102 protein-coding genes (2 of these 102 cut by a window edge) are annotated in these 113,766 nt (G+C 61.8%); 61 read left to right on the top strand and 41 right to left on the bottom strand.

Annotated features, from left to right (window positions below; genetic code table 11):
* A protein-coding gene (locus tag AAEZ05_RS17150) for a spinster family MFS transporter (RefSeq protein WP_350648220.1) crosses the window boundary here: on the bottom strand, positions 1 to 374 show its start. 970 nt of this gene lie to the left of the window's left edge; only the first 374 of its 1,344 coding nucleotides appear in the window; the start codon lies at positions 372 to 374; its stop codon lies off the left edge, out of view.
* Positions 371 to 712, bottom strand: a complete 342-nt coding sequence (locus AAEZ05_RS17145) for a hypothetical protein (RefSeq protein WP_350648218.1) — start codon at positions 710 to 712, stop codon at positions 371 to 373. The genes AAEZ05_RS17150 and AAEZ05_RS17145 overlap by 4 nt, the downstream gene beginning before the upstream one ends.
* Here AAEZ05_RS17145 and AAEZ05_RS17140 point away from each other — a divergent pair.
* Entirely contained in the window at positions 701 to 1,681 is a 981-nt protein-coding gene (locus AAEZ05_RS17140; RefSeq protein ID WP_350648216.1) for an AraC family transcriptional regulator, read from the top strand. The genes AAEZ05_RS17145 and AAEZ05_RS17140 overlap by 12 nt on opposite strands.
* 18 nt (positions 1,682 to 1,699) lie before the next feature.
* Here AAEZ05_RS17140 and AAEZ05_RS17135 read toward each other — a convergent pair whose 3' ends face one another.
* The 8 genes from AAEZ05_RS17135 to AAEZ05_RS17100 all read right to left on the bottom strand — a co-directional run bounded on the left by AAEZ05_RS17135 (position 1,700) and on the right by AAEZ05_RS17100 (position 10,488).
* Positions 1,700 to 3,271 carry a methyl-accepting chemotaxis protein gene (locus AAEZ05_RS17135; protein WP_350648214.1) on the bottom strand — a complete coding sequence of 524 codons (1,572 nt, stop codon included), beginning with the start codon at positions 3,269 to 3,271 and terminating at the stop codon, positions 1,700 to 1,702.
* 15 nt (positions 3,272 to 3,286) lie between these two features.
* Positions 3,287 to 4,051: a class II aldolase/adducin family protein gene (locus AAEZ05_RS17130; protein ID WP_350648212.1), complete on the bottom strand. Its 765-nt coding sequence runs from the start codon at positions 4,049 to 4,051 to the stop codon at positions 3,287 to 3,289.
* Between the two features lie 23 nt (positions 4,052 to 4,074).
* Positions 4,075 to 5,061 (bottom strand): ketopantoate reductase family protein, encoded by a 987-nt coding sequence (locus AAEZ05_RS17125; protein WP_350648210.1) that lies wholly within the window; start codon positions 5,059 to 5,061, stop codon positions 4,075 to 4,077.
* Between the two features lie 177 nt (positions 5,062 to 5,238).
* The gene (locus AAEZ05_RS17120; RefSeq protein ID WP_201146732.1) at positions 5,239 to 6,033 is read right to left on the bottom strand and encodes an ABC transporter ATP-binding protein; all 795 of its coding nucleotides are present in this window, start codon (positions 6,031 to 6,033) and stop codon (positions 5,239 to 5,241) included.
* The gene (locus tag AAEZ05_RS17115) at positions 6,030 to 7,832 is read right to left on the bottom strand and encodes a branched-chain amino acid ABC transporter ATP-binding protein/permease (protein ID WP_350648208.1); all 1,803 of its coding nucleotides are present in this window, start codon (positions 7,830 to 7,832) and stop codon (positions 6,030 to 6,032) included. Before AAEZ05_RS17115 ends, AAEZ05_RS17120 begins: the two co-directional genes overlap by 4 nt.
* Positions 7,829 to 8,866: a branched-chain amino acid ABC transporter permease gene (locus AAEZ05_RS17110; protein ID WP_122838383.1), complete on the bottom strand. Its 1,038-nt coding sequence runs from the start codon at positions 8,864 to 8,866 to the stop codon at positions 7,829 to 7,831. Before AAEZ05_RS17110 ends, AAEZ05_RS17115 begins: the two co-directional genes overlap by 4 nt.
* A gap of 93 nt (positions 8,867 to 8,959) precedes the next feature.
* Positions 8,960 to 10,111, bottom strand: coding sequence for an ABC transporter substrate-binding protein (locus tag AAEZ05_RS17105; protein WP_350648206.1), 1,152 nt, complete (start codon positions 10,109 to 10,111; stop codon positions 8,960 to 8,962).
* 101 nt (positions 10,112 to 10,212) lie between these two features.
* Entirely contained in the window at positions 10,213 to 10,488 is a 276-nt protein-coding gene (locus tag AAEZ05_RS17100) for a hypothetical protein (protein ID WP_350648204.1), read from the bottom strand.
* Positions 10,489 to 10,831: 343 nt separating this feature from the next.
* On the opposite strand from AAEZ05_RS17100, the gene AAEZ05_RS17095 reads away from it, so the two are divergent.
* The 14 genes from AAEZ05_RS17095 (at position 10,832) to AAEZ05_RS17030 (ending at position 24,011) form a co-directional block, all read left to right on the top strand.
* On the top strand, positions 10,832 to 11,944 hold the full coding sequence (locus AAEZ05_RS17095) for an amidase (RefSeq protein WP_350648202.1): 1,113 nt from the start codon (positions 10,832 to 10,834) through the stop codon (positions 11,942 to 11,944).
* Between the two features lie 26 nt (positions 11,945 to 11,970).
* Positions 11,971 to 13,143 carry an acyl-CoA dehydrogenase family protein gene (locus tag AAEZ05_RS17090; protein WP_350648200.1) on the top strand — a complete coding sequence of 391 codons (1,173 nt, stop codon included), beginning with the start codon at positions 11,971 to 11,973 and terminating at the stop codon, positions 13,141 to 13,143.
* A gap of 26 nt (positions 13,144 to 13,169) precedes the next feature.
* Positions 13,170 to 13,529 (top strand): IacB protein, encoded by a 360-nt coding sequence (locus tag AAEZ05_RS17085; RefSeq protein ID WP_084317862.1) that lies wholly within the window; start codon positions 13,170 to 13,172, stop codon positions 13,527 to 13,529.
* Between the two features lie 14 nt (positions 13,530 to 13,543).
* Positions 13,544 to 14,098 carry a nuclear transport factor 2 family protein gene (locus tag AAEZ05_RS17080; RefSeq protein ID WP_350648198.1) on the top strand — a complete coding sequence of 185 codons (555 nt, stop codon included), beginning with the start codon at positions 13,544 to 13,546 and terminating at the stop codon, positions 14,096 to 14,098.
* 30 nt (positions 14,099 to 14,128) lie between these two features.
* The gene (locus AAEZ05_RS17075; RefSeq protein WP_350648196.1) at positions 14,129 to 15,403 is read left to right on the top strand and encodes an aromatic ring-hydroxylating oxygenase subunit alpha; all 1,275 of its coding nucleotides are present in this window, start codon (positions 14,129 to 14,131) and stop codon (positions 15,401 to 15,403) included.
* Between the two features lie 19 nt (positions 15,404 to 15,422).
* Positions 15,423 to 15,899, top strand: a complete 477-nt coding sequence (locus tag AAEZ05_RS17070; protein WP_122838633.1) for an aromatic-ring-hydroxylating dioxygenase subunit beta — start codon at positions 15,423 to 15,425, stop codon at positions 15,897 to 15,899.
* Positions 15,900 to 15,909: 10 nt separating this feature from the next.
* Positions 15,910 to 16,650 carry an SDR family NAD(P)-dependent oxidoreductase gene (locus AAEZ05_RS17065; protein WP_350648194.1) on the top strand — a complete coding sequence of 247 codons (741 nt, stop codon included), beginning with the start codon at positions 15,910 to 15,912 and terminating at the stop codon, positions 16,648 to 16,650.
* A gap of 77 nt (positions 16,651 to 16,727) precedes the next feature.
* The gene (locus tag AAEZ05_RS17060; protein ID WP_350648192.1) at positions 16,728 to 17,687 is read left to right on the top strand and encodes a PDR/VanB family oxidoreductase; all 960 of its coding nucleotides are present in this window, start codon (positions 16,728 to 16,730) and stop codon (positions 17,685 to 17,687) included.
* A 19-nt stretch (positions 17,688 to 17,706) separates the two neighbouring features.
* Positions 17,707 to 18,207: a flavin reductase gene (locus tag AAEZ05_RS17055; RefSeq protein ID WP_122838390.1), complete on the top strand. Its 501-nt coding sequence runs from the start codon at positions 17,707 to 17,709 to the stop codon at positions 18,205 to 18,207.
* Between the two features lie 215 nt (positions 18,208 to 18,422).
* Positions 18,423 to 19,700 (top strand): OprD family porin, encoded by a 1,278-nt coding sequence (locus AAEZ05_RS17050; protein WP_350648189.1) that lies wholly within the window; start codon positions 18,423 to 18,425, stop codon positions 19,698 to 19,700.
* A gap of 157 nt (positions 19,701 to 19,857) precedes the next feature.
* Positions 19,858 to 21,051 carry an alpha-hydroxy acid oxidase gene (locus tag AAEZ05_RS17045; protein ID WP_350648187.1) on the top strand — a complete coding sequence of 398 codons (1,194 nt, stop codon included), beginning with the start codon at positions 19,858 to 19,860 and terminating at the stop codon, positions 21,049 to 21,051.
* A 120-nt stretch (positions 21,052 to 21,171) separates the two neighbouring features.
* Entirely contained in the window at positions 21,172 to 22,278 is a 1,107-nt protein-coding gene (locus AAEZ05_RS17040; protein ID WP_350648185.1) for an NAD/NADP-dependent octopine/nopaline dehydrogenase family protein, read from the top strand.
* The gene (locus tag AAEZ05_RS17035; RefSeq protein ID WP_350648233.1) at positions 22,275 to 23,270 is read left to right on the top strand and encodes a 3-hydroxybutyryl-CoA dehydrogenase; all 996 of its coding nucleotides are present in this window, start codon (positions 22,275 to 22,277) and stop codon (positions 23,268 to 23,270) included. The genes AAEZ05_RS17040 and AAEZ05_RS17035 overlap by 4 nt, the downstream gene beginning before the upstream one ends.
* Before the next feature lie 117 nt (positions 23,271 to 23,387).
* A complete protein-coding gene (locus AAEZ05_RS17030; RefSeq protein ID WP_350648183.1) occupies positions 23,388 to 24,011 on the top strand; it encodes an NIPSNAP family protein in 624 nt (207 codons plus the stop codon).
* Between the two features lie 228 nt (positions 24,012 to 24,239).
* On the opposite strand, the gene AAEZ05_RS17025 is transcribed toward AAEZ05_RS17030, so the two are convergent.
* The 8 genes from AAEZ05_RS17025 to antA all read right to left on the bottom strand — a co-directional run bounded on the left by AAEZ05_RS17025 (position 24,240) and on the right by antA (position 31,915).
* A complete protein-coding gene (locus tag AAEZ05_RS17025) occupies positions 24,240 to 24,926 on the bottom strand; it encodes an ABC transporter ATP-binding protein (protein ID WP_350648181.1) in 687 nt (228 codons plus the stop codon).
* The gene (locus AAEZ05_RS17020) at positions 24,919 to 25,668 is read right to left on the bottom strand and encodes an ABC transporter ATP-binding protein (protein ID WP_350648179.1); all 750 of its coding nucleotides are present in this window, start codon (positions 25,666 to 25,668) and stop codon (positions 24,919 to 24,921) included. Before AAEZ05_RS17020 ends, AAEZ05_RS17025 begins: the two co-directional genes overlap by 8 nt.
* Complete coding sequence (locus AAEZ05_RS17015; RefSeq protein ID WP_350648177.1) at positions 25,665 to 26,681, bottom strand: branched-chain amino acid ABC transporter permease; 1,017 nt, start codon at positions 26,679 to 26,681, stop codon at positions 25,665 to 25,667. The genes AAEZ05_RS17020 and AAEZ05_RS17015 overlap by 4 nt, the downstream gene beginning before the upstream one ends.
* A gap of 10 nt (positions 26,682 to 26,691) precedes the next feature.
* Entirely contained in the window at positions 26,692 to 27,603 is a 912-nt protein-coding gene (locus AAEZ05_RS17010; protein ID WP_350648175.1) for a branched-chain amino acid ABC transporter permease, read from the bottom strand.
* Between the two features lie 103 nt (positions 27,604 to 27,706).
* The gene (locus tag AAEZ05_RS17005) at positions 27,707 to 28,867 is read right to left on the bottom strand and encodes an ABC transporter substrate-binding protein (RefSeq protein WP_350648173.1); all 1,161 of its coding nucleotides are present in this window, start codon (positions 28,865 to 28,867) and stop codon (positions 27,707 to 27,709) included.
* 106 nt (positions 28,868 to 28,973) lie between these two features.
* A complete protein-coding gene (gene antC / locus AAEZ05_RS17000) occupies positions 28,974 to 29,999 on the bottom strand; it encodes an anthranilate 1,2-dioxygenase electron transfer component AntC (RefSeq protein ID WP_350648171.1) in 1,026 nt (341 codons plus the stop codon).
* A gap of 18 nt (positions 30,000 to 30,017) precedes the next feature.
* The gene (gene antB / locus AAEZ05_RS16995; RefSeq protein ID WP_122838402.1) at positions 30,018 to 30,509 is read right to left on the bottom strand and encodes an anthranilate 1,2-dioxygenase small subunit; all 492 of its coding nucleotides are present in this window, start codon (positions 30,507 to 30,509) and stop codon (positions 30,018 to 30,020) included.
* 2 nt (positions 30,510 to 30,511) lie between these two features.
* Positions 30,512 to 31,915: an anthranilate 1,2-dioxygenase large subunit gene (gene antA, locus AAEZ05_RS16990; protein WP_240889874.1), complete on the bottom strand. Its 1,404-nt coding sequence runs from the start codon at positions 31,913 to 31,915 to the stop codon at positions 30,512 to 30,514.
* Positions 31,916 to 32,329: 414 nt separating this feature from the next.
* Here antA and AAEZ05_RS16985 point away from each other — a divergent pair, with 414 nt between their 5' ends.
* The 3 genes from AAEZ05_RS16985 (at position 32,330) to AAEZ05_RS16975 (ending at position 35,934) form a co-directional block, all read left to right on the top strand.
* The gene (locus AAEZ05_RS16985) at positions 32,330 to 33,586 is read left to right on the top strand and encodes an OprD family porin (protein ID WP_350648168.1); all 1,257 of its coding nucleotides are present in this window, start codon (positions 32,330 to 32,332) and stop codon (positions 33,584 to 33,586) included.
* A 324-nt stretch (positions 33,587 to 33,910) separates the two neighbouring features.
* Positions 33,911 to 34,924: an AraC family transcriptional regulator gene (locus AAEZ05_RS16980; RefSeq protein ID WP_350648166.1), complete on the top strand. Its 1,014-nt coding sequence runs from the start codon at positions 33,911 to 33,913 to the stop codon at positions 34,922 to 34,924.
* A gap of 2 nt (positions 34,925 to 34,926) precedes the next feature.
* On the top strand, positions 34,927 to 35,934 hold the full coding sequence (locus AAEZ05_RS16975) for an AraC family transcriptional regulator (RefSeq protein WP_350648164.1): 1,008 nt from the start codon (positions 34,927 to 34,929) through the stop codon (positions 35,932 to 35,934).
* A gap of 179 nt (positions 35,935 to 36,113) precedes the next feature.
* On the opposite strand, the gene AAEZ05_RS16970 is transcribed toward AAEZ05_RS16975, so the two are convergent.
* Genes AAEZ05_RS16970 through AAEZ05_RS16945 form a run of 6 tightly spaced genes read right to left on the bottom strand, consistent with a single transcriptional unit; the run spans position 36,114 to position 41,632 of the window.
* Positions 36,114 to 37,337 (bottom strand): dienelactone hydrolase family protein, encoded by a 1,224-nt coding sequence (locus tag AAEZ05_RS16970; RefSeq protein ID WP_350648162.1) that lies wholly within the window; start codon positions 37,335 to 37,337, stop codon positions 36,114 to 36,116.
* A gap of 41 nt (positions 37,338 to 37,378) precedes the next feature.
* Entirely contained in the window at positions 37,379 to 38,191 is an 813-nt protein-coding gene (locus AAEZ05_RS16965) for an SDR family oxidoreductase (protein WP_350648160.1), read from the bottom strand.
* Positions 38,188 to 38,781 carry a cysteine hydrolase family protein gene (locus AAEZ05_RS16960; protein ID WP_350648158.1) on the bottom strand — a complete coding sequence of 198 codons (594 nt, stop codon included), beginning with the start codon at positions 38,779 to 38,781 and terminating at the stop codon, positions 38,188 to 38,190. Before AAEZ05_RS16960 ends, AAEZ05_RS16965 begins: the two co-directional genes overlap by 4 nt.
* Positions 38,781 to 39,314: an aromatic-ring-hydroxylating dioxygenase subunit beta gene (locus AAEZ05_RS16955; protein ID WP_350648156.1), complete on the bottom strand. Its 534-nt coding sequence runs from the start codon at positions 39,312 to 39,314 to the stop codon at positions 38,781 to 38,783. Before AAEZ05_RS16955 ends, AAEZ05_RS16960 begins: the two co-directional genes overlap by 1 nt.
* Entirely contained in the window at positions 39,304 to 40,635 is a 1,332-nt protein-coding gene (locus tag AAEZ05_RS16950; RefSeq protein ID WP_350648154.1) for an aromatic ring-hydroxylating dioxygenase subunit alpha, read from the bottom strand. Before AAEZ05_RS16950 ends, AAEZ05_RS16955 begins: the two co-directional genes overlap by 11 nt.
* A 52-nt stretch (positions 40,636 to 40,687) precedes the next feature.
* Positions 40,688 to 41,632, bottom strand: a complete 945-nt coding sequence (locus tag AAEZ05_RS16945) for a PDR/VanB family oxidoreductase (RefSeq protein WP_350648152.1) — start codon at positions 41,630 to 41,632, stop codon at positions 40,688 to 40,690.
* Positions 41,633 to 42,020: 388 nt separating this feature from the next.
* Between AAEZ05_RS16945 and AAEZ05_RS16940 the strand changes: the two genes are divergently transcribed.
* The 5 genes from AAEZ05_RS16940 (at position 42,021) to AAEZ05_RS16920 (ending at position 47,802) form a co-directional block, all read left to right on the top strand.
* The gene (locus tag AAEZ05_RS16940; RefSeq protein WP_045060483.1) at positions 42,021 to 42,218 is read left to right on the top strand and encodes a hypothetical protein; all 198 of its coding nucleotides are present in this window, start codon (positions 42,021 to 42,023) and stop codon (positions 42,216 to 42,218) included.
* A 587-nt stretch (positions 42,219 to 42,805) separates the two neighbouring features.
* Positions 42,806 to 43,609 carry an HpcH/HpaI aldolase family protein gene (locus AAEZ05_RS16935; protein ID WP_045060484.1) on the top strand — a complete coding sequence of 268 codons (804 nt, stop codon included), beginning with the start codon at positions 42,806 to 42,808 and terminating at the stop codon, positions 43,607 to 43,609.
* 130 nt (positions 43,610 to 43,739) lie between these two features.
* Positions 43,740 to 44,498: a sulfite exporter TauE/SafE family protein gene (locus AAEZ05_RS16930; RefSeq protein WP_045060506.1), complete on the top strand. Its 759-nt coding sequence runs from the start codon at positions 43,740 to 43,742 to the stop codon at positions 44,496 to 44,498.
* 66 nt (positions 44,499 to 44,564) lie between these two features.
* Positions 44,565 to 46,304 (top strand): 6-deoxy-6-sulfo-D-gluconate dehydratase, encoded by a 1,740-nt coding sequence (locus tag AAEZ05_RS16925; RefSeq protein WP_045060485.1) that lies wholly within the window; start codon positions 44,565 to 44,567, stop codon positions 46,302 to 46,304.
* A gap of 37 nt (positions 46,305 to 46,341) precedes the next feature.
* Positions 46,342 to 47,802, top strand: coding sequence for a 3-sulfolactaldehyde dehydrogenase (locus AAEZ05_RS16920; RefSeq protein ID WP_350598300.1), 1,461 nt, complete (start codon positions 46,342 to 46,344; stop codon positions 47,800 to 47,802).
* Between the two features lie 45 nt (positions 47,803 to 47,847).
* On the opposite strand, the gene AAEZ05_RS16915 is transcribed toward AAEZ05_RS16920, so the two are convergent.
* Complete coding sequence (locus AAEZ05_RS16915) at positions 47,848 to 48,912, bottom strand: LacI family DNA-binding transcriptional regulator (RefSeq protein WP_350598301.1); 1,065 nt, start codon at positions 48,910 to 48,912, stop codon at positions 47,848 to 47,850.
* A 229-nt stretch (positions 48,913 to 49,141) separates the two neighbouring features.
* Between AAEZ05_RS16915 and AAEZ05_RS16910 the strand changes: the two genes are divergently transcribed.
* From AAEZ05_RS16910 to AAEZ05_RS16885, 6 genes are all read left to right on the top strand, one after another.
* Complete coding sequence (locus AAEZ05_RS16910; RefSeq protein WP_045060488.1) at positions 49,142 to 50,899, top strand: solute:sodium symporter family transporter; 1,758 nt, start codon at positions 49,142 to 49,144, stop codon at positions 50,897 to 50,899.
* Positions 50,899 to 52,944, top strand: a complete 2,046-nt coding sequence (locus tag AAEZ05_RS16905; protein WP_350648149.1) for an alpha-glucosidase — start codon at positions 50,899 to 50,901, stop codon at positions 52,942 to 52,944. Before AAEZ05_RS16910 ends, AAEZ05_RS16905 begins: the two co-directional genes overlap by 1 nt.
* A 142-nt stretch (positions 52,945 to 53,086) precedes the next feature.
* Positions 53,087 to 54,163, top strand: coding sequence for a porin (locus AAEZ05_RS16900; protein ID WP_350598306.1), 1,077 nt, complete (start codon positions 53,087 to 53,089; stop codon positions 54,161 to 54,163).
* Positions 54,164 to 54,196: 33 nt separating this feature from the next.
* Entirely contained in the window at positions 54,197 to 55,096 is a 900-nt protein-coding gene (locus AAEZ05_RS16895; RefSeq protein WP_350648147.1) for an aldose 1-epimerase, read from the top strand.
* A complete protein-coding gene (locus AAEZ05_RS16890; RefSeq protein WP_350648145.1) occupies positions 55,093 to 55,968 on the top strand; it encodes a 6-deoxy-6-sulfogluconolactonase in 876 nt (291 codons plus the stop codon). The genes AAEZ05_RS16895 and AAEZ05_RS16890 overlap by 4 nt, the downstream gene beginning before the upstream one ends.
* Before the next feature lie 28 nt (positions 55,969 to 55,996).
* Positions 55,997 to 56,782, top strand: coding sequence for a sulfoquinovose 1-dehydrogenase (locus tag AAEZ05_RS16885; RefSeq protein WP_045060493.1), 786 nt, complete (start codon positions 55,997 to 55,999; stop codon positions 56,780 to 56,782).
* Between the two features lie 16 nt (positions 56,783 to 56,798).
* Here the strand turns inward: AAEZ05_RS16885 and AAEZ05_RS16880 are convergent, their stop codons facing one another.
* Entirely contained in the window at positions 56,799 to 57,002 is a 204-nt protein-coding gene (locus AAEZ05_RS16880; RefSeq protein ID WP_045060494.1) for a hypothetical protein, read from the bottom strand.
* A 545-nt stretch (positions 57,003 to 57,547) separates the two neighbouring features.
* Here AAEZ05_RS16880 and AAEZ05_RS16875 point away from each other — a divergent pair.
* Complete coding sequence (locus AAEZ05_RS16875; RefSeq protein ID WP_045060495.1) at positions 57,548 to 58,147, top strand: trypsin-like peptidase domain-containing protein; 600 nt, start codon at positions 57,548 to 57,550, stop codon at positions 58,145 to 58,147.
* A gap of 220 nt (positions 58,148 to 58,367) precedes the next feature.
* Here the strand turns inward: AAEZ05_RS16875 and AAEZ05_RS16870 are convergent, their stop codons facing one another.
* Positions 58,368 to 59,411, bottom strand: a complete 1,044-nt coding sequence (locus AAEZ05_RS16870; RefSeq protein ID WP_350648143.1) for an AraC family transcriptional regulator ligand-binding domain-containing protein — start codon at positions 59,409 to 59,411, stop codon at positions 58,368 to 58,370.
* A 9-nt stretch (positions 59,412 to 59,420) separates the two neighbouring features.
* On the bottom strand, positions 59,421 to 60,335 hold the full coding sequence (locus tag AAEZ05_RS16865) for a GGDEF domain-containing protein (RefSeq protein WP_045060497.1): 915 nt from the start codon (positions 60,333 to 60,335) through the stop codon (positions 59,421 to 59,423).
* Positions 60,336 to 60,671: 336 nt separating this feature from the next.
* Between AAEZ05_RS16865 and AAEZ05_RS16860 the strand changes: the two genes are divergently transcribed.
* The 6 genes from AAEZ05_RS16860 to AAEZ05_RS16835 all read left to right on the top strand — a co-directional run bounded on the left by AAEZ05_RS16860 (position 60,672) and on the right by AAEZ05_RS16835 (position 67,599).
* Positions 60,672 to 63,200 carry a TonB-dependent receptor gene (locus AAEZ05_RS16860; RefSeq protein ID WP_045060498.1) on the top strand — a complete coding sequence of 843 codons (2,529 nt, stop codon included), beginning with the start codon at positions 60,672 to 60,674 and terminating at the stop codon, positions 63,198 to 63,200.
* Between the two features lie 58 nt (positions 63,201 to 63,258).
* Positions 63,259 to 65,166 carry a phytase gene (locus tag AAEZ05_RS16855; RefSeq protein ID WP_350648141.1) on the top strand — a complete coding sequence of 636 codons (1,908 nt, stop codon included), beginning with the start codon at positions 63,259 to 63,261 and terminating at the stop codon, positions 65,164 to 65,166.
* A 91-nt stretch (positions 65,167 to 65,257) separates the two neighbouring features.
* The gene (tolQ, locus tag AAEZ05_RS16850) at positions 65,258 to 65,968 is read left to right on the top strand and encodes a protein TolQ (RefSeq protein ID WP_045060500.1); all 711 of its coding nucleotides are present in this window, start codon (positions 65,258 to 65,260) and stop codon (positions 65,966 to 65,968) included.
* 13 nt (positions 65,969 to 65,981) lie between these two features.
* Positions 65,982 to 66,428 carry a protein TolR gene (gene tolR / locus AAEZ05_RS16845; RefSeq protein WP_045060501.1) on the top strand — a complete coding sequence of 149 codons (447 nt, stop codon included), beginning with the start codon at positions 65,982 to 65,984 and terminating at the stop codon, positions 66,426 to 66,428.
* Entirely contained in the window at positions 66,425 to 67,258 is an 834-nt protein-coding gene (locus tag AAEZ05_RS16840) for an energy transducer TonB (protein WP_045060502.1), read from the top strand. The genes tolR and AAEZ05_RS16840 overlap by 4 nt, the downstream gene beginning before the upstream one ends.
* 125 nt (positions 67,259 to 67,383) lie before the next feature.
* Entirely contained in the window at positions 67,384 to 67,599 is a 216-nt protein-coding gene (locus tag AAEZ05_RS16835) for a TOBE domain-containing protein (RefSeq protein ID WP_045061257.1), read from the top strand.
* 191 nt (positions 67,600 to 67,790) lie between these two features.
* On the opposite strand, the gene AAEZ05_RS16830 is transcribed toward AAEZ05_RS16835, so the two are convergent.
* The 3 genes from AAEZ05_RS16830 to AAEZ05_RS16820 are packed head-to-tail and all read right to left on the bottom strand — an operon-like array spanning position 67,791 to position 69,749.
* Entirely contained in the window at positions 67,791 to 68,204 is a 414-nt protein-coding gene (locus AAEZ05_RS16830) for a VOC family protein (RefSeq protein WP_350648138.1), read from the bottom strand.
* Between the two features lie 47 nt (positions 68,205 to 68,251).
* Positions 68,252 to 68,911 (bottom strand): TetR/AcrR family transcriptional regulator, encoded by a 660-nt coding sequence (locus AAEZ05_RS16825; protein WP_350648136.1) that lies wholly within the window; start codon positions 68,909 to 68,911, stop codon positions 68,252 to 68,254.
* Positions 68,898 to 69,749: a 3-hydroxybutyryl-CoA dehydrogenase gene (locus AAEZ05_RS16820; RefSeq protein WP_045061260.1), complete on the bottom strand. Its 852-nt coding sequence runs from the start codon at positions 69,747 to 69,749 to the stop codon at positions 68,898 to 68,900. Before AAEZ05_RS16820 ends, AAEZ05_RS16825 begins: the two co-directional genes overlap by 14 nt.
* A 167-nt stretch (positions 69,750 to 69,916) precedes the next feature.
* Here AAEZ05_RS16820 and AAEZ05_RS16815 point away from each other — a divergent pair, with 167 nt between their 5' ends.
* The 3 genes from AAEZ05_RS16815 to AAEZ05_RS16805 all read left to right on the top strand — a co-directional run bounded on the left by AAEZ05_RS16815 (position 69,917) and on the right by AAEZ05_RS16805 (position 74,021).
* On the top strand, positions 69,917 to 70,957 hold the full coding sequence (locus tag AAEZ05_RS16815) for an AraC family transcriptional regulator (protein WP_350648134.1): 1,041 nt from the start codon (positions 69,917 to 69,919) through the stop codon (positions 70,955 to 70,957).
* 77 nt (positions 70,958 to 71,034) lie between these two features.
* Positions 71,035 to 72,159: a hypothetical protein gene (locus AAEZ05_RS16810; protein ID WP_205893709.1), complete on the top strand. Its 1,125-nt coding sequence runs from the start codon at positions 71,035 to 71,037 to the stop codon at positions 72,157 to 72,159.
* 47 nt (positions 72,160 to 72,206) lie between these two features.
* A complete protein-coding gene (locus AAEZ05_RS16805) occupies positions 72,207 to 74,021 on the top strand; it encodes an ABC transporter ATP-binding protein (RefSeq protein ID WP_045061262.1) in 1,815 nt (604 codons plus the stop codon).
* Positions 74,022 to 74,024: 3 nt separating this feature from the next.
* On the opposite strand, the gene AAEZ05_RS16800 is transcribed toward AAEZ05_RS16805, so the two are convergent.
* The 3 genes from AAEZ05_RS16800 to AAEZ05_RS16790 all read right to left on the bottom strand — a co-directional run bounded on the left by AAEZ05_RS16800 (position 74,025) and on the right by AAEZ05_RS16790 (position 76,965).
* Positions 74,025 to 74,981, bottom strand: coding sequence for an alpha/beta hydrolase (locus AAEZ05_RS16800; RefSeq protein WP_045061263.1), 957 nt, complete (start codon positions 74,979 to 74,981; stop codon positions 74,025 to 74,027).
* A gap of 154 nt (positions 74,982 to 75,135) precedes the next feature.
* Positions 75,136 to 76,134 carry an NAD(P)H-quinone oxidoreductase gene (locus AAEZ05_RS16795; RefSeq protein WP_350648132.1) on the bottom strand — a complete coding sequence of 333 codons (999 nt, stop codon included), beginning with the start codon at positions 76,132 to 76,134 and terminating at the stop codon, positions 75,136 to 75,138.
* Between the two features lie 108 nt (positions 76,135 to 76,242).
* Entirely contained in the window at positions 76,243 to 76,965 is a 723-nt protein-coding gene (locus tag AAEZ05_RS16790) for a pirin family protein (RefSeq protein WP_350648130.1), read from the bottom strand.
* 325 nt (positions 76,966 to 77,290) lie between these two features.
* On the opposite strand from AAEZ05_RS16790, the gene AAEZ05_RS16785 reads away from it, so the two are divergent.
* Both AAEZ05_RS16785 and AAEZ05_RS16780 read left to right on the top strand, forming a co-directional pair.
* Entirely contained in the window at positions 77,291 to 78,241 is a 951-nt protein-coding gene (locus AAEZ05_RS16785; protein ID WP_045061266.1) for a GlxA family transcriptional regulator, read from the top strand.
* 147 nt (positions 78,242 to 78,388) lie between these two features.
* Positions 78,389 to 79,864, top strand: coding sequence for an ATP-binding protein (locus AAEZ05_RS16780; protein ID WP_045061267.1), 1,476 nt, complete (start codon positions 78,389 to 78,391; stop codon positions 79,862 to 79,864).
* Here AAEZ05_RS16780 and AAEZ05_RS16775 read toward each other — a convergent pair.
* On the bottom strand, positions 79,838 to 82,636 hold the full coding sequence (locus AAEZ05_RS16775) for an ATP-binding protein (protein WP_350648127.1): 2,799 nt from the start codon (positions 82,634 to 82,636) through the stop codon (positions 79,838 to 79,840). The genes AAEZ05_RS16780 and AAEZ05_RS16775 overlap by 27 nt on opposite strands.
* 185 nt (positions 82,637 to 82,821) lie before the next feature.
* Positions 82,822 to 83,262: a helix-turn-helix domain-containing protein gene (locus AAEZ05_RS16770; RefSeq protein ID WP_045061269.1), complete on the bottom strand. Its 441-nt coding sequence runs from the start codon at positions 83,260 to 83,262 to the stop codon at positions 82,822 to 82,824.
* Positions 83,263 to 83,407: 145 nt separating this feature from the next.
* Between AAEZ05_RS16770 and AAEZ05_RS16765 the strand changes: the two genes are divergently transcribed.
* The 4 genes from AAEZ05_RS16765 to ycaC all read left to right on the top strand — a co-directional run bounded on the left by AAEZ05_RS16765 (position 83,408) and on the right by ycaC (position 87,736).
* The gene (locus AAEZ05_RS16765) at positions 83,408 to 84,328 is read left to right on the top strand and encodes a LysR substrate-binding domain-containing protein (RefSeq protein ID WP_045061270.1); all 921 of its coding nucleotides are present in this window, start codon (positions 83,408 to 83,410) and stop codon (positions 84,326 to 84,328) included.
* A 265-nt stretch (positions 84,329 to 84,593) separates the two neighbouring features.
* Positions 84,594 to 85,205 (top strand): antibiotic biosynthesis monooxygenase, encoded by a 612-nt coding sequence (locus AAEZ05_RS16760; protein ID WP_045061271.1) that lies wholly within the window; start codon positions 84,594 to 84,596, stop codon positions 85,203 to 85,205.
* On the top strand, positions 85,202 to 87,040 hold the full coding sequence (locus AAEZ05_RS16755) for an amidohydrolase (protein WP_045061272.1): 1,839 nt from the start codon (positions 85,202 to 85,204) through the stop codon (positions 87,038 to 87,040). Before AAEZ05_RS16760 ends, AAEZ05_RS16755 begins: the two co-directional genes overlap by 4 nt.
* A gap of 69 nt (positions 87,041 to 87,109) precedes the next feature.
* Entirely contained in the window at positions 87,110 to 87,736 is a 627-nt protein-coding gene (gene ycaC, locus AAEZ05_RS16750; RefSeq protein ID WP_045061273.1) for an isochorismate family cysteine hydrolase YcaC, read from the top strand.
* A gap of 63 nt (positions 87,737 to 87,799) precedes the next feature.
* On the opposite strand, the gene AAEZ05_RS16745 is transcribed toward ycaC, so the two are convergent.
* Positions 87,800 to 89,233: a mechanosensitive ion channel family protein gene (locus tag AAEZ05_RS16745; RefSeq protein WP_045061274.1), complete on the bottom strand. Its 1,434-nt coding sequence runs from the start codon at positions 89,231 to 89,233 to the stop codon at positions 87,800 to 87,802.
* A gap of 131 nt (positions 89,234 to 89,364) precedes the next feature.
* On the bottom strand, positions 89,365 to 90,384 hold the full coding sequence (locus tag AAEZ05_RS16740; protein ID WP_045061275.1) for an alpha/beta hydrolase: 1,020 nt from the start codon (positions 90,382 to 90,384) through the stop codon (positions 89,365 to 89,367).
* Positions 90,385 to 90,586: 202 nt separating this feature from the next.
* Between AAEZ05_RS16740 and AAEZ05_RS16735 the strand changes: the two genes are divergently transcribed.
* Complete coding sequence (locus AAEZ05_RS16735; protein ID WP_045061276.1) at positions 90,587 to 91,483, top strand: LysR family transcriptional regulator; 897 nt, start codon at positions 90,587 to 90,589, stop codon at positions 91,481 to 91,483.
* A gap of 147 nt (positions 91,484 to 91,630) precedes the next feature.
* Here the strand turns inward: AAEZ05_RS16735 and AAEZ05_RS16730 are convergent, their stop codons facing one another.
* From AAEZ05_RS16730 to gspG, 3 genes are read right to left on the bottom strand one after another with little or no spacing between them, the layout of a single operon-like run.
* On the bottom strand, positions 91,631 to 92,209 hold the full coding sequence (locus tag AAEZ05_RS16730) for a hypothetical protein (protein ID WP_350648123.1): 579 nt from the start codon (positions 92,207 to 92,209) through the stop codon (positions 91,631 to 91,633).
* Between the two features lie 27 nt (positions 92,210 to 92,236).
* On the bottom strand, positions 92,237 to 93,424 hold the full coding sequence (locus AAEZ05_RS16725) for a type II secretion system F family protein (RefSeq protein WP_045058829.1): 1,188 nt from the start codon (positions 93,422 to 93,424) through the stop codon (positions 92,237 to 92,239).
* Positions 93,425 to 93,438: 14 nt separating this feature from the next.
* The gene (gene gspG, locus AAEZ05_RS16720) at positions 93,439 to 93,888 is read right to left on the bottom strand and encodes a type II secretion system major pseudopilin GspG (RefSeq protein WP_045058832.1); all 450 of its coding nucleotides are present in this window, start codon (positions 93,886 to 93,888) and stop codon (positions 93,439 to 93,441) included.
* 192 nt (positions 93,889 to 94,080) lie between these two features.
* On the opposite strand from gspG, the gene AAEZ05_RS16715 reads away from it, so the two are divergent.
* The 15 genes from AAEZ05_RS16715 to AAEZ05_RS16645 all read left to right on the top strand — a co-directional run.
* The gene (locus AAEZ05_RS16715; RefSeq protein WP_209012927.1) at positions 94,081 to 94,692 is read left to right on the top strand and encodes a lytic transglycosylase domain-containing protein; all 612 of its coding nucleotides are present in this window, start codon (positions 94,081 to 94,083) and stop codon (positions 94,690 to 94,692) included.
* 203 nt (positions 94,693 to 94,895) lie between these two features.
* Complete coding sequence (mnxG, locus tag AAEZ05_RS16710; RefSeq protein ID WP_350648230.1) at positions 94,896 to 100,730, top strand: manganese-oxidizing multicopper oxidase MnxG; 5,835 nt, start codon at positions 94,896 to 94,898, stop codon at positions 100,728 to 100,730.
* 116 nt (positions 100,731 to 100,846) lie between these two features.
* Entirely contained in the window at positions 100,847 to 102,877 is a 2,031-nt protein-coding gene (locus AAEZ05_RS16705; RefSeq protein WP_082069150.1) for a YncE family protein, read from the top strand.
* 13 nt (positions 102,878 to 102,890) lie between these two features.
* Entirely contained in the window at positions 102,891 to 103,547 is a 657-nt protein-coding gene (locus AAEZ05_RS16700; protein ID WP_350648120.1) for an SCO family protein, read from the top strand.
* The gene (locus tag AAEZ05_RS16695) at positions 103,544 to 104,164 is read left to right on the top strand and encodes an SCO family protein (RefSeq protein ID WP_045058826.1); all 621 of its coding nucleotides are present in this window, start codon (positions 103,544 to 103,546) and stop codon (positions 104,162 to 104,164) included. Before AAEZ05_RS16700 ends, AAEZ05_RS16695 begins: the two co-directional genes overlap by 4 nt.
* Positions 104,165 to 104,173: 9 nt before the next feature.
* Positions 104,174 to 105,724, top strand: coding sequence for a cytochrome c/ABC transporter substrate-binding protein (locus AAEZ05_RS16690; RefSeq protein WP_350648118.1), 1,551 nt, complete (start codon positions 104,174 to 104,176; stop codon positions 105,722 to 105,724).
* 13 nt (positions 105,725 to 105,737) lie between these two features.
* Positions 105,738 to 106,691: a peptidylprolyl isomerase gene (locus AAEZ05_RS16685; RefSeq protein ID WP_350648116.1), complete on the top strand. Its 954-nt coding sequence runs from the start codon at positions 105,738 to 105,740 to the stop codon at positions 106,689 to 106,691.
* Positions 106,692 to 106,923: 232 nt separating this feature from the next.
* Positions 106,924 to 107,442: a response regulator gene (locus AAEZ05_RS16680; RefSeq protein WP_045058823.1), complete on the top strand. Its 519-nt coding sequence runs from the start codon at positions 106,924 to 106,926 to the stop codon at positions 107,440 to 107,442.
* Between the two features lie 82 nt (positions 107,443 to 107,524).
* Positions 107,525 to 109,231: a GspE/PulE family protein gene (locus AAEZ05_RS16675; protein ID WP_045058822.1), complete on the top strand. Its 1,707-nt coding sequence runs from the start codon at positions 107,525 to 107,527 to the stop codon at positions 109,229 to 109,231.
* The gene (locus AAEZ05_RS16670; protein ID WP_045058821.1) at positions 109,212 to 110,015 is read left to right on the top strand and encodes a hypothetical protein; all 804 of its coding nucleotides are present in this window, start codon (positions 109,212 to 109,214) and stop codon (positions 110,013 to 110,015) included. Before AAEZ05_RS16675 ends, AAEZ05_RS16670 begins: the two co-directional genes overlap by 20 nt.
* 1 nt (position 110,016) lies before the next feature.
* Positions 110,017 to 110,562, top strand: a complete 546-nt coding sequence (locus AAEZ05_RS16665) for a PilN domain-containing protein (protein ID WP_045058820.1) — start codon at positions 110,017 to 110,019, stop codon at positions 110,560 to 110,562.
* Positions 110,549 to 111,097 (top strand): GspMb/PilO family protein, encoded by a 549-nt coding sequence (locus AAEZ05_RS16660; RefSeq protein WP_045058819.1) that lies wholly within the window; start codon positions 110,549 to 110,551, stop codon positions 111,095 to 111,097. Before AAEZ05_RS16665 ends, AAEZ05_RS16660 begins: the two co-directional genes overlap by 14 nt.
* Entirely contained in the window at positions 111,097 to 111,615 is a 519-nt protein-coding gene (locus tag AAEZ05_RS16655; protein WP_045058818.1) for a hypothetical protein, read from the top strand. Before AAEZ05_RS16660 ends, AAEZ05_RS16655 begins: the two co-directional genes overlap by 1 nt.
* Entirely contained in the window at positions 111,612 to 113,444 is a 1,833-nt protein-coding gene (locus tag AAEZ05_RS16650; protein ID WP_045058817.1) for a type II secretion system protein GspD, read from the top strand. The genes AAEZ05_RS16655 and AAEZ05_RS16650 overlap by 4 nt, the downstream gene beginning before the upstream one ends.
* 2 nt (positions 113,445 to 113,446) lie before the next feature.
* On the top strand, positions 113,447 to 113,766 hold the 5' portion of the coding sequence (locus tag AAEZ05_RS16645) for a type II secretion system protein (RefSeq protein WP_045058816.1). The gene runs 154 nt beyond the window's last position; 320 of the gene's 474 nt are visible here — the first part of the coding sequence; the start codon lies at positions 113,447 to 113,449; the stop codon falls past the right edge of the window.

Raw genomic sequence — 113,766 nt, 5'->3', positions numbered from 1 at the left:
AGCGCCGCTTCGCCGATGCCCACGCCGATGCGTGCCATGAACATCTGCAGGAAGTTTTTGCTCAGCCCGCACAGGGCCGTGGCCAGGCTCCAGAACGCCACGCCGATGGCGATGATTTTTGGTCGCGAGAATTTGTCTGCCAGTAGCGCGATGGGCATGCCCATGAAGGCATAGAACAGGGAAAAAGCCAGGCCATGCAACAGGCTGAACTGAGTGTCGGAGAGCTGCAGATCGTGTTTGATCGGCTCGATCATCAAGGCCAGGATTTGCCGATCGATAAACGAAAAAATGTACGCCAGCATGCAAATGGCAACGATGTACCATTCATAGGCATAGCTTTTACGGGTGACCTCGGTGGGTGTTTTGCTGGTCATGCTGTTGGCCCCTTCAGGGTTGGCAATCGGTCAGTCGGCGGCAGCGTTTGTTCGCAGTTGGGTGCATCGGTGACGCCAGCGTTACCCGAGCGCATTGCCCTGGTGCGTTTATTGGTTTTGTTGTGCGGTCCAGGTTGCCAATCCCTTGGCATAAGGGTGTTGCAGGACCTTTTTAAGCCCTTGTTCAGCGGGCCTCTATGCGCCAGGCGCAAAGGCTGTTCCGGGCGCGCAGAAAGCGTTTGCGTGGCGTGAAAATTGCTTTCCATTTCCACTAAATTTCGAGGCGTCTGCAACCGGTCGCCCATCGTTTTCTGGAGCACTTGCGCATGTTCGATCAACGCTTTTCACTCCAGGATCATTGCCTGCTGAGTTCGGGTGGGTTCGGCGAGGTCAGGGACCGGGTCAGTCATTACCTGTGGCCACACCAGATGAAAATGCAGCAGGGCGGCGCCTTGCAATCACAGCTGTACGGCGTGTTCTTCGGCAGTTCGGCGCTATTCGATCTGCACTACGGCGCACCGGTGGAAATCGACGCTGGCGATATCAGCGACTACTACCTGATTCGCGTCACGCTTGAAGGTGGTGGCATGGTCAGCATGGGCAAACAGCAGGCTGTTTTGCGCAAGGGTGGGCTGACCATTTCCTCGCCTTCGCAACGCAGCTTCATCCGTATCGACAAGGACTGCCGCAACCTCATTTTGCGGGTCGATCGGCAAGCCCTCGAACGCCAGTTGCAGGTGTTGCTCAACCGGCGTTTGCGTCAGCCGCTGGTGTTCGATATCCAGGTCGACCCGGCACATCAGGGCATGGCGACGGTTCGCAGCACCCTGGACTACATCTGCCAGTTGTACGGCGACACCAGCCAGTCGCTGCAGCCCTCGGCCATGGGTGCGAGCCTGTCGGACTACCTGCTGTCGGTGCTGCTGACCCAGTTGCCGCACAATTACTCGGTCGATCTGCTGCAAGATCAACGCCAGCCCATGCCGCACCACGTCAAGAAGGCCCGCGACTATATCGAGCAGCACCTGGCCGAACCCATCGCCCTGGCAAGCCTGGCGCAGTTCTGCGAAGTGTCGATCCGCACCCTGCAAAATGGCTTCACGCGCTTTCTCCAGCAAACCCCCAGCGACTATGTGCGCACCCGGCGCCTGGCACTGGTGCACCTGGCCTTGCAACAAGCCGGGCCGGCGGACAGCGTGACGGATATCCTGCTGTGTCACGGCGTTGCCAGCTTCGGTCATTTTGCGATGCAGTACCGCAAGCAATACGGCTGCCTACCGTCCGAGACCCTGCGCCGCCGGGCCTGAAACGTGACGTCGGGCCCGTTACCCCTGGACAAAACGCTGCGCCAGGTCCAGTTGCGAGTTGGCCAGTTGATGCAGCTCTTCGCCAATCTGAGTACTGCGTCGTGACTGATCGCGGCTGGTTTGCGCCAGGCTGACGATTTGCCCAATCTGCCCGTTGATCTCATGGGCCACTTGCCCTTGCTGTTCGATGGCGGAAGCCATCTGCAAACTCATGCCGGAAATCTGCCCCACTTCCTCGCAGATGCGCTGCAAAGCCGTTTGCACCTGGGCCACATCTGCGCGTGATTCCCGAGCCGCCGACTCGCCCCGTTGTGCAGTGGCCAGCGCCAGGGCGCTGCCGTCGCGCAGCTGCTCGATGGAGCGCTGGATCTGTTCGGTGGACTCGCGAGTGCGGGTGGCGAGGCTGCGCACCTCGTCGGCGACCACCGCAAATCCGCGGCCGCTCTCACCGGCGCGAGCGGCTTCGATGGCCGCGTTAAGGGCCAGCAAGTTGGTCTGCTCGGCGATGCTGCGAATCACATGGGAGACGCCGCTGATCGATTCGATGGACTCCGCCAGGCGACTGACCGCCTGCCCGATCTCCTCGACCGAATGGCTCAGGCCCGTCATCGACCCCTGGCTTTGCCCGGACAGGCGCACGCCATCGTGAGCCAGATTGTCCACGGCTTGAGTGGCCTCGGCGGTGTGCTGCAAGTTGCGCGACAATTCCTGGATCGTCGCGCTCATTTGATGCACCGCAGCCGCGGACTGTTCGGCTTCCTCGAGTTGCCGTTGCAGGTGGCCTGACTGGGTCTGTACCAGCATCGAAGACTCCTGCGCACGCTGGCGCACGGTCTCGCCGTTGATGCGGATCCGCGCCATCACCGTGCGCATCCGGGTGTTCTGGCTGTTGAGGGCCATGTCGAAACGGTTGGTCAGGGAGGCCGAACCGTTCTGCAGTGAGGCCAGCAAGGTGTCGCTGTAGACCTGATCATGCCGGGTCAGGATGCGGCGGATGTCTGCTTGCAGTCCGGCTCGCCACTGCCATGCAGCGCCGATCACGCCACCGAGCACCAGCAGGCCCGGTGCCCAATCGATCTGCCCTCCGACCATGGCGCCGGCAACAGCCAGTCCGAGCAGCCAGGTCATGCCTTGGCAGCTGGCGTGATCCTGGATGCGCCGGGCCAGTGACAAGGGGCCGTGGCCCCCATTCAAGCGTTGATAGAGTTTCGCTGCACGCAGGCTTTGGGCCTCGTCCATCGGGTGATACGCCGTGCCCAGGGCCGTCAACTGACCTTCTTCCAGCAGCGGCACCACATAAAGATTGCACCAGAATGTCGTGCCATGTTTGTCACGGCCCATGATGGGGGCCGTCCAGGGCACACCGCTGCGCAGGGTCTGCCACATGCGCTCGATGACCCGCCTGGGCATCAGCGGGTGATTGATCAGCTCGTGAGGCTGGTTCAGCACGTCTTCCCGGGCGTATTTGCTGAGGGCCAGATAGGCGTCGTTGCAGGCCAGCAGATGACCTCGAGTGTCCAGCCGTGAGATTGGGATTTCCTGCTGCGCCGCAATGCTTGCCGGCACACTTTGGTCCTTTGGATTAGCCACTGACCGCTCCTGCGATTACCAGCACTGGCCGCGTTCGGCGCGCATTTTGCGCACCATGGCGTCGAAGAATTTCACGGCGAAGCCGCTGTCGCGAATGAGCATGGCGGTGAGATCGGCGCACTTGTGGCTGATCTCTTCGGGCAGCGGATTGTCTTCCCCGCCCAAAGCGCCGGCCTGGCACTGGATCTCGGCGGCGCGCTGCACTGTCCACAACAGGAAGAAAGCCTTGGCGATGCTGCTTTCGCCGACGGCAATGCCATGGTTGCGCAGCACCAGGATGTGCTTGTCGCCGAGGCTGTCGATCATCCGGGCTTTTTCGTCATCGAACAGGGTGATGCCTTCGAAGGTGTGGTAGCCGATGCGGCCGTAGAGCTGGGCACCGTAGAAGTCGTTATGGGCAAAGCCGGCCTTCTTCATGACGATGGCGGAAATCGGCGTGGTGTGCGTGTGGATCAGGCACTGAATGTCCGCGCGCGCTCCGTGCACCGCGCTGTGCAGGGCGAAACCGGCCGGGTTGCCGTCGTAGGGCGAGTCTTCGAGTTTCTTGCCGTGCAAGTCGACCTTGAGCAGGTTGGCCGGTGTCACTTCGGTGTAGTTGAGCCCGAACGGGTTGACCAGGTAATGGTGCGCCGGGCCGGGAAGGCGAGCGGAAATATGGTTGAAGATGGTCTCGGTCCAGCCAAAGAAATCCACCAGGTGGTAGCAGTGCGCAAGTTGCACGCGCAGGGCCCATTCTTCTTCGCTGTACTGCGGGGGTTGTGCCAATGCGGTCTGATTCATGACGGATTCCTTTTCTGGGTGGGTCAATGACGAGCCTGCTCACCGCGAAAGCGGGCGAGGGCGATAAGGTGGCGGGTGACGGGCATCGGGATCGCCATGCAATCGGCCAGTTCCAGTACCGCATCACCGATGGCGGCCAGCTCCAGGGGGCGGCCTTTGTCATAGTCCTGCAGCATTGAGGTGCGCACCGCGCCCATGCCGGCACCGAGTTCGAGGAACGTCTGCGGGTCGATGCTCACGCGTGCGCCGTGGGCGGCGGCCGTCAGGAGGGTTTCGTGCAGGCAGCTGCTGACCACCTCGCGCAGTTCCGGCAGGCTGTAAAGCTGCTCGAGGGTGGCGCCAGTGATGACGGAGAGCGGGTTGGAGGTGATGTTGGCGATGATCTTGGTCCACAGGTTATCGCGAATGCGATCCGTGGCCCGGGCTTCTATTCCAACACTTTCGATCAGCCCGCGCACCTGCTCCAGCCGCGGGCTGAGACGGTTGTCGGGTTCGCCGAAAATCATCAGGTGCGGGGTCCGGGACTCTGCCACGGCGATAGCAGGGCAGTGCGCGGTGATGAACACCACGCAGCCGATCACGTGCCGCAGGTCGAGGGCCTGGCTGAGAATCGACTGTGGGTCGACCGCATCGACCCGGCGCCCGTCGTAGCGTCCGCCTTCGCCGTGGAAGTACCACCAGGGCACGCCGTTGACCACCGGGATCACCACCGTGTCGGCACCGATCATCGGTTGCAGCTGCGGCAGCAAACTGGCCAGGCCCTGGGCCTTGGTGCAGAGAAAAATCAGGTCTTGTTCGCCAAGGCTGGTGGCGTTGTCACTGGCCTCGACCCGCACATGGTGCTGGCCGTCCAGGTCGGTCAGGCGAATGCCGTCTCGGCGGATCGCGGCCAGTGTGTCACCACGGGCCAGGACATTGACCTGATGGCCGCCGGCAGCCAGCCGTGCGGCCAGGGTGCAGCCGATGGCACCGGCACCGGCAATGCCGATACGCAGGAGGGAAGGGTTCATCGTAACTCCACATTATTCAACAAGGCGCCTACTCAGGCGATAATTATCCCTTCGGGCCCACCGCGATCCCCTGTGGGAGCCGGCTTGCCGGCGATGCGCCCGCCAGGTCGACGCAGTGCTAAAGGGCCCCATCGCCGGCAAGCGGGCTCCAACAGGGGGAAGTGCCGTAGCAAAATTTCAGGTCGCAAGCATTTCCTGATGCTTGCTCGCCAGCCCCAGATACGCATCGATCACTCGTGGATCATCCGCCAGTTGTCGGGCCGGGCCCTGCATCGCAATCTGCCCTGTCTCCAGGACATAGGCGTAGTCAGCCACCCGCAACGCTGCCCGGGCGTTCTGCTCTACCAGCAGGATCGACACCCCGTGCTCGCGCAGGGAGGTGATGATGCGGAAGATCTCCCGGGTGATCAGTGGCGCCAGGCCCAGGCTCGGCTCATCGAGCATCAACAGCTTGGGCTTGGCCATCAGCGCGCGGCCCACGGCAAGCATCTGCCGCTCACCGCCAGACAAGGTCGCGGCCAGTTGTTCGCGGCGTTCCCACAGGCGCGGGAACAGCTCATACACTTCGGCCAGGGTCTCGCTATAGCGCCGGTCACCCCGGCGATGCCGCTGGAAGGCGCCCAGCAGCAAGTTGTCGGCCACGCTCATGCTGGTGAACAGCTCGCGTTTTTCCGGTACCAGGCCCAGGCCCCGGGAGACCATCACTTCCACTTCCGGCAAAGTTTCCAGGCTGCCGTCGAAATGCACCTGGCCCCGGGAGCCGAGCACGCCCATGATCGCCGACAGCAGGGTGGTCTTGCCGGCGCCGTTGGGGCCGATCACTGTCACGATCTGACCCTTGCCCACCGTCAGGCTGGCGTTGCTCAGTGCTTCGACTTTGCCGTAGGCCACGCTCAGGTCCCTGATTTCGAGCACGGCGTCGTCGACCCGGTTAAGCGGTGCGAGCTGCGGTTCCACTTGCATGTTCATCATTCAACTCCTCCCAGGTAGGCTTCCAGCACCGCCGGATCCTTCTGTACGTCTTCGGGCAGGCCTTGGGCGATCCGCTGGCCGAACTCCATGACCACCACGCGATCCACCAGGCCCATCACGAAGTCCATGTCGTGCTCGACCAGCAGAATCGCCATGCCTTCGCTGCGCAGGCGACTGAGCAGGATGCCCAGGGCTTCTTTTTCCTTGTGGCGCAGGCCGGCGGCGGGCTCATCGAGCAGCAGCAGGCACGGGTCGGCGCACAGGGCGCGGGCGATCTCGAGGATGCGTTGCTGGCCGAGGGACAGGCTCCCGGCCTCGGCATCCAGGTAGTCACCCAGGCCGACGCGCTCCAGCTGGCGCCGGGCCTCGCCAAGCAGTTCGGCCTCCTCGCGACGATCTAGGTGCAGGGCCGCCGACAGCACCCCTTGGGTGCCACGCAGATGCGCGCCAATGGCGACGTTTTCCAGCACACTCATGTTGCCCAGCAGTTTCACGTGCTGGAAGGTGCGGCTCATGCCCAGGCGGGCGACTTGCCGCGAGCTCAGGCCGTTGATCTTCTGGCCCATGAACAACACGTCGCCGCTGGTGGGTGTATCGACCCCGGAGAGCTGGTTGAACATCGTGCTCTTGCCGGCACCGTTGGGGCCGATCAGGGCGAGGATTTCCCCAGAGCGGATCTCCAGGCTCATGTCATTGTTGGCCACCAGCCCGCCGAAGCGCTTGGTTACATGCCGGGCCTCGAGGATCAGTTCGCCATGCCTGGGCAGTTGGCGGCGAGGCAGGGGCGCGGCGTTTGCATCGACTTTCTGTGCCTTGGCGCGGACCTGCCAGCGGGCCGGTACCAGGCGCGTCAGCAATGGCCACAGGCCGCCGGGCGCGCGCTGCATCAGCACCACGATCAGGATGCCGAACACGATGATTTCGTAGTTGCCGGTGTTACCCAGCAGGTGAGGCAACCAGTCCTGCAGCCATTGCTTGAGCATCGTCAGGATGCCTGCGCCGAGCAAGGCGCCCCAGACGCTGCCGACGCCGCCGATCAGCGCCATAAACAGATAATCGATACCCATGTTCAGGCCGAAGGGCGTCGGGTTGACGAAGCGTTGGGTGTGCGCGTACAGCCAGCCGGATATCGCCGCAAACACTGCAGAAATGACAAATATCACCATCTTCGAACGGAAGGTGTTCACGCCCATCGACTCGGCCATGACCTGGCCGCCCTTGAGCGCACGAATGGCCCGGCCTTCGCGGGAATTGAGGAGGTTTTGCGTGATGACGATGGCCACCAGCAGCAGCGCCCAGATCAGGTAGAAAATGTTTTCGCCTTTATCCAGCGTCAGGCCGAACAACGAAATTGAGGGCAGGCCGCCGACACCCGTATGCCCGCCCAATGACTCCAGCGTGCCGAACAGGTAATACAGCGACAAGCCCCAGGCAATCGTCCCCAGCGGCAAGTAGTGCCCGGACAACTTGAGCGTCAGCGCGCCGAGAATCAACGCCACCGAGGCGGTGAGTGCCACGCCCACCAATAACGTCAGCCAGGGTGAGGAACCGGCCCAGGCCAGCCAGGCCGGCAACTGCTCGGTAGTGGTCAGGTAAGCGGATGTGTACGCGCCCAGGCCAACGAACGCCGCCTGGCCGAAGCTGGTCATGCCGCCCACCCCGGTGAGCAGCACCAGCCCCAGCACCACCAGGGCATACATGCCGATGTAATTGAGCAGGGTGACGTAGTAGGGCGGCAGCAGCAGCGGCGCGACACCCACCACCAGCAACAGGGCAAGTAATAGATAGCGCGGATTCATTCTTCTTCCTCCACATGACGGCTGGTGAACGAACGCCAAAGCAGGAACGGAATGATCAGCGTGAACACGATGATTTCTTTATAGGTACTGGCCCAGAACATCGAGAACGCTTCGATCAAACCCACCGCCAGGGCGCCCAGCGCTGCGACCGGATAGCTGACCAGCCCGCCGATGATCGCGCCGACAAAGCCCTTGAGGCTGATGACAAAACCGGAGTCGAAATACAGCGTGGTGATCGGTGCGATCAGGATCCCCGAAAGGGTGCCGATCAGGGCAGCGAGAAGGAAGGTCGACTTGCCGGCCAGGGTCGGTGAAATGCCCATCAGGCGCGCACCCATGCGATTGACCGCAGTGGCGCGCAAGGCCTTGCCGTACAGCGTGCGCTCGAAGAACAGATACAGCCCGACGATCAGGCCCAGGGACACCGCCAGCACCCACAGCGTCTGGCTATTGAAGGTCACGGGGCCCAGTTCCAGACCGGCCTCGGAGAATGGCTGGGTGCGCGCACCTTCAGGACCGAACAGCAACAACGCGATGCCGACCATGCTCACGTGCACCGCGATCGACACGATCAACAGCACCAGGGAGCTGGCCGAGGCGATCGGCTGGAACACCAGGCGATAGATCTGCGGCCCCAACGGCACCACCAGTGCCAGGGTCAACAACGCCTGGACCGCCATCGGCAGTTCGGCCAGGGGCAGGGTGTTGATCAGCACCGCCAGCAGCCCTGCGTAACCGAGCTTGAACACAATTCGCGTGGGAAACCGGAACGCCTGACTGGAACGCGCTGCGCCCCACACGTCGAGTGCGCAATCAATCAGCGTCAGACCGAGCAGCAGCCAGACCAGTGCAGTCGGGTGACCGCTTTGCAAAGTGGCCATGGTCAAGGCGCCATAGGTCACGAATTCACCCTGGGGGATCAACAGGATCCGCGTCACGGTGAACACCAGGAGGATCGACAGGGCCAGCAGCGCGTAGATCGCACCATTGGTCATGCCGTCCTGGCCCAGCAGCATGGCTATCTGGAAATTCATAATGAGAGCTCTTTTCTACAGATTGGATATCAGGCCCGACTGCCGGCGCAGGTCGGCTCGCCGGCAATCAGGCAGCGGGCTGTGCGCCCGGGGTCAGTTGTCTTTCAACAACATCCAGTTGCCGTTCTTCACCACGATCAGTTCGCGCCCGCGCTCGTCGAAGCCGCTGTGGTCTTGCGCTGTCATGTTGTAAACGCCTTGGGTGCCCGCCAGTTCGTGGCTTTGCTCAAGTGCATCACGCAGGGCTGCACGGAACTCGGCGGTGCCCGGTGCTGCTTTGGCGGCGGCAATCGGGATTGCCTTCTGCAATAGCAGGCCGGCGTCGAAGGTGTTACCGCCGAAGGTCGCCGGTTTGCTGCCGTTGAGCTTTTCGTAGGCGGCGGTGTAGTCGCTGGCGATTTTCTTCGAAGGGTGGCTGTCCGGGATCTCATCCAGGACCAGCATCAGGCTGGCGGCCAGGACGGTACCCTCGACCTTCTTGCCGCCGAGCTTGAGGAAGTCCGGCAGTGCGGCGCCGTGGGTCTGGTAGACCTGGCCGCGATAGCCCTGGTCGAACAGCGTGGTCTGGGGCATCACTGCCGAGCTGCCGGGCGCCGCGACCAGTACCGCATCGGGACGGGAGGCGAGGATTTTCAGGCTCTGGCCGGTCACCGAGGTGTCCTGGCGCTGGAAGCGCTCACTGGCCACGACCTTGATGTTCTGCTGCGCTGCCAGGCCGGCCATGACCTTGGCCCAGTTCTCGCCATACGGGTCGCCGGTACCGATGAAGCCAAGGGTTTTAACGCCTTTGCTGGCCATGTGTTCGAACAGCGCCTTGGCGATCAGGTCATCGTTTTGCGTGGTCTTGAACACCCACTTCTTCTGCTCGGTCATGGGCAGCACCACGGCCGCGGTGCCCACCGGTGCCAGCAACGGCACGCCCGCTTCGGCAACGAACTGGATTACGCCCATGGCGTTAGGTGAGCCGCTTGGGCCGATGATCGCATCGACCTTTTCCTCGTCGATCAGCTTTTTCAGGGCTTTCACTGTGGCAGTCGGGTCGCTCGCGTCATCCAGGGAGATGTACTTCACCGTCTGATCGCCCGCCTGGGTCGGCAGCAACGGCACGGTGTTTTTCTGCGGCAGGCCGACCAGTGCGATCGGCCCGGTGGAGGAGGTGATGACACCAATTTTCACTTCAGCCTGCGCGGCGGCGGCGCAAGCGGCACTCAACAATAAGGTGGACACGACTTTTCTGAAAAGCATGACTTTCTCCGAGGAGTTGCAACGCTGCAAAAGGCTAATGGCCGACCGCGCTGATCACCATGTGATGCAAGAGCGGCCCAAGGTACGGCCCTGTTTTTTTTCTAACTGCTGCCAGACCAAAGAGCAGATTGCATGCCAGAAAATTTTCTGGTGCGTCGCTTACGGGTGTTACCGGGGGCTACGCAGCGTTCGCCTGGAGACTGTCCAGAAGGGGTGTTTTGACAGGGTGAAAAAGCGCTGTCCCGGGGCAGGGCAAGTTGCCACCACACCATGCCGAACAAGGCTTTGATCTGAATCAAGAAGCCTGGAATCAGCCGAAAAAATCCCCCGATAAAAATCAAAAAAACACCTGTTTTTAAGGTGTTTTGCATGGCCATATTTTCACCGAATTATTTTTTTGAGCGTCGGTTTTTGACTTGGGTCATTGCTCGAAATTTTTGGACATATTTGCCCGTTCCTGATCGGCTTATGCGTCGTAAATTAATGATTAATAACGATTAAATGCATTTTTTGCGATGGTTTTGTATTTTTTGCAGGTGTTACCAAATTGCACGCAGCTGGTGCGCGGCGAGAAAATTTGCACCGAAAATACACACTATTTTATTCGGTAAAATTCAATTGACATTTCACGTAAATATTACGATTTTAGATTTAAGCGATTGCAGCGCCTTCTTGCCGAGGGCGTCCGTTCTGATGACACATAACGAGCAGGTAAAGAGCATGTCGATTGTTGTCGAGGATTTAGCCTTAGGTGGGAGCGGCCCTTCGGTCATGGTGAAAGACACCATCGACATTGCCGGCTATTCGACCCGCGCTTCCAGCCAGGCACTGGCCGATGCACCCGCCGCCCGCGAACATGCCCAAGTGGTTCAGGCGGTCCTGGATGCAGGCTGCCGGATCACCGGTAAAACCAGCCTGCACGAACTGGCCTTCGGCACCACTGGCCTGAACGCCTGGACCGGGACTGCGGCCAATCCGCGTTATCCGGGTTACATCCCGGGTGGCTCGTCCAGTGGTTCAGCAGCAGCGGTCGCAGCGGGTCTTTGCGACTTCGCGCTGGGCACCGATACCGGCGGTTCGGTGCGCATTCCTGCAGCGTGCTGTGGCGTGTTCGGCCTCAAGCCAACCTTCGGCCGGGTCAGTCGCCAGGGTGTCATGCCAGCGCGCAGCACCCTCGATTGTGTAGGTCCGCTGGCGCGGGACATGGACAGCCTGATTGCTGCCATGCACGTTATTGATCCGAGTTTCAACGTGGCCGCTGTCCCGGAAAACCTCTGCATTGGTGTGGTCGCAGTGCCCGCCGACGAGCAGGTTCAGGCGGTGGTGAGCCAGGCGCTGGAGCGTTCGCGGTTCACGCTGACCGAACAATCATTACCTGGCATGTCGGCGGCTTACGGCGCCGGTATGGCGGTGATCAACGCCGAAACCTGGGCTGCGTGCGGCCATCTGCTGGAAACCGGTCGGGTTGGCCAGGACGTTGCTGACCGCCTGCGCGCCGCCAGCCTCACCTCTGCCGAGTCAGTTACCGAAGCTGAACTCGTGCGACGTGCGTTCACCGCCGAGGTGGACGCCGCCCTGGCCATCACGCCGATCCTGGCGCTGCCGACCATGCCCGATTTTCCCTTGCTGGTCGCCGACGCGGCCGACACTCGTGCGGCCCTGGGGATGACCTCCCTGGTGCGCGCTTTCAACCTTTCCGGTCACCCGGCTCTGAGCATTCCCCTGGAAAGCGCTTCGGGACTTCCGGTAGGCCTTCAACTGATTGCCGCCCATGGCGCGGACGAACTGCTCTGTGCAGTCGGCCGCGAGCTGGTCCGGCGCCTGGAAGAGTAATCGACATGCTGACTATGGAGAAAACCATGACTGCGCCAAGCGAGCTGGATCAACAGCGCCGCGCGCCGATCACGGCGAATGAAGCGTTTCAGAAGCTGCTGGTCGAGATTCGCGAGCGGGCCCGGAGCGAAGAGTTCGACCAACAGAAGTTCATCTCGCAGGATGTGATCGAGCAGTTCCGGACCCTCGGCGTGTATCGCGCCCTGGTGCCCAAGCGCTTTGGCGGCGACGAACATTCGCCGGCCGAGTTTTGCCAGATGGTCGAGGACATCTCCATTGCCGACGGGTCGGCGGGTTGGGTGGCCAGCTTCGGCATGAGCCCCGTCTACCTGTCGGCATTGCCGCTGGAAACCATCAAGAAAATCTATGCCGACTCACCTGACGTGGTGTTCGCCGGCGGGATCTTCCCACCACAGCCCGCGTCCTTTGTCGAAGGTGGCCTGGAGGTCAACGGGCGCTGGAAATTTTCCAGCGGCTGCATGGGTGCTTCACTGATCGGCGTGGGCATCAGCCCGAAAAACGGCGACATGCTCGGCCTGCCACGCCTGGCGGTCATGCCCCGGGAAAAAGTGCGAATCGAGGAAACCTGGAACGTGGTTGGCCTGGTAGGCACCGGCAGCCATGACGTGGTCGTCGAAGGTGTAGTGGTACCTGAGGAGTGGACCTTCGTGCGCGGCGGCCCATCGAATCTGGATGAGCCGTTCTTCCGTTATCCGTCGCTGTCTTTTGCCACCCAGGTGCTGTCGGTGGTTGGCCTGGGCGTTGCGCGGGCCGCACTCGACGAGTTGAGCGGCATGGCCAGCGGGCGGATCTCCGTGACCGGTGCGCCGTCGTTGTCTGACCGGCCACTGGCCCAGGTCGAGATGGCCAAGGCTGAAGCGTCGCTGCGCGCCGCACGTTCGTGGTTCTACCAGGCCATCGACGATGCCTGGGCCAGCGTCCTGGCCGGCGACCCGGTGAGTGTCGAGCAGACCAACATGCTGCGCCTGTCATCGACCCACGCCACGCGTATTGCCGCCGAAGTCGCACGCACCGCGCAGATGCTCTCGGGCATGAGCGGCGTGTACCGCACCAGTCCGCTGTCGCGCTTCGTCAACGATACCCAAGTCATTACCCAGCACGCCTTCATGGGCGATATGACCTACCAGAACGCCGGCGCGATCTTCTTCGGCAACAAGCCGTTGCCTGGCTACCTGTAATTTTTTCCTACTGAATGGTGAACCCCATGACCGATAAAAAAGCCCTGCGAGTGTTGTTCTGCATCGGCATCAACCAGAACTTCTTCGATGCCCCGCGTCCCGAGGCTCTCGAAGTCTGGGCCGCGTTCGGCGCCATGTGGAACGGCATCGCCGACCTGCCGGGCGTCACTGTGCTGGGCAACATGGACGACGATCAGAGCATGGTCGGGCCATCGGCCGGCTGGCCCTGGACCACGTACCTGCTGGCCGATGTCCCTGACATCGAAACCGTCCACGCCGCGTGCAACCTGTTTCGCACCACCGACGTCGGCAACGGCCCGTACAAACTCTGGAAGTACTGCAAGGTCGAGGCCCGTACCGGTCGCGAACTGATCATCCAGCGCTGAGTCGAGAGGTCGCCATGTCATCACACGCGCATTTGCCCACCCTCGAGCAGCGGCTCGACCAGCTGGAAAGCGAGAACGCGATCCGTGCCTGCATGAACCGCTACATGGTTCTGTGCGATGAGCTGGGCGTGCACTCGCCGCTCGACGAGCTGGCCGGCCTGTTCACCGCCGAGGCGATCTGGGAAGGCAAGGGTGCCCGGTACCAGAACAGCTTCGGCGGTTACCGCGGACGTGAGGCCATCAAGGCCATGTTCGCCACCTACATGGTCGAGCCGGCGCACTTTGCGCTGAACGTGCACTTCCTGACTTCGGAACTGATCCGGGTTCGCGGTGATGACGCCGATGCCAGCTGGGTGATGTTGCAGACCTCGACCTTTGCCTCGGGTGCCTCGCACCTCAACAGTGCCCGCCTGACAGTCAGGTTCGCCCGGGAACAAGGGCAGTGGCGCATGGCGCACTTCCAGACCGAGAACCTGTTCAGCCGCCCGGTGGACAGCTGGAACAGTGCCGAGCACCTGCCTGTACCCGGCAAGCCCGGCCAGTTCTCCAGCACTACCCGGAATTCTTAGAGTCGGCGAGCCAGCCGACGAGGAGTGATCGTGAATAACCTGATAACCGCCGTGAACCTGGACGCCAGCCCGTCCGACCTGGTCTTGCCTGATCGCGTGCACACCTCGCTGTACACCGACGGCAAGATCTTCGATCAAGAGCTGGACAAGATTTTCTACAGCACCTGGATCTGGGTCGCTCACGCCAGTGAGATTCCCGAGTCCGGCAGCTACAAGAGCACCTACATCGGCAAGCAGCCGGTAATCGTCGTGCGTGATCGCAAAAAAGACGTGCATGTGTTGCTCAACCGCTGCCGCCACCGTGGCGCCACGGTATGCGAACACAAAAAGGGCAAGGCCAACAGCTTCGTTTGCCCTTACCACGGCTGGAGCTACGCCCTGGATGGCAGCCTGCGCGGCGTACCGCATCCGGAAAGCTACGGCGACTGCCTGGACAAGGCCGAACTGCCGTTGGTCAGCCTGCGGGTCGAGCAATACAACGGCATGATCTTCGCCACCTTCAAGGATGACATCGAGCCCCTGGTCGACTTCCTCGGCCCGGCGAAAAAATGGATCGACCTGTTCATGAAGCAGGGCGCCGGCTACCCGGTCAAGGTGGGTGGCGAGCATCGCTTCCGCTTCCCCGGCAACTGGAAGATCCAGCTGGAAAACACCACCGATGCCTACCACTTCCCGCTGGTGCACAAGTCGTTCCTGTCGTCGGTGGATGAGCAGACCCTGGAGCTGTTCGACTTTGTCAAAGGCCCGGGCTACGTCGAAGACCTGGGTAACGGCCACAGCGTGATGGTGATGATTCCCGACCTGGTCGACCTGGAAGCCAACCTCGACCTGCCGATCCCTGAGCGTTTTGAAGACCTGGCCGCGCAGTTGCGCGACGAAGGCCAGGACGAAGCATCGGTGCGTCGCATCGTGCGGGCGGTGGGCGGGTCGGGCTTCAACCTCAACCTGTTCCCCAACATCGCCTGCTCCATGGCGTTCTTCCGGGTGTTGCAGCCGATCGCGGTGGACGAGACCGAAATCCATCACGCCGTGATCACCATGGATGGCGGCCCAGCCGTGGCTAACCGTTATCGCCTGCGTTTGCATGAGCACTTCCAGGGCCCGATGGGCTTTGGTACCCCGGACGATTCCGAAGCCTGGGAACGCGTACAGCGTGGCGCCAGTGCCGGCACCGACCTGTGGATCATGCTCAACCGCGGCTTGCCGGGCGAAACCCAATCCGAAGACGGGCTGGTAAGCGATGTGAGCGCCGAGACCGGCATGCGCGCTGGCTACCAGCAGTGGAAAAAGATGATGTCGGCCTGAGTCGACGGAGAACACCATGATCAATCTGCAATTGCTCAATCAGGTCAGCGCTTTCATCTGGCAGGAAGCGGACATGCTCGACCACGGCGACTTCGTCGAATGGCTCGACCTTTGGACCGAGACCGCCACCTACATTATCCCGATCGATCCGCTGGAGACCGACTTCGAGAACACCCTGAACTACGCCTACGACGATCACCACATGCGTCAGTTGCGCGTGACCCGGCTGACCAGCGGCGAGTCGATTTCGACCACCCCGCGGGCGCGCACCGTGCGCAGTCAGTCGCGTTTTCGGGTGCTATCGGATGAGGACGGGGTAGTCACCGTACGCTGTGCGCAGAACCTGCGCGAATTTCGCAAGGACGTGCTCAAGCAGTACACCGCCGATGTCACGTTTCAACTGGTGCGCAACGGCGACAGTTTCAAGATCCAGCGCAAGCTGATCCAGCTGATCAACTCCACCGATACCCTCGCCGGTATCGGCTACATCCTTTGAGGACGTTGCCATGACACAGGTTGCATTGGTCACCGGCGCGGCCCAGGGCCTGGGCAAGAGCATCGCCGAACAGCTGCTGGCCGCTGGTTACCGGGTGGTGATCAGCGACCGTTCGCTGGAGTCGGCACAGGCCACCGCCACGGAGATGGACGCTTCGGGCGAGCGGGTCCTGGCGCTCAAGCTCGATGTATCGAGCAAGGCTGATTTCGAGCAAGCGCTGGCGGCAGTGATTGCACATTGGGGTGTATTGCACGTGGCGGTGAACAACGCCGCGGTCACCATGACCACCCCGGTGATGCAGATCAGCCCGGAAGAATTCGACCATGTCGTGAGCGTCAATCTGCGCGGCACCTTCGTCGGTTGCCAAGTGTTCGGCAGTTATCTGGCGGCACAGGGTTACGGGCGAATCATCAACATGGCCTCCCTGGCCGGGCAGAACGGCGGTACGGCAACGGGAGCCCATTACGCCGCGTCCAAGGGCGCAATCATTACCCTGACGAAAATTTTCGCCAAGGAACTGGCAGCGTCCGGGGTCACGGTCAACGCCGTGGCTCCGGGGCCCATCGAGTCGCCTGCGGTGCGTGCCGCCGTGCCACCCGAGCGCCTGGAAAAACTGATCGAGGCGATCCCGGTCCGGCAGTTGGGCAACGCCGCGTTTCTCGGCAAGCTGATCGTGCAACTGGCCAGCGCAGACGCCTGCTTCACCACCGGGGCCACCTGGGACGTGAACGGCGGGATCTTCATGCGCTGAGACACCGCTGCATGTGTTGAATCATTGGCGGGGCCGCGCACAAGCGTCCCCCTGACAACAAATTCGGATGGTCCTGTATGAGCGATCAATTGTTGAAAGTCGTCGTGCGCAAGCGCGAAGAGCAGGGCGAAGGTGTGGTGGTACTGGACCTGAGTGATCCGGCCGGCCAGCCTTTACCCGCCTTCGAGGCGGGCGCGCATGTCGATATCCACCTCAAGACCGGCCTGGTTCGCCAGTATTCGCTGTGTGGCGACCCGGCCAATGCCGGCGCCTATCGCCTGGGCGTGCTCAAGGACCCGGCCTCTCGTGGCGGTTCAGTGGCCGTGCATGAGTTGCTGCAGGAAGGTCGCGAGATCGAGATCAGCTTGCCGCGCAATCACTTCCCGCTGGCTAGCGATGCCAAACGCTCGATCCTGATTGGCGGGGGTATCGGCATTACTCCGATGGTCGCTATGGCCTACGCGTTGAATGCCCGTGACAGTGATTTCGAGCTGCACTACTGCGGCCGCTCCCGCAGCCGCAGCGCGTTTCTCGAAGAGCTGGGCAACGCCACGTTCGCCGCCCGTCTGCACACGCATTTCGACGACGAAGCCGCCGAGCAGAAGCTGGACCTGGCCCGCGTGCTGGGCACCCCGCAAGCCGGTGTCCATGTGTATGTGTGCGGCCCGGCCGGGTTCATGGACTGGGTCATCGCCCAGGCCCTTGAAGCGGGTTACGCCGACGATCACGTGCACCGCGAGTACTTCCAGGTGGAAGTCGATGCCTCCGGTGCCGGTTTTGAGGTGGTGGCGCAGCGCAGCGGCAAGACGGTCCAGGTCGCCGAAGGCCAGAGCATTGTCGATGCCCTGACCGCCGTGGGCATCAAGATTGAAGTGTCCTGTGAACAAGGCGTTTGCGGCACCTGTTTGTGCGACGTCATCGAAGGCGAACCGGATCACCGCGACGTCTACCTCACGGATGACGAAAAGTCCGCCAATGACCAGATTCTGGTGTGCTGTTCCCGGGCCAAATCCAAGAAGCTGGTACTGGATATCTGATAGACCGGAGGGTAAGACCATGGTCGATACAACTGGATTTCGTAACTCAATGGCAATGCTTGGTGGCGCGGTTTCGGTCATCACCACCGATGGTCCTGCAGGTCGTTTCGGCTTCACCGCTTCGGCCGTGTGCAGCGTCACCGATCAGCCACCGACGTTGCTGGTGTGCATGAATCGCTCGTCGTTTTCCAACGTGCATTTCAAGAGCAACGGTGTGCTCAGTGTGAACGTGCTGACCGCGGGTCACCAGGAAGTATCGGGGGCGTTTTCCAATCGCCACCTCGACACCGACCAGCGATTTGCCTGCGCCTCCTGGAGCACTCTGGAAAGCGGTGCGCCGCTGCTTGATGAGGCACTGGTGAGTTTCGACTGCCGGATCGCCCAGGCCCATGAAGTCGGGTCGCACACCATTTTTTATTGTGAGGTGCTGGGTATCCGCAACGGTGAAAGCCAGGAGGGCCTGGTGTATTTCAATCGTGCCTACCACCGCTTGGGAGATGCCTCCAAGGCTAACTGTTGAGTCATTTGAATCTCGATAAATTTTCCAGTTTCGTTGAGTGTTGAAAATAATTATAAGCGGTTGGCGCTATTTCGGCGGATGACTGTGCTACGACTTTTTTGCAGTAAGTGGTTATAAAAACAATACTGCGGATTGACTGCCAAAGTTGCACTTTGCTGAATTGATCTGCTTCCACTAGCCGTGCCTTTGTGCATGTAAAAAAGAAGGAAAGTTTGATGTTTCAGAAGAGCTGGATAAACCGTGGCCTCTCCACCGCGGCCGTGATGGGGGTCTTCACACCGTTGCTTGCCCACGCCGACTTTGTAGATGACAGTCAGGTCAGCCTGGGTATGCGCAATTTCTACATCGACCGCGATTTCAAACAGCCCGATGCACCGCAATCACGCGTCGGCAGCTGGACCCAAGGCTTCGATTTTCGTGCGATCTCGGGTTATACCGAGGGCACGCTGCAGTTCGGCCTGGACCTCTCGGCCCAGTATGCCTATCGCCTGGATGGCGGCGGCGGGCGTGGCCCGGACACGATCATTCCCTACGACGCCAGTAAAGGCGAGCAGGTCCGCGACTATGGTCGTGCGGCGTTGACCGGCAAGGTTCGCTACAACAAGACCGAGTTGAAAGTGGGCGAGCTTCGACCGACCCTGCCGGTGGCCTACATGGATGATTCCCGGCAGTTGATCACCACCTATCACGGCGTGCAGCTCGAATCCAGGGAAGTGGACAACCTCACGCTGACCGGTGGGCGATTTACCGAAATCAGTTCCCGGGAGTCTTCCAACCGAGAGAAGATGTACCTGTTTAATGGCCCCAACGTTAAACGGCGCAGTGACGGTCTGAATTTTGGCGGTGCCACTTATGCGTTCACCCCGAACTTGTCCGGTACTTACTTCTTTGGGCAGCTGGAAGATATCTATAAACAGCATTACCTGGGGTTGACCTATAACCATGACCTGGGCGCCGGTTATGGCTTGAAGACCGACCTTCGTTACTTCAATAACAGTGAAGACGGCAAGGCGCTGTACGGTGATATCGACAACAAATCCTACGGTATCATGACCACCCTGAAAAAGGGCGCCCATGCCTTTGGCGTCGGTTATCAGCGCATGCTCGGCGAGTCGACGTTCCCGACGCTCAATGGCTATGCGCCGCAACCCTACCTGGTGAACTGGTCGACCGTGGCCTTCGTCAAGCCTAACGAGAGCTCATGGCAGTTGCGTTATGACTACAACTTCGCGGGCATGGGGTTGCCGGGGCTGAAGTTCATGACTCGCTACATGCGCGGCACTGGAGTCGACCGTGGTAGCAATGCCCTGGACCAGAACGTCGAAAGCGAACGCAACATCGTGCTCGGTTATGTGGTGCAAAGCGGCGCGCTCAAGGACGTGGGTTTTGAATGGCGTCGCATCGACGTCAAGACCCGCTATGGCAATGGCAATGCGTCAGGTCCGGACTATCAGGAAAACCGCCTGATCACCACGTACACCTGGAAGTTCTGAGGTCCGGGAGCGTTGTTTTCGGTTGCTTGAAATGGCTGACTCGAGTGCTCGCGCATCGGGCACTTTCAGCCCCGGTTTCCTTCGCCCGGACTGCTCCTTCCGGGCTTTTTTTTGATCTTTTTGTTGTTGTCTGAAGCACACCTCTCAAGGACTGCCTATGCGCCGTTTTTATACCGGCACGGACCTGGACCGTGTCCACAGCATTGCCGAACTGGCCCACATGGCCCAACGACGCCTGCCGTACTTCGCGTGGGAATACCTCAACGGCGGAGCCCAGGACGAGCTGACGCTGCGCGACAATCTCAGCGCCTTCAACGGCTACGGTCTGCACGCCAGAGCCATGGTGCCGTGCCATGCCCCGGACACTTCGCGGCTGTTGCTGCGCCAGGTGCTGCCCCTGCCGATGCTGATCGGGCCGACGGGTTACAACGGTCTGCTGCATCGCGATGCCGACATCCACCTGGCCAGGGCTGCAACGGCCAGGGGGCTGCCGTTCACATTGAGTACTGCGTCCAATACTTCACTCGAAGACCTGGTTGCGGCTGTACCTGGCGTCGACCTGTGGTTCCAGCTGTACGCCATGCGCGATCCCCAGGTGCAAAAGGATCTGTTGCAGCGAGCCAGCGCGGTTGGTTGCCGGACGCTGGTGTTGACCTGCGATGCGATGGTGCTGGGCAATCGCGAATGGGACCGGCGCAGTTTTGCCAGGCCGCGACAGCTGTCGTGGCGCAACAAATTCGATGTGATTCGCCACCCGCGCTGGCTCAAGCAGACTCTGTGGCCGTCGGGGATGCCGGGCATGGGCAACCTTGAACCTTATCTGCCAGCGAGCGAGCGTAATGCCTTGGGGTCGATGGCGTTTATCGGCAAGCAGATGGATACCTTGCTCGACTGGGACATGTTGGCGCGCCTGCGCGAACAGTGGAACGGCCGGCTTTTGCTCAAGGGTGTATTGCACCCGGCGGATGTCGAGCATGCCATCGCGCTGGGGCTCGATGGCGTGGTGGTTTCCAACCACGGTGGTCGCCAACTGGACGGCGCCCTGAGCAGCCTCGACGCCCTGGCGGCCATTGCACCGCAGGCAAGAGGCAGGCTCAGCCTGCTGCTCGACGGCGGAATTCGCCGTGGCAGCGATATCGTCAAGGCACTGGCCCTGGGGGTCGATGCGGTCATGCTTGGCCGCTCCACCCTCTACGGCGTTGCGGTCGCAGGCGAATCCGGCGTTGGCCGAGCCCTGGATCTGTTGAGCGAAGAACTGGTGCGGACCATGAACCTGATGGGCTGCACCCACCTCAACCATCTGGACCGCGACAGCCTGTTCCCGCGGCATGTGCAACGACCCGCATCCTGAGCCAGTCGAAACTTGTGGGGGGCCTAATGCTTTGCACAATCGGAACCAGGCTTGCGCGTTTCGGCCAGTGAACGCGCGGACCCGTTGCTAGGATCGAGGCTCTTCTACAGGAGTGTATCCATGAATATCAGTGTTATCGGCGGTGGTCACGGTTGCTATGCGGCAGCCATAGAGTTGGCGGAAAAAGGCCATTCGGTACGTCTGTGGCGCCGCGACAGCGCCGCGCTGGAAACCTTGCAAGGCCTGGGTCATCTGCGGGTGCGCGACTTTCGTGGCGAGCGTAAAGTCAGCCTGGGCCAGCCCGGCGACGCCCTGACCCTGACGTGCGAGCTGGCCCACGCCGTGGTCGATGCACAGTTGTTGGTCATTGCCTTGCCCTCGACCACCCACGAGGACCTCGCCGCTGAACTCGCGCCGCTGCTGCACGACGGTCAAGTGGTGTTCCTGCCGCCGGGCACGTTCGGCAGCATGGTGTTCGCCCAGGCAATGGCGAAGGTCGGTAATCACGCCGAAGTGGCCTTTGCCGAAACCGGCACCTTGCCCTACCTGGCGCGCAAGCACGGTGATAATCAGGTCGTGATCAGCGGCTACGCGACGCGTCTGCCGACCGGAGTTTTCCCCAGCCGCCTGAGCGAGTCTGCATTCGCCGTATTGCGCGAAGCCTACCCCAGCGTCGAGCCGATAGAGGACGCCCTGAGCGGTGCATTGATGAACGCCGGGCCGATCATTCATCCGCCATTGATCCTGATGAACGCCGGCCCCCTCGAACATTTCGCCACTTGGGACATTCACAACGAAGGTACCGTCCCTTCGATCCGCCGCGTGACCAATGCCCTCGACGCCGAACGCATCGCCGTGCGTGAGGCGCTGGGCTATGGCGCACCGCATTTCCCGCTGGCCGATCACTACGCCACCGATGGCGATGAGTGGATGTATGGTCGCGGCGCTCACGGCAAACTCACCGACAGCGGCGACTGGCGCGAAGACATCGACCTGCAACAGCACCGCTACATGCTCGAAGACACGCGCCTGGGCCTGTCGTTCCTGGTGTCGGTAGGACGTTGGGCCGGCGTGCCGACCCCGGTGGCCCAGGGCCTGCTGAGTGTGGCCACGGTGGTGAGCGGCATCGACCTGTATGCCCATGGCCGAACCCTGGAAAACCTTGGCCTTGATCAACTCAGCCGCAGCCAGATGACGCAATGCCTCAGCCAGGGGTTGCCGGCATGAGCGCCGACCGGCAAGGCATCTGCGTCGTCGGTGCCGGACGCATGGGTGAGGGCATTGCCCTGGCGTTCATGTTCGCGGGGCTGCCGGTAACCGTGATCGACATCAAGCCACGGGATGCGGCGGCGCAAGCCCGCTACTTCCGCGAGGTCGAAGAGCATCTGCGTGGCGAACTGGCCACCCTGGTACGCCTCGGCTCCCTGGATGCTGCACAGGCCGAGCACGCAATGAGCCATGTGCACCTGTGCGACCGCGATGGCAGTGGCGCCTGTCTGCAAGACGCCGCAGTGGTATTCGAGGCCGTGCCAGAGGTGCTCGAACTCAAGACCCGGACCTTCGCCTGGTTGAGCGAGGCATGCGCCGCTGACACCGTGATCGCATCCACCACTTCAACCTTCCTGGTCACGCAACTCGCGGCACTGGTCACCCATCCGCAGCGCTTCGTCAACGCCCACTGGCTGAACCCGGCATTCCTGATGCCGCTGGTGGAAGTCAGCCGCAGCGCAGCCACCTGTCCCCAGGTACTGCAGCGCTTGATGGCCTTGCTCAAGCGCATCGGCAAAGTCCCGGTGCAATGCTCCCCGGCAGCGGGCTATATCGTCCCGAGAATCCAGGCGCTGGCGATGAACGAAGCGGCGCGCATGGTCGAGGAGGGCGTGGCCAGCGCCGAGGACATCGACACGGCGATTCGCGTCGGTTTCGGCTTGCGGTTCTCGGTACTGGGGATGCTTGAATTCATCGATTGGGGCGGCGGCGACATCCTGTTCTATGCCTCCAACTACCTGGCGCAAGCCATCGATCCGCGCTTCCTGCCGCCTCAGGTCATCGCCGACAACATGGCGCAGGGGCGCAACGGGCTGCGCGAAGGGCAGGGGTTTTATGATTACCAGGACGTAGACCTGGAAGCCTACAAACTGCAGCGGCTGGGTGAGTTCACTCGCAAGCTTGAGTTGATGGGATTGTCGCCGGTGTTCAATGGCGCGGTGGTCTCCTGATTGCGACAGCTTCACGCCCTGATTTTACCCGACCGACGCGCCACACCGGCGGCGTCGGTTTTTTTGTCGTGGATGAAGCCCATCCATCTACCTGTCTGGTCTTGAATCGAGGTTGTCATGAAGCTGTACGAATTGATCACGTTCACCGTGCGCGTGCGCACCGTTGCCACGGCCATGGAGTGTCTGGAGCAGCACCTGGGCAGCGCTGATCCCGGAGTGCGATTGATGGGGTGCTGGGCTTCGGAGATCGGTCCGCTCAATCAGATAGCACTGCTGCGCGGTTACCCCGACGAGGCCTCGCGCCAGGCGGAGCGTGAACGGTATCTGGCGAGCGCCGATGCGTTTGGCGTGGAGGCGTACCTGCTGAACATGCGCGTGGAAAACTACAGCCTGTTTCCCTTTATCGAGCCACTGCCGGCCGGACGCCACGGGCCCTTCTACGAACTGCGCATGTACGACCTGGTGCCGTCGGGCCTGGCACCCACGCTCGAAGGCTGGAAAAAAGCCGTGGAGCCCAGGACTGCCGAGCAGTACTCACCGGTGTATGCCGCTTTTTATGCCACCGACGGTCTATTGCCCCGTTACCTGCACATCTGGCCCTATGCCTCGCTCGAACAACGCCTGGACGTGCGCACCCGCGCCGTAAAGGACGGCGTATGGCCCCCGGAAAACTCGGGGCCACAGCTGCTCGATATGCACTCGACCATCTACCTGCCGGCGAGTTTTTCGCCGCTGCAATGACCACCGGCAAGCCAGACTCTTGTAGGCGCGAGCTTGCTCGCGATGAACTGGAGGGCGCCGCGTTTATGCTTGATGCACGCGTTATCGTTAACGACCATCGCGAGCAAGCTCGCTCCTACAGTTGAAGGTGTTATCCCGAACGTGCGTGATATCGTTAACGACCATCGTCGGAACGCCGCCCGGAGCAAGCTTCGTTCCCACAGGTTTCGCCTTCGGCCTTTGGTCCTTTCAAACCCCCAGGTAACGCCGGGATAACTCCGGCGTGTCAGCCAATTGTCCCGGCGTCCCGCTCCACACCTGACGGCCCTTTTCGATAATGTGATGGCAGTCGACCACTCGCGCCATTTCCTTGAGGTTCTTGTCGATCACCAGAATCGTCTCCCCCTCGGCCTTCAAGCTCGCCAGGCAGCTCCAGATGGTTTCGCGAATGATCGGCGCCAGGCCTTCGGTGGCCTCGTCGAGAATCAGCAGTTGCGGATTGGTCAGCAAGGCGCGGGCGACCACCATCATCTGCTGCTCGCCACCCGAAAGCGTCTTCGATAATTGATCCTGGCGCTCCTGCAGGCGCGGAAACAGCGCGTAGACCCGTGCCAGGTCCCATTTGCCGCGGGTTGCGGTGGCCAGGAGGTTTTCCCGTACGCTCAGGCTGCCAAACCCGCGCCGGCCTTCCGGCACCAGGCCCAAGCCAGCCTGGGCGATGCGATAGGGTGGTGCGCCGCGCATTTCCCGACCGTGAATCAGGATGCTCCCGGCGGTCGGTTTGAGCAGGCCCATGATCGACTTGACCGTGGTGGTCTTGCCCATGCCGTTGCGCCCGATCAGCGACACCACCTGGCCCTGTTCGATTTTCAGGTGCATATCGAACAGCACCTGGCTCAGGCCATAGCCTGCCTGCAATCCACTGACTTCAAGCATGTTCTTCTCCCAGGTAGGCGGCGCGTACTTGCGGGTCGTTGCGAACCTGCTCGACGCTGCCGGTCAGGATGGTCTGGCCGTAGACCAACACGGTAATGCGGTCAGCCAGGGCGAATACGGCGTCCATGTCGTGCTCGACCAGCAGGATCGCGTAGCGCCCCTTTAGCTCGAGCAGCAGCTGCGTCATGCGCGCCGATTCCTCAGCCCCCATGCCTGCCATGGGCTCATCGAGCAACAACACCGAAGCTTCCTGGGCCAGGGCCAGGGCGATTTCCAGTTGTCGCCGTTCGCCGTGGGACAACTCGCTGACCAGTGCCTGGCCGCGTGAAGCGAGACCGACACGTTGCAGGTAGTCGTTCGCCGGTTCCAGCAGTCGTTTATCGCTACCCAGCGGCTGCCACATGCCAAATGTCTGGCCATCGCGGGCAGCAATTGCCACGGCAACGTTTTCCAGCAGGGTGAACTCCGGATAAAGCTGGCTGACCTGAAAGGCTCGCGCCAGCCCCAGGCGAGGGCGCTGGTGGGCAGGCACGGCGGTGATGTCCTGGCCGTTGAGGAAGATCCTTCCCTTGTCCGGGCGGATTTCCCCGGCGATCTGCGAAATCAGCGTGGATTTTCCCGCACCGTTCGGCCCGATGATGGCGTGCAGTTCACCAGGGGCGATATCGAAACTCGCACCGTTGGTGGCCTTGACCGCACCAAAGGATTTTTCCAGGTCCTGGATCGACAGTAGCGGGTTCATGGGCGCACCTCGCTATTGACGATGGCGGGCGTAGCGGGTGATTTGCGCCAACGGGGGAGCGGGCTGAGGAGTAAGCCGTAGAGGCCTTTTTTACCAAACAGCACGACCACCAGCAGCAAGGGGCCGAAGATCAGCAGCCAGTGTTCGGTCCACAGGCTCAATACCTGCTCCAGACCTAGGTACACCGCAGCGCCAAGCACCGGCCCGAGCAAGGTACCGACACCGCCAAGAATAACCATCGCCATCAATTCGCCGGACTTGTGCCAGCCACCCATGTCCGGGCTTACGAACATCGCGTAGTTGGCCCACAGAATACCGGCCAGGCCACCACCGACTCCGGCGATGACGAATGCCGTCAATCGATAGCGCAGCGGGTGCAGGCCCAGGCTGATGCTGCGTCGCTCGCTTTGCTTGAGCCCTCTGAGCACGTAACCGAACCGCGAGCGCACCAGTCGCCGGCAGAACAGCAGCCAGGCTACCAGCAGCGCCAGGCACAGGTAGTAGAACTGCACCGGGTTATCCAGATCCAGGCCCGGCAGGGTATTGCGTTCGCTGAGCAGGATGCCGTCATCGCCGCCATACAGCGACAGCGAGCCGAGGACGAAATACAGCATCTGGCCGAAGGCGAGGGTAATCATGATGAACTGCACGCCGCTGGTGCGCAGTGACAGATAACCCACCACCAAGGCAAACAGCGCGCAGACCAGCAGTGACAACGGCCAGACGATCAGCGCGCTGCTGGAGCCTTCCCAGCCCCACAGGGGCATGGCCTGGGACGTGTGAAAGCCAATGACGCCGACCACGTAGCCACCCAGGCCGAAGAACGCCGCATGACCGAAGCTGATCATCGCACCGTAGCCGATCAGCAGGTCGAGGCTGGCCGCCGCCATGCCGTAGATCGCCAGGCGGGTGAACAGGCTGACAAGGAAAGGTTCGTGCAACAGGGAGGCGAGTAACGGCAACAGGGCGAATGTTGCCAGGCACAGCAGATCGATAAGCACTCGACGGGACATGGTGTTCTCCTCAGGCACGGGCCGGTAGCAGGCCGCGCGGACGGACCAGCAGTACGACGGCCATGACGATGTAGGCGCTGGCGGAAATCAGCCCGCCACTCAAGGTGCCGCTGACTTCGGCGGGCAGCAGTTGGTCGAGCAGTTGCGGGATATAGGCCCGCCCGAGACCGTCCACCATGCCGATCAACAAGGCCCCGGCAAGGGCACCACGCACCGAGCCGACGCCACCGACGACGATCACCACGAAGGTCGTGATCAGCACCTTCTCGCCCATGCCGATTTCCACCGACAGCAACGGTGCCGCCATGAAGCCGGCAAGGCCGCACAGCACGCAGCCAAAGACAAACACCAGGGTGTAGAGGCGCGCGATGTTCACGCCCAATGCGCCGACCATCTCGTGATCATCGGCCCCGGCGCGGATCAGCATGCCCAGGCGGGTATGGTTGATCAGCAACCACATGGCGATCGCCACCAGGGCTCCGGCCGCGATGAACAGCAGGCGACTGACCGGGTACATCAGGCCGGGCAGCACTTCGACGAAATTGCCGTACCACTCGGGAGTCGGCATCGCCGGCGGGCTGCGACCGAACAACACGGTGATCAGCTCGTTGGTGAAGAACACCACGGCCAGGGTCGCGAGCACCTGGTCGAGATGGTCGCGGTTGTAGAGCCTGCGCATGATGCTGGTTTCAATCAGCAGCCCGTACAGTGCAGAGCCGACGATCGCCGCCAGGCCGGCGAGCCAGAACGAGCCGCTGGCCGAAGCGGTACAGGCGGCGCAAAAGGCCCCGACCATGTAGAAGGCACCGTGGGCCAGGTTGATCACGCCCATGATGCCAAAGATCAGGGTCAGGCCCGATGCGAGCAAAAACAGCAGGGCGCTGTATTGCAGGCCGTTCAGTATTTGTTCGAGTAACAGCATGGGGAATCCTACGAAAAGTGCCGAAATGCTGATGACTTGAGCCTGCGCAGCCCCGTGACGAGCTCCCTCGCCACAGCAACTTGACTAGCCACAGGATCGCGGATTACAGGGCGCATTCAGCCGCAAAACTGTCCACCTGGGATTTGGCGATGGTCTGCACCGGCACCTGGACCAGCTTGCCGCTGGCATCGGCCTCTACCCGCAGCAGATACCAGTCAATGACCGCATGCTGGTTCTTGCCGAAGGCAAAGTCGCCACGGATCGAGTCGAACTTGACGTTGCGCAGGGCATTGCGAAACGCCGCAGCGTCCTTCACGTTGCCATCCACCGTCTTCAAGGCAGCCCCGATCAGCCGTGCCGTGTCGTAGGTCTGGGCCGCATATACGGTCGGCACCCGGTTGTATTTCTCGGTGAATGCCTTGACGAAGGCCTGGTTGGCCGGGTTATCCGACCCCGGGTTCCACAAACTCACGATGTTCATGCCCTTGGCCACATCGCCAGTAGCGGCGAGCATGCGCTCGTCCATGGAGAAGACAGGCACCACCATCGGGATGGTTTTACCCAGGCCCGAGCTGCCGTATTGCTTGGCGAAGTTGATGCCGGCACCGCCAGGATGGAATTCGAAAATCGCATCCGGTGCCAGGGAACGTACCCGGGCCAGCTCGACCGAGAAATCCAGTTGGTTGAGCTTGGTGTAGATCTCGGTGACCTCGCCCTTGTAAGTGCGCTTGAAGCCCTCCAGCGCATCGCGCCCACCCTGGTAGTTGGGGGCGAGGATCACCATCTTCTTGTAGCCCAGGTCATTGGCCGCCACCCCGGCCATTTCATGGATGGTGTCGTTCTGGTATGAGGCGACGAAGTAGTTGGGTTTGCACTGTTTGCCGGCCAGGCTCGACGGGCCGGTGTTGTTGCTGATGTAGAAGCCGTCCTTGGTCGCGGTGTTGACCACCGCCGCCAGCACATTGGAAAAGATCACCCCGGTGTACAGCGAAATGCCGTCCAGGCTCATGCGGTCGATGATCTGCTTGGCACGCGCCGGTTGCAGTCCGTCGTCCTCGACCAGCAAGCTCACAGGCACACCGCCCAGCTTGCCGTTTTCCTGATCGATCGCCAGCTGGAAACCGTCGCGGGAGTCTTCGCCCAGGTAACCGGCGGGGGTCGAGAGGGTGGTGATAAAACCGATGCGCACCGGGTCCTGGGCCTGTGCCAGCAGACTGGCTACGCAGCTGGCTGCCAGCAATGTACCCACGAGTAGTTTTTTCATAATGCCGCCTTTAGTGAAGTCCGCATCGCGCGAGACGTAGTTGTTAGTGGAGGGCAGTAAAAATGTGCGAGTGCCTGGAGATTTGTTGTGGTTGCGGCTTCCAGTGTCAGGTGTTGCTCTCGGTAAATTTCTCGTAGTACAGGCGGGTCTGGTCCAGGCCCTGGCCGGCCAGCCATTGCTTGATGGATTCAACCATCGGCGGTGGTCCGCAGAGGTACATGTCCAGGTCTTGGTCGCGAAATTCGGCCAGGTCGAAATGCTCGGTGATGTACCCGCGCTTGCCGCTCCAGTCCGGGGCCGGATCGCTGATGACCGGGGTGAAGCGAAGGCCCGGGATGCGCTCGGCGTAGGCCGCGATGCGCGTGGTTTCGCAAAGGTCCGCCGCATTGCGCACGCCGTAGTAAAGGTGCACTGGATGCCCGCAACCGCCACGCTCGGCGATCTCGTCGAGCATGCCCAGGAACGCCGAGAGCCCGGTGCCACCGGCGACCAGCACCAGAGGCTTGTCGACATGGCGCAGGTAGAAAGCGCCAAGGGGCGCTTCGAGCATGATCTCGTCGCCGATCAGGCTGCGCTCGCGAATGTAATTGCTCATCAGCCCGTCAGGCAGCAGCCGGATCAGGAACTGCAACTGGTTGCTGCTATTGGGGCGGTTGGCGAACGAATAGGAGCGCTTGCCGTCGGTGCCCGGCACTTGCAGCCTGGCGTACTGGCCGGGCAGGAAGTCCAGTTGTTGCCCATCGGCGCCGGCATCCAGATGCAGGATCGCAGTGTTCGGCGAGACCTGCTCGACAGCCCGTACGATGCCCTTGAGCCGATCCGGTCCCGGTGCGTTGCACATGCTCGATGCGAAGTCGAAATAGAACGCTGCATCGGACTGGACCCGCGTCTGGCAGGTGAGCATCTTGCGTTGGTCCAGGTCTTGCGCCGACAGTGCTTCATCGTCGACATAGTCCTGGCTGTACTGGCCCGACTCGCAGCGCCCCTGGCAGGTGCCGCACACACCTTCCCGGCAGTCCAGCGGAATGTTGATGCCGTTGCGCAGCGCCGCATCGAGCAGGATTTCGTTGCTCTGAACCGGGAAGAACAGGGTTTTCCCGTCGGCAAAACTGAATGCGACCTTGTGACTCATGATCCAGACTTCCGCCAGTCAGAGGTGATAGAAATCGAGCACCGAATTGATGGTGTCGTTGAGCAGCAGCGCATGCTTGCGGGTGATCTTCCAGCTGTCGCCGTCGGGCCGCAGGTGGTAGGTCGCGCGTCCGAAAAACTGCTCGGCGGTTTGCAGCCGGTAGTAGAGGGTGTGCCAGTTGACCCGCACCTCCAGCTGGTCGTTGTCCAGCGGCGCGATGCGCACGTTGCTGATCAGATGCAGGGTGCGCGGCATCGGGATGGTCGATGCCGCCTTGCCGGTGCGAATGCGGAACACCCGGTCTTCGAGGCCGCCCCGGTTGGGGTAGTAGATCAGCGACATGCTTCTTTTCGGGTCGGTGGTGTAGACGTGTTCCGAGTCCCACTGCGGCAGGTGAAACTCGCTGTCGTCGCTGAACATCGACAGGTAGGTATCCCAATCCTGGGCGTCGCAGGCTTCGGCGTTGCGATAGAAAAATTGCTCGATGCGGTATTGCAGTTGCGAATTCATGTTCACACCTCACGCAGTTTCAACGGTTGCTCTTCGGCGGCCAGGCGCGCCAGGCCTTCGAGCATGAAACGCTGCCAGTTGCCATGCTGATTGACGTACAGGCCCTCGTGGGTGAACTCGGTGCCGGTCAGCGCCGGTGAGATGCCGATGGTTTCGCTGTTGGGCGTCGCGCCCTCGACCCATTTGCCAGTGCCGCGGGAGATATCGCTCCAGCGCTCCAGGCGAGCCTGGAAGCCGCGCTGCGCTTCGCGAAATTCCACCAGGTCATCGGGGGTGCCCATGCCGGAGACGTTGAAGAAGTCTTCAAACTGACGGATGCGGTTTTCCCGATCCGCATCCGACTCGCCGACTACACCGAGGCAGAAGCTGTTGATCTCGGTCTTGTTCCAGGCGATCGGGCGGATAATGCGCAGTTGCGAACTGATCTGGTCGAGGAAGAACATGCTTGGGTAGATGTTCAGGTTGCGCAGCCGGTGCATCATCCATTCGGCCTTGCCCTGGCCGTGCTCCTGGAGCAGGCGCGGCATGATCGTCGCGTAACCGGGGCGCACCGCCGGGTTGGGCATGTCGCTGAACAGCAGGCTGTGACCGTTGTGGAAAGCAAACCAGCCGTCGTCGGTTTCCTTGTCGCCCGCGCCTAGCTTGCTGTAGTCCAGGGTGTCGGCGCCGGCCAGGCCTTTCTCGCTGTTGACCTGCTGGCGGTGTTGCACGGTGGCCACGTAGTTGTAGTGCACGGTGCTGACGTGATAACCGTCCAGCCCGTTTTCATTCTGCAGTTTCCAGTTGCCGTCGTAGGTGTAGGCCGACTTGCCTGGCAGCACTTCGAGCTCACCGGTGGGCGACTGCGCGACCATCATGTCGAAGAACACCTTGGCGTCGCCGAGGAAGTCCTCAAGGCTGTCGCTGCCATCGACGTCGAGACTGATGAACACGAACCCCTTGTAGCTTTCGATACGGGCTTTTTTCAGGCCGCGGGTGGCCTTGTCGAAACCTTCCGGGTATTCACCGGGCGCCTTGACCTTGACCAGGCGACCATCGCTTTTGTAGCACCAGGCGTGGAACGGGCAGGTGAAGGTCGACTGGTTGCCCTTGCCGACACGCGTCAGGGTGGTGCCGCGGTGTTGGCAGGCGTTGATCAGTGCATTGAGCTGGCCGTCGCCGTCGCGGGTGATGATCATCGGCTGGCGCCCGGCGCGCATCGTCATGAAATCGTGTTTGTTGGCGATTTCACTTTCATGGCAGGCGTAGATCCAGTTCTTTTCGAAGATCAGCTGCATTTCCAGATCAAATAAATCCGGCTCGGTAAACATATCCCGGGCAATACGGAAAATACCCTCTGCCGGACGGAAGTCCAGGCAGCCCTCAATAAAGCTTTTCCATTGTTCCAGGCTTTTTGCACTGCTCATTAATCGATACCTCGTTGCACCGGGCTAATTCGCGCATTTAATAAGTGGTGTGTGCCTTCATTAAATAAGTTGCCTGGGCGTGGGTCTATCCGCTTAGTCGGCAAACGCAGTCCATAAAATTGGCCCGCCTGGCTGCAGCCTGCCAGGGCTCCAGCCGCGCAGGGCAAGGGATTAATGCTGGATTGCCAAAGCGAAGTAAACGGATATGACTCGTGGATTAACAGGATAGAGAGTCAATCGTTAATACGGCCTAATCATTGCCGATGCGTGTCGGGTCTTACGCCGGGTGAGCATCTTAATAATTCGACTCATGCTGACTATTTTAATAAAGAAACGACTGTCGACGATTGGGGTGATCACTTTGGTCGCGCCGCTACTTGATGTGTTCGCACATTAAAAGAGAGGGGAGAAGTTATGTTTCAAGCGAGTTGGTTTACCCGTTGCGTGCAGACGGCCAGCCTGGCCGGAATGATGACGCCGATGATGGCAATGGCGGACTTTGTCGAAGACAGCCATTTGGGCCTGGGCCTGCGAAACTTTTATATCGACCGTGACTACAAGGGCCAAAACCCAAAGAACTCGCGCATTGGCAGTTGGACCCAGGGCTTCGATTTGCGCTTCATTTCGGGCTACACCGAGGGCCCGGTGCAGTTTGGTCTGGACGCCTCCATGCAGTACGCCTACCGACTCGACGGCGGTGGCGGCAGGGGGCCTGACAGCATCATTCCGTACAGTGTCAGCAAGCAGGAGCAAGCCACCGAATATGGCCGCGGCGGCTACACGGCCAAGGTGCGCTATTCGAAAACCGAGTTGAAATTCGGCGAGCACCGGCCAACGCTGCCGGTGGCCTACATGGACGATTCGCGGCAACTGGTCACCACTTACCACGGCACCCTGATCGAGTCCAAGGAGGTGGATAAACTGACACTGACCGGTGGGCGCTTCACCGAAATCAGCGGCCGGGAATCCTCCAACAGCGAGAAAATGTACCTGTTCAACGGCCCGGACATTCAACGCCGCAGCGACGGCTTGAACTTCGGTGGTGCCAGCTATGCGTTCACTCCCGCGCTGACCGGGACCTACTTCTACGGGCAGCTGGAAGATATCTACCGCCAGCACTACCTGGGCGGAACCTATCTGGCCGACCTGGGCAGTGGTTACGGGCTCAAAACCGATGTGCGCTACTTCAACAACAAGCAAGATGGTGACGCGCTGTACGGGCGCATCGACAATCGCTCCTACGGAGCCATGACCACCTTGCGCAAAGGTGCCCACGCGTTCGGCCTGGGTTACCAGCGCATGCTCGGCGACAGTCCGTTCCCGACCCTCAATGGTTATGCCCCCCAGCCGTACCTGGTGAACTGGTCCGCCATTGCCTTCATAAAACCCAACGAGAAATCCTGGCAGGCGCGCTACGACTTCGATTTCGCTGGCGTGGGTGTGCCCGGTCTGAAGTTGATGACGCGTTATATGCGCGGCACCGACATTGATCGTGGTGCCCTGAGTGACAGCAGCGAATCGGAACGCAATATTTACCTGTCCTACGTGATCCAGGACGGGCCGTTGAAGAATCTGGGCGTGGAACTGCGCAATATCAACGTCAAGTTCCGCCACGCCAATGACTTCGACGAAAACCGCCTGATCACCACCTACACCTGGAAATTCTGGTAAGCGATCACGCCTACAGGGGGTAACACCTGCCTGTTCATCTGGGCAGGTAATACCCAATCACGCCTGCCCTTGGTGCCTGACTATCGTGCAGTCGGTGGCCAAGTGCGCTTTTTTGCTGCGTCTTTCCAGTGTTTACGGGGCGGGAAGGGTGGACAGCCGGGTGGATGTTTGCGGTCTTGAGCGGTCCCTATCCGATTTTTCGACGAATGTTATCCGCATATTTCGGGCCGGCCGCGCAGGCGGTCTGGCGGCATGAAGATTGCTCCTTCCCGCAGAGGCGTGCCGTTAGAGCGCGTTCAAAAAAACAGCCGTGGGTGCCCCGTGATGAGTACAAGTCCTGATGCACATGTTCGTGACATTCGTATCGAGCGCTATGACCTCAATGGCGCGCGGCAGTGGATGGCCGGAATCTGCGGGCCACACCTGCTCAAGACCAGTCATCCCAACCGCATTCAGTTTCATCACAGCGGCAATGTGCTCAAGTCGATGTCGACCACCCTGGGGGTGATCGAGTACGGCACCGACGTGACGGTGGGCATCGAAGACGCCGAGCACCTCAACAGCTACAGCCTCAGCCTGCCCCTGGTGGGCGAACAGCATCTACTCAAGAACGGCTGTGAGATGACCTCCGATCGCGACTGCGCAATCATCGTTTCGCCCCACGAAAACCAGGAGTTGGCGATCAACGGCGATTGCCGCAAGATTCAGGTGGTGATCACCCGCGCGGCCATGCGCAAATCCCTTGAGGACATGTTGCAGCGGCCTCTGGAAACCCCTTTGCGTTTCGAGCCGGTGATGGACGCCGTCAACGGCTCCTCCGCCTCATGGTGGCGCATGGCGCGCTATTTTATCGGCGAACTGGAGCGCAGTCGCGAGCTGTACGACCAGACGTTTTTCACTCGCGACATCGAGAGTTCGCTGATCAAGGGCCTGATCCTCGCCCAACCGAACAACTACTCCGAAGAATTGCGCGATGTGCTGGGCGTGAAGCTGCCGCACTACCTGATTCGGGCCAAGCAGTACATCCACGAGAACGCACGCGAAGCGCTGCACCTGGAAGACATCGAGGCGATTTCCGGGGTGTCGAGGTTCAAGCTGTTCGAAGGGTTCAGGAAGTACTTCGGCATGTCACCCATGGCGTATCTGAAGAAGCACCGGCTGGGTGCCGTGCGCCAGGAAATCCTCGAGGATAATTCGTCGCGCAATATCTCGGTCATCGCCATGGGGTGGGGGTTTACCCACCTGGGACGGTTCTCCATCGAGTACCGCAAGCTGTTCGATGAGACGCCGAGCACCACCTTGCAGCGTAACGAAGCTCGCCGTAGCCGGTCGCTGTGAGCATGGCTGCGCTTTCAAGTCCTGGCGCCGGGCTCGATCTGTCGAAGCTGTGTCGCACGCCGGTGTTTACCAGTCGCTCGCGCCAGGAAAGTCATCGGCTGCTCGCTCGTGAGCTGGTCGAACACGACTTGAGCTGGCGCACCGGGAATGTCGACACGGCTTTTTTTCGCGCTGAAGTAGGGCGTTGCCAATTGTTTGTCCTGCGTTATGGCGCCGAGGTTGAGGTGCGACCACGGCCCTTTACCGATTTTGTATTGATGCAGATGCCGTTGCGCGGGCGCGCCAGTATTGAGTGCGACGGGCTGGCGCTGGACCTGGAGGCCGGCCAGGTGGCCGTCCTCTCGCCCAATCACCAGGCGCGTCTGGTCTGGCACACCGGCTGTGAGCAGTTGCTGCTCAAGGTGCCGCGTTCGTTGCTGCGATTGATGCAGGAGCGGCTGGTGGACGAAGGCGGGCTGGCGCCTGATTTTGTCTTGCCTGCAGCTTATCGACTCGACACTGGCCAGGCTCGCGGGTGGCTGCGCCTGGTCGATGACTTGCTGGAACAGTTAGGGGCAAGCGACGGCGCGCCGGTGCATGCGCACTGGTTGCGCCACCTGGAAGAAAGCCTGCCGCTGTTCCTGCTGACCCACCCACCGCAAGTCGACGCGTTGCCGCCAGCGGTGGTCGAGTCGCCGGCGCAGCGTCAGGCACTGCGCCAGCTGCACAAGATCGAAGGGGTGATGCGCAGTCACCTGGGTGAAGCGCTCTCCCTGGGCGAACTGGCGGCGGCGGCTGGCATGAGCGTGCGCAGCCTCAACACCCTGTGCCAGCGCTGTTACGGGCAGACTCCGATGGAGCGGTTGCGTAATTTGCGCCTTGAATCGGTGCGCGAGCGCCTGCTGGGTGGTCGCGATCTGAGCATTACGGCTGTTGCCCTGGAGCATGGTTTTGCACATCTGGGGCGCTTTGCCCGGTATTACCGGGAGCGCTTTGGTGAGCTGCCGCATCAGACTGGCTGCGGCAAATAATCAGCCGCAGCGAACACAAATCTCGTGACCTTTACGCCGATCCCTGTAGGAGCGAGCTTGCTCGCGATGGATTTGAAGCCGCCGCGTCTATCCAGAATGAACGCGTTATCGTTTTCGTCCATCGTCCATCGTCCATCGTCGAAACGTCGCCCGGAGCAAGCTTTGCTCCTACAGGGAGCTCAACCTGCCCATTTGCCCATCAGCGTATTGGACGGCAACTGCTCATCCAGCAATTTCCTCGCCGTCTCAACCCCCGCCACCGGCAAACCTGCTGGGTCAAGTAGCCCGATCTGCACCAGCACACTGGCCTGGTCCCAGTAAATATGCTCGTGACACAGCTTGTCGCCGCGGAACTTGATGACCCCCAGCATGGGAATCTCAACGTATTTATCTGTCGGCGCAACATTGGGGAGCATCCAGTCGATTTCACTGGTGTGGGTAAAACACATCACAAACTCGTCGACAATCTGCGAAGCGCCTACCGTGCGCGAGATCGGTATCAGCTTCATATCTGGCGGGTTGGCATGCACAAAATGGTTTTGGTAGAACCGGCTCAGTTCGCGATAACCCACGCCACCGGTCATGGTCGGAATGTGATTGACGTAGGGCTCGGCAACCATTGTTGCCATGGTCGCCGGAACATCGCGGACCGCAAATTCGAACTCGATGTGTTTGTCCCATAGCTGCGACAAATTGTAATTCGGACCGATGGCTTGCTTCAGTGCGGCGATGCTGCGTTGATGGGCCATCAGCGCCGCTGGCTTGTTGTAGTGCATGCCACCGTTGCGAGCGAAGGCGTGGTCGACGTCGGGGTAGGTATAGATCTCGACGTTGTTGTGGCCGCCCAGGCGCTGGCTGATCAGAGTGCGGGCGTCGGCGTCGCAGTAGCTGTCCTGTTCGGCAAAGTGCAGCACCAGGCGACCCTTGATGTTGTCGGCTTCGTCGAGCATCTGCTCAATGCCCATGCCGTAGTACCCCACGCAGCAAGCGGCAGCGGTGCGTGTCGCGGTCAGATACGCCAGTTTGCCGCCCATGCAGAACCCTACGTAGCCCAAACCGCTGGCCTCGACTTCGGGCATGGCGCGCAAGGCGTTGAAGGTGGCGTCGATGTCGGCCACGGCCTTGTCTACATCCAGACCCTGGAACAGCTCGATCGCCCGGGCGAAATCGGCTTCGGTGTAGCCCAGTTCAACGCCCGGTTCCAGGCGCCAGAACAAGTCCGGGACCAAGGCGACGTAACCTTCCTCGGCGTAAAAATCGGCGACTTCGCGCATGTTGGCGTTGATGCCAAAAATCTCCTGGCCGATCACTACCCCAGGGCCTTTGCCACTGGAAGGTAGTGCCAGGTAAGCGGCGAAACTGCCGCTGCCGTCGCCGGCGTTCACACTGATCATCTTGCCCATGTTGTTGCCTCGCTCATCATCAGGTTTTTTAGGAATGCTGTTCAGGCGGGATCACGCAAGCGCTCAAACCACGTGCGCGGCGAGAGACCTTGGTCAGGACCGAGAATGGAGAAGCCGCCATCTACCGGAATGTCCACACCGGTAATCCATGACGCGCCGTGGCTGCACAAAAAAGCCACCACCTGGCCGATTTCCTCGCCGCGCCCCACTCGGCCCAGCGGGTGAAAGTGAGCGCCAACCCGGTCGGCCACCGCGAGGTCGCCACCACTCATGTTTGCCAACGAGGGCGACCAGGTCCATGCCGGGGAGACGCTGATCACCCGAATCGACGCCGGTGCCAGGCTTACGGCCAGGTTGCGGGTCAGTTGCAGCAGCCCCGCCTTGGACGCCGGGTACAGCGCTCGCCCGGCCACGCCGAACTTGCCGCCGGTGCTGCCGATGTTGATGACGGTGCCGCCTTCAGCCATGTGCGGCGCGGCTTTCTGCACAAAGATCGCTGCGGACACCAGGTTGATGTTGAGGGTGTGCAGCCACTGCGCCCGATCCGACAGCAAGCCCTGGTCGTCGTAGACGCAGGCGTTGTTGACGAGGATGTCGAGGCGTCCGAAAGCGGCCAGGGTCTGGTCGAGACAGTCATCGATGTCCTCATCCAGCTCGACATTGCACGCGACGAAATGACAGCGCGCACCCAGTTCGCTGGCGAGTGCCGTGCCCACTTTGTGGTTGCGCCCGACCAGCATGACGCTGGCGCCGGCCTGTAAAAATTGCCGGGCAATGTCGGTGCCCAGGCCCTGGGTACTGCCGGTGACAATCGCCACCTGACCTTGCAGGTTGGCTGCAGGAGCGGTTTTCATGGCATTGACTCCAGGGTGCTTGCAACATCGGTGACGGTGGCGATCAGGCGCATGCTGTCCAGTGCTGCCAGATGGGTAGCGGGGTGCGCGGCGGCGCAGGCGTCGGATAAAACCGTGACCTCGAAACCACAATCGACCGCGTGCCGGACCGTGCTCTCGACCACCGAGTGGGTGGCGACGCCCGCGATCAGCAACTGCCGCGCGTCGAGTTGGCGCAGCAGCGTATCCAGCGGCGTGCCATAAAACGCGTTGATGCGGGTATGGGTGACGATAAATTCGTCCGGGCCTGGCAGTGGTTGCAAGGCTTCATGGAACTGCGCGCCCCAGCTGCCGTCCTGCACGGCACCACTGGCCGCCACCGCGCGCAGGATCGGCGCGTTCTGCACCAGGTCGGCATAGTCGGGGCGATACGCCACGCGTACGTGGATGATCGGCCAGCCGCGTGCACGAGCGCCTTGTTGCAGCCTGATGGCGGCATCAAGCAGCGCATCGCGTGCCGGATCGTGCGCCGCAAGCCCCACGCGGATAAGTCCGTCGGGGTGCAGGACGTCGTTCTGGTAGTGCAGGGCAATGACGGTTGGGCGCGCCATCAGACGAACACCTCCAGGTTGGCGAACACGTCGTTGCAGTTGATCAGGTCAACGCGCTTGAGCTGGATCTTCCAGTCGCCGTTGTCCTGGCTCGCCAGTTTGTAGGTATAGCGTCCCGCCAACTGGCGCTGGTCGAGGCGCCACTCGCTGACCTGGAACGTCGCGCTCACCACGAGCAGGCCCTGACTGTCGAGCCCATCGATCATCACGTTGCCCACCAGATGCGCGGTGCGGGTCGGCGGCTGTTGCGACCAGTTACGCACGTTCTCCACACGGCGGATGCGTACCTCGCGGAGCATGCGGTTTTCCCAGAACAGCGAAATGTGCTCGAAGGGATCGACCTGACCGTGTTTTTGCGGCACCCAATACATGCCCGAGTCGTTAAACAGCTGGTCCCATTCCCAGAACCGGCGCTCATCCAGCAGGCGTGCTTCGCGGTACAGAAACTGCTCGATGTCGCGCAGGGTTTCGCTGGGTACGTGCGCCGGAATCTGGCTGTGAGTCGAGACATCGAAAGTGCGATCAAGCAGCATGGGTGCTCTCCTTGGCAATCAGGGTGGCGGTCATGTAGTGCTTCCAGGCCGCAAATTGGTTACGCATGGGCAATTCGCTGGTGCCATTGGTCGAGACCGCGCCGTCGGGCAGTAACCGATCGGTGCCGACATAGCGATGCATGCTGATCCACTCTCCGCCGCGGGTCATGTTGCCTTCCTGGCAGCGCGCATAGACCTCCACGTCGTCGGGCATGACGTTGGAAGAGGGCGAGTTGATGACATTGGCGTAGGTCAACGCCCGGTCAAATACCGCGTCCGGTGCGCCTTTGCAGCGGAACGTCTGGATCTCCACCAGCGTGCGATCGACGGCCATCGGCCGGATCACCCGAAACTGCATGAACACCGTGTGGGGCGAGCCGCTGCCGTAGATCACGGTGTTGTGCCGGTTCATCCCCAGAATGCCCCGGGCGCGCTCCTCACCGTAAGCTGCGCTCAGGCACTCGAAGTGGGACTTGGACACCTCGTCGCGCTCGGCTGCGGCCGGATCGAAGATCGCTTCCATGTAGCCGTGGCCATTGTGGTAGGCGCGCAGCTCGAGTTTTTCCCAGAAATCGTAAGGCTCGCCGTTGCCGTCCATGATCAGCAGTTCGAAAGGCATTTCGCCCAGGGTTTCGGCTTCGCTGCGGGCCGCATCCACGGAAGATTCATGGGTGACGCGAGCGTGCATGGTGTCGTGCAGATTTTCGTAGAACACCTTCCAGTTGGAACGCTGCATGACCCGAAAAATACCGCCGGCCACTTCGACTTCACCCACTGGGGAGCGGTCGCACAGGTTGTCAATGGAGGTAATCACGCCACCGAGGAATCCCTTCAAGTCCGGGCCATGATCGATCTGGCTGGCAAAAACGAAACCGCGATAACTGTCGACCCGCGCCAGGCTGACCATGGAAAAATCCGCGTGCTGCGGATTGAAACAGGTACCTTCGAAGGCATTTTTCAGCGGTGCCGACAGGTGCTGGCCGTCGAGTTTGAAGGTCCAGGCGTGGTAAGGGCAGCGGAAGAACTTGCCTACGTTACCGTCGCCCTCGGCTACCAGCTTGGCGCCTTTGTGCGGGCAGCGGTTGTACAGGACGTTGACGCTCTTGTCGGCGCCGCGTACCAGGATCACGTCCTGATCTCCCACCCGGGTGGTATGATAGTCGCCGACGTTTTTCACCTGGCTCTCATGGCCAACGTAGATCCACGCCTGGCCGTAAATGCGCTGCATCTCCAGGTCAAACAGCTGAGGGTCGGTGTAGACGCTCTTGTGCACGCTGTCGTCGCGTACCAGGGCCGCGATTTGTTCATTGGAGGGAATCATGGTGTCTCCTTTCTAGCCGTCATGAAGGGGTGGGCGCCTTGGCGCAACGCACTTACAAATCGAGAACCAGTCGAGCGCTGGACGCTCGCGATACACAGGTACAGAAGCTGCCCCCGGCCCGTTCGCGCTCTGACAGGCAGATGTCGCGATGGTCGGCGACGCCGTCGATAACCTGGGCCACGCACACTCCGCAGTCACCACGACGGCAATCGAACATCGGGTCCAGGTCGGCGGCGATCATGGCCTCCAGCACGCTTTGCCCTGCGGGGACTTGCAGCGTCACACCACTGCTGCGCAGCTCCACTTCAAAAGCTTCAGGGCTCTGAGTGTCGAGGCTGCCGATGAACAATTCGCTGTGCAGTTGATGCTCGTCCCAACCCAGCTCGCGAGCCGTTTGCAGCACGGCGGTGATCAGCGACTTGGGACCACAGACGTACAGGTGGCGCCCGGGGGCGTGGGATTTCAGGAGGTGGGTCAGGGGCAGGCGTCGGGCCGGGTCACCGCCGCTGATCCAGCAATGGGCGGACTCGAGCGCCTGGACTTCCTGCAGGTACGCCATACGACTGGCGTCCCGACCGGCATAGTGCAAGGTGAAAGGCTGCTGACTGGCAGCGAGTGCGCGGGCCATGCCGAGCATCGGCGTGATGCCGATGCCGCCCGCGATCAGTAGGTAATCACTGGCGTCGGCTACTAACGGAAAATGATTGTTCGGCGCCCGTATGAGCAACTGCTGCCCGACCTGCACCCCGTGCATCCAGCGCGAGCCGCCGCTGCTTTGGTCTTCCAGCTGCACGGCGATTTCGTAGTGCGGGTTACCCGGCAGGCTGACCAGTGAGTACGCGCGCCACATGGCCTTGCTGCCCGGTATCTGCACTTCGATATGCGCGCCCGGGGTGAATTCGGGCAAAGGTTGGTTGGCATCGGCGACCAGGATCAGGCGCCGGATATGGGGCGTGAGCGGGTCGATCCGTTCGATACGCAAAGGCAGGCTGGACATGCACGATTCCTGAACGGGGCGAGGGTGGGTCGCCGTTGAAGTCGTACTTACTGTAGGGATGCAGGCGGGGGCAAAAAAGCCGATAACGGCAAGTTGACAGCCGCATTTTGCGAGGTTGCGGGAGCAGGCTTTTATTACCTGTGGGAGCAGGCCTGGAATCCTGTGGAAGCAGGCTTGAAATACCTGTGGGAGCAAAGCTTGCTCGCGATGGCGGCTTCAGGTGTACATATCCATTTCTAAGGTCACGGCTTCTATCGGTTCCGCTCTTACAGCGGGTTACTTCGAAAAGGCTGCGCGCCCCGTTCGTCCACCAACGGGCACTTGCAACGATGTGCTCTCTCTCATATACAAGCGCGGAATTCCCGCGCATTGCGAACGGAGAGCCAACATGGAAATCGACGAGAATGCCCCAGGCAATATTTCCCAGAAGGGCGTGTCGGGCGGCACTGACAACGAGACAGGCCATGATCCTAAAAGAAGTGGAACCGAGGTCCCGCTTCCAGCTGACGATGAGGCGTCTGTCGACGAAGAAATGACCGACGTGGATGCCGCCAATTCGGTGTCCAGCGAGCACCCCAACCCTTGATGGGCAGTCCGCCCAAAACGCCCGACCCAGTGTCGTAATGCTGTTGTAGGAGCGAGCTTGCTCGCGAAAAACGTATAGACGCCGCGTACACACAGGCTTCGCGCGTTATCGTTGACGGTTTTCGCGAGCCACCTCGCTCCTACAAAGGTCAGTCGCTGTACCGGGCTTTTGTTTCATCAGCGGAATCACCTATGCGCAATTCCTGAAGCAGCCTACTCAACAGTACACGTCCACACATGATTCATCCGATAAGGCGCCCGGGTAAACCTCACATCCGATACCAGAACGATCCCGCGCTGCTGCAGCGCGGCGGTCAGTTGTACGAGTGTCTCTGCTTTAATAGTCATCGCTGGCTCCTGGTCAGAAATTACTGCGTTACGTAATTCTTGACCGAACGGTCAACCAGACAATTCCATTTTTTTATCCCTCGATCCCCTACCGAAGCACTCAATCAACAACCACAAGTAAAAATCGTAGCGCTGCGATTATTTCTGGAATATGCTTTCAGTCCTAATTTGCAGCGCTGCGATTTTGCTTTCAAGCACCGCCAGCAGCGCCGCCACCCCATCTGAAACCGGAGGCACGCCATGTCCGACGTACACTCAACCCAGACCTTTGCCAGCCGCTTGAACGGCCCCAGCGCTCCCATTGGCACCTGGCTGATGTCCGGGTCTGCAAGCACCGCCGAAGCCCTGGGTTACGCCGGTTTTGACTGGCTATTGGTCGACATGGAACACGTGCCCATCGAATTTCGCGATCTGTGGCAAATCCTCCAGGCCATCCACTGCGGGGGCGCCCAGCCGATTGTGCGGGTTGCTGCCAATGACCCGGTGCTGCTCAAGCGAGCACTGGACCTGGGTTCGTTCAACGTCATGGTGCCGTTCGTGGAGAACGCCGAGCAGGCGCAGGCGGCCGTCAACGCGGTGAAGTATCCCCCGTTGGGCAACCGCGGTTTTGCCGCCGTGCACCGTGCCAGCCGCTATGGCACCTGGGCCAACTACGGCAAGGAAGCCAACGACGCAGTGACTTGCATCCTGCAGATCGAAACGCCAACCGCGCTGGCGAACCTTGAAGAAATTGCCGCGATTGCCGGGGTCGATGCGCTGTTCCTTGGCCCGGGCGATCTGTCCGCAGCATGCGGTCACATCGGTAATCCGGGGCATCCAGAGGTTCAGGCAATGATCAGCGATGCGATTGTGCGCGCCAGCCGTATCGGCATGCCGATGGGGATAGTCGGCGGCACGCCTGAACTGGTTCAAAGTTATCTGGAGCAGGGGTATGCCTTCGCCGCAGTGGCTTCCGACCTGGCGATGATGATGAAGAAGGCCAACGAGTTCCTCACGGTCCTGAAGGCTCATCAGGCGCCCGTTGCGGTCACCACGCCGTATTGATTGACCTCAAGCCGGGCGGCTTCAGGAACCGGTGAAAATCACTCGCAGTCTGGCCCTCAGGAGTACTCATGGCAGTTGCAAATTCCCCGACCTGTCGGCCCCCTGGCCTGTTCGAGACAGCCTGTAAATGATGAGCGTCTGGTCACATGTGGGGTTTCTGCTCTGTGTGGCGCTGGCCACGTTTGCGCAGAACACCACGGGTTTTGCCTTCGGCCTGTTGCTGTTGGGGCTGACCGGATTGTTGCAGCTGGCGCCGGTAGAAACCGTCGCCAATGTCAGCTCGATCCTGACGTTGATCAACGCCTTTGTGTTGCTGCGCCGTCGCCCGGCCCTGGCGCCGAAGCTGCTGGCGCTAATCCTCGGGTGCAGCCTGCTCGGCGTGGTTGCAGGGGTTGAATTGCTGGGCTTGTTGGGGGCGCATGAGCGGGATCTGCTGCAGTTGGCGCTGGGGGTGACCATCGTGCTGTGCAGCTTCCTGCTGGTGGTTCAGTCGCGCCACCTCGAGCGACTTTCCGGATGGCTCAGTTTCAGCGGGTTCGCCGGGTTGTCCGGGATCATGGGCGGATTGTTCTCCAGCGCTGGTCCGCCCCTGGTCTATCAGCTGTATCGCCAGCCGCTGGCAGCGCACGTGGTGCGCGACACCCTGATCGTGGTGTTCGCGCTGAACGCCTTGTTGCGATTGGGCCTGCAGTCTTACGCCGGGCGCCTTGAGGCGAGTGCGGGTTACCTGGCTCTGGAAGCGGCGCCCGTGGTGTTCGCCCTGACCTGGTACATGCGCCGCCGGCCACCCGCGATCAAGGCACGAACGCTGCGCATCGGCGTCTTCGTCCTGTTGCTGTTGGCAGGGGTGAGCCTGGTCATGCGGCCGTTGCTGTCCATCCACTTTTGAACAATCACCGACACCGTCGAGACCCATCTGGGAGACGGCCTTTTAGAGTCAAGCGGAAGCCATTTCATGTCAGATAAACACAAAAAACTGGAAGAGCTACGCAGCCAGCGCTGGTTCGCTCCGGACACCATCCGCGCCTTTGCCCATCGCCAGCGCATGCAGCAGATCGGGCTGCGACGCGAGGAGTTCATGGGCAAGCCGGTGGTCGCCATCCTCAACACCTGGAGCGAGTTGTCACCCTGTCATTCGCACCTGCGCGAACGTGCCGAAGCGGTCAAGCGCGGTGTTTGGGCGGCAGGCGGATTTCCGGTGGAGCTGCCGGTGCAGTCGGTGGGCGAGGTGATGGTCAAGCCGACCACCATGTTGTATCGCAACCTGTTGGCCATGGAAACCGAAGAGCTGCTGCGCTCCCTGCCCATCGATGGTGCGGTGCTGCTAGGTGGCTGTGACAAGTCCACGCCCGGCTTGTTGATGGGTGCCCTGAGTATGGACCTGCCGATTCTCTATTGCCCTGCCGGGCCAATGTCAAACGGCCAATGGCGTGGAGTGAAGACCGGCGCGGGTACCCATACGAAGAAGTTCTGGGACGAGCGGCGCCTGGGGTTGATCGATACGGTGGCCTGGGAAGAACTGGAAGGGGCCATGACCCGCTCGATCGGCACCTGCAACACCGTGGGCACCGCGTCGACCATGACCAGCATCGCCGATGCCATCGGCTTCACCCTGCCGGGCGCGTCGAGCATTCCGGCGGCTGATGCGGGGCATCCGCGCATGGCTTCGCAGTGTGGCGAGACCATTGTCGATTTGATCTGGCGCGACCGTCGGCCTTCCACCTGGCTGACCCCTGCGCACTTCGCCAATGGCGTGGCGGTTTACATGGCCATGGGTGGCTCGACCAATGCGGCCATTCACCTGATTGCCATCGCCCGTCGTGCCGGGATCGACCTGACGCTGGAGCAATTAGCCGAGACTGCGGCCAAAATCCCCGTGCTGCTGAATCTGTTCCCGTCCGGCAATGCACTGATGGAGGACTACCACTTCGCCGGCGGCCTGCGGGCACTGATGCGCGAGATCACGCCGTTCCTGGCGCTCGATTGCGCCGGGGCCACCGGGCAAACGTGGGACGCGTTGCTGGCCGATGCCAAGTGCTACGACAACGATATTATCCGCAGCCTCGATAACCCGGTGGTGGGCCTTGACCAAGGCGCCACGCTGGCACTGCTGCGCGGCAACCTGTGCCCCGATGGCGCGGTGATGAAGTCTTCTGCCGCCAGCCCTGCATTGCGCAAGCATTCCGGGCCGGCGCTGGTGTTCGACGACCATGAAACCCTGAGCCGAATGATCGACGATCCGGGGCTGCAAATCACCGCAGACACCGTGCTGGTGCTGCGCAATGCCGGGCCCGTCGGCGCGCCAGGCATGCCCGAGTGGGGCAATCTGCCAATCCCGAAAAAGCTGCTGGAAGCCGGGGTGCGCGACATGCTGCGCATTTCCGACTCACGCATGAGCGGCACTCACTACGGCAGCTGTGTGCTGCACGTCGCGCCGGAAGCGGCGGTGGGTGGGCCGCTGTGCCTGGTGCGCAGCGGCGACATTATCGACCTGGATATCGACGCCGGCACCCTGAACATGCGCGTCAGCGACGAAGAGCTGGCTCGCCGGCGTGCTGCGCACGTGCCGGTTCATCGCCAGTACGGCCGCTCTTTCGCGGCGCTGTATCAGCAGCACGTGACCCAGGCCAACGAAGGCTGCGACTTCGATTTCCTGCAAGCGGGGGAAGTCGTACCCGAGCCACCTATTCATTGATCCGACTTTTTCCGATCTGCACAGGAGTTCGAACCTCATGCTCAACCTCAAGGATTCTTCGCTGTTCAAACAGTTGGCTTATATCGACGGGCAATGGGTCGGTGCCGACAGCGGTGCGACTTTCGATGTCACCAACCCGGCCACTGGCGAGTTGATCGCCAGGGTGCCGCAAATGGGTGAGGCCGAAGCCGAGCGGGCCGTGATTGCTGCACACAAGGCATTCAAGCAGTGGAAGCGCAAGACCGCCAAGGAGCGCTCCGAGTTGCTGCAGGCCTGGTACAGCCTGATGCAGGACAACCTCGATGACCTCGCGCTGATCCTCACTGCCGAGCAGGGCAAGCCATTGGCCGAAGCCCGCGGCGAACTGGCCAACGGCACTTCGTTCGTGCAGTGGTTCGCCGAGGAAGCCAAGCGGGTCTACGGCGACACCGTCCCGCAGCCGTCGGCGGACAAGCGCATTCTGGTCACCAAGGAACCTATCGGCGTGACGGCAGCTATCACGCCGTGGAATTTCCCCCACGCGATGATCACCCGCAAGGTCGCGCCGGCGCTGGCCGCCGGTTGTGCCATGGTTCTGCGCCCGGCCAGCCAGACGCCGTTGTCGGCCCTGGCGCTCGCGGCGCTGGCGGAGCGTGCAGGTATTCCGGCCGGGGTATTCAGCGTCGTGACCGGTAGCGCGACTCAGATTGGCAGCGTGCTGACGCGGCATCCATTGGTGCGCAAATTCAGCTTTACCGGTTCGACTCCGGTGGGTCGCCTGTTGATCGGGCAATGCGCCGACACGGTGAAGAAAGTCTCCATGGAGTTGGGTGGCAATGCGCCGTTCATTGTGTTCGATGATGCCGATCTGGACGAGGCCGTCGAGGGCGCAATGCTGTCCAAGTTCCGTAATGCCGGGCAGACCTGCGTGTGCGCCAACCGAATCTACGTACAGGACAGCGTCTACGATCAATTCGCCGAAAAACTCGCCGCCGGCGCGCAAAAACTGGTATTGGGCAATGGCATGGAGCAGGGCGTCACCCAAGGACCGATGATCGACGAGGCCGCCGTGCGCAAGGTCGAAGAGCACATCGGCGATGCCTTGGAAAAAGGCGCCCGTTTGGTCACCGGCGGGCAGCGTGCGGCGTTGGGTGGCAGCTTCTTCGAACCCACCGTACTGACCGGTGTTACCGCTGCCATGAAGGTCGCCCAGGAAGAGACATTTGGGCCGTTGGCGCCGTTGTTCCGCTTCAGCACCGAAGAAGAGGTCATCGAGCGGGCCAACGACACCGAGTTTGGCTTGGCCAGCTACTTCTACACCCGCGACATCGGGCGGGTGATGCGCGTCAGTGAAGAGCTGGAGTACGGCATGGTCGGCGTCAACACGGCGGCCATCGCCAATGAGATGGCGCCGTTCGGTGGGGTCAAACAGTCCGGCCTGGGCCGCGAAGGATCGCGCTACGGCATCGAGGACTACCTGGAAATCAAATACGTGTGCCTGGGTGGCGTCAATCGCTGACAGCGCCAGGCTGCAAGCGATGCGGGCGGCTGTGTGCCGCCTGCATCAATCTGGCACTGCGCAGGTGCTCTCGCGCACGATCAGTTCGAACCCCAGGTCCACGGTTTCCGGCTCGGCGGGCAGGGTGCCGGTTTCGATCCACTGCAGCAGGCGAGTGGCGACCGTACGACCGATCTCCAGCGGGTACGGGCGCACGGTGGTCAGGCGCGGCGCGCTGAGCTTGCTCAGGGGCAGGTCGCCGAAACCGGCAATCGCCAGCTGGCCCGGTACATCGATGCCGCGACGACGGGCTTCGAACAGCGCGCCGATCGCCAGCACATCGTTGGAGCAGCACAAGCCCTGAGGCTGGTCTGCAGTCTTGGCCAACTGGTCGAACACCTGGGTCAACACCACCTCGGAAGTACTCTCCTCCAGTGCGATGATCGTCGCCGTGCAACCCTTTTTTTCCAGCCAGGCACGAAAGCCCTCGGCACGTTTTTGTGCGCGATGATCAAGGTGCATGCGCGAGCCGACATAGGTGAAGCGGCGCACGCCGGATTGGTACAGGTGCTCGGCGAGCGCCGCGCCGACATCCTCGTGGAAGAACCCGACCTGCAGATGAAACGGCTCGTCACCCAGTTCCCACATTTGCGCCACCGGGATGCCGGTGGCTTCGAGTAGCGACCGGGCGGCTTGATGCTGGTTACCGGTGAGCACCAATGCCGCAGGGGACCAGGATAAATGTGCTCGCAGCAGCTCCAGTTCTCGGTCGGGGTCGTAGTTGCTGTTGCTGATCATCAGCTGATAGCCCCGCGCTTCGAACACGTCCTGCATGGCTTGCAGGGTCTCCGAGAAAAACGCGTTGATCATCGAAGGCACTATGACCGCTACGGTGCGGCTGTGGGAAGCGGCCAGGGCGCCTGCCAGGCGATTGATGGTGTAGCCGGTCTCGGCGATGGCTTCGCGGATACGCTCGGCACGCTTGCTGGAGACAGCGTCAGGATCGCGCAGGAACAGTGAAACGGTACTGGGCGAGACGTTAGCCCGCTCGGCGACTTCGTCCATGGTTACGCGATTGCCTTTGCGACGGCCCGGATTGCCGTTGGCGATGGTTGCCGGTAAGTCGCTCATCTGTTTCCTCGGGTGCAAAAGTCCAAGAGAATGAAAGCAGGGCGCTTTCAAGTCAATCACGAGCATGCCAGCTCGGCAAAATTCGAATGCGAACAAAAATGCGCGTAAAACGAAGGAAAAATCGTAGCGCTACGATTTTGCTTGGTTTATGCTCGGCGCGTACCATTTAGCAGCGCTGCGATTTTATCCGAGCGTCTACCCAACCCGTGTTGGAGAACAACTATAAAAAATGAATACGTCCCTGTTCACCTTCCTTAGCATGCTGTTCTTTACCGGCCTGGTGGCCGCCATTTCCTGGTCCTTCACGCGCAAGGCCAAGGATGTCGGTGCCCACGGCTACTTCATGGCCAGCGGTGGGCTCAACGGTTGGTTTATCGCCGGCTCGATGATGCTCACCAACCTGTCCATCGACCAGTTGATCGGCCTCAACGGTGACTCCTATGCCCACAATCTGAGCTCGATGGCGTGGGAGGCCACTGCGGCGGTCTCGACCATCGCCCTGGCGTTGTTCTTTTTGCCGCGCTACATGCGTGGGGGCTTTTCGACGCTGCCGGAGTTCATTGAAAAGCGCTACGACGTCACCACCCGTCGCGTGGTCAGCGCGCTGATGGTGGCCACCTACACGCTGGTCTTGAACCCCGCGTCGCTGTACCTGGGGGCAATCACCTTCAACCAGATTTTCGACCTGCAAGGCATTCTCGGCTGGTCCTACCCGGCCACCATCTCGCTGCTGATCGTCAGCACCGGCGTGATTGGCGCGGCGTACGCGGTACTGGGCGGCCTGCGCGCGGTAGCGGTGTCGGACACCATCAACGGCATCGGCCTGCTGGTTGTGGTCATCCTGATCCCGATCATTGGCCTGTGGACCCTCGGCCAGGGCGATGTACTGTCCGGCGCGCAGACGATCATGCAGGACTCGCCCGAGAAGCTGAATGCCATCGGCGGCCCGCAGGACAAGGTGCCGTTTGGTGCGATTTTCACCGGGATGATTGTTGCCAACCTGTTTTACTGGTGCACCAACCAGGCGATCGTGCAGAAGAGCATGGCGGCGAAAAACCTCGCTGAAGGGCAGAAGGGCGTGCTGTTGTCCGGTTGCCTGAAACTGCTCGTGCCGCTGGCCATGCTGATGCCGGGTGTCATCGCCTGGCACCTGTTCCGCGATCAGCCGCTGTCGAACTCCGACATGGCCTATCCGGCGCTGGTGTCGGTGTTGATGCCCTGGTGGATGAAGGGGTTCTTCGTGGCCGTGATCTTCGGCACTGTGATGAGTCACTTCAACGCGATCATCAACGGCACGGCGACCTTGCTCACCTACGATTTCTACAAGCCGTTGCGACCCCTGGCCGATGATCAGGCACTGGTGCGCTTCGGCAAGCGCGTGAGCATCCTCGCTGCCCTGGTGTCGCTGGTCGTGGCGCCGATGCTGATGTATGCGCCGGAAGGCATCTACGCGGTGCTGCGCCGCTTCACCGGGTTTTTCAACATGCCGATCATTGCCATCATGCTGTTCGGGTTCTTCAATGCCCGCGGCGGCGCGTTCCCGGCCAAGCTGGTGCTGGGCCTGCACGCCTTGTGCTACGCGGTCTTCGTGCTGGGCCTGAAAATCGATGTGCGCCTGGGCATCAGTTTTATCCATGTGATGGGGATCATGTTCGCCATCGAGATGCTGATCCTGATCGCTTTGCGCAACCGCTACGCCCGGGCCGAGCCTTACGTGGTGCAGACCTCGAGCCGGATCATGGACCTGACGCCATGGCGCCATGCGGGCAGCTTCAGCATCGTGCTGCTGGCCGCACTGGTCTCGATCTACCTGACTTTTTCTCCGCTGGGAGTGGCCAGTGCGGCCGGGCCGAGCAGTTGGTTCGTGCCGTTGTTGGCGACGGTGTGGGTCGCGGCGCTGGCGGCCATCAGCGTGGTTCGCCGTCGCTGGCGCCAGCGCGAACCTGATGCCAAATCCTCCCTGCCAACCTGCGAGGTGCAATCCTGATGACGTCTTCAACTTCACTCGCCACTGCCGCTTTCGTCCAGACCGAGGGTGACATCCGCCTGGTGGTCGATGGCCGCGTGTTGTTCTGTCACAGCGAGCGCAACCCGGCGATCTTCGTCGGCCAGGGCGAGGCGGACATCAGCATGCAGCGCGGCAACTTCTCCATCCGTGACTATGTCCAGGAACGGCTGGCCTTGCGTCACGCCTGGCTTGACCAGGCCGCAGCGCGCCTGGATTTGCGCGCCTGGGTCGACGGCCCGGTGCTGCTCAGCCTGAGCCTGCAAGTGCAGGACAACGTGTTGCGCCTGGTGCCACAGAGTGTTGACGCGGGCATCAACCGCCTGTGGTTGCGGGTACCGGCAGCAGCTGATGAGCATGTCTGGGGTTGCGGCGAGCAGATGTCGTATTTCGACCTGCGCGGGCGCAATTTTCCGCTCTGGACCTCGGAGCCCGGAGTCGGCCGGGACAAGTCGACCTGGCTGACCCTGCAAGCGGACAACGAAGCCAATGCTGGCGGCGACTACTACCACACCAACTATCCGCAGCCGACCTACATTTCCTCCCAGCGCTACTGCCTGCATGCGGTGACCACGGCCTACGCCGATTTCGATTTCCGCCACCAGCAATTCCATGAACTGCAGTTCTGGGCGGTGCCCGAGGCGTTCGAATTCCTCCTGGCCGATGACTTCGTGCAACTGGTCAGCCAGGTATCGAGCCATTTCGGTCGCCAGCCGCGCCTGCCGGAATGGGTCATGAAAGGGGCGATCCTGGGCTTGAAGAACGGCCGCGAACATGCCCAGGCGCGTCTCGACGATGCGCTCGACCAGGGCGTCGCGGTGAGCGCCTTGTGGTGCGAGGACTGGGAAGGCCTGCGCATCACCTCCTTTGGCAAACGCCTGTTCTGGGACTGGCAGTGGAACAGCACGCGCTACCCCGATCACGCCGCCTGGGTCGCCAGCCTTGCAGCACAGGACATCCGGTTCATGGGCTACGTGAACCCGTACCTGTGCAACGACGGTCCGTTGTTTCAGGAAGCGCAGCAAGCCGGTTACCTGGCCACGCGAGTCGAAGGCGGCACCTATCTGGTGGACTTCGGCGAGTTCCTGTGTGGCGTGGTCGACTTCACCTTGCCGGCAGCGGCGCAGTGGTTTGAAGAGCGAATCCTGCGGCGCGAGATGCTCGACAAGGGCTTGTCCGGCTGGATGGCCGACTTCGGCGAGTACCTGCCCATCGACCTGAAACTGGCCGGCGATGCCGACCCGATGCTCGAGCACAACGCCTGGCCGGTGCGCTGGGCCGAGGTCAACGCACGGGCCATTGCCAACGCGGGCAAGACCGGCGATGCGCTGTTCTTCATGCGGGCCGGCTACAGCGGCGTGCAACGTCATTGCCCATTGCTGTGGGCGGGGGACCAGTCAGTAGACTTCAGCCGCCATGACGGATTGCAGACGGTCATCTGTGGTGCGCTGTCCTCGGGTTTGCTCGGCAATGCCTATCACCACAGTGATATCGGCGGTTACACCAGCCTCTACGACAATTGCCGCAACGGCGAACTGTTCCAGCGCTGGGCTGAGATGGCGGCGTTCACTCCGGTGATGCGTACCCATGAAGGCAATCGCCCGGACCAGAACCTGCAGTTCTGGCAGGACGCCGACACCTACGCGCATTTCGCTCGCATGACCCGACTGTATGTCGGCCTGCGTCCGTACCTGCAAAGCCTGGTGGATGAAGCCGAGGCCAGCGGGTTGCCGCTGCAGCGTCCGCTGTTCCTGCACTACGAGCAGGATCCCGAGACCTATTCGATCCAGGATCAGTACCTGTACGGCAAAGACCTGCTTGTAGCGCCCGTGCACGCCGAAGGTCAGCGCGAGTGGACGGCCTATCTGCCTCGTGGCGATCAATGGCAGCACCTGTGGAGTGGCGAGCGATATGCCGGCGGCCAGCGCGTAACGGTTGCAGCGCCGCTGGGTCAGCCTCCGGTGTTCATCCGCGTCGGCAGTCGCTGGCAGGCGACCTTCGAAACCCTGGCGGACCTCGCTCTGTGAGTTGAATCCTTTCTCGCTACGCAGCGCCTTGTGCGCCTCCTTCACGGGAGGCGTCGGGCCTCCCTGCGCCTTGAGATCGCCAATACCTGTACCCGAGTAAGCGAACTTGAATAATAAAAATTACGTTTTTGCTGCTTTTGCCATGACCTGCTCCCTCCTGGGAAATTCTGCCAATGCGGCCTCACCTTTGGTCTTCAAGGCCGGAAACCTGAGCATCAACCCTTACGGGATTCTTGATCTGTCGCTGCAGGGCGGCAAGTTTACCGACGATCACCCGGGTCATACCATGGTCTCGGACGGCAACCTGCAGGCGTCGCGAATTGGCCTGAAGATCGACTACGCACTGGGGAACAGCGGCTATGGCGTGCGGGCGTTCGGTGAGCGCGGCCTGGTGCTGCGCAACATCTGGCGCACCGGCTACAACGAGGGCAGGATCTCCACCAACCGTGGTTATGGTGCAGGGGTGACCGGGCCATTCGGTTCGGTCGACATGGGCAGCCTGTACATGCCGATCTACTGGGTGTTCCTTGATTCGGACGTGGCGATGTATGGCCTGTCCAACATGGCCTCGATCATGAGCCTGGAACACACCACGACCTTGGGCAAAAGTGGCACCGGCGGCTTTTATGACACCACCGTGCGCTACCGAACCCCGGAGGTCCATGGGTTTTCCAGCGAACTGGGGTATTCCTACGGTAACTCCAGTATTGAAAACGGTCCGGATCAGAACCGCACCAGCGGCTTCAACCTGCGCTATCGCGATGGTGATACAAGGCTGGGCTACGGCTTCAACCAGCACGATTCGGCTCCCTCGCTGACGACCGGTGAGTTGTACCGGCAAAACACCCACGTGCTCTCCGGCACCGTGCGGCTCGGTGGAGTGCTGTGGGGCGCGAACTACGTCTACTCCGAACGCGATACCGACGTACGCTGGTTCGCCTCTGCGCAGATGGTCAACGCACGCATCACTTTCGGCCCCGGTGACATCACGCTTGGCGTCTCGCACCGTATCGAAGCCGAGGGCGCACGGGCCTGGGCCACTCACGCGGGCTACCTGTATTCGCTTAATACCAATACCCAGCTCTACACCTACGTGTCTCACATCGAGAATAATGCCGACTCCGGGCAGGGGTTTGCGCTGTTGAGTGAAAGCTACCCGAGCGTGCCCAAGGGGTACGACCCGTGGGCCATGACAGCAGGTATCCGTTGGGGATTCTGAGCATTGATGAACAGTTGGAACAAGGCGCCACCCATGAACATTCTTGGTCTGCACAGCGGCGATCTGCAGCTCGACGTACTGCCACAACTGGGCGGTTCCCTGGCCGGTCTGCGGCACCGGGATTTTGCGCTGTTGCGGCCGTGGGATTGCACCCCCAACGTTCGCCGCTCAGCGTGCTATCCGCTGGTGCCCTATTCGAACCGCATCGCAGAAGGGCGCTTCCAGTGTGGCGGGCACGAATATCAATTACCACGCAATTTCGGCGAGCATGCTCATCCGCTGCATGGCGTGGGATGGCAGCGTGAGTGGCAGGTGGTTGATTGCACGAGCCATGAATGCCACCTGCGTCTGTCCCATGATCCTGCCGGGGAGGGCGGCGAGGATTGGCCATTTGCGTTTGAGGTCGATCAATATGTCCGCCTTGATGAGCAGGGGGTTTCCCTGTCGATGACGTTGCGTAATGCCAGTCAGCAGCCAATGCCGGCCGGTTTGGGTTGGCATCCGTATTTCCCCCGACACCAGGGGGTCGAGCTGTCATTTGCCGCATCGGCGGTATGGCTCAACGGTAGCGACTCGTTGCCCCAGGAGCGCCTGCCGGTGCCGCCACCGTGGGACTTTGCCCGGCGTCGGGCGGTGGGTCACGTCGCCCTGGACAACTGTTTCGAAGGCTGGCATCGCCAGGCTTCAGTGTATTGGCCGCACGCTGGGGTCGGCGTCGAGATCACCGCGCAGGAAGGGCTGGATCACCTGGTGGTTTTTACGCCACCGGCACCTCAGGATTTCATTGCGGTCGAACCGGTCAGTCACTTGAACAACGCCATCAACCTGCCTGCGCCCCAGGCCCACGGCATCGTTTTATTGGGCCCCGGGCAGGACATGACGCGCACCCTGCGCATGAGCATCAGGCTGGATGGATCAGGAGCAATCGTATGAGTTACACCGTCAAATGCGCGGTCGATCAAGTCAGTGAACTGGGCGAATGCCCGGTGTGGTCGGTCCGGGAGCAGGTGCTGTATTGGGCCGATATTCTCGCCGGCCAATTGCATCGGCTGGACCCGCAAACCGGGGGATTGACCAGCCTGCCGCTGGGCGAGCACCTGGGCTGTTTCGGCTTGCGTCGTCAAGGCGGCTTCATCGTCGCCCTGCGCACTGGCATCTACTTGCTGGGCGAGGACGGAACACTGGGCCGCAAGCTTGCGGACAACCCCTGCGGGCCCGCAGACAGTCGTTTCAACGATGGTCGAGTCGATCCCTGGGGGCGTTTCTGGGCCGGGACTATCTGGCAACCCCGGGACCGCAATGGCGCCGTCCTGATGCGCGTTGATGAGCACATGAATGTGCAAGTCATGGCGCACGACGTCATGGTGTCCAATGGCCTGGCGTTCAGTCCTGATCGGGCCTGGATGTACCACAGCGACACACCCAATCATGTGCTGTATCGCTACCCCCTTGATGGCCAGGGCCAGCCGGGGCCCCGGCAGACTGTTCGCACCTTCGAGCGCGGCCCGGGTGGGCGTCCGGACGGCGCCGCGTTCGACAGTGAAGGGTGCTACTGGAGTGCGCAGTTCGACGGCGGCCGCATCCTGCGATTGGCACCGGATGGCACCCAACTCGACGAAATTCGTGTCCCCACGCGATGGCCGACCATGGTTGCTTTTGGCGGCCCGGACCTGCGCACGCTGTACATCACCAGTTCCCGGGAAAACCGCAGTGCCGAGGAGCTGGCGACCTGGCCGCTGTCAGGTTGCCTGTTTTCGGTAGAGGTCGATGTGGCCGGTTGCCCCGAGCCTTTGTTTGCCGGTTGAGTTTCCCTATTTTTGCAAGGATTGAATCATGAGCCAGCATACCCAAACGCGTTACCCGTCCCTGACCGGCAAAGTCATCCTGATCAGTGGCGGCGCCTCAGGCATTGGCGCGGCATTTGTCGAAGCGTTTCACCAGCAGGGCGCCCGCGTCGCTTTCCTGGATCTGGACCAGGCTGGTGGCCAGGCACTCGCTGCTGCGCTGGGCCAGGACCGGGTGAAGTTCCTGCCCTGCAACGTGCGCGATATCCCGGCGTTGCAGGCCGCCATCGCGGCAGTCGAAGCGCAATGGGGGGCGGTGGATGTGTTGATCAATAACGCTGCCCGCGACGATCGCCATCCCATGCAGGACGTCGACGTCGACTACTGGGATGAACGTATGCAAACCAACCTGCGCCACGCTTTTTTCGCCGCCCAGGCGGTCGCCCCGGGAATGACCCGGCGCGGAAGCGGGGTGATCATCAACATGGGCTCGATTTCGTGGATGAGGGGCCGTCCCGGCATGGTCTGCTATACCACTGCCAAGGCTGCAATCAATGGTATGACCCGCACCCTGGCGCGGGAACTGGGTGACAGTGGCATTCGTGTCAACAGTCTGGTGCCGGGTGCGATTCGCACTGCCCGCCAGGATGCCATGTGGGCCAGCGATCCGGCGGGACTGGAATTGGCCAGTCAGAATTTCATCGACCAGCAAATGCTCAAGTTCCGCCTCGACGCCAGCGATTGCGCACGCATGGCGCTGTTTCTGGCGTCTGATGACAGCCGCGGCTGCACGGGACAAAACTTCGTGGTGGACGCGGGGTTGTCGATTCAGTAGAAGCGGCGGATATCCGTCACATTCCGTAACCGGCAGCTTGACCGGCCTGGTTATCCTGCGCGCCCGCAATCAGGTGCAGCGGCATGTGCTGCACCTCAAGGGTGGTGACTTCAAACCCGCCCACCACCTGCGCCTCTCGCTCCCCCAGGGCGATGATCTCCGCTTCCTTTGCCTTAGCCATTCTCGCGTGGTTCGCTGCGATTTCATTGAGAGTTGACACGATACGTCTCCCGGTGACTGACCAAGCGTAGTGCTGGCGTCCTTGTTCGTTGATGAATTGCCGTCGCGTCAGAAATCCGTTGTTCTGGGGCAGCTATCGGCGTCCATTGCAATCCTTGAGCCAGTCGGGGCCGGGAAATCAGGAGAGGATCATCGACCGGATGATCGGTACTCGCGCTCGCGTCTCCGAGACAATTTTGAGCTTAGGCCAGATTGTGAAACACCCTGTGAATTTTGTAAAACGGCGTCATAGAAAAAACCGTGGAAGTGATATTTATATGGCGTTATTTAGGCGCCAATAATCAGTCTTAGTGTATGTAACCAAAAGCAATTGGAATTAGCACAATTCATTTGCTCACGTTTAAAGAACATCGGCCATAAATAACAAAGTACCGGTGCAGAGCCTTCGGCAAGGATCACTACAACTAAAAAAATAAAAATTGACGACAAAAAACAGTCTCGTCCTCCCTATTAAGTCGGTGACTCATCATGATCAAGATCATGGCCTGCTTTTTAATAGGAGCTGTACTCGCAGGATGCAACGGCATGGTGAAACCCGATTTTTCGGGGCCCGCCAACGACTCATACTTCACCGTTTTTTCAGGCTTTCCTCTTCCCTATATGTATATGGCTTCGGCTGTGCAATGGAACGAGGAGTACGCCGTGACGACGCGTCACACTCCGCTGATCCCCAATGTGCAATACAGCTGCAGTACCGGCTGCGACCTGGTGTTCATCCGTCACAAAGCCAACGGCCGCTATCCCGCCTGGCGTGCGCCACGGGTAGGCGAGGCCATCACCGCCGTGGGCTCCAGCCCCTACATGGCCACCGCGACCGGCAAGGGCAAGGTGTATCAGGCGCCATTTATCAATACCGATGAGAACAGCGGCGATCTGTACGCCATCCACGATGCACCGTTGGTCAAGGGCATGTCCGGTGGGCCGGTCATCGGCAACGATGGCAACATTGTCGGGATCAACATGGGCTTTTATTCCACGACGTTACACGATGTCAGTGCCCATCCCGGAGTGAAAGGCGCCGAGCGCATCAGTGTGTTTATTCCGTATTCGATCATTCAGCGCGAATGGCTGTTATTACAGGCTAAACTTGAAACGCCGCGCGGTACCCGGTTGGCCGCCAAGTAACCAACTGCAGGCCCGGTCAATAGGGCGGGCCTGCACTTCGGCAGTCTAAAGATCTTTCTTGAATTCCTTTTCCAGGTGTTTGTCGCCCTTGTGCCGCTCTTTGTCGAGGTGGGTAGCTTCGTTATCTATTTCTTCGTCAGCGTGCTTATCGGCTTTATCCATTTCGTCGGCATCTTGATCAATGCCTTTGTCTATCTCACGATGGTCATGGCGGACGCGGCTAGCCCATGCCGGAACCGAACAACTGACGAATCAACTTAGGCGTGCTACCGGTCCAGCGCTTGAAAGAACGCCGGAAATTTGCCGCATCGTTGAAACTCAGGTACTCGGCCACTTCTTCGTTGCTGAAGCCTTTGATTTGATACAGGTACAGCGCCACGTGCTTGCGCACCAGATCCACCTGTTGCTGGAACCCGGTGTGGTGTTTTTGCAGTTTGCGTTTGAGTGTCGCGGGGCTCACGGCAAAGGCGTGCGCGGCCTGTTCAAGACTTGGGGCCTCGCGCACGTGGGCCTGCAGGTAGCGGTAGACGCAGTCGACAAAACTTGCAGTGAAACCCAGCTGATCGATTTGCCCCTGGGCTTCCTGCCGGGCGACCTGGCCGACCGTTGCCGAGCAGTTGGGCCAGGGCCGGACGAGGTCCTCGCGGGGGATGCGCATCAGGTCCAGGGGACGTTTGAACTGCGTGTCTTCGCCCAGGTGCACCCAATACTGCTCGACGTAACGCGGCTCGGCGTGGCTGAAACTGCACTCCCACGGCAGGCGCTGGCCACTCTGGGAGCGGCTCATGGCGACGATCGACGTCATGCTCGCCTCTAGCAGGAAGCGCCACTGCTCGCCGGCGCCGCAGCTGTCCAGCCAGTAGAAATAGGCGTGCTTGTCGTCCATTACCAGGCGTGGTGCGGCCAGCGGGCTGAGCAACGCCTGTTGATGCACCAGGGTATCGAGTGCCTGGTGCAGGTTTTGTGCATGGCGCAGGGCGTGGCTGGCAGGGCCGTAGTGCCCGGGCAGCAGGCGCTGGCCGAACAGAAAGCTGCTGTCGTCGGCATCGAGCAGGCGCCGGCTGTTGTCGATCAGGGCCAGGAATTGCTGCGGGCTCAGGCGCGTCTGTCCGGCCAGGATGTCGTCGTGGAACAGCCCGGTGCCGCGCAGCAGGCGATGGCTGTCGATGTCCCGGGACAGCGCCAGGTCGATCAGGGTTGCCGGCTGGTAATGCCCGGGAATGAAACGGCTGTCGCTTTCGTACCAGGTATTTTTAAGGGTCATCGCCGCGCCTCAGGCTGTTTTTGCCAGGGGCTGCTTGGCGCGCGCCAGTGCCAGGTTCAGGCGTTTTAGCAAAACGTCAGGTGCCTCATCCATGGCCATCACCACGGCGGTGCTGGCGGACAGTTGCAAGCGCTCGCCATGCTGACGGGTTTTGTGGGCCAGGCCATGCACCGCCTGCTGCAGTTCCAGGGCTAACAGCCGCGCCTGGCTTTCCCCGGTGTTGGGCAACACCACCACGAAACGGTCGCCAGCCAACCGGCACAGCAGGTCCTGGCGGCGCAGGTTGAGCAGCAATAAATGGCTGATGGCTTGCAACACCGCATCGCCTTCGGCATGCCCGAACGCCTGATTGATCGCGGTGAAGTTGTCCAGGTCCACGGCCATCAGCGACAGCGGCTGCTCCTGGGCAAGACTCTGCGCCAGGCTGGCAGTCAATTGGCGCTTGAGATAATCGGCACCCCCCAGTGGCGTCAGCTTGTCGAACAGACGGTGTTCGCGGAACAGCTTCTCGCGCTTCTCCATTTGCGCGCTGATCGCCAGCTGCTCGCGATGCCAGTGATAGATGCCGATGGTCAGCAGAATCATCCCGACCGGCATCGGCCCGGATTCCAGCCAGTGATCCCAGGTAATGCTGTCGGGCAGGCGAATGAACTCGTCGAGGCTGTCGATCCACCAGGAGAAAAAGATGCAGCTCAGGCCCAGGGCCAGGTAGTTGGTCACGCGGCCAGCGGGGCGACTCTTGAGCACCAGCCCCAGCCAGACCAGCGCCAGTAGCGCCGAGCCGCCTTCGCCGATGATGTCCAGCCACACCCACTCGCTGACGCTTTTCAGTTCGCCGCAGGCCAGGTGCAGGAGCAACCCGAGATTGGCCGCCACCAGCAGCAGGACGAGTTTCCAGCGATGGGGTTTGAGCACAGAGAACATGGCCGCGATCCTTTGGCGAGTGACAGTGCGCGTCAGCACAGCAGATGTTTGTGACAGGCGGGTGACGGGGGCGGGGGGTCGAATCAGCTCAGTGATGCCGCCACATTTTTATCTGATCAAGAGTCCCTGTGGCGAGGCAGTTTGTGTTGCCACAGAAGTTGCGTCAGGCGGGGCAGGTCATTTCAGCTCATTTGCGCCCGCCGATTCGCGCAAAAGCGCGTTTTGAAGCCTTCCCTGCCACCCCCTGTCACAGAACCGTCATCACGCAACCCTAGCTTGCCCTCCCAGTTGCCGGGCCACTTGCCCGGCGTCAACGGACTCTTGGGGGGGACATTCATGTACAAGCGCAGCAGCACAGCCGGGTTTGTCGGTTTCACGCTTACCGCTCTGGCCATGGCGATCGCCAGCGAACGGCTGAGTGCCGCCGAATCGGCGACCACCACCGAGCACGTGCAGGTCGTGGGGCAGGCCGCGAGCATCGACCAGGCGCTCAAGGAACAGCGCAGCGCCGACAGCATCAAGAGCGTGGTGCACGCCGACGGCATGGCTCAGCTGCCCGACGAAAACGTCGCTGAAGCGGTGCAGCGCCTGCCCGGGGTCAGCGTCGAGCGCGACCAGGGCGAAGGCCGCTTTGTCAGCGTGCGCGGCCTGGGCCCCGACCTCAACAGCGTGACCATCAACGGCACGCTGGTGCCCTCGCCGGAAAGTGAGCGTCGCGCCGTAGCCCTGGACGTGTTGCCCTCCGAGCTGGTGCAGTCGCTGTCGGTGATCAAGACCCTGACCCCGGACATGGACGCCAACTCCCTGGGCGGCACGGTCGATGTGCAAAGCCTCTCGGCCTTCGATCACAAGGGGCTGTTCTATACCGGCAGCACTGAAGCGAGCTACGACAAGAACACCCACCAGACCAGCCCGAAATTTTCCGGCGCCGCCAGTAACCGGTTCAGCCTCGGTGACGGCATCGACAACTTCGGCGTCGCCGCAGCATTGAGCTGGCAGAAGCGCGATTTCGGTTCGGACAACGTCGAAACCGGCGGCGCCTGGGACTTCGAGCAAGGCGCCCGGCTGCAGGAGTTCGAGCAGCGGGACTACGACATCAGTCGAGAACGGGCAGGCGGTGGACTCAACTTCGATTACAAGCCTGACGACCTCAGCAGCTATTACCTGCGCACGCTCTACAGCCGCTACAAGGACAGCGAGACGCGCAACTCCACGGCGTTCGAATTTGCCGACCCGTTGGCCGCCGCAGAGACCGGCGATGCCGAGGGCTCACGCAAGCTCAAGCAGCGCGAAGAGACCCAGGAAATCCAGTCCTACGTGCTCGGCGGCGAGCGCCTGTTCGGCCTTTGGACCCTGAGCGGGCAGGCCGGCTACAGCCGTTCCAGCGAAGACAGCCCGGGGCACATTGCCAACGCTGCCTTCGATGGCACCGATGATTTTGCCGACAGTGGGTTCTACGACAACGACAAGCCACGTCCGATCATCGGCCAGGGCTTCTACGACCCGGGCAATTTCAGCCTCGACAAGGTTGATTGGGAGAAGCAGCGCACCACCGATACCGAAAAGAATCTGCGCCTGGACCTGGCCCGGGATTATGACTTCAAGGGCTACGCCTCGCAGGTCAAGTTCGGCGGCAAGGTCAGTCGCCGCAACAAGGACAATGATCTCGACGCCTGGGTCTATGAAGACTTCGATGAGCTGGGTTTCAACGACCAGCAGCTCAACCTGGCGCAGTTCCAGAAAGGCACCGTGGACTACCGCCTGGGCCAGTTCGGGCCGGGCATCAGCCCCAGTGCGATCAAGAACCTGATCGGCGGCCTCGATCGCGACGATTTCTACGACGAGACCGAGTCGCGGGTCAACGACTTCAAAATCAGCGAAGACATCAACGCCGGCTACCTGATGAATACCATCGACATCGACGACTGGCGTTTCATCGCCGGCATGCGCTACGAAGGCACCGAGTTCGAAGCCAAGGGCACCGGCGCCACCGATGGTGAGTTTCAGGCGACCGACACCAGGCGTCGTTATCACCACTGGCTGCCGGGGCTGCATGCGCGTTATCAGCTGGACAAGAACACTCAGGTCCGCGCGGCCTGGACCAAGTCTGTTGTACGCCCGACCTTCGGCCAGCTGGCCCCGGGGTTTGTCATCGACGATGACGAGGCTACCTTCGGCAACCCGGACCTCAAGCCCTTGGAGTCGAGCAACCTCGACCTGGGCATCGAGCACTTCATGGGCCGCGCCGGTACCGTCTCGGCGTTCGTGTTCTACAAGGACATCCAGAACTTCGTCTACAACACCGACCTTGCCGGTACCGGTGCGTGGGTCGATTTCGCCGAGGCGCACACGTTCGCCAATGGCGACAGCGCCAAACTCTATGGCCTGGAATTGGCCTACTCGCAGAAATTCGATTGGCTGCCTGCGCCATGGAACGGCCTGCTGATCGGTGCCAACACCACCTTCAGCCGCTCCGACGCCGAGATCAAGGGCTTTGATGCCGCCACCGGCACTAACAGCAAGCGCAGCATCGACCTGCCCAGCCAGTCGGACACCGTCGGCAACCTGATGGTTGGCTGGGAGGACGACAAGCTGAGCTTGCGCCTGTCTGCCAACTACAAGTCCGATTACCTCTACGAACTGGCGTCCATCAACGACAAGGCCCACGACCTGCACGTCGACGCCCAGACCTTCGTCGATTTCAGCGCGCGCTATTCGCTGACCAAGGACCTGCAAGTGAGCTTCGAGGCGCAGAACCTCACGGACGAGTCGTACTTCGTCTACACCGGGCAGCGCGCCTACAACGGCCAGTACGAAGAGTACGGCCCGACCTTCAAGCTCGGCCTGACCTTCACCCACTTCTAAGCCCGGGATGGCCGCCGCTGCCATCAGGTTGTACGCACCACAAGGAACTTGCCTGTTCATGAGCATTTTTTTATCACCCTCCCGTTGCCTGCTCGCCGCCCTGATCAGCCTGAGCGTCACCCAGGCCATGGCTGGCCCGGCGAACCTGACACTCACGCCCTGGGCGCCGAACCTCAAGGTCGACGCCGTGGCTTTCCTGCCGACCGGCGCTGACCGCCTGGCCGTCAGTCAGCGAGATGGCTTGCTGTTACTCGACCCCAAAGGCGCGGAACTGGCGCGCCTGCAGGGATCATTCGCCAGCCTGGACAGCCGCGCCCTGGGCTCCCGCGTGCTGGTGGCGAGCCTCGACAATGCGCGGCAGCAAGCGATGCTGGTCAGCCTTGATGCTGACCAGCGCAGCTGGGGTCAGCCGGTATATCTGCCGACGCGTGACTACCCGGTGAACGGCCTATGCCTGTACCGCGACGAGGCCAGTAACCTGTTCCTGTTCCTGGTGGGCGAGGAGGGCAAGGGTGAACAGTGGCTGGTTGGCAACGGTGCCCGTCTTGATGCGCAGGCGCAACGGGTACGCGGTCTGCCGTTGCCGCCTTCGGCAACGGACTGTCGGGTCGACGATGGCGCCCATCAGTTTGTCGTCAACGAGGAGAACGTCGGCTGGTGGGCTTATCCGGCACATCCCGAGGCCGACGTGACGCGCAGCCCCGTTGCCCTGCGCGAGCCTTTCGGCGAGATCAAACACAGCGCTGGCGCCATGGCCCTGATCCCCGCGGGTGTGGTTGCACTTGACCCGAAGGCCGCGCAATTGCACCTGTATCAGCAGCAGGGCGAGCGCTGGGTGGCCCAGGCCAGCCTTGCATTGCCTGGGGTGAAGGAGCCGGAAAACCTCGACGTGCGCGCGACGGCCAAGGGGCTTGAAGTGTTGTTGCGCGACGATGACGATGGCCGTCTGTATCAGGGCCAGCTCGATTGGCAAGCCACACCGGTCGCACGGCCCGCGGAGCTGCCGGTTGTGCCGGCGCAGGCGCAGACCGAACCGGTAGGACGGCAGGGGGACGCCGCCGATGATCCGGCGATCTGGATTCATCCGCAGCAGGCAGGCTTGAGTCGGGTGCTGGGCACCAACAAAAAGCAGGGTTTGCTGGCGTACGACCTGCAGGGCAAGTTGCTTCAGGAACTGCCGGTCGGGCGTCTGAACAATGTCGATGTGCGGCCCAACTTCAAGCTCGGTCAGCAAACGGTCGACCTGGCCGTGGCGAGCAATCGCGATCACAACAGCCTCAGCCTGTTCAGTATCGATCGCCAGAGCGGCGAGCTGCGCGAGGCCGGCGAGATCGCCACGCCCCTCAAGGAAATCTACGGCATCTGCCTGTTCCAGCCAGCCAGCGGGGAACTCTTTGCATTCGCCAACGGCAAGGACGGGACCTTCCTGCAATACCGCTTGAGCGCGCCGAACGGCACGGTCCAGGGTGAGCTGGTGCGCCAGTTCAAGGTCGCCAGTCAGCCCGAGGGCTGCGTTGCCGATGATCAGCGTCAACGGCTGTTTCTCGGCGAGGAGGATGTGGGCGTCTGGGCGGTGGATGCCCGGGCGGATCAACCGGCAACGCTCAGCAGCGTGATCAAGGTTGGCCCGCAATTGCACGCCGATGTGGAAGGCCTGGCGCTGTATCAAAGCGCCGGCAATGACTATCTGGTGATCTCCAGCCAAGGCAACGACAGCTACCTGGTGCTTGATGCCCAACCGCCATTCGCTGCCCGTGGCGCCTTTCGTGTCGGTCTGAATACTGCCCTCGGTATCGACGGCGCCTCGGAAACCGATGGCCTGGAGGTCACTTCCGTCAACCTCGGCGGAGCCTGGAGCGAGGGCATGCTGGTGGTGCAGGACGGGCGCAAACGCATGCCCGAGCAAACCCAGAACTTTAAATTCGTGCCCTGGGCCGAGGTCACCAGGACGCTCAAGCTGCCCTGATCCGTCATCACCCTGTCATCTGACTTTCATCGAATAGCTCAACGGCCGTCGCGCATCGACGGCCCGCGAGCCCCGCACAAGGAGTTTCACCATGCAGGCCACACTCGAACACATGACGATCTGGGGGCTGATCAGCGACGCGAGTCTGTTGGTCAAGGCGGTCATGCTTATCCTGCTGCTGGCATCGCTGCTCAGTTGGTACCTGATCATCCTGCGCAGCAGCGTGCTCAAGCGCCGCGAGCGGCAGCTCAACGATTTCGTGCAGCGCTTTCGCGGCACGCCGGACCTGTTGGCGTTGTATCGCGAAACGGCGAAAAACACCGACAGCGAAGCCGGCGTCGAGCCCATTTTCCAGGCCGGCTTGCAGGAGTTCAACCACCTCAACCAACACTCGGGCAATGCTGCAGACGTGGTCCTCGAGGGCGTGGAGCGGGCGCTCTATGTCGCCATCAGCGAGCAGGAAGTGCGCCTGGAAAAAGGCCTGCAGTTCCTCGCCACGGTCGGTTCGGTCAGCCCCTACATCGGCCTGTTCGGCACCGTGTGGGGCATCATGAATTCCTTCCTCGGGTTGTCGCAGGTGCAGCAGGCGACGTTGTCCACCGTGGCCCCGGGCATTGCCGAAGCGCTGATTGCCACGGCCATCGGCCTGTTTGCGGCGATACCTGCGGTGATTGCCTACAACCGCTTTTCCTCGCGTAGCCAGACGTTACTGACGCGCTACTACGCGTTCGGCAACGAGCTGCAAGTGCGCCTGCACCGCAAGCTGCATGGCGCGCCGATCAACCTGGCCGCCGCCGCCTGAAAGGAGAGTGACGATGTTGGTCAGACCGCAAAGAAAACACGGACCCAAGGCCGAGATGAACGTGGTGCCGTACATCGATGTGATGCTGGTGCTACTGGTGATTTTCATGGTCACCGCGCCCATGCTCACCCAAGGGGTGAAAATCGACCTGCCCAAGATCGCCAGCGAAGCACTGGCCAATGACAGCCGGCAGCAGATCCTCACCCTGTCGGTGAAAGCCGAGGGCGGTTACTACTGGAATCTTGGCGGCGAACTCGACACCCGCAACCAGACCGACAGTGCGGTGAGCCTTGCAGACATGCAGGCCAAGGTAGCGCAGGTGGTCGCTGAGCGGCGAGACACCCAGGTCTACATTCGCGCCGACAAGGACGCCGGCTACGGCAGCGTGGTCGCAGCCATGGCGGCGTTGCAACAGGGCGGGGTCAGTAACCTGGGACTGGTAACCGAGGCCCCGCAATGACGGCGATGACCTTGCACAGGCCTTACCTGGCGGCTGCGCCGGTCGACCGCAGCGGGCTGTGGCGCAATGGCCTGGCTGCGAGTTTTGCGGTCGGGTTGCACGTGATCGTGCTGGGGTTGCTGGTGCGGGGTTGGGTGGCCGAGATGGCTCCGGCCGAGCAGCCGGCGGTCTTGCGTACCCAACTGGTGATCCTGGCGCCGACGCCCGAGGCACCTGCGCTTCAGGCACCGATACCGTCACCCATACCGGCGCCTGAGCCGCTGCCTGCCGTGGTGCAACCGCCCGAGCCTGTGGCCGCGACGCCGGCGCCGAGCAAGCCGGCTGTCGACCCGCAGGTCCAGGTGCAGAAGTTGCAGCAGGTGGCCTTGGCTCGCAAGCGGGTCGAAGAGAAAAAGCGTGAGCTCCAAGCCGAACAAAACCGTGAGCGCCTGGAGTCGCAAAACCGCGCTCGCGAAGTCGAACAGCAGCGCCTGGCGCAACAGCAATCACAGCAGGCCGAGCAGGCGCGCCTGAGTGCCGAGCGAAGCCGTCAACAGGCGGCTGCCCAGGCCGCTGCCGACACTCGCCAGTACCTGCCCTTGAGCAAGCAAGCGCCCGACTATCCGCAACGCGCGCTGGATAAGAACCTGGAGGGCGATTGCACGGTGGAGTACACAGTCAACCCGCAGGGCAAGATCGAGAATCCGAAGGTGCTTGAAGGTTGTCACCCGATGTTTATGCGACCGTCTCTGGCCGCTGCCGATACGTTTCGTTATCAGCCGCGGATGATTGATGGCAAGGCGGTGTCGGTACCGGCAGTGCGTAATACCTTTCACTATCGGATCAAGTGAATCTTTTTATTCCAAAAAGGAATAGATGGATAATTATATATTCCTTTTAATGTTGTTCCGCTCGGTGCACTTTGGGGGCCTGCACATGTGTGCCAGCCAACAAGACTCAGACAGGAAGCCTTAACATGACCATCAAAGCGATCAACGTGCGGAACCAGTTCAAGGGTGTCATCAAGGAAATCGTCCAGGGCGAAGTGGTCTCCGAGATTGATGTGCAGACAGCTTCCGGGATTGTCACTTCGGTCATTACCACCCGCTCGGTGCGGGACCTGGAGTTGCGGGTGGGCAGTGAGGTGATTGCGTTTGTTAAATCGACTGAGGTTTCGATCGCCAAGCTTTGATGCGGGTTCCCACGGCCCGAATATCTACCCCTCTGTTGGAGGTGAAACTACCCCCCTGTTGGAGGTGAAATTTTGGGAGCAGAGCTTGCTCGCGATGGCGGTGTGCATGCCGACATCACTGTTGAATAGGGGTCTGTCATCGCGAGCAAGCTTTGCTACCACAAGGTGCTGGCAATCAGCCAATCGGCCAATCACTGATCCTTCTCGCAGTTCACCATCCACGCCACTCCAAACCGATCCTGCAACATGCCAAACCGTGCCGCCCAGAACGTCGATTCCAGCGGCATTTGCACGCTGCCATCTTCGGCCAATGCACTGAACACCCGCTCGGCCTCGGCAATGCTGTCGACGTTCAGCGATATCGAACAGCCGGCCATGTCATCCGTGGGTCGGTCCGGAGTGGTGTCCGAGCCCATGATGGCCTGGTCACCTATCGACAGGCGGGTGTGGATGATCAGGTTGTGCAGGTCGGCGGGGACGTGTTCGCGGGCGGGGCTTTCACCGAAAGTCATCATGACGTCGATACTGCCTTTTAACGCCTGGGCGTAGAACGTGAAGGCGGCTTTGCAGTCGCCGTTGAAGATGAGATAGGGATTGATTTTCATGATTCAGCTCCCGGTCATTGAAGATGATTGACCCGGGTAGCAAAGCGCTAAATCGCGGCGATTGCCGAGGTTTTTTTAGATGTTTTATCTATGGATAGAGCCAGGCTTATCGCCTCACTCGAGCGACGCGGTGCCAGCAGCCTTTCGATGGCGCCGCTGACCATGTTCTCCAGCAGCTCGTAGCGCTCGGTTTCGTCCAGCGGGTGGTGAGTCAACCAGGTGGGGGCGCTGTTGAGCAGCGAGGCGATGGCATGCCCGGCGGCGAGCATGCCCTGTTCGCTGAAGCGCGAGCGCACCCCAAGCATTTTCAGCAGTTTGCGCTCGTACTGCTCGCGCAGCTGCTGCACTCGCACTTGCTGCTCATCGTTAAGGCAACCGCTGTCGCGCTCTACCAGGCGAAAATGCCAAGGCATGTCCTCATGCAGATTCAGGTGGGCGCGGATCAGGCTGTTGAGGCGCTCGCGCTTGGCCGGAGCCTTCTGTTCGACGCGGCCCAGGGTGGCCAGCAGCTCTTCGTAGAACTCCTCAATCAGATCGAGGAGCAAGTGCTGCTTGCTCGGATAGTGGTGGTACAGCGAGCCCGGGGCGAGCCCCAGGCAGGTGGCGAGTTCACGCATGCCGACCTGGCCGAAACCCTTGCTGGCAAACAGCTCCAGCACCTTGTCCCGGTATTCGGCAAAACGTGAACAGCGCTCAGGCATAGGCATGGAAGCCACGCCCCGTTTTACGTCCCAGGTAGCCGGCGGCGACCATTTCCTTTAGCAGTGGAGCAGGGCGGTATTTGCTGTCGTTAAATCCATCGTAGAAGGCTTCGAGAATTGCCAGCACCGTGTCCAGGCCGATCAGGTCTGCCAATGCCAGAGGGCCGATCGGTTGGTTGCAGCCCAGGCGCATGCCGGCGTCGATGTCCTCGACGCTGGCCAGGCCCTCCTGGAACACCAGGATCGCTTCGTTGATCATGGGCACCAGGATCCGGTTCACCACAAAACCCGGGCGGTTGCCGGCAGTGATCGCGGTCTTGCCCAGGGTAGTCGCCATCTCGAGCGCGAGAGCGTGGGTCGCGTCGCTGGTTTGCAGGCCGCGGATCACCTCGATCAAGCCCATCACTGGCACCGGGTTGAAGAAGTGCAGGCCGATGAAACGTTCAGGCTTACTGACACTGGCGGCCAGTTGAGTGATGGACAGCGACGACGTGTTGGAAGCGATCACGCATTCGCTGCCCACTTGTGCGGCGATCTGTTGCAGCACCCGCAGTTTCAGTTCGAGATTTTCGGTCGCCGCCTCGATCACCAGCTGCACGGCCTGCAGGCTGCTGTAGTCAGTGCTGGTGCGGATCCGGGCGAGGGTCGCGAGCTTTTGTGCTTCGCTCAGCGTTTCCTTGGCCACTTGTCGATCGAGGTTCTTGCCCACCGTCGCCAGCGCTTTTTGCAGCGCGCTCTCGCTGATGTCGAGCAAGATCACATCGAAACCGGCCTGGGCACACACCTGGGCGATGCCATTGCCCATGGTGCCCGCGCCGATTACGCCAATATTTTGCAGATCCATGTTCCAGTCCTTGCGCTCAAAACCGTGCGATACCTTGGCCGTCGAGGCGGCCAAAAGCGTACTATTGGCGCCGAGTCTAGAGCGGGCAGGGCAGTTGTCCTATGCCGCAACTGTTCAACGCAACTGGTGTTTTTTGCCATTCGAATACTGGGGAGTGAAGCGTTCACATGCGGGAAAAGGATTCGGTCGCCGCCTACTTTGTGCAAGCCATGGTCCAGGAGCTGGGCGCCGATCCGTTGCGTCGCGAAGCGCTGCTGCTACAGGCCGGCATCGACCCGGTGCTGGTGCTGCAGCCCACAGCGCGAGTGCCTGCCAGCGCGTTTGCCGCGCTATGGCTGATCCTGATCCGCGAGCTCGATGATGAGTTTTTCCTGCTCGACTCCCATGGCATGCCGCCGGGTGCGTTCGCCCTGATCTGTCGGGCATTGATCCAGGAACCCAACCTGCACAAGGCGATGCGCCAGTGCCTGGCCAACTTCGGCCTGTTCCTGCGCGACTTTCGCGGCACGCTGATCGTACGTGGCAAGCGTGCGGTCATTAGCCTGGAGTCCCAGGCGAAGAACCCTGAAGTCAGTCGATTTGGCGAGGAGACCTTCCTGGTGCTGATGATCAGCCTGTTGTGCTGGCTCGGTGGCCGGCGCATTCCGATCGACCGTGCCGACTTTCGCCATGCCCGGGTAGCCCTCAGCGATGACCGACTGCTCTGGGGTCCCAACCTGACACTGGGGGCCGAGCGCACCGAGATCGAGTTCGCCAGCCATTACTTGCGCCTGCCTGTGGTCCAGGACCTGGCCTCACTGAAGGTATTCCTGCGCACGGCGCCGCAGTGGCTGGTGATCCGCTTCCGCAATCAGCATGGCCTGGCCTCGCAAGTGCACCAGCGCCTGCGCAACAGCCCATACAGCGACTGGCCGACCTTGCAGGCTTTTGCCCTTGAACAGCACCTGAGCCCCAGCACCTTTCGCCGCAAGCTGGAGCGCGAAGGCTGTTCGTACCAGGAAATCAAGGACGAAGTACGGCGGGGCGTGGCGTTCGAGCAGTTGCGCGAAAGCCGTGCAAGCATCGGCGACATCGCCGAACGCCTGGGTTTCCAGGAGCCGAGCGCGTTTCATCGGGCGTTCAAGAAGTGGACCGGGGAGAGCCCGGGCAAGTACCGGGCGCGTTTCCAGGGGGCATTGGCGAAAGATCTGACGGACGCTTCTGATTAAGCTCGGCGCCGATGTTTTCCTGCGTTTCGGCCTGTACAGTCGTTGTACCTGCCCCCATGGAACTGGAGCCTGTCGACGTGACCGATATCGAAAACATTCCCCCGCGTACTGCAACCCCCGATCGTTTCAAACAGTTGAGCCAGTGCCTGCTGTGGCTCAACGAGCGCGCCTGGCCGCTGACCGTGGGCATTCTGCTGATGGCCGGGGTCTACCTGTACCAATACATCCAGGAAGAAAAGATCCCGCTGAGCATCACCTCGTCGGCGGTCATCACGGCGTTGCCGGTGATGTCGGCGATTCTGATCTTCATCATTTCGATTCTGGTGGCGTTTGTTTTGCTGCCGATCTTCGTGCTGTTTCACCGATTCAATGATTCGCAGCGGCGCCTGAGTGACGAGCTCACCCTCGGCCCGGCCACCGCGCAACAGCGCAAGCGCCACAAGCGCATGCTGGGACGTTGGGCGGCCAGCCTGGTGGTACTCGGGACGTTCTGCGCGTTGCTGAGCGTGATCGGTTCCCAGGTGTCTGCCACCTGGTACTGGACCCTGCTGGCGGTCGTGGGCACGGTGCTGACCATCGCCGCCTACTACTGGTTGATGACATTGGGTGTCGACGGCCCCATGTCGATGGACTTCCGATTCGCCTGCCTGATGTCGGCCTTCGTGCAGATGGGCGTGATTCTTAATGTCACCATCGTGGCGATCGACATCGCCGGCCGCTATGTGAGCAATCTGTGGTGGATGGTGCCGCTGATGCTGGTGGAGTTGCTGGTGCTGTGGATCATCCAGCTGCTGGGCGCCCTGTTCGTGGTGAAGATGCGCAGCCACGACAATCCGCTTGCCATGGTGGCGTGCGCGGTGATGGTGCTGGTCATGGTGCTGGGGTTTTACCCTGCCTCGGGCGCCAGGCTCGGCGGCTTCGCCTTCCAGGTGTCCGCCTCCGGCGCACGCAATTGCACGGTGCTGAATTTCGGCGCCGAGAGCAAAGGCTTCGAGTCGATCACTGATCCCGACAGGCCCGGTTTCAGTCGCCCGCTGCGGGTCATTGCCGAAGCGGACGGCACGTACTTCGTGCGGTTGTGGAAGTCCGATACCAAGGCGGTGCAGTTTGTCCCGCGGGCGGGTCTGGTGGGCGTGGACGTCTGTCCGCGTGAAAATGTAAAAACTGCGGCTGTTGCAGTGACCGCCCCGACCCCTGGCTGAAGTAACATGGCGCACTCACGCCATCACTACGCCGGGTCCAGCACCGCATGCCAGTTGCCCTGAATCGCGTCACCTCCTTGCTCGACCAGGCCCGACGCGCCTTGCTTCTGGTCTGGGGCACCTCCCGCGCACTGTTTATCGGCCTGGTGATCGCCACCCTGATCGCCGGCATACTGCCGGCGCTTGCCGCCTGGCTGGGCCAGCGCATTGTCGATGCGGTGGTCTTCGCCATGCAGTTGCATGCCCAGCAGGGCAGTGCACCCTTGTGGCCAGTGGTGCGTTACGTGTTGTTCGAGGCGGGTGTGCTCGCCCTGTTGTCCGCGACCCAGCGGGCGCTGTCGGTCCAGCAGTCGCTGTTGCGGGTGCAGTTGGGGCAGAAGGTCAACACGATGATCCTGGAGAAAGCCCAGACCCTGTCCCTGGTGCAATTCGAAAACTCCGAGTTCTACGACAAGCTGGTGCGCGTGCGACGCGAGGCGTCCACCCGGCCGCTGGCGCTGGTGATGAAGTCGCTGGGGCTGATCCAGAATCTGATCATGCTGATCAGCTTCGGCGTGCTGCTGGTGCATTTCTCGCCGTGGGCCCTGGCGCTGCTGGTGGTGGGGGCGTTGCCGGTGTTTTTTGCCGAGGCGCATTTTTCCGGGGATGCTTTCCGGTTATTCACCCGTCGCGCGCCGGAAAGTCGCCAGCAGAATTACATTGAGACCCTGCTGTCCCACGAGGCTTACATCAAGGAGGTCAAGCTGTTCGGCTTCGCGCCCCTGTTGTTGCAGCGCTATCGCGACACGTTCGCCCGTCTTTACGCCGAGGATCGGCGCTTGACTCTGCGCCGGGATGGCTGGGGTTTTGTCCTTGGATTGTTGGGTACCGCGGCGTTTTACCTGGCCTACGCCTGGGTGGTGGTCGACACCGTTCACGGCAGCATCACCCTGGGCCAGATGACCATGTACCTGGTGTTGTTCAAGCAGGGGCAGTCGGCGGTGAGCAGCAGCCTCAGCGCCATCAGTGGCCTTTACGAGGACGGCCTGTACCTGTCGAGCCTTTACGAATACCTGGGCGAACCGGTGGTGGCCGACAGTGGTCATTTGACCGAGGGCGAGGCGCCTGGCGATGGCTTGCGCTTCGAGAATGTCGGTTTTCGCTATCCCGGGGCGAGTCGCGCGGCCCTGGAAGGCATCGACCTGCACCTGGTGCCGGGCCACAGCGTCGCGCTGGTAGGGGAAAACGGTTCAGGCAAGACCACGCTGATCAAGCTGCTGACCCGTCTGTATCGCCCGGACCAGGGGCGCATCCTGCTTGACGGCAGCGATCTGCAAGCGTGGGAAGAACAGGCACTGCGACGGCGCATCGGGGTCATTTTCCAGGACTACATCCGCTACCAGTTCACCGTGGGGGAAAACATCGGGGTGGGCGATACCCGGGCCTTCAACGATGAACCGCGTTGGCAGGCAGCCGCCACTGAAGGCATGGCCGCGCCGTTCATCGAACAGCTGGACCGCGGTTATGCGACGCAACTGGGGCGCTGGTTTGCCGGGGGGCAGGAACTGTCCGGCGGGCAGTGGCAGAAAATCGCCTTGTCCCGCGCCTACATGCGCCGCGACGCCGATATCCTGATCCTCGACGAGCCGACCTCGGCACTCGACCCTGCGGCGGAAGCCGCGGTGTTCCAGCACTTCAGCGAACACACCGAAGGGCGCATGACCCTGCTGATTTCCCACCGGTTTTCAAGCGTGCGCAATGCCGACCACATCATCGTGCTCGAACAGGGGCGGATACTCGAACGCGGCGATCACACCAGCCTGGTGGCGGCCGAAGGACGCTATGCACAGCTCTTCCAGCTGCAGGCCCAGGGTTACCGCTGAGCCTCAGGAATCGTGTGCAGCCCGGCCGACGGCAGGGCCGGCCACCTGCGCTGGAGTGGTTTTCATCAGGCTTTCCAGCGCCTGGCGGTACTGCGCACCGCCCAGGCTCATGCTGTTGTTATGCGTGCCACCGGGGATCAGCAGCAGGCGCTTGGGTTCATTGGCGGCGTTGAACAGCTGCTGGCTGAAGCGCGACGGCATGAAAGGGTCGGCCAGGCCGTGAACCACCAGCAACGGCATGTCGATGTCGACGATCTTGTCGATTGAATCGAATTTCTGCGACAGCAGCCAGCGCACCGGCAACCACTTCACCGGCAAATTGTTATCGGCCACCTGGGCGACCGCATCCCCCAGTGACGTGAAGGTGGACTCGATCACCAGGCCACGCACGGGCACCGGGGCGCGGTTCTTTTTTGCCTGGGCAGCCAGGTCGGCAGCCAGGTCAACGGCCACCGCACCACCCAGGGAATGCCCGTAGATCAGGCGTTTGCTGGCGTCGGGCTGCATCGCCGCAAACCGCTCCCAGGCCGCACGTGCATCTTCGTAGACACTGGCTTCAGAAGGCAGGTCGCCCTTGCTCTGGCCAAAGCCGCGGTAGTCGATGGCCAGCACCGAATAGCCCATGGCGCGCAATTGCTCGATGCGAAACGCCTGGCCGGTCAGGTTCCAGCGCACACCGTGCAGGTAAAGGATTGACGGCGCATCGCGGCGCGCCGCCGGCCACCACCAGGCATGCAGGGATTGCCCGGCCTTGAAACCGGAGGGCTTGATGTCAAACTCCTGAACGTCCTTGGGCAGGCCCCGGTACCAACCGGCGGTCCCCGGTTCGATGCGAAACAGCAACTCGCGCTCCTTGTGCTGGAGCACCCCGCAACCCACCGGCAAGCCGACAATCAGCACAGCCATGCACATCAGCGAGAGCCAACGGCGGCGCAGCAGGGGGAGGAGGGAAGAGCGCATAACGGTCGTTTACCATCAAAAAAACTGAAGTTCGGGTTTTAACAGATGCGTGGCGCAGGCGGGAAAAATATCGACAGCCGTCAACTGCCCACACATCCCTGCAGGAGCGAACTTGCTGCTGCAGGGGAACGTGGATTGATGCGCTATTGGAATATCAAGCCACCTGCAACACGATCTTGCCAATGTGATCACCAGCCTCCATCCGTGCATGCGCCTGGGATGCGTCGGCCAGTGCGAAGACCTTGTCGATCATCGGCACGCACCGCCCGGCGGACAATACCGGCCAGACGTACTCGCGCAACTGTTCGGCAATCGAGGCCTTTTCCTCGCGGGTGCGCGAACGCATCAGCGAGCCGGTGATGGTTGCGCGCTTGCCGAGGATCGCCATCAGGTCGACTTCATTGGCTTTGGCGCCTCCCAGGAAACCCAGCATCACCAGGCGACCGTCCATGCCCAGTGCCGCGATGTTCTGGTTCAGGTACGAGCCGCCCATGATATCGAGAATCACATTCACGCCTTTGCCGGCAGTCTTGTCCTGAATGACCTGGACGAAGTCCTGGTCACGATAGTTGATCGCCTCGGCGCCCAGCTGGCGTATCGCCGCGCATTTGTCCTCGCTACCCGCCGTGGCGAACGCCTTGACCCCGAACTCGCGACACAGCATGAGGGCGGTGGTACCGATCCCGCTGGTGCCGCCATGAATCAGCGCACGCTGGCCCTTGCTGGCGCCGCCGATGTCGAACAGGTTGGCCCACACCGTGAAAAACGTTTCCGGAACGGCGGCCGCGTGAATCCAGTCCATGCCGTCGGGAATAGGCAGGGTCTGGCTGGCCGGCGCCACACAATATTGGGCATAGCCGCCGCCATTGGTCAGGGCGCAGACCCTGTCACCGACGATGAACTCGTTGACCCCTGCGCCGATCGCGACCACTTCTCCCGCCACTTCCAGGCCGGGAATCGGACTCATGCCAGGCTTCATCGGGTACTTGCCCGTGCGTTGAATGACATCGGGACGGTTGACCCCGGCGGCGTGAACACGGATCAGCACTTCGCCGGCGGCCGCCACAGGCAGCGCTTCCTGACGCGGCTGCAACACTTCGGGGCCGCCAGGCTGGGTGATTTCAATGAGGGTCATGGTCTGTGGCAGGGGCATGGCAGTGGCCTGTTTTTAAGGATGTAATGGATAAGACCATTTTTTTCACGGTTTTACTGTAGGAGCTGTCGAGAGAAACGAGGCTGCGATCTTTTAACCCTATTGCCGTCACGGCATCTCCGGCAACTCCTGCGCCCGCAAATCAAACACCAGCACCTCAGCATCTACACCATTGCTCAACATCAACACCTGCTCATTACGCACCCGCACCCCATCGCCTTCCTGCAACCGCAGGCCATTAAGCTCGACACTGCCGCTCGCCACATGCACGTAGGCATAGCGGTTGGCTGCAAGCTCCAGGGTGGCGCTTTCCTCGCCGTCGATCAGTGCCGCGTACACCCGCGCATCCTGGTGCACCTTCAGCGAGCCTTTGCTACCGTCCGGCGAAATGATCAGCTGCAGGCGCCCGCGTTTTTTCTGCGTACTGAAGTGCTCTTGCTGGTAGCGCGGTTTGGCCCCGGCGACATGGGGCACGATCCAGATTTGCAGAAAGTGCACCGGGCGGGTGCTTGAGTGGTTGTACTCACTGTGTGCAACACCACTGCCCGCGCTCATCAACTGCACGTCCCCGGGACGAATCACCGAGCCGGTGCCCAGAGTGTCCTTGTGCTCCAGTGCGCCTTCGAGCACATAGGAGAAAATCTCCATGTCGCGGTGCGGGTGCTGGCCGAAACCTTTCCCGGCCGCCACGCGGTCATCGTTGATCACCAGCAGGTCGGAAAATCCCTGCTCTTTCGGGTTGCGGTAGCTGGCAAACGAAAAGGTATGGAACGACTTCAACCAACCGTGATTGGCCATGCCGCGATCAGTGGCTTTGCGAAGGGTCAGCATGATGAATTCTCCTGGAGGGACGGTGATTCGTCCGAGTGAGGAGAAGGTTAATGGTTACTGCTCGATGCAATAAGTAGGTGAAAATTGAAATACTGTCGCTTCCAGGTTGACAGTAATGTGCAGATGATCACCTTTTCCCGCCCGACATCCAGGCTGAACCTGGTCATAATGCCTACCATCCTAGACCCAACTCTGTGGGAGCAAAGCTTGCTCGCGATAGCGGTGTCCGGCCAGTGCATTCGACAATCACACTCCGCTATCGCGAGCAAGCTTCGCTCCTACAGGGGAAGGTGTGTCTTTCCATGACTCCAGTGATATTGATCCCATGAAAACCGTGGCAATGGTGCTGTTCCCCGATTTCCTCCTGCTCGACATGGCCGGCCCCATGGAGGTGTTTTCCATCGCCAATCGTTATCTGGCAGCCGAGCACGCCTACGTACTCACTACCATCGGTACCGAACCCGGCCCGCTGCGTGCGTCCAACGGCGTCAGCCTCAGCGCCGATCTGCACATCGACCAGGCCTTTGACAACTATGACCTGCTGCTGGTCCCCGGCGGCCCCGGCGCCTACAACGAAAGGCACCCCTCGTTACTCGCCTGGCTGCCGGCCGCGACAGCCCGGGCCGGCCAGTACGGCTCGATCTGTACAGGTGCCTTCGTGCTTGGCCATGCGGGCCTGCTCGACGGCTATCGGGTGACCACCCACTGGCACTACACCGAGCGTCTGATCAAGGGCTTCCCCAAGGCGACGGTCGAGACCGATCAGATCTACGTGCAGGACCGCAATCTCATCACCTCCGGTGGCGTGACGGCCGGTATCGACCTGGCGCTGTCGGTGGTTGCCGCCGACCACGGCAAGAAAGTCGCCCAGGACGTGGCCAAGGTGTTGCTGGTGGTCATGAAGCGCCAGGGTGGGCAGGCACAATTCAGTCCTTTGATGGCCGCCGTGGCGCCGCAGGAAACGGCCATCACCCGGGTGCAGAACCATGTGCTGGAACACCTCGACCAGCCTTTCAGCATTGATGGCATGGCCAGCCTGGCGGCCATGAGCCCGCGGCATTTCGCCAGGGTGTTCGCCCGGGAAGTGGGCATGACGCCCATGGAATTCCTTCAGCGTGCGCGCATCGATCACGCGAGAAACCTGTTGGAAACCAGTGACTTGCCACTCAAGACCATCGCCTTCAAAAGTGGTTTCGGCAGCGTGCGGCACATGCGGTTTCTGTTCAGTGAAAAGCTCGGCCTGACCCCCACTCAGTACCGCGAGCAGTTCAGCTGAGGCTGATTGTCCGTCCCGCGCACCCGGATGGCCGTGACACTCCCATCGCCGCAGTTGTGCTGTCACCAATGCCTGCCAAGATAGATGAGAACTAATTGCACTGGAGATGCGGGAATCCGCAGGGTCGGGTTTCAGCATGTAAACGGCATGAACAGTCTCAGAGATTTGCACAGCGATACGGTGCTGCACTTCGGGCCCTATGCCTTCTACCTGCAACAACGCCTGATCCTGGACGGCGAGGTGGCGCTGCGCATGGGCGGTCGCGCCCTGGACCTCCTGCAGCTACTGGTCGAGCAAGCGGGCACAGTGGTGAGCAAAGAGCAGTTGATCGCCCGGGTGTGGCCCACTTCGGTGGTCGAGGAAATTAACCTGCGGGTGCACATTGCCGCCTTGCGCCGGGCCCTGGGCGATGGGCAGAACGGCCTGAGCTACATCATCAATGTTCCCCAGAAGGGCTACTGTTTTGTCGCGCCAGTGGTGCAGGGGCCGGCGAGCACGCTAGTTGCCCTTGAAACTTGCCTGCCACCCCAGCACAACTTGCCCGCCCGGCTGACCCCGGTAACCGGCCGGGACTCGGTGGTCGGCAGCCTGGTGCGGCAGTTGCCGGTCCGGCGTCAGCTGACGCTTGTCGGCCCCGGCGGCATTGGCAAGACCACGGTCGCGCTGCGGGTGGCCGAGCTGTTGTTGCAGCACTATCGGGACGGCGTGTGGCGGGTGGATTTTTCCACCCTCGATGATCCGACGCGAGTGGTCGATCATGTGCTGCAAAGCCTTGGTCTGGAAGTTGGCTCGACCCTCGAGGCGCTAAAGGCGCGGCATGCCCTGCTGGTGCTGGATAACTGCGAGCACGTGCTCGAACGCTGTCGTCACCTGGTCGAGGCGCTGCTACTGGGCGCACCACGGTTATCGATCCTGGTCACCAGTCGCGAACCCCTGCAGGCCGCCGGTGAAACCGTCCAGCGCGTGGCACCACTGGTCGTTCCACCGGTGTCCGCGCTGCACAGCGTCGAGCAGGTGATGGGCTATTCGGCGGTGCAGTTGTTTGTCAGCCGGGCGCGGGCGCGTCAGCAAGGTTTTGCCCTGCGCGAACAAGACCTCAAGGCCTTGCGTGAAATCTGTCGCCGCCTGGATGGTTTGCCCCTGGCCATTGAACTCGCTGCGGCGCAAATCGATGCCTTGGCGTTGGTGGGATTGCAGGCCCAGCTCGACAATTGCTTCCAGCTGTTGACCCAGGGCCGGCGTACTGCGGTGCCGCGCCATCAGACCCTCAAGGCGGCTCTGGACTGGAGCTACGACAAGCTCAGCAACCGCGAGCAGACGGTGCTGCAGCGCCTGGCCGTGTTCAAGATGTCGTTCACCCTGGAGGCGGCCATCGGCGTGATCAGCTGCGCGGTGCTGCGTCCCGCGCAATTGCTGACGCTGCTGGAGGGGCTGGTGGCCAAATCGCTGCTGTCGCTGGAACAGGTCAACGGCAGCGCGCGGTATCGCTTGCTGCACACTACTCGCAGCTATGCGCTGGAGAAGCTTGCGCACAGCGGTTGCCTGCGCTTGTTCGAGGTGCGCTACGGCCATCACATCCGCCGCGCCCGGCGTGAGTCAAGCGTGCTGGAGGTTGTCGAGTAGACGTCGCGCTTTTTGCAGGTCCGGTGTGGCGAAGCCCTCGGTGAAACGCGCGTAAACGGGCGCGAGCAGTTCCTGCGCCTGCAGCGGTCGTCCCAGACGCTGCCAGAGTTGCGCCAGGGCGGTGGCGCTGCGCAGTTCCCAGGCCAGGGCGCCCTGGTTTCTCGCCACATTCAGCGCCCTGATCAGTAGCGCCTCGACCTCGCGCGCCGCTTCGTCTGAATCATTGCCCACCAGCAAGGTACCAGCCCTGGCGCGCATGATTTCCGCCGTACACCAACCGGCCATCCCGGTCTCCGCCCGCAGCACCAGTGCTTCATCGATCAGCCCGGCATCCAGCGTGAGCATGATCTCGCGGATCAACCCGGAACCTGCCGGCGCTCCAGTCGGTGCTACGTCGGGGGCGATCACCTGCGCATACTCGCGCGCCCAGTTGTAGAACAGCAGCACCGAGTGTTTCTGCGCTTGCTGCAGCAGCAGTTGCAACAGTTCACGGGCGCTGCAGGTATCGCCGTTGTAGTGCGCGATCAGGCAGCCGGCGAGCGCCAGGGTGTAGCAGATGGACGTGCCGTGATTGATCTGCAGCGCTACGTCCAGCGCCTGCCGGGCCGAACGCCAGGCTTGTTCGGGCTGACCCTGGACCCAGAGGATGCGCGCCAGAATCGTCAGCGCCGCCACGCTCTGGTCGTATTGCACGCCAAAACCATGAGTGAAACGGTTGAGGTGCCCGCTCTGGGCCATGCGCTGGATCACCTCTTCGGCGTTGACCCGGGCCATGCGCTGATTGCCCACGAAGTGCAGGGCGAGCACCCGCAGGCGGTGCGCGCTCAAGTCCAGCAGCGGGTCACCGTGGCGGCCGAGACGGTCGAATTGCTGGCTTTGCTCCAGGGCCATCTGATAATTGCCGCAACTGAGGTTGACCGCCATGTACCCCGATACCGCGCGCAATTCCCCGGCCACGTCATTGCTCGCCCTGGCCAGGTTCCTGGCGCTGACGAACGCTTCGATGGTCTCGGCAGTGCCGCCCTGGGTGTGATAGCCGGAACTGCCGAGTGCAAGGTTGAGGCTCATCTTCAGTTGCGGGCAGGGCTGCGGTTCTACGTCGAGCAATGCCAGCGCCTTGCGCACGTAGGCGCCGTGTTCCTTGAGCAGTGACAGCTCCTGCCACAGTGGCGTGGAAGCCGCCGCCAGGGTGATCGCCAGCGCCTGCGGGCCGGCGGCATGCAACCCCCAATCGAGGGCGCAGCGGATGTCCGCCAGGCTGCGGGCATAGCGCTCGATCCACCGGTTGGTCGGAATCAACTCCCAGTCGGTCCGGGCCTGTTGCATCAGGGCCAGGCACCGTGCGCCGTGCCGGGCGCGGGTGTCCAGCAGATCACCGGCCTGTTCGAGTTTTTCCAGGGCATAGCCGCGGGTGAGATCGAGCAGGCGGTAGAACACCTCTTCGTCGCCGACTTCCACGTTGAGCAATGACTTGGCCACCAGTTGGGTGATCGAAGCAAACACTTCATCGGGCTCGATGTGTTCGCCCACGATCACCGCTGCGGCTGAGGCCAGGGTGAAGCCGCCGCGAAATACGCCGAGTCGGCGCAGGCACACCTGCTCGCAGGGGCTTAACAGTTCAAAGCTCCAGTCCAGGGTGGCGCGCAAGGTCTGATGGCGGGCCAGGGTCAGGTCACTGCCGTGGGCCAGGAGGCGAAAACTGCCCTGCAGCTGGGTCAGCAGGCCGCTCAAGCCAAAGCGGCCAACCTGCGCCGCTGCCAGTTCAATAGCCAGCGGGATGCCGTCGAGTCGTTGGCAAATTTCGACCAGCACCGGCAATTGCGCATCGTGCAGCTCGAAACTGTCGTGGCTGGCCATGGCCCGTTCGACGAACAGTTGCAGCGCGGAAAAGCTCAGCGCCTGGGCGCGGTCCAGCACCGTGGAGGGCGGCGGGCAGTCCAGCGACTCCAGGCGCTGCACGAACTCGCCCTCGGCCCGCAGGCCCTCGCGGCTGGTGGCCAGGATGTGCACGTTGGGCGCACCACGCAGAATGTTTTCGCAGAGCAGGGCAACGGCGTCGACCAGGTGTTCGCAGTTGTCGATCACCAACAGCATCTGCCGCTCGCTCAGGAAGTTCACCAGGCTGCCCATTGGCTCGGTGTCGTGCACGGACAGGTCGAGCAGGGTGGCCAGGTGCGTGGTGATCATCGAAGGGTCGTTTATCGGCGCCAGGTCCAGCAGGCGAATGCCATCGCGGTATTGCCCGATCAATTGCTCGGCGACGCGCAGGGCGACGGTGGTCTTGCCGATGCCGCCGGGGCCGACGAGGGTGATAAAACGCTGGCGCGACAGTTGTGTCACCAGGCGCTCGACCAGAGCTTGGCGACCGATCAGGCGGGTGCGCCGCACGGGCAGGTTGTGGCGGCTGCGTTCGACTGCGGCAGGCGCCGGATGTTGCTCGAAGGCCTGCATCGAATAGGGCGCGACAAAGCTATAGCCACGCTGCGCAACCGTGATGATGTAGCGCTGCCCGGTCTGGCCGTCGCCCAGGGCTTTGCGCAACGCAGCCATATGGACCCGCAGGTTGATGTCTTCCACCACGCTGTCGGGCCACACCCCGGCGATCAACACCTGCTTGCTGACCACGTTGCCGGCGTGTTGCAGCAGGATCAACAGGATATCCAGGGCGCGCCGGCCCAGCCGCAAAGGCTGGTCGCCCTCCAGCACCAGGCGCTGGCCGGGGTAGATCCGGTAGGGGCCGAAATGGATGGCCAGTTCGGGGGAAAGGGTCACGCGCTCACTCCTGCTTGCGTGCGTCTGGTACGCAGTTTGCGAGCATATTCCAGAGGTTTGCGCGTCAACGCAACGGTACGCCGGGCGAGTGCGCTTTGCGGTGCAGAATTAACGGCGTTTAACTCGACGCCATCGCGATTCGATTCGGACACTCTATGGCGTGACCGAGACTCGCAACGAGCGGCTCAACCCTGACAGACCGGCATTGCTCCAGGCTTGAGGTTGGTCAGGGAACGCACCATCCGGCATCGCCACGCGAACGGATTGATGCCCTCGCTGCGGGTGAAGATATGGCAAAAATGCGCCTGGTCGCAGAAGCCGCATTCCAGGCTGATTTGCGTCAGTGTCATGTCGGTGCTCTGGATCAGTTGCTTGGCGCGGGCGAGGCGTTGCTGGCGAATCCAGTCCTGGGGTGATAAACCGGTGCTGCACTTGAACGCGCGGGAGAAATGGCTGCGCGACAGGGCGCATGCACGCGCCAGGTCGGCGACTTCGACGGTCTCGCTCAAACGGTCGAGGATCAACCGCTTGGCCAGGCTTTCACGCCACGGGATCAGGCCGCCAGTATTCTTCTTGCGCGGTTCGACGACGGGCACGCAGGCGATAGTTTGCTGAGATTGAGCCATAAGCAATATCCGTGTTGGTACACCGCATTCTTGGACGGGAGGCTCTGCGTGGCGAGTTAATCGTTGTTAATTGCGTGTTAACACCAGGCAGCCTGGAAAAAAATCAGCCACAATCGGGAGTTCACACTTCAGGGAATCGTGACCCATGAACCGTAACGATCTGCGCCGAGTCGATATGAACCTGCTGGTGATTTTCGAGGCCTTGATGTTCGAAAAGAACCTGACTCGCGTCGCTGAAAAACTGTTCATGGGGCAGCCGGCGGTGAGTGCCGCACTGGGGCGGTTGCGCGACCTGTTCGATGATCCGTTGTTGCTGCGCAACGGCCGGAGCATGGAGCCCACCGCCCGCGCGCTGGCGATTCTCAAAGAGCTGCAACCGGCGATGGACACCATCTCTGGCGCGGTCAGCCGAGCCAAGGAGTTCGATCCGGCGAGCAGCTGCGATGTGTTTCGCATCGGCCTGTCGGACGATGCCGAGTTTGGCTTGTTTCCGTCACTGCTGACGCGCCTTCGCGAGGAGGCGCCAGGCATCATCGTGGTGGTACGCCGGGCGAATTACCTGTTGATGCCGGCGCTGCTGGCCTCAGGTGAAATCTCCGTCGGGGTCAGCTACACCACGGATCTGCCGGCCAACGCCAAGCGCAAGACCCTGCGTGATATTCCCTGCAAAGTGCTGCGTGCAGACAAACGGCCGGGCGCGCTGACCCTGGATGAGTACTGCGAGCGGCCTCATGCCATGGTCTCGTTTTCCGGGGACCTGAGCGGCAACATTGACCTGGACCTGGCCAAGATTGGCCGCAATCGTCGGGTGGTTCTGGGCGTGCCGCAATTCAGCGGCCTGCGCGCCTTGCTGGCCGGTACCGAAATGATTGCAACCGTTCCGGATTACGCGGCCTGCGCACTGGTCGAAGGCTGCGCCCTGCGCGCCGAGGACCCGCCATTCCCGATCGAGGCGGCGCAGCTCTCCATGGCCTGGAGCGGGGTGCACGATAACGATCCGGCAGAACGCTGGCTGCGCTCGCGGATCAGCGACTTCATGTCCCGTCCGCTTCCAATAGAGGCTTAACCCCATACCCCTGGAATCTTCGCGTGACACGGGACCAGGGTGGGAGCGAGCCTGCTCGCGATAGCGGTGGGGCAGTTGAACAAATGTTGAAGGTACCGGCTCCTTAGTGAGCAAGCCCGCTCCCACAGCGGATTTTCGCTGGTCGAGCTCAGCAAGCGAGAACAGCACATACATCCAATTCCCTGCGCAAAACTCCCTGCACTATTCTCTTATTGCCGGCCAGGACATCTGGCGTTCAATGGTCGATTGTGCGGAGCTTTGCGCCATGTCTGAACCCACCACACGTCACACTCCCGTGCGCGGCTTCGAAGAAGTCGTGACCCTGGTGATCAAACACCGGGTCAAGGCCGGTTTTGAAGTGCCCTACGAAGCCTGGTTGCGCAACATCGTCACTATCGCCGGACAGCAGGATGGGCATCTGGGCGTGGACGTGATGCGCGGCAAGAACGCCGGTCTTGACCTGTACACCTGCGTGTTGCGCTTCTGCTCCACCGAAGCCATGCAGCGCTGGCTCGATTCGCCGCAACGGCGGGCGCTGGTCAACGAAGCCACGCCCATGCTGGCAGACGGTGACCAGACCGAGGTCAACCCGGTCAACGAATTCTGGTTCACCCAGGCCGACGCCGCCTCACCACCACCGCCACGCTGGAAGCAGGCCGTGGTGACGTTGCTGGTCATTCTGCCGCACACCCTGCTGGTGCCATTGATCTGGGGGCCACTGCTGCAACTCCACCCCTTGCTCTCCAACTACGTGGTGGCCACGTTCCTGATCACCCTCACCATCGTCGTCTCGGTGGTGTACCTGTTCATGCCGATGGCGACGCGGCTGTTCGCGCCTTGGCTGTCTCCCACCTCCGAGCCCAAGGAAAACCCATGAACGCCGATCTGATTCTGTTCAACGGCCAATTTCATACCGTCGACCGGGAGAACCCGCGCGCCAGTGCCGTGGCCATCAGCGAAGGCCGTTTCATCGCTGTCGGCACCGATGCCCAGGCCATGGCCCTGCGCGGTGCACACACCCAGGTCGTCGATCTCAAGGGCCGCTGCGTCATTCCGGGGCTCAACGACTCGCACCTGCACCTGATCCGTGGTGGCCTGAACTACAACCTTGAGCTGCGTTGGGAAGGCGTGCCCTCGGTGGCCGATGCCTTGCGCATGCTCAAGGAGCAGGCGGACCGTACACCGACCCCGCAGTGGGTCCGGGTGGTGGGCGGCTGGAACGAATTCCAGTTCGCCGAGAAGCGCATGCCGACCCTGGAAGAACTCAACCAGGCCGCGCCGGACACGCCAGTGTTCGTGCTGCACCTGTACGACCGCGCCTTGCTCAACCGTGCCGCCCTGCGAGTGGCCGGCTACACCCGCAATACGCCGAATCCGCCAGGTGGCGAGATTGTCCGGGATGCCAACGGTGAGCCGACCGGCATGCTGGTGGCGCGTCCCAATGCGATGATCCTTTACTCGACCCTTGCCAAGGGCCCGAAGCTGCCGCTGGAGTATCAGGTCAACTCGACTCGCCAGTTCATGCGCGAACTCAACCGCCTCGGCCTGACCAGCGCGATCGATGCCGGCGGCGGTTTCCAGAATTACCCGGACGACTATCAGGTGATCGAGCAGTTGGCGAAGGATCAGCAACTGACCATCCGCATCGCCTACAACCTCTTCACCCAGAAGCCCAAGGAAGAACTCACCGACTTCAAGAACTGGACCAGCAGCGTGACCCTGCACCAGGGCGACGACTTCCTGCGACACAACGGTGCCGGTGAGATGCTGGTGTTTTCGGCAGCCGACTTCGAGGACTTTCTCGAGCCGCGTCCGGACCTGTCGCAGACCATGGAAGATGAACTCGAGCCGGTGGTACGCCACCTCGTCGAGCAACGCTGGCCGTTTCGTCTGCACGCCACCTACAACGAATCCATCAGCCGCATGCTCGACGTGTTCGAGAAGGTCAACCGCGACATTCCATTCAACGGCTTGCCATGGTTCTTCGATCACGCCGAAACGATTACCCCGCACAACATCGAGCGGGTGAGGGCGCTGGGCGGCGGTATTGCGATTCAGGATCGCATGGCCTTTCAGGGCGAGTATTTCGTCGAGCGTTACGGTGCCAAAGCCGCCGAAGCCACGCCGCCGATCAAACGCATGCTCGCTGAAGGCGTACCGGTCGGCGCCGGCACCGACGCGACGCGGGTGTCCAGCTACAACCCCTGGACCTCCCTGTACTGGATGGTCAGCGGTCGCACCGTCGGTGGCCTGGAGTTGCACAGCGAAGGCCTCTCCCGGCAGACCGCGCTCGAACTGTTCACCCATGGCAGCGCCTGGTTCTCCTCCGAGCAGGGCAAGAAAGGCATGATCAAGGTCGGCCAACTGGCTGACCTGGCCGCCCTGAGTGCGGATTTTTTCAGCGTTGATGAAGAAGCCATCAAGTGGATCGAGTCGGTGTTGACCGTGGTCGGCGGCAAGGTGGTGTATGCCGCCGGTGACTTTGAAAAACTTGGCCCGGCGAGCGTGCCGGTGCTGCCCGACTGGTCTCCGGTGGTTAAGGTCCCCGGCCACTGGCGCCCGACCTCGCCAATCCAGGCCCAGGTGCATCACTGCAGCGGACCCTGTGGCGTGCATGCCCATAGCCACGACCGGGCGCGTTTGTCGAACGCTCCGGTGAGTGATTTTGCCGGCTTCTGGGGCGCCTTCGGCTGCTCGTGTTTCGCGTTCTGACGACTATCCACGCTGCGCCGAATTCCCCTTCGACGCGGCACGTAATGCCCATCCAACGAGGAGTTTCACATGAGCAATGTTCCCTACAAGCGCCTGAACAAAGATGACGCCGTGGTGCTGCTGGTCGACCACCAGACCGGTCTGATCTCGCTGGTCCAGGATTTCTCGCCGAACGAGTTCAAGAACAACGTGCTGGCCCTGGGCGACGTGGCCAAGTTCTTCAAACTGCCGACCATCCTCACCACCAGCTTCGAGAATGGCCCGAACGGCCCGATGGTTCCAGAGCTCAAGGAGCAATTTCCGGACGCGCCGTACATTCCTCGTCCTGGCCAGATCAATGCGTGGGATAACGAAGACTTCGTCAAGGCGGTCAAGGCCACCGGGCGCAAGCAACTGATCATCGCCGGCGTCGTGACCGATGTTTGCGTGACTTTCCCGACGCTCTCGGCGCTGGCGGAAGGTTTTGAAGTGTTCGTGGTGACCGACGCTTCCGGCACTTTCAACGAAACCGTCCAGCAAGCCGCCTGGGCCCGCATGGCTGCCGCTGGCGCGCAACTGGTCAACTGGTTCTCGGTGGCTTGTGAGCTGCAGGGTGACTGGCGCAACGACATGGAAGGCCTGGCCAACCTGCTGTCGCCGCGCATTCCCAACTACCGCAACCTGATGAACAGCTATTCGGTGCTGAGCTCGAAGTAAGCATTTTCAGCCAACACCGATTGCCTGTGGGAGCGGGCAACCCCGCTTCCACTGTTTCTTGCGTCAGCCTTGACGTTTTTGCAACCACCCCAGAAACCCGCCTTTGCGGATTGGCGCCGGCTTGGCCATCAGCGCCAATCGGCTGTTCTGCTGGCGCACCGCCTGCAATTTATTCAACGCCTGACCCACTTCCACACGCGCCTCCATGCATTGGCGGGCCAGGGACTTGTCGATCCGGTAAATGATGCACGAAGTCAACGTGGTGAACGTGGCCTGGGACGGTGAGTCCGTGAGGATGCTCTGCTCGCCCATCACCTCGCTCGGGCCCATGCGCCCGGCTTCGGTGTGCTCACTGCCATCGGGTACGCTGGCACTGACGACACCGGTGGCAATCACCATCAGGCTGTCCGGCACATCGCCCAGTTCCAGTACCACCTGACCTGCGGCGTATTGCTGCGCAACCATCGAACGTGCCATTTCGTCGCGTTCTGCGTCACTCAGGGAGCGGAAGACTTTGACTTCATCCAGCAACGCCCGGGCCCGGGTAGTGGGTTCGATCACGCCGTCGAGCTGACGGGAAATCCCCGCCGCCTCAAGGTGTCGATGAGCCAGGTCGAACAGTTGGTTGCGCACCTCACTCTTCTTGCCCAACTCGGCAATGAAGCCGCTGGCGACGTACTCCGACATGGATTCGCCAGCTTCCTTGAGCACGGCTTTCGGCGCCGGATTGAGCAGCAGGCTGCTGCTGCCTTGCAGGGTGCGATCCAGGGCATCCAGCACGCGGCGCGGACGGATATGATTGGGCACCTGGATGCTGATCGACACGCCGTGCATGTTGCCCGGCCGGCTCAAGTTGACGATTTTCGCCTTCGCCGCCACCGAGTTCGGCACTACTGCCGTGCTGCCAGCACTGGTCAACAGGTGGGTGGCGCGCCAGTCGATATCGAGCACCTTGCCTTCCACGCCGTCGATCATGATCCAGTCATCGACCTGATAGGGTTTGGTGGTGTTGAGCACGATCCCGGAGAACACATCGCTCAAGGTGCTTTGCAACGCCAGGCCGACTACGATTGCCACCACCCCGGAAGTCGCCAGCAAGCCTTTCACCGGCAGCTCCAGCACATAGCCCGCCGCTGCGACGATGGCGATCAGGAACACCAGGGCGCCGATCACGTCCTGCAGCAACCGTCCGCTGTGGCCGATGCGCCGCACCAGCACCAGGCCGATGACCTCGGTCAACACCCGCGCCGCGTATAGCCACCAGAGAATACCCAGGGCCGTTGCGCCCAACTGCAGCACGCTATCGTCAGCAAACAACGGAGCCTGCAACGGGCTGACACCGGCATTGATGATCAGCGCGCTGAACCCCATGAACAGCCCCAGGCGCACCCCGACACGCACCACGCGATGCTTGAATGGCGCGATGTGCCAGAGCAGGGTGTCGATGACCAGTAGCAAGGCACTCAAGGACAACAGGTGGGCGAGGACAAAGGACATGGAGAACTCCGAAAGGCTGGACTGATAATGCGAAACCGCTTTTCGTAGCCGCCGGCTTGCTGGCGATGGCGTATTCCAGATCGCTATCGCCGGCAAGCCGGGCGCCTACGAACATCGCAGAAGGTACATCCTCAATTCAGATGAGTCTTCAATTCCAGCGCCGCCTGCCGCACCGCCGCTTGCACCTCCGGGATCTGGCCCAGCGGGTTCAACAAACCGAAGTCATGAATCATCCCGTTGTACCGCACCGCCGTGACCGGCACCCCGGCCGCGTCCAGGTGACGGGCGTAGGCTTCACCTTCATCGCGCAGCACGTCGAACTCGGCGGTCTGTACCAGCGCGGCCGGCAGACCCTTGAGCTGTTCGGCGCTGGCCTGCAATGGCGAGGCGTGGATCTGCGCGCGCTCAGCGGGGTTGGTGGTGTAGCTGTCCCAGAACCAGTTCATCATGCCCTTGGTCAGGAAGTGGCCCTCGGCAAATTGCTGGTACGAGCCGCTGTCGAAATCGGCGTTGGTTACTGGCCACATCAGCAGCTGGAAGCGCAGGGCCGGTGCTTTCTGTTCTTTTGCCATCAAGGCCACGACCGCCGCCATGTTGCCGCCGACGCTGTTGCCCGCCACGGCGAGGCGTTTGCCGTCGACACCGATGTCCTTGCCGTGCTCGGCGACCCAGCGGGTGGCCGCGTAGGCCTGGTTGATCGCGGTCGGGTAGTGCGCTTCCGGGGACGGCGTGTAGTCGACATAGACCGCAACGGCACCGGAGCCCACCACGAGATCGCGGATCAGTCGCTGGTGAGTTGGATAATCCCCCAAAACCCAACCGCCACCGTGGAAGAACATGAACACCGGCAACTCACCTTTAAGCTTTTCCGGACGAACGATTTTCAGGTTGATGGTCTGCCCGTCGACCTTGATCGCCCGGTCGCTGACGGCGATACCCGACACATCGACCTTCACCGAATTCTGTGCGCCGCTCAGAACTGCCCGGGCATCCTTGGGGCTCAACTGTTCGAGCGGCTTGCCGCCACCTGCCGCGAGGGCTTCGAGAAAGGCCTGGGTGTTGTGTTCAACGCCTGGGCTGCCCGCAGCGAAGGCATTACCGAGGGCGAGGGCGAGGAGGGAAGCGGTCAGGGATTGGGTGACGATGCTCATGAAGTAATTCCTTTTCGTTGGTAGGTACGGTCCGTAGGAGCTGCCGAAGGCTGCGATCTTTTGATCCTGGTTTTCACGACCCAGAATCAAAAGATCGGAGCCTCCGGCAGCGCCTGCATGTCCGGGGTGAGCACAGATTAATAGGATGTCAAAAAGGGAAAAAGCGGCTATAAAGTGTTTGACTGTCAACCAGGAAGTGACAATGAACCCTTTCGAAGATATGCGCATTTTCTGCCAGGTCATGGACTCCGGCAGCTTCACGGCTGCGGCCGATCAATTGGGCTTGTCCAAGCAGTTCGTCAGCCGTCGGTTGATGCAGCTCGAAGAGCGCCTGGGCGTACGGTTGCTCAACCGTTCAACCCGGCGCCTGGATGTCACGCCCCTGGGTCAGAGTTACTACGAGTCGGCCCTGCGCCTTTTGGGTGAGGTCGAGCAGGTGGAGCAGGGCATTGCCGGCCAGACCACGGAGCCACGCGGCACTATCCGCGTGAGTGCGCCCTTGTCCTTTGCACTGGCGCACCTGGGGTGTTTGCTGCCGCTGTTCCTGCAGCGCTACCGCGAGGTCACGGTCGAGGTGGACCTGAGTGACCGGCCCGTGGACCTGCTCGGTGAGGGCTACGACCTGGCGCTGCGCATCGGGATACTGGAAGACTCGACGCTGATTGCCCGGCGTATCGCCTCGATCCGGCGCGTATATTGCGCCAGCCCGGCGTACCTTGAGGAGCGCGGCACGCCGCTCAGGCCGGAGGAGTTGCACGCCCATGATTGCCTGCCTTACGGCCACGGTCGCCAGGTGCAATGGCGCTTCGAGGGGCCGGGCAAGCCGTTGTCGGTGAATGTCACCGGGCGCATGCGGGTCAATAACGGGGAGTTGCTCAGGGATGCGGCGATTGCCGGGATGGGGATCACCTATCTGCCGACCTTTATCGTCGGTGCGGCGTTGCGGGAGGGCAGGCTGGTGCCGGTGCTGGATGAGTTTTGTCCAGATGCTTTGACGTTGTCGGCGGTGTATCCGCAGCATCGCCAGGGGTCGAGGCCGGTGCAGGCGTTGATCGAGTTTTTGCGTGAGCGACTGGATAGCGCCGAGGGGGTTGTCTAGGGTGGTGCGTTGATCTTGTTTTCCTGTAGGGCAAACAAGATCAACGGATTGCAGGATCGTTTCGGGAGGACGTGGTCATTCAGGTTTCCCGCGTCATCGTTGACGACCATCGCGAGCAGGCTCGCTCCCACAGGGGGAGGGTGGGTATCAGGACCGTTTGTCGTCGCCTGGCTCGCCGCCGACGTGCACGCCGTGATCGTCGCCTACTTCGCCGGCGCGGTGCACGCCGTGGTCGTCACCTACTTCGCCGGCGCGGTGTACGCCGTGGTCGTCACCTGGCTCGTTATGGGTGCCACTGCGTCCGGACGAGGATGACGCGGAGTTGCCGGAATGACCCGAACCATGGTCGCTGCCGCTGTGGCCGCTGCCACTGTTACCGCCGCTGCCGCTGCCGCCATGACTGCCGCCGTTGCCGCCACTGCTGCCGCCACCGCCATTACCGCCGCCGCTGCCGCCGCCATGACCACCGCCATTTCCTCCGCCACTGCCGCCACCACCATTACCGCCGCCGCTGCCGCCGCCATGACCACCGCCATTTCCTCCGCCACTGCCGCCACCACCATTACCGCCACCGCCACCGCCACCGCCGCCACCACTTCCTCCGCCACCACCACCATCCTTAGCCTGAGCGCTGGACATCCCGGACAATCCATCGGGAACCAGTACAGTCGATGCCGACAGAACTGCGCCAATAGCCACTGCGAGCAAAAGCTTCTTCATGTGCATATCGATCTCCGTCTTGTTGTGGGTGTATCAGTGAATACTCGAGGCCAGTTCGAAGATGGGGATGTACATCAGGATCACGATCACCCCGATCAACAGGCCAATGAACGTCATGAGCAGCGGTTCGAACAGACGTACAAACCATTCGATCCAGCGGCTGATTTCTTCGTCATAGAAGTCGGCGCTGCGTTCCATCATCTGCCCGAGGTTGCCGGACTGTTCGCCTGCACGCAGCAAGCGCAGGGACACGGGTGTCACCAGGTGATTGAGCTCCAGCGCGGCGGACAGCGATTGACCCTCGCGTACCCGTTCGCAGGCCTGGTCCAGGCGTACGCGGGAGGGCACGGTGAGCAGGCCGCGGACCATGCCCATGGCGGTGACCAGCGGGATACCGCCCTGCAGCAGAATGCCCAGGGAGCGGTAGAAGCGTGCCAGTTCGTACATGAAAATACGTTGATGAACCGCCGGCAGTCGTTCGATCACGCGATCGACGCCACGACGAAAGGCCGGCTGGCGCTGGAGAAAGGCGAGGGCGACGACGATGGCCACCAGGGCACCGAAAAATTCACCCTGATGCGCATGCAGGAACATCCCGCAACTCATCAGCACCTGGGACAACCACGGCAGGTTCGACCCCAGCCCCTCGAACACCAGGCTGAAGCGCGGCACCACGTAGCCCATCAGGAATAACACCACGCCACCTCCTACCACCAGCAATAGCATAGGGTAGATCGAAGCGCTGACGATCTTCTGGCGAACCTCGTCCATGCGCTGGCGATAGCTGACATACCGACCCAGTGCATCACCCACGGCGCCGGTCTTCTCGCTGGACTGTACCAAGGCGACGTAGAGAGGCGGGAAAACCGCAGACAACTGGCCCAATGCCTGGGAGAAGGATTTGCCCTCGTACAGCAAGCGCACCAGCTCGCTCAAGGTTTTGCGGGCCTGGGGCGCGTTTTCTTTTTCCGCCAGGCTTTCCAGTGCATCGATCAGTGGCAGGCCGGCATTGAGCAGCGTGGTCAGCTCCTGGCTGAACAACACCAGGTTGAAGGTTTCGCGTTTGTGCAGGCGCAGCGCTTGCCAGCGCCGGTCGGCCTGCAGGCTGACGACGCGCAAGCCCTGGTCCTCGACCATGCGCCGCGCCTCGCTGTCGCCCTGGGCCTCGACGGTCACCGACACGACGCCGGCCTTTCCCACTGCCTTGAGATGAAACCGCATGGTCGCCACTCCCGTCATTGCCAACTGGTGACTTCGGCGTTTTCGCCTTCGCCGCCAGGTTGGCCGTCCTTGCCCATGGACAGCAGGTCGTACTCGCCGTTTTCCCCGGGGTAGCGGTAGTTGTAATTACGTCCCCACGGATCCTGGGGCAGTTTTTTCTGCAGGTAGGGGCCGGTCCAGCGGGTTTCATCGCTGGGCGCGGTCACCAGCGCCTGCAAGCCTTGTTCGGTCGAGGGGTAATGCCCGACCTCCAGGCGGTACAAGTCCAGCGCCTTGCCCAGGCCTTCAATCTGCGCCTTGGCCACTTTCACTTCCGAGCGGCCGAGCTGGGCAAAGTACTTCGGCGCGACGATGCCGGCCAACAGGCCAAGCACCACCAGCACCACAAGCAATTCGAGCAGGGTGAACCCGCGCTGAGCTCGGGGGATATAGCTACGCGCAATACAGCACTGACGCTGTTTCATGATGACCTCACACATAGACGGAAGGGTCGCGCGAAAGCCTTATGCAATTGCCATGCACAGGCTCGGTCATTGCCCTGCAACCCCCGTAATAAGGGGCTTTACAGTTACGGCACGGTGCTTGCGTACGTCTGGTTCACGACTTGTCATTGGGGCATTACCCCCATTTTTCGGGGCAGGTCAGGGGAGGTACCAATGATCAAGTCATTCACTGCGGGACTGCTGGGCGTGCTGTTGCTGGCCGGGTTCGCGCACGCCGATGTGTTCATTTCCGTCGACGCCAAGGGCAGCTACGTCCTGTCCAACGTCCACCGTCCCGGCCGCCACTATGAACGGGTGATCCGTGAGCCTGAGGTGGCCCAGGTCAGCCTCGACCAGCAGCCGCAGATGGTTGCCGCGCGGCCCTATGCCGAACTGGTGTCGGCAGCGGCCACGGCCAACCAGTTACCGGCGGCGCTGTTGCATGCGGTGATCCAGGCCGAGTCCAGCTACAACTCCGGCGCCACCTCGCCCAAAGGCGCGGGCGGGTTGATGCAGTTGATGCCCGACACCGCCCGGGAGCTGGGGGTGAAGGATGTCTACGACCCCAAGGCGAACATTCAGGGCGGGGCCAAATACCTCAAGCGCCTGATGACCCTGTTTGACAACGACATCGCCCTCGCCGTGGCGGCCTACAACGCCGGGCCACAGGCAGTGATCAGCCGTGGCGGAGTGATCCCGCCGTTCGCCGAAACCCAGCGCTATGTGCCCAGCGTCCTGCGCCAATACCGGCGTCTGCAGGGGCTGGCCGTGGATGCTCCGCTGTGATTGGGGGATTCCCCAATTGTGGGGAAAACCGACAGGCATCGGTTAACCCGCAAACCGGGGAATGGGTGGGGGATTTCCCCCGACTTATCAAATCGTCCGTATAACCTTCTGAAAAATAACAAAAAGTTTTATGGCATGGCGATTGCTGAAGTGATTTTTGACGAGACGTATTCCCAATGAGCACCCCACCGAGGCCCGTGATCATGACCGGCAAACCCAACGCTCATCACCTGCTTAATCTGCTGCTGTTTCTGGTGCCGATGTTCGGCCTGGAAGCGGCCCAGGCCGCTCTGCGCTGCGAGCGCAATCTGGTGGCAAACGTCGTGGCGCTGGACCAGCCGCTGATGTTCAACCGACTCGGCGCACAGAACGTCAACGGCATGATGTTCGCCCTGCGCCGCGATGTGGTCGACGACCACAACAGATCACTGGCCCAGGGTGGCACGGCAGTGCCAGGCAAGGTCTCGCTGCGGCCCGACAAGCGTCCGCGGCCCCTGGTGCTGCGCGTGGCAGCCGGTGATTGCCTGACCATCAACCTGCAGAACCTGCTGGCTTATCAAGCCAACCCCGGCAGTCATGACGGCGGGGAGGAAGAAGAAGGGGAAATCGAAGGCGAAGTTGAAATTGGTGCAGTCGATGACTTCAAGGTCGACGAGCAGGTCACGGACCGCCATGTCGGCTTCCAGGTTAACGGCATGCAGGCGGTTAACAGTATCGACGACATTTCCTCCTATACCGGCCGCAATGCCAACACCCTGGTCGCCCCCGGCGCAAGCCGCTCCTATACCTTGTATGCCGAACGCGAAGGCGCTTTCGCCGCCAGCAGCCGTGGCGCCACCTTCGGTGGTGAAGGCGCTGCCGGTAACGTCGCCAATGGCCTGTTCGGCGAAGTGGTGGTAGTGCCCAAGGGCGGCCGCTCCTATCGCAACACCGTGACGGAAGAAGAGATGCGCCTGGCCAGCACCGGGCGTACACCGACCGGACAACCGATCGTTGATTACCAGGCACGCTACCCGCAGCGCGAGCCGTGGATCCGTGAAGGCAAGGCCGGCACGCCGATTATCAATATGGTCGACGGCAGCGAAATCATTTCCAGCGAGAGTGACGCGATCGTCATGGGCAGCAACGCCGACGGCAGCTTCCCGCCTTCGACCTATCCCCTGGAAGCCATTGGCAAACGCAACCCGGCGCTGCCCAACCGGCTGGAACCGTTCCGCGATTTCGCCTCGCAATTCCAGGATGAAACCGCGGCCACCCAGGCATTCCCCGCTTACTGGGCAGACCCGGTGATGGCCCACGTGCTGGAACCGACCCGCGATTCGTTCATGATCAACTATGGCTCCGGCGGCATGGGCGCCGAAGTGGTCGCCAACCGCCTGGGCGTCGGGCCGATGCACGATTGCCTGTCCTGCGCCTACGAAGAGTTCTTCCTCAGCTCGCACACCGTCGGCGACGTGGCGATGCTGGTGGATGTGCCGGCCAACGCCGGCCTGGAAAACATTCGTCCCGGGGAAACCCCGCGCGCCGACCAGATCGGGGTCAAGGCCACCATGGCGCTATACCCGTCTGAGCCGTCCAACGTCAACCACAGCTACATCGGCGACTTCGTGAAATTCCGCAACACCCACAACGGTCACGAGCAGCACATTTTCCACCTGCACGGGCACCAGTGGCTGTTCAACCCCAATGACGACAACTCCGACTACGTGGATGCCCAGGGCATCGGCCCGGGCGCCGGCTACACCTATGAAATCGCCAACGGTGGTTCGGGCAACCGCAACCGCGTGGCCGGCGATGCGATCTATCACTGCCACTTCTACCCGCACTTTGCCCAGGGCATGTGGGCCATGTGGCGGGTGCATGACGTGTTTGAAGAAGGCACCAAACTCGAAGTCTCGCAACAAGGCGACGACGGTTACCACAGCGAACCCTATGCCCTGCGTAGCGGTAAACCCGCGGCGGGTGCCCGGGCCCTGCCTGATGGCGAGATCATCGCCGGTACCCCGATTCCAGCGGTAGTGCCGCTGCCCGGCAAGGCTATGGCGCCGATGCCAGGCAAGGTCGCGGTCGTGCCGAAAATCGGTGAAACCCTGGTGGCCGGTCACGACGATGACGATGAAGAAGACGACGATGATGACCACCAAGGTGGCACCGGTGGTGCCCAGGCCATCGGTTCGCTGGCCCTGGTGGATCGCAGCGAAGCCAACCGCAATGCCGATGGCAGCCTGAAAAACCCTGGCTACCCATTCTGGATCGGCGGCATGGAAACGTCGGTCGGCCAACGCCCACCGACCCCACCCCTGGACATGCTTGATGCAGCCAAGGCCCAGGCCTTGAAAACCAGCGGCAATTCACTGTGGGCCAACCTCGACCCGGCGCAATCCGGTGGCTGGGATGGCGGCCTGGGCCGGCATTCGCTGGACGGCTTTTCTGCTGGCGGTGAAGCAAACACCATCACCACCTCGCTGGATTTCTCCAAGGAAGTGACCCGCGCCAAACCCATCTACATGCCGGAAGAGGGCACTGAGGTGGAACAGGCAGCGATGGCCTTCCATGCCAAGAAAGACCACCCAAGCTACGCGTTGCTGCCAGGCAACCAGATCGTGGCGCGAGCCTTCCGCACCAATGGCGCCTTGCCCATTGCCGGCGCGCCTTATTACGAACCCTGCATGGACGACCGGCAAAAACGCCTGACCAGCAGCGCCGGTACTGGCGAGTTTGCCAGCGGCGAGCGTATCGACGGCATGTCCTACACCGGTTCGTCGACCTTCACTGCCGACCGTCCAAGGGTCTACAAAGCCGCGAACATCCAGTTCGATGCGGTGTACAACAAGGTCGGTTACCACTTCCCGCAAGCGCGCATTCTGGCCCTGTGGGAAGACGCCTGGCCGGTGATCACCAAGCAGCGGCCACCAGAGCCTCTGGTAATGCGCATGAACACGTTCGACTGCGTGCAGTACCAGCAAACCAACCTGGTGCCGGCCACCTATGAGATGGACGATTATCAGGTGCGCACCCCAACCGACGTGATCGGCCAGCATATCCACCTGCCGAAATGGGACCTGACGGCGGCCGACGGCTCGGCCAACGGCTGGAACTACGAAGATGGCGTGCTCTCCCCAGGCGCCGTGCAGGAGCGTATCCACGCCATTCGCGAATTCAACCAGTGCCTGGGCGCCGATCCGCGTGACGGCACGCCGGCCTGCCCGAAAGCCAAGAACCATCCGTTCTTCGGTCAATACGGTCGGGCGGACTGGGTCGGTGCACGGACGGCAATGCAGCGCTGGTTCGTCGATCCGGTGGTTAATACCAAAGGCGTCGACCGTGGCCTGGGGACCATCTTCACCCACGACCACCTCGGCCCATCGACTCACCAACAGATTGGCCTGTACGCCACCGTGCTGGCTGAACCTGCCGGCTCCACCTGGTTCCACGCCGAGACCGGCGAGCAGCTGTACAGCGGCGCTCGGCAAGACGGCGGGCCGACTTCGTGGCAAGCAGTGGTGTCCACCGGCGACCTGGATGGCGACGGCAAGAACGACAGTTTCCGCGAGTTCTTCCTTGAGTACAGCGACTTCCAGCACGCCTATGAAGCCGGTGTGTACGTGGGCGCCGGCCCCAATGGCGTGCCCAACCCGACGGCGTTCCCGGCCACTGCGGACAGCTTCCGCTACGCCATCAACCCGCCTGTGCGCAACAACGCCAGCAACCTGCTGGACGGCATCATCGAAGTGCAGGGCGGCATGGTCCCAGGCTGCCCGACCCGGCCGTGTCCGCAGGCAATCTCGGTGGATGACCCAGGCATGTTCGTCGTCAACTATCGCAACGAGCCATTGGCGTTGCGGGTGTATGACCCGAACAAACTCGGCCCTGACGGTAAGCGCGGCATGCAGGCGGACGGCCTGGGGGGCGACCTCGCGTACGCCATGCAAAGCCGTACCGACCGTGCCATCGCTGCGATGAACCTGGCGCCCAACCTGGTCACCTCGGCGACCGGCCCAACCGGCGGCACCACGCTGTTCCCACCGCACATCAACCGTGGCGGCGCCGAACCTGGCGACCCGTTCACCCCGATGTTGCGCACCTATACCGGTGACAACGTACGGCTGCGCCTGCATGCCGGTGGCCATGAGGAGGAGCACAACGTGACCCTGCACGGGGTGAAATGGCTGCAGAGCGGTTCCGGCTTCGGCATGAGCTCCAACTCCGGCTGGCGCGCCTCGCAAATGGTCGGCATCTCCGAGCAGATGGGTTTCAACGCACCGGTATCGATACTCTCCAGTTCGGCGGCGACCACGGGTGACTACCTGTACTCCATGGATGCCTCCATCGAGGGTTACTGGAACGGTATCTGGGGTGTTATGCGCAACTACACCGCCCAGCGCAGCGACCTGTTCGCCTTGCCGAACAACCCGAAACCGGCGGGCATGCGCAACACCGTGGCCTACGAAGGTTCCTGCCCACGGATCAGCGCCAACCCCAGCGGCATCGGCACCCGGCCGACCGTGCAACGCAACTATGAAGTGGTCGCGGCGCTGGCCAATGACATCCTGCGCAACCCGTTGAACCTGACCATCGGCGATCCTGCCGGCCTCGGCCAGCACGTCGGCGGGCCGTTGAATCCGGCGGGCGGCACCCTGGTGTTCAACTCGCGGACGGTCAACATCCCGCAGGTCACGGTGACCGATCCTGAAGATGGCGAAACCATCACCATCGGCGGGCAAAGCGGGCCGCTGCATGATCCGACCGCCATCCTGTACGTGCGCAAGTCCGACCTCGACCCGAACACCGGCAAGCTCAAACCCGGCGTTCCGGTAGAGCCGCTGGTATTGCGTGCTGCGGCGGGTGACTGCATCAACGTCACCCTGGAGAACCGCCTGCCGCTGGTCATGCCCGACCTGACGCAGACTGCTGCGGTGCAAGGCCTGGTCAAGCGCGATCGCAACAGTGGCCAGGGCTCGACCATCTTCAGCAACAACCTGATTCGGCCGTCCAGCCATGTAGGCCTGCATGCCCAGCTGCTGGCGTACGACATCACCAAGTCCGACGGTGTCAACGTCGGCGCCAACCCGATCCAGACCGTGCCACCACGGGTCGGCAATACCGGGGCCTACCCGACTCGTACCTACCAGTACTACGCCGGGCATCTGGAGCGTGAGGGCAAGCCGGTGACGCAACTGGGTCGTAGTGTCGACAACATCAACGCTACGGCGGTGGAGTTCGGCGGCCTGAACATCACCCCGGCGGACGTGATCAAGCAAGGGCAGAAAGGCCTGGGTGGGGCAATGTCCATCCTGCCGATCGGCGCGACCTGGGTCGAAGACGCCCGCAAGACCAACGCCACGGTTACGGCGCCAGGGCAGGCGGTATACCGCGACTTTGCGATGGTCTGGCAGAAAGCCTTGAACATGCGCTGGGCCAACGGTCGGCCGGTGGAAGGCATTGCGGCCGAAGGGTTCGGGGTGCCGAACGATCCGCAGGACAACTCGAGCATGGCCATCAACTACAAGGCCGAGCCGCTGTGGTTCCGCTTCGGGCTGGCGCCGGATGCACCCTTCGGTCACGCCGGTGGTGCCGGCTACGGCGACGTGCCTAACGCGCACATGGCCTACAGCAATGCGCTGATCGGCGGCGATCCACAGACACCGGTGCTCTATGCAAAACCGGGGCAACCGTTCCGTACGCACATCCTGTTGCCAACCGGTGGCAGCCGTGGCACGACCTTTCAGCTGGATGGCCACGTGTGGTCGGTCAACCCGTTCCAGTCGGAGAAGAGCGATACCGGTGGCTATCCGATGGGTACCCCGGGCGTGGGTTCGGTGCGGTTCGGCTACAACCCGATGTCGATGTACATCGGCGCCCGGGAAAGCATCCTGCCGGCCGCGCACTTCAGCTTCATGCACCCAAGTGCCGGGGGCAGTAACGCCATACCGGGTGACTACCTGTACCGCGACTACGGCGCCTACGGCAATACCTCCGGCTTGTGGGGATTGCTGCGGGTGACCAACGAACCGGAACCGGCGCCGCCAGCCCAGTAGGAGCGAGCTTGCTCGCGATGGAGTCATGGGCCACACCCTCAACACCAGGGTGGGTCCGCTGCATAAGCAAGAGCAACAGTGCACAGGCAGGCACAGATCTGTAAGGGGAGAGTGGAATGAACAGGAACATCAAGGTCATCGCAGGTGCATTGGTTGTCGGGGTGGCGCTGGTGTGGCTGGGGGTGTGGAAGACCATGCCGCCAGACATGCTCAGCCAGATCGCGCTGCCAAATACCTGGTCTGCCAACGCCAGTCCGCCCGCCAAGGCGGCTCAGCCCGCCAGCCAGAGTCCGGTCGCGGCTAGCACTGCTAAAGACGGCCAGCAGATCCTCGAACGTGACGGCGTGTCGGTGGCAATGCAGGTTCGCCCCTTGGCCGCAGACGGTGTGCTGCGCGAAGGTGAATTTGCCGACGTGCGATTCCGGATCACCGACAGCGCTTCCGGCCAACCCCTGGCCGGCGTGGCCCCGGGGGCCTGGCTCGACCCGGAAACCGTGGCGGCGGACAAGGCCCAGGGCCGCGAACGCAGCTGCAAATCCCGGGTCGGGGTGTTCCTCAAATCGAGCATCGGCGCACGGCCCTTGCTTGACCTCAACAGCTACTTCCTGTTGGTGATGAACCGCGATGCCAGCGTCATGGTGGTCGATCCCTCGGTCTCGGTGGGGGGCATCACCAGCACCATGGCGCGCATCGACATCAAACAACCACCGATGGACTGGGTCACCCCGAAGGACAATAAACGAGTGTTCGTCTCGATGCCCACGGCCGGCGAAGTCGCCGTGATCGACAGCGAGCAATTCAAGGTGATCGACTCGGTCGCCGCCGGCAGCAACCCGGTGCGCGTGGCGCTGCAGCCCGATGAGCGCCTGCTGTGGGTCGGCAACAACGCCAAGAGCGCCGAGGAGTCCGGCGTGACGGTGATCGACGCACGCAGCCTGAAACCGCTCAAGCACCTGGCCACCGGCGCCGGGCACCACGAAATCGCCTTCAGCAAGGACAGCCGCCAGGCTTTCGTCAGCAACCGCGATGACGGCACCGTAAGCATCATCGACATTGCCACCCTGACCCTCAGCAAGCAGCTCAAGACCGGTTCGCACCCGTTGTCCGTGGCCTACTCGCCGTTGTCCCAGGCGGTGTATGTCGCCGACGGCAAGGACGGCACGGTCACGGTCATCGACAGCGCCAGCCTGGCCGTGCGCCGGGTGATCCAGCTCAAGCAGGGCCTGGGCCCGATGGGGTTCAGCAGCGATGGACGCTTCGCCATCGTACTCAATACCCTGGAGAACCAGGCCTCGGTGATCGACGCAGCGACCAACTCGCTGATCCATGACCTGGACGTTTCCGCCGAACCGTTCCAGGTGGTGTTCACCAAGGCCTACGCCTACATTCGCGGCCTGGCCTCGGCCAAGGTCACCATGATCAACCTGGCTTCCCTGGGCGAGGGTCGCAAGCCGATCACCCAAGGTTTCGAAGCCGGCCCCCAGGCTCCGCGCCTGGCGGGCGACCTGCCACTGGCGTCGAGCCTGGCGGTGTCGCGCGATGACAACGCAGTGTTCGTGGTCAACCCGGTCGACAACACCACCTACTTCTACGCCGAAGGCATGAACGCGCCGATGTCCGGCTACCCCAATCGCGGGCAGGTGGCACGGGCGGCGCTGGTCATCAATCGCAGCCTGCGCGAGGACGAACCGGGGCTTTACAGCGCACGCATCAAACTGCCGCTTGCTGGTCGTTTCGACGTGGCCTTCCTGCTCAACCAGCCGAACATCATCCACTGCTTCACCGCGCTGGTAGAGCCCAACGACAAGGTTGCCCGGCACGCTGGCGTGCCCAAAGTGGAATTCATGCTCGATAAATCCACCGCCGACCTGGGCGACTCCTATGTCGTGCGCTTTCGTATCGTTCAGGGCAAGCAGAAGACCGAGCGCAGCGGGGTCAAGGACGTGAAAGTGCGCTACTTCCGCGCGCCGTCATCCAAGACCCAGACCGTAGCGGCGCTTGAAGTGGGCAACGGCGTGTACGAAGCACCGGTAACCCTCGACCAGAGCGGCGCCTGGTACCTGCACGTGCGTGCGGCATCCCTAGGCGCGAGTTTTGACGACAAGACCTTTGCCAGCGTCCGGGTAGTCCCGGGCGCTGCACACTGAAGAGGATATGGACATGAATCGATTCGTACCCTGCACACTGCTGACGTTGGGCCTGCTGGCTGCCGGTATCGGCCAGGCCATGGCCCACTCGGCGGATGAACACGCCGGCCATGACATGCCCGCCAAAAGTGCTACCTCTGAAAGTGCCCAGGTGAAGTTCGCCGACGTCGCCCTGGTGGATCAGACCGGCAAAGCAGTGCGCCTGGAACCAGACCTGGTGAGCAACAAGATCGTGGTCATGAGTTTCATCTACACCAGTTGCACCACGGTTTGTCCGGTGGTGTCGTCGATCATGGGCAAGGTGCAGAAGCAACTCGGCGCGCGGGTCGGCACCGAGGTGCAGCTGGTGTCGATCAGCATCGACCCGCAACGCGACGATGCCAAGCGGCTGAATGAGTACGCCCGCTCGTTCCAGAACGGCCCCGGCTGGAGCTGGCTCACCGGCTCGACCCAGTCGGTCGCCGAAACCCTCAAGGGCCTGGGCACGTTCAATGGCGACTTGAAAAGCCACGCGCCGCTGATTCTGGTGGGCGATGGCAACAGCCGGCACTGGACCCGCTACTACGGTTTCACCGACCCGGCCGTGCTCACCCGCGAAGTGGAAAAACTCAGCGGCGAACGTAATGCCCACGCCAAACACACCGCCATCGCCATGGAGCAGCACCCATGAGGACTTTCAACCGCATTGCCTTGAGCCTGTGCCTGGGCATTTTCAGTTCGCTGGCGCTCGCCCATGAGGGCCACCAGGAGCCCGCACCTGCCACCCCCGCCGCGCAACCGGCCAGCGGCACGCGCGACGCCAAAACCTGGTTCACCGACACCCCGTTGCAGGACCAGAATGGCCAGACCCTGCGGTTCTACAGCGATGCGCTGCAAAACCGGGTAGTGCTGCTCAACGTGATTTTCACCAGTTGCAATGATGCCTGTCCGCTGATCACCCAAAAACTCAAGGAAGTTCGCGAGGTCCTGGGCGACAAGGCGGAGGGCATCACCTTTATCTCCCTTACCAGTGATCCGCTGCGGGACACCCCGGCGGTACTCAAGGCTTACACCTTGAAACAAGGGGTAGAAGACCCCCACTGGCTTTTTCTGACGGGCGACAAGGCCCAGATGGACCTGGTACTGGGGCGCATCGGCCAGATCGTGCCCACCCCGGAACAGCATTCCACGCAGCTGATCGTCGGTGACGTGGCCAACAAGCGCTGGAGCAAGATCCGCCCCGATGCCCCGGCCGCCGCCATTGCCCAGCGCTTGCAGTTGCTGACAATGCCCCTGGTCGGCCGTTGAGCGCGCGCCATGAAAACGTCCCTTGTCCTCAGCCTGCTGCTTCTTTGCGGTGTGCACCTCGGCGTCCAGGCGCTGCCGCTCACCCCCAGCGAAAGTGCCGGTAAACGGCTGTATCGCGAGGGGCTGTCGGCCAGTGGCGAGCCCATCATGGCGCGAGTCGGGGCGGCGGGCATGCTGTTGCCCGCCACCAGCCTGCCGTGCGCCAATTGCCATGGCGCCGACGGCGTGGGACGACCCGAAGGCGGGGTGCGACCGCCGGATTTGAGTTGGTCGCGTCTCAGCAGTACCTATGGTCAGCAGCAGGTCAACGGCCGCGACTATCCGGCCTATACCGATGCCAGCCTGGCCAAAGCAATTCAGGAAGGCCGCGACCCCGGCGACAATCGACTCGACCCGGCGATGCCCAGGTTTGTCATGTCGATGAACGATCAGCGCAACCTTACCGCCTATCTCAAGCGCGTGGCCGAAGACCGCGACCCCGGCCTCGACCCGGCCACCGTGCACCTGGGTACGCTGTTGCCAGGTTCCGGGCCGTTGAGCGAGGAGGGCACCACCGTCGCGGCGGTGCTCAAGGGCAGTGTGGCGCGTATCAACGAAGCCGGCGGCATCCACGGCCGGCAGCTGCGCCTGACCATTCTCGACCCGGGGCCGGACCGCGCCAGTGCCGAGCAGGCGCTGGATCGCCTGATCGACCAGGAACAGGTATTCGCCCTGATCGCGCCCCTGGTGCCGGCGCTGGACGCAGACCTGGCAACTCGCCTGGAACGCGCCGGCGTGCCGCTGATCGGTCCCTTGTCGCTGCTGGGAACAGCCCAGGCCAGCCGGCAGATTTTCGAGCCCTTGCCGGGTTTGCGCGAGCAACTGATCGCCCTGGCCGACTACGCCACCGAACAGCTCAAAGTGCTGCAGGGGCCCACGCTGATCACTTACCCGGACGAAGCCGGCCAGCGCCTGGCGGCCCAGAACCTGAGCCGGTATCTGCAGGATCACGCCTGGCAGAAAGTACGCCTGCAAGCCTACGACCCGGCCAGCGAAGAAGTGCCGCTAGGCTCGCGTTCGGTGTTTTACCTGGGCGGCGGCGCCGGTTTCAGTCGCCTGGCCGAGCGCCTGCAAGTGGCCGGGCAGGTGCCGTATCTGTTCGCCACCTCGAACCAGGTGGCGGGGGACCTGCTGCAAGTGCCCAGTGGTTTTTCCCGGCGAGTGTTCCTGGCGTATCCGTTTGTGCCCAGCGACTGGACGGTAGCTGGCCGCCTGGCCCTGACGCAGGTGCGCGCCAACCAGGGCCTGGGCGGCCAGCACGCGGTGCTGCAAGTGGGCGCCTACAGCTCGATGCTGCTGCTCAGCGAGGGCCTGAAACAGGCCGGGCGCGACACCAGCCGCGAGAAGCTGGTCGACGCCCTCGAAGGCCTGCATGACTTCGATACCGGGCTGACGCCCTTGATCAGCTTTGGCCCTGGCCGCCGCCAGGGCCTGAGCGGCGCCCATGTGGTGACCGTGGATCTGCCTGACCAGCGTTTCTACCTGGTAGCGCCCTATAGACCGATAGCAGCGATGCCCTGAACGGAGGTTCATCATGAAACTCAACACCTGGTTGCTCCTGCTGACCCTGTCGGTGCCGGTGAGTTACGCCAGCACCGGCCCGATCGCGGCGAAGGTTAATGGCGAGGAAATATCCGAGTTTCGCCTCGAACGCTATTTCGCCGAGTTCCTCGAGGATCAGGGCCGGGCATTGGGCAGCATCCGCAATCCCAAGGCCTACAAGCAACTGCGGCAAAAGGCCCTGGATGCCCTGATCGACAAGGAACTGCTGTGGCAGGAAGCCGTCAAGCGCGGCGTGGTGATCAGCGACGCACAGGTGCAGGGCCAGGTCGACCAGGCTCGCCAGGCCATCGGCGGCCCCGAGGTGTTCGCCCGGCGCCTGAACGATGCCGGTTTCGATGAAGCGAGCTTCGTCGAGTACACCCGGCGTGACATGGCGGCGCAACAAGTGTTTGCCGAACTGACCACGGTGGCCGGGCCCGACGAGAAAGCGGTGCGGGCCTTTTACGAGGAACACCGCAGCGAAATGGGCCGGCCCGAGGAAGTACAGGCGCGGCATATCCTGGTGAAGGTACCTGAAGGCGCAGATACCGCGACAATTGAAGCAGCGCGTCTACGCTTAGTAGACATGCGGTTGAAAATCGTTAACGGTGCCGAATTTGCCAGTATTGCCAAAAGTGCTTCAGAGGATGCTTCCGCCAGCAGCGGCGGGGACCTGGGCTATTTCCCCAAGGGTCGCATGTTCCCTGAATTCGAAGCGACAGCCTTTGCCATGGCTCCTGGTGACCTCAGCGAGCCGGTACGCACCCCGGTGGGCTGGCACCTCATTTATTTACAGAACCGCAGCGAGCCCGCCGATGTCTCAGAAGAACAGGGACTGGAAATGGTCAGGGCTTACCTTGCTCGAAAGCAACAGGTTGCCATTCGTGGCGAAGTGCTTGCGAAGTTGCGCTCGAGCAATCGAATTGAACGGATTGACGACGATTGAAGATTGTTCCCCAATAATGGGGAAAAGCTTCAGGGTGAATCCGTGCACTTGCCCCGGCTTTGGGGGGCACTTCGCGGTGGTGTGCTCGGGCGAAAAAGGTTTTTCATGAATATCAACTACATGCAGTGGTGAAAACTTCCGCGCCGAGTCTGGCATGAAGTGTGCGTTAGCCTGATTGAGGCGGCACTCTGCCAGGTTCGAGATTCGGACCTGCGGTTACAAGGAGTCCACCTTGTTAAACAAAGTACTGGTTGTTGAAGACGAACAGCTCCTCGCACATAACCTCCAGGATTACCTGCAGGCGCAAGGGCTGGAAGTCCGGATAGCACACGACGGTGCCAAAGCCATCGGCGAAGCCGCTGATTTTGCCCCCGATGTGATGGTGTTCGATTACCGCTTGCCCGATATGGAAGGTTTTGACGTTCTCGAACAAGTCCGCCAGAACAGGAATTGTCATTGTGTACTGATTACAGGGCACCCAACCGCTGAAGTCTGTGAGCGGGCCCGGCAACTTGGAGTCAGTCACATCCTGTTCAAGCCGTTTCCTTTGGCGGAGCTGGCTCGGGCCGTTTGTGACCTTCTGGGGATGGAGCGCCGAACGAACATTGCTACAGGATTCGTCGAACGACGCCAGAGCAGGACCGAAAGTTTCCCGCTGCAGTTGTACGACGGAAGCTGGGTGCTGGTGGATCGCCGAAGAAACTCGAACTCCATGGCACCAGACGACGAACAATTGCTCACCGGGGAGTAATGACGCGACAAGTCGTTCCGGACCTCCGTAACTGCTCGCCGCGTCGACAGGGCTCAAAGCCCCCGGCGTTGGAGAGCATGCCATGGACCGTCTATCCCTAGCCGTAGAACCGGCGCTGTTGGACACCGTACCGTCGCGTTTTTCCAGTGAACAACTGGCCCAGGCCCGCTCCCGCGCGGCCACTTCCGGCGAACGGGTGCTGGAAGCGCTTGGGGTGTTGTGTGAACTGGCCCCCATGCCGTTTATCGAATGCCTGGGCACCACCCTGCATTACCCGGTGCTCGACACCGACACGCTATTCAAGGCCACCCCGGTATTCGACCGGGTCACCCTGGCCCAATGCCTCAAGCGCGAATTTATCCTGCTGCGTCACGAAGAGACGGTCATTGGTGTGTTCGCCGACCCCTTCGACAGCGCGCGCCTGGCCTGGATCGACGACTGCCTGCACGGCGCGCCGCTCTATCTGGTGCACGCCGACGACCTCAAGGCCTACCTGGCCCGCCACGAGGAAAGCTTCCATGCGGTTGAATCGCTCAATGCCCAGGCCGACTCAGGGGTGGAAATCGACAAGCTGCAGAGCCTGTCCCTGACCAGCATCAGCGAGGACGCCAGCGTCGTGGTCAAGCTGGTCAACTCTACCCTTTACGACGCGCTGAAGATGCACGCCAGCGACATCCACCTGGGCACCACCGGCAGCGGCCTGGTGATCAAGTACCGCATCGACGGCGTGCTCAACAACATCAGCAAGATCCAGGGCACTGAGTTCGCCGAGCAGGTGCTCTCGCGGGTCAAGGTTATGGCTGAACTGGACATCGGCGAAAAACGCGTGCCCCAGGATGGCCGTTTCAAAATCGGTATCAGCGGGCGGCAGATCGACTTTCGGGTGTCGATCATGCCCAGCATTTTTGGCGAGGACGCGGTGCTGCGGGTACTGGACAAACAGGACCTGGCCGACAAGGTCAGTGGCGTGCAGTTGCAGGCCCTGGGCTTTGAAGACGAAACCCTGCGCCAACTGCGCCGCCTGGCGTCCGAACCCTACGGCATGGTGCTGGTGACCGGCCCCACCGGCAGCGGCAAGACCACCACGCTCTACGCCATGATCACCGAGATCAACCACGGCGTGGACAAGATCATCACCATCGAAGACCCGGTGGAGTATCAACTGCCGGGGGTGCTGCAGATTCCTGTGAACGAGAAGAAGGGCCTGACCTTCGCCCGGGGGCTGCGCTCGATCCTGCGCCACGACCCGGACAAGATCATGGTCGGCGAAATCCGTGACCCGGACACTGCGCAGATCGCCGTGCAATCGGCACTCACCGGGCACCTGGTGTTCACCACCATCCACGCCAACAACGTATTCGACGTGATAGGCCGTTTCACCCAGATGGAAATCGACCCCTATAGCCTGGTTTCGGCGCTCAACGCGGTGCTGGCCCAACGGCTGATCCGCCTGGTCTGCGCCAGCTGCAGCGCGCCACATTTTCCCACTGACGACGAGCTGCACCTCTCGGGTCTCGACCCGCAGCAGGTGACCGATTTCCACTTCGTGCACGGCAAGGGCTGCGGCCACTGCCGGGGCACCGGGTATCGCGGGCGTACCGCGATCGCCGAGCTGCTGCACCTGGACGACGAACTGCGGCAGATGATCGTCGAGCGCCAGCCGATTTCGAAAATCAAGGCCCATGCCTGCAAACGTGGCTTGCGCCTGCTGCGCGAGTCGGCCCTGGAACTGGTGCAGGAAGGGCGGACCACGCTTGAGGAGATCAATCGTGTCACTTTTGTCTCGTGATCGTTTTGTCGCCGTACTCGGCGCCAGTGGCGTTGGCCTGGGCCGGCGCCAGGGCAGCGACACCCTGTGGCTTGGCAGCGTCGGTTTCATCGACGAAGGCTTCCATGCCTGGGCCGTCGCTCTGGAAACCCTGGACCGCCTGCTGGGCGAACATGCCGCTGCCGGTGCGCAGTTGAGCGTGGTCGTGTCGGGGCACTTCAGCCGCTTCTGCCTGGTGCCGTGGAGCGATCAGATCAACAGCCCCGAGGAACTGCGTGGCTTCGCCCAACTGTGCTTCGAAGACCTTTACGGTGTGCCGACTCAGCCCTGGAACCTGGTGTTGTCGGCCGAGCCTGCGGGTTACGACCGTATCGCTGCCGCGCTGCCGCAGGACCTGCTCGAGCGCCTGCGTACGCTGGCCGGCGCCCGGGGCCTGAAGCTGCGTTCGGTGCAGCCCTACCTGATGGCCGCTTTTAATCACTTCGATTCGAGCTTTGACGCCGGCGATTTTCTCTTCGTGGTCGCCGAGCCGGTGCGCAGCGTGTTGCTGGTGGCGCGGGAAGGGCGTTGGGCGTCGGTGCGTTCGGTGGGCAGCAGTGACAGCGATGCCGCGCTGGCGGCGCTGATCGGTCGCGAAAGCCAGCTGCAAGCCTCCACCAGCGACCGCCCGCTGAATGTTTACCTGCATGCGCCGGCACGCATCGATTCGCACCCCGAGGTGCCGGGTGTTCACCTGCGCACCCTTGAAGAGGACCGGACAGCCGTACGCGACAGCCTGTACGTCATGTCCCGGGCGGTGGCCTGACATGCGCGCCCTGATGCTCGACTTCCAGCCACGTCGCCGTTCCGGTCCTTTGGGCTGGAGCCTGCTGGCCGCCGGCGTGGTACTGGCGCTGACTTGCGTGGCGCTCGGCCAGCACGTCAGCGACCAATCCAGCCAGCAGCAAGGTCATCTGCAAACGGCCCAGCGAGTACTGACCGGTGACACGGGTACCAAGCTCAGCCTGACCCCGGCGCAGATCCGCGAACAGGCGCAAAACCTGGCCGAAATGCGCAAGGTCTCGCAGCAATTGCGCCGCCCCTGGGAACACCTGTTCGCCACCCTGGAAAGCATGCCCCGGGACAACATTGCCCTGCTGACCCTGACCCCCGACGCTCGCAAGGGCCAGGTACGCATCACTGCTGAAGCGCGGGACCTGGAAGCGATGCTCGATTTCCACCGGCGCCTCGAAGCCAGCGACGAGCTGTCCGATGTGTCGCTGCTGAGCCACGAAATCGTCGCCAACGTGCCGGAGCATCCGGTGCAATTCAACCTGTCGGCTACCTGGGAGATCGGCGATGCAAATCCCTAGATTGATCGTCCACGAATACCTGCAAGGCCTCGGTGTGCCCGGGCTTGCCGGGATTGCCCTGGTGCTGCTGGCGCTGGTGTATGGCCTGGCAGGTTTGCTGCCGGACTGGCAGTCGCTGCAACAGCTCAGCCAGCAGACCCGGGAAGCCGGCGAATACCTGGCCAAGGTTGAAGAGGGCAGCGTGGCTGCGCCAGTGGTGCCGCAGCGCCAGCTCGATGACTTCCGCAGCAAGCTGCCGTCACAGCCCCAGGCAACGGTTGCCATCGACAAGATCTACGCCCTGGCCGCCCAGGAACGTATCACCCTGGCCCGCGGTGAATACTCCCTGGGCATCGATCCCAAGACCCACCTGGCGCGTTATCAGATCCTCCTGCCGGTGCGCGGCAGCTATCCGCAACTGCGGCGCTTCCTGCACGCTTTGCTCGGCCAGCTGCCGGCCGTGGTGGTAGAGGACGTGGAGTTCCAGCGCAAGAAGATCGCCGACACCGACCTCACCGGGCGGATCCGCATGACCCTTTACCTGTCGAGGTCGTGATGAAAAGCCAACGCGTAGTGGGCTGGCTGGCATTCCTCGGGGTTGCCGCAGCGCTCACCTGGGGGAGCGAGTTCTTCCAGTCGACTGAGGAGGGCGACGACACCGTCGCTGTTGTAGGCAGCCCGGCCAAAGCCAGGGTTAGCGGCGCCTTGCCGGCTGCACCCGCTGCTGGCAAACCCGTGCAGATCAAGGACCTGAGCCCGGCCGGCGACCTGTTCGCCGCCCGCAGCTGGAAAGCGGCGCCGACCCTCGCCGTCGTCACCGAACAACCCGTCAACGTCACCCCGGTGGTGCAAGCCCCTAGCGCACCGCCCATGCCTTTCCAGTTCGTGGGCAGGCTGGATGACCGTACCGATCTGCAGGTATTTCTGCAGAACGGCGAAAAAATATACGTCGTGCGCAAAGGGGACGTGATCGACGAAACGTGGCGGATCGAGGGCATTTCCGATGTGGAACTGAGCTTCGTTTACCTGCCTTTGCATTTGTCTCAGACGCTGTCTGTGGGGAGCACGCAATGAACCGATCCCGTTTGCTTATAAGCCTTGTCTGCCTGTGTGCAGGATTGGCCGCGTGCAGTTCCGCGCAGGTAGCCAAGCAGGAGGCATCCGACCTGATTGAGTCGGGACAGTACGAAGCCGGCCTGGCCCGAATCGAGGAAGGCCTGCGCGAAAATCCTCGTGATACCGAGCTGCACCTGGCCTTGAACAGCAGCCGCGCCCGGGCGGTGACGGCGCTGCTGACCCAGGCCGACATGGACCGCGCCCAGCGTGATTTTGCCTCCGCCCGCATGGGCTATGGCCGGGTACTGACCATCGAACCGAACAACCGGCGCGCCCAGGAATCCCTGAGCCAGCTTGAACACATGCGCAGCCAGGATGAAAAACTCGAGCTGGCCCGGGGCGACCTGCGCCGTGGCGACATCTACGCCGCCGACCGCCAGGTCAAGCAGATCCTCGAGCTGGACCCGAAAAACGAAGGCGCCCTGGAGCTGCAAAGCAGCATCCGCCTGGTGCAGAGCCGTAACGTCGTGCAGTACCCGCAGCTGCGCACTCGCCTCGATCGGCCGGTGACCCTGGAGTTTCGCGATGCCAACCTCAAGACCATCTTCGAAGTGCTGTCCCAGGTCGCCGGGCTGAATTTCATCTTCGACAAGGACCTGCGCCCGGACATGAAAGCCACCATCTTCGTGCGTGACGTGCGCATCGAAGACGCCGTGGCACTGCTGCTGCAACAGAACCAGCTGCACCAGAAAGTGGTGAACGAAAACACCCTGCTGATCTACCCCGACTCGCCGCAGAAGCTCAAGGACTATCAAGAGCTGGTGATGCGCACTTTCTACCTGACCAGCATCGATGCCAACACCGCGCTGAACATGATCAAGACCATGCTCAAGACCCGCGACGTGTTCGTCGACGAACGCCTCAACACCCTGACCATGCGCGACAGCGAAGACGCGATTCGCATGGCGGAAAAACTCCTGCAATCGCAAGACCAATCCAACCCCGAAGTGGTGCTGGAAGTGGAAGTCATGGAGGTCGCTCGCCAGCGCATCCTCGATCTCGGCTTGCAGTGGCCCAATACCTTTGGCGTGCTCACCAGTGACGGCCAGGCGGTGTCGGTGCTCGACCAGCTCAGAGGCATCAACTCCAGCCGGATCTCGATTTCGCCTTCGCCCCAAGCCAAGATCAACGCCCAGGACAAGGACATCAATACCCTGGCCAGCCCGGTGATTCGGGTCAGCAACCGCGAGCAGGCACGCATCCACATTGGCCAGCGTGTGCCGATCATCAGCGCCACTTCGGTGCCTTCGACCCAGGGCCCGGTGATCACCGAAAGCGTGACCTACCTGGATGTCGGTCTCAAGCTCGAAGTGCAGCCCATCGTGCACCTGAACAACGAAGTGGCGATCAAGATCGCCCTGGAGGTCAGCAACGCGACCCCGCTGGAACCGACCCGCCAGGGCACCATCCCGGTTCAGGTTGACACCCGTAATGCCCAGACCACCTTGCGCCTGCACGACGGCGAAACGCAGATCCTCGCCGGGCTGGTGCGCAATGACCATGGCAGCAACGGCAACAAAATCCCCGGCCTTGGCGATATTCCAGGCCTGGGCCGCCTGTTCGGCAGCAACCGCGACGACGTCAGCAAATCGGAGCTGGTGCTGTCCATCACCCCGCGCATCGTGCGCAACCTGCCATATCAGAGCCCCTCGGACATGGAGTTCCCTACCGGCACCGAAACCAGCATGCACATCCAGGCCCCGGACCGCTCGATGGACACCGCGATCCGCACCGAAACCATGGGCACGCCGGTGGTCGCCACCCGTGTCGTCGTCGAGAAGCCTTGATCATGAACGCCTCGCAACGCGGTTTTACCCTGATCGAAGTCGTGGTGACGCTGGCCCTGATCGGCCTGCTGGCCGGCATGGCCGCGCCGCTGACCGAGACCGTGGTGCGCCGGGGCAAAGAGCAGGACCTGCGCACCGCGCTGTACCAGATTCGCGATGCCATCGATGCCTACAAGCGCGCATTCGATGCCGGCTACATCGAGAAGTCGCTGAACAGCAGCGGCTACCCACCGAACCTGCAAGTGCTGGTGGAAGGCGTGCGCGATGTGCGCAGTGCCAAGGGCGCCAAGTTCTACTTTTTACGGCGCATTCCTCACGACCC

This window comes from Pseudomonas sp. HY13-MNA-CIBAN-0226, from assembly GCF_040310305.1.
Taxonomy (GTDB): domain Bacteria; phylum Pseudomonadota; class Gammaproteobacteria; order Pseudomonadales; family Pseudomonadaceae; genus Aquipseudomonas; species Aquipseudomonas gregormendelii.
Note: the sequence above shows the minus strand (reverse complement) of the source record. Positions and strands in the feature narration are given on the sequence as shown.

Bases quoted from the DNA above. Each gene is read 5' to 3' on its own strand.
- AAEZ05_RS17140 (WP_350648216.1), top strand. From the start codon at position 701: ATGTTCGATCAACGCTTTTCACTCCAGGATCATTGCCTGCTGAGTTCG.
- AAEZ05_RS17130 (WP_350648212.1), bottom strand. From the start codon at position 4,051: ATGAATCAGACCGCATTGGCACAACCCCCGCAGTACAGCGAAGAAGAA.
- AAEZ05_RS17125 (WP_350648210.1), bottom strand. From the start codon at position 5,061: ATGAACCCTTCCCTCCTGCGTATCGGCATTGCCGGTGCCGGTGCCATC.
- AAEZ05_RS17120 (WP_201146732.1), bottom strand. From the start codon at position 6,033: ATGATGAACATGCAAGTGGAACCGCAGCTCGCACCGCTTAACCGGGTC.
- AAEZ05_RS17115 (WP_350648208.1), bottom strand. From the start codon at position 7,832: ATGAATCCGCGCTATCTATTACTTGCCCTGTTGCTGGTGGTGGGTGTC.
- AAEZ05_RS17110 (WP_122838383.1), bottom strand. From the start codon at position 8,866: ATGAATTTCCAGATAGCCATGCTGCTGGGCCAGGACGGCATGACCAAT.
- AAEZ05_RS17105 (WP_350648206.1), bottom strand. From the start codon at position 10,111: ATGCTTTTCAGAAAAGTCGTGTCCACCTTATTGTTGAGTGCCGCTTGC.
- AAEZ05_RS17100 (WP_350648204.1), bottom strand. From the start codon at position 10,488: ATGGCCATGCAAAACACCTTAAAAACAGGTGTTTTTTTGATTTTTATC.
- AAEZ05_RS17095 (WP_350648202.1), top strand. From the start codon at position 10,832: ATGTCGATTGTTGTCGAGGATTTAGCCTTAGGTGGGAGCGGCCCTTCG.
- AAEZ05_RS17090 (WP_350648200.1), top strand. From the start codon at position 11,971: ATGACTGCGCCAAGCGAGCTGGATCAACAGCGCCGCGCGCCGATCACG.
- AAEZ05_RS17085 (WP_084317862.1), top strand. From the start codon at position 13,170: ATGACCGATAAAAAAGCCCTGCGAGTGTTGTTCTGCATCGGCATCAAC.
- AAEZ05_RS17080 (WP_350648198.1), top strand. From the start codon at position 13,544: ATGTCATCACACGCGCATTTGCCCACCCTCGAGCAGCGGCTCGACCAG.
- AAEZ05_RS17065 (WP_350648194.1), top strand. From the start codon at position 15,910: ATGACACAGGTTGCATTGGTCACCGGCGCGGCCCAGGGCCTGGGCAAG.
- AAEZ05_RS17060 (WP_350648192.1), top strand. From the start codon at position 16,728: ATGAGCGATCAATTGTTGAAAGTCGTCGTGCGCAAGCGCGAAGAGCAG.
- AAEZ05_RS17055 (WP_122838390.1), top strand. From the start codon at position 17,707: ATGGTCGATACAACTGGATTTCGTAACTCAATGGCAATGCTTGGTGGC.
- AAEZ05_RS17050 (WP_350648189.1), top strand. From the start codon at position 18,423: ATGTTTCAGAAGAGCTGGATAAACCGTGGCCTCTCCACCGCGGCCGTG.
- AAEZ05_RS17045 (WP_350648187.1), top strand. From the start codon at position 19,858: ATGCGCCGTTTTTATACCGGCACGGACCTGGACCGTGTCCACAGCATT.
- AAEZ05_RS17040 (WP_350648185.1), top strand. From the start codon at position 21,172: ATGAATATCAGTGTTATCGGCGGTGGTCACGGTTGCTATGCGGCAGCC.
- AAEZ05_RS17035 (WP_350648233.1), top strand. From the start codon at position 22,275: ATGAGCGCCGACCGGCAAGGCATCTGCGTCGTCGGTGCCGGACGCATG.
- AAEZ05_RS17030 (WP_350648183.1), top strand. From the start codon at position 23,388: ATGAAGCTGTACGAATTGATCACGTTCACCGTGCGCGTGCGCACCGTT.
- AAEZ05_RS17025 (WP_350648181.1), bottom strand. From the start codon at position 24,926: ATGCTTGAAGTCAGTGGATTGCAGGCAGGCTATGGCCTGAGCCAGGTG.
- AAEZ05_RS17020 (WP_350648179.1), bottom strand. From the start codon at position 25,668: ATGAACCCGCTACTGTCGATCCAGGACCTGGAAAAATCCTTTGGTGCG.
- AAEZ05_RS17015 (WP_350648177.1), bottom strand. From the start codon at position 26,681: ATGTCCCGTCGAGTGCTTATCGATCTGCTGTGCCTGGCAACATTCGCC.
- AAEZ05_RS17010 (WP_350648175.1), bottom strand. From the start codon at position 27,603: ATGCTGTTACTCGAACAAATACTGAACGGCCTGCAATACAGCGCCCTG.
- AAEZ05_RS17005 (WP_350648173.1), bottom strand. From the start codon at position 28,867: ATGAAAAAACTACTCGTGGGTACATTGCTGGCAGCCAGCTGCGTAGCC.
- antC (WP_350648171.1), bottom strand. From the start codon at position 29,999: ATGAGTCACAAGGTCGCATTCAGTTTTGCCGACGGGAAAACCCTGTTC.
- antB (WP_122838402.1), bottom strand. From the start codon at position 30,509: ATGAATTCGCAACTGCAATACCGCATCGAGCAATTTTTCTATCGCAAC.
- antA (WP_240889874.1), bottom strand. From the start codon at position 31,915: ATGAGCAGTGCAAAAAGCCTGGAACAATGGAAAAGCTTTATTGAGGGC.
- AAEZ05_RS16985 (WP_350648168.1), top strand. From the start codon at position 32,330: ATGTTTCAAGCGAGTTGGTTTACCCGTTGCGTGCAGACGGCCAGCCTG.
- AAEZ05_RS16980 (WP_350648166.1), top strand. From the start codon at position 33,911: ATGAGTACAAGTCCTGATGCACATGTTCGTGACATTCGTATCGAGCGC.
- AAEZ05_RS16975 (WP_350648164.1), top strand. From the start codon at position 34,927: ATGGCTGCGCTTTCAAGTCCTGGCGCCGGGCTCGATCTGTCGAAGCTG.
- AAEZ05_RS16970 (WP_350648162.1), bottom strand. From the start codon at position 37,337: ATGGGCAAGATGATCAGTGTGAACGCCGGCGACGGCAGCGGCAGTTTC.
- AAEZ05_RS16965 (WP_350648160.1), bottom strand. From the start codon at position 38,191: ATGAAAACCGCTCCTGCAGCCAACCTGCAAGGTCAGGTGGCGATTGTC.
- AAEZ05_RS16960 (WP_350648158.1), bottom strand. From the start codon at position 38,781: ATGGCGCGCCCAACCGTCATTGCCCTGCACTACCAGAACGACGTCCTG.
- AAEZ05_RS16955 (WP_350648156.1), bottom strand. From the start codon at position 39,314: ATGCTGCTTGATCGCACTTTCGATGTCTCGACTCACAGCCAGATTCCG.
- AAEZ05_RS16950 (WP_350648154.1), bottom strand. From the start codon at position 40,635: ATGATTCCCTCCAATGAACAAATCGCGGCCCTGGTACGCGACGACAGC.
- AAEZ05_RS16945 (WP_350648152.1), bottom strand. From the start codon at position 41,632: ATGTCCAGCCTGCCTTTGCGTATCGAACGGATCGACCCGCTCACGCCC.
- AAEZ05_RS16940 (WP_045060483.1), top strand. From the start codon at position 42,021: ATGGAAATCGACGAGAATGCCCCAGGCAATATTTCCCAGAAGGGCGTG.
- AAEZ05_RS16935 (WP_045060484.1), top strand. From the start codon at position 42,806: ATGTCCGACGTACACTCAACCCAGACCTTTGCCAGCCGCTTGAACGGC.
- AAEZ05_RS16930 (WP_045060506.1), top strand. From the start codon at position 43,740: ATGAGCGTCTGGTCACATGTGGGGTTTCTGCTCTGTGTGGCGCTGGCC.
- AAEZ05_RS16925 (WP_045060485.1), top strand. From the start codon at position 44,565: ATGTCAGATAAACACAAAAAACTGGAAGAGCTACGCAGCCAGCGCTGG.
- AAEZ05_RS16920 (WP_350598300.1), top strand. From the start codon at position 46,342: ATGCTCAACCTCAAGGATTCTTCGCTGTTCAAACAGTTGGCTTATATC.
- AAEZ05_RS16915 (WP_350598301.1), bottom strand. From the start codon at position 48,912: ATGAGCGACTTACCGGCAACCATCGCCAACGGCAATCCGGGCCGTCGC.
- AAEZ05_RS16910 (WP_045060488.1), top strand. From the start codon at position 49,142: ATGAATACGTCCCTGTTCACCTTCCTTAGCATGCTGTTCTTTACCGGC.
- AAEZ05_RS16905 (WP_350648149.1), top strand. From the start codon at position 50,899: ATGACGTCTTCAACTTCACTCGCCACTGCCGCTTTCGTCCAGACCGAG.
- AAEZ05_RS16900 (WP_350598306.1), top strand. From the start codon at position 53,087: ATGACCTGCTCCCTCCTGGGAAATTCTGCCAATGCGGCCTCACCTTTG.
- AAEZ05_RS16895 (WP_350648147.1), top strand. From the start codon at position 54,197: ATGAACATTCTTGGTCTGCACAGCGGCGATCTGCAGCTCGACGTACTG.
- AAEZ05_RS16890 (WP_350648145.1), top strand. From the start codon at position 55,093: ATGAGTTACACCGTCAAATGCGCGGTCGATCAAGTCAGTGAACTGGGC.
- AAEZ05_RS16885 (WP_045060493.1), top strand. From the start codon at position 55,997: ATGAGCCAGCATACCCAAACGCGTTACCCGTCCCTGACCGGCAAAGTC.
- AAEZ05_RS16875 (WP_045060495.1), top strand. From the start codon at position 57,548: ATGGTGAAACCCGATTTTTCGGGGCCCGCCAACGACTCATACTTCACC.
- AAEZ05_RS16870 (WP_350648143.1), bottom strand. From the start codon at position 59,411: ATGACCCTTAAAAATACCTGGTACGAAAGCGACAGCCGTTTCATTCCC.
- AAEZ05_RS16865 (WP_045060497.1), bottom strand. From the start codon at position 60,335: ATGTTCTCTGTGCTCAAACCCCATCGCTGGAAACTCGTCCTGCTGCTG.
- AAEZ05_RS16860 (WP_045060498.1), top strand. From the start codon at position 60,672: ATGTACAAGCGCAGCAGCACAGCCGGGTTTGTCGGTTTCACGCTTACC.
- AAEZ05_RS16855 (WP_350648141.1), top strand. From the start codon at position 63,259: ATGAGCATTTTTTTATCACCCTCCCGTTGCCTGCTCGCCGCCCTGATC.
- tolQ (WP_045060500.1), top strand. From the start codon at position 65,258: ATGCAGGCCACACTCGAACACATGACGATCTGGGGGCTGATCAGCGAC.
- tolR (WP_045060501.1), top strand. From the start codon at position 65,982: ATGTTGGTCAGACCGCAAAGAAAACACGGACCCAAGGCCGAGATGAAC.
- AAEZ05_RS16840 (WP_045060502.1), top strand. From the start codon at position 66,425: ATGACGGCGATGACCTTGCACAGGCCTTACCTGGCGGCTGCGCCGGTC.
- AAEZ05_RS16835 (WP_045061257.1), top strand. From the start codon at position 67,384: ATGACCATCAAAGCGATCAACGTGCGGAACCAGTTCAAGGGTGTCATC.
- AAEZ05_RS16830 (WP_350648138.1), bottom strand. From the start codon at position 68,204: ATGAAAATCAATCCCTATCTCATCTTCAACGGCGACTGCAAAGCCGCC.
- AAEZ05_RS16825 (WP_350648136.1), bottom strand. From the start codon at position 68,911: ATGCCTATGCCTGAGCGCTGTTCACGTTTTGCCGAATACCGGGACAAG.
- AAEZ05_RS16820 (WP_045061260.1), bottom strand. From the start codon at position 69,749: ATGGATCTGCAAAATATTGGCGTAATCGGCGCGGGCACCATGGGCAAT.
- AAEZ05_RS16815 (WP_350648134.1), top strand. From the start codon at position 69,917: ATGCGGGAAAAGGATTCGGTCGCCGCCTACTTTGTGCAAGCCATGGTC.
- AAEZ05_RS16805 (WP_045061262.1), top strand. From the start codon at position 72,207: ATGCCAGTTGCCCTGAATCGCGTCACCTCCTTGCTCGACCAGGCCCGA.
- AAEZ05_RS16800 (WP_045061263.1), bottom strand. From the start codon at position 74,981: ATGCGCTCTTCCCTCCTCCCCCTGCTGCGCCGCCGTTGGCTCTCGCTG.
- AAEZ05_RS16795 (WP_350648132.1), bottom strand. From the start codon at position 76,134: ATGCCCCTGCCACAGACCATGACCCTCATTGAAATCACCCAGCCTGGC.
- AAEZ05_RS16790 (WP_350648130.1), bottom strand. From the start codon at position 76,965: ATGCTGACCCTTCGCAAAGCCACTGATCGCGGCATGGCCAATCACGGT.
- AAEZ05_RS16785 (WP_045061266.1), top strand. From the start codon at position 77,291: ATGAAAACCGTGGCAATGGTGCTGTTCCCCGATTTCCTCCTGCTCGAC.
- AAEZ05_RS16780 (WP_045061267.1), top strand. From the start codon at position 78,389: ATGAACAGTCTCAGAGATTTGCACAGCGATACGGTGCTGCACTTCGGG.
- AAEZ05_RS16770 (WP_045061269.1), bottom strand. From the start codon at position 83,262: ATGGCTCAATCTCAGCAAACTATCGCCTGCGTGCCCGTCGTCGAACCG.
- AAEZ05_RS16765 (WP_045061270.1), top strand. From the start codon at position 83,408: ATGAACCGTAACGATCTGCGCCGAGTCGATATGAACCTGCTGGTGATT.
- AAEZ05_RS16760 (WP_045061271.1), top strand. From the start codon at position 84,594: ATGTCTGAACCCACCACACGTCACACTCCCGTGCGCGGCTTCGAAGAA.
- AAEZ05_RS16755 (WP_045061272.1), top strand. From the start codon at position 85,202: ATGAACGCCGATCTGATTCTGTTCAACGGCCAATTTCATACCGTCGAC.
- ycaC (WP_045061273.1), top strand. From the start codon at position 87,110: ATGAGCAATGTTCCCTACAAGCGCCTGAACAAAGATGACGCCGTGGTG.
- AAEZ05_RS16745 (WP_045061274.1), bottom strand. From the start codon at position 89,233: ATGTCCTTTGTCCTCGCCCACCTGTTGTCCTTGAGTGCCTTGCTACTG.
- AAEZ05_RS16740 (WP_045061275.1), bottom strand. From the start codon at position 90,384: ATGAGCATCGTCACCCAATCCCTGACCGCTTCCCTCCTCGCCCTCGCC.
- AAEZ05_RS16735 (WP_045061276.1), top strand. From the start codon at position 90,587: ATGAACCCTTTCGAAGATATGCGCATTTTCTGCCAGGTCATGGACTCC.
- AAEZ05_RS16730 (WP_350648123.1), bottom strand. From the start codon at position 92,209: ATGCACATGAAGAAGCTTTTGCTCGCAGTGGCTATTGGCGCAGTTCTG.
- AAEZ05_RS16725 (WP_045058829.1), bottom strand. From the start codon at position 93,424: ATGCGGTTTCATCTCAAGGCAGTGGGAAAGGCCGGCGTCGTGTCGGTG.
- gspG (WP_045058832.1), bottom strand. From the start codon at position 93,888: ATGAAACAGCGTCAGTGCTGTATTGCGCGTAGCTATATCCCCCGAGCT.
- AAEZ05_RS16715 (WP_209012927.1), top strand. From the start codon at position 94,081: ATGATCAAGTCATTCACTGCGGGACTGCTGGGCGTGCTGTTGCTGGCC.
- mnxG (WP_350648230.1), top strand. From the start codon at position 94,896: ATGACCGGCAAACCCAACGCTCATCACCTGCTTAATCTGCTGCTGTTT.
- AAEZ05_RS16705 (WP_082069150.1), top strand. From the start codon at position 100,847: ATGAACAGGAACATCAAGGTCATCGCAGGTGCATTGGTTGTCGGGGTG.
- AAEZ05_RS16700 (WP_350648120.1), top strand. From the start codon at position 102,891: ATGAATCGATTCGTACCCTGCACACTGCTGACGTTGGGCCTGCTGGCT.
- AAEZ05_RS16695 (WP_045058826.1), top strand. From the start codon at position 103,544: ATGAGGACTTTCAACCGCATTGCCTTGAGCCTGTGCCTGGGCATTTTC.
- AAEZ05_RS16690 (WP_350648118.1), top strand. From the start codon at position 104,174: ATGAAAACGTCCCTTGTCCTCAGCCTGCTGCTTCTTTGCGGTGTGCAC.
- AAEZ05_RS16685 (WP_350648116.1), top strand. From the start codon at position 105,738: ATGAAACTCAACACCTGGTTGCTCCTGCTGACCCTGTCGGTGCCGGTG.
- AAEZ05_RS16675 (WP_045058822.1), top strand. From the start codon at position 107,525: ATGGACCGTCTATCCCTAGCCGTAGAACCGGCGCTGTTGGACACCGTA.
- AAEZ05_RS16665 (WP_045058820.1), top strand. From the start codon at position 110,017: ATGCGCGCCCTGATGCTCGACTTCCAGCCACGTCGCCGTTCCGGTCCT.
- AAEZ05_RS16660 (WP_045058819.1), top strand. From the start codon at position 110,549: ATGCAAATCCCTAGATTGATCGTCCACGAATACCTGCAAGGCCTCGGT.
- AAEZ05_RS16655 (WP_045058818.1), top strand. From the start codon at position 111,097: ATGAAAAGCCAACGCGTAGTGGGCTGGCTGGCATTCCTCGGGGTTGCC.
- AAEZ05_RS16650 (WP_045058817.1), top strand. From the start codon at position 111,612: ATGAACCGATCCCGTTTGCTTATAAGCCTTGTCTGCCTGTGTGCAGGA.